95 protein-coding genes and 1 tRNA gene (1 of these 96 running past the window's edge) are annotated in these 115,343 nt (G+C 31.4%); 55 read left to right on the top strand and 41 right to left on the bottom strand.

Going from position 1 to position 115,343, the window contains the following annotated elements:
* The 3 genes in view from EYW44_RS02450 to EYW44_RS02440 are tightly spaced (at most 8 nt apart) and all read right to left on the bottom strand, a layout consistent with a single transcriptional unit that may run on beyond the window.
* Window positions 1-114, bottom strand: partial view of an efflux RND transporter periplasmic adaptor subunit gene (locus EYW44_RS02450; RefSeq protein ID WP_132722066.1) — the beginning only. 1,065 nt of this gene lie to the left of the window's left edge; the window shows 114 of its 1,179 coding nt (coding positions 1-114); its start codon is at window positions 112-114; the stop codon falls past the left edge of the window.
* Between the two features lie 8 nt (window positions 115-122).
* Window positions 123-1,466 carry a TolC family protein gene (locus tag EYW44_RS02445; RefSeq protein ID WP_132722064.1) on the bottom strand — a complete coding sequence of 448 codons (1,344 nt, stop codon included), beginning with the start codon at window positions 1,464-1,466 and terminating at the stop codon, window positions 123-125.
* Window positions 1,467-1,472: 6 nt separating this feature from the next.
* A complete protein-coding gene (locus EYW44_RS02440) occupies window positions 1,473-2,081 on the bottom strand; it encodes a TetR/AcrR family transcriptional regulator (RefSeq protein WP_132722062.1) in 609 nt (202 codons plus the stop codon).
* 120 nt (window positions 2,082-2,201) lie between these two features.
* Here EYW44_RS02440 and EYW44_RS02435 point away from each other — a divergent pair, with 120 nt between their 5' ends.
* The 15 genes from EYW44_RS02435 (at window position 2,202) to EYW44_RS22075 (ending at window position 12,307) form a co-directional block, all read left to right on the top strand.
* Window positions 2,202-3,176 (top strand): polyprenyl synthetase family protein, encoded by a 975-nt coding sequence (locus tag EYW44_RS02435; protein WP_373681045.1) that lies wholly within the window; start codon window positions 2,202-2,204, stop codon window positions 3,174-3,176.
* Window positions 3,177-3,226: 50 nt separating this feature from the next.
* A tRNA-Ile gene (locus EYW44_RS02430) sits at window positions 3,227-3,300 on the top strand.
* Between the two features lie 295 nt (window positions 3,301-3,595).
* Entirely contained in the window at window positions 3,596-5,206 is a 1,611-nt protein-coding gene (locus tag EYW44_RS02425; protein ID WP_132722058.1) for a vitamin K epoxide reductase family protein, read from the top strand.
* A gap of 120 nt (window positions 5,207-5,326) precedes the next feature.
* Window positions 5,327-5,539 (top strand): hypothetical protein, encoded by a 213-nt coding sequence (locus tag EYW44_RS02420; RefSeq protein WP_132722056.1) that lies wholly within the window; start codon window positions 5,327-5,329, stop codon window positions 5,537-5,539.
* A gap of 18 nt (window positions 5,540-5,557) precedes the next feature.
* Window positions 5,558-5,800, top strand: coding sequence for a hypothetical protein (locus EYW44_RS02415; RefSeq protein ID WP_132722054.1), 243 nt, complete (start codon window positions 5,558-5,560; stop codon window positions 5,798-5,800).
* Between the two features lie 13 nt (window positions 5,801-5,813).
* Window positions 5,814-6,065 carry a hypothetical protein gene (locus tag EYW44_RS02410; protein WP_132722052.1) on the top strand — a complete coding sequence of 84 codons (252 nt, stop codon included), beginning with the start codon at window positions 5,814-5,816 and terminating at the stop codon, window positions 6,063-6,065.
* Window positions 6,066-6,147: 82 nt separating this feature from the next.
* Entirely contained in the window at window positions 6,148-8,334 is a 2,187-nt protein-coding gene (locus tag EYW44_RS02405) for a peptidase domain-containing ABC transporter (RefSeq protein ID WP_132722050.1), read from the top strand.
* Window positions 8,335-8,416: 82 nt separating this feature from the next.
* Window positions 8,417-8,578 carry a hypothetical protein gene (locus EYW44_RS22080; protein ID WP_165872141.1) on the top strand — a complete coding sequence of 54 codons (162 nt, stop codon included), beginning with the start codon at window positions 8,417-8,419 and terminating at the stop codon, window positions 8,576-8,578.
* Window positions 8,579-8,596: 18 nt separating this feature from the next.
* Entirely contained in the window at window positions 8,597-8,788 is a 192-nt protein-coding gene (locus tag EYW44_RS02400; protein ID WP_132722048.1) for a hypothetical protein, read from the top strand.
* 60 nt (window positions 8,789-8,848) lie between these two features.
* A complete protein-coding gene (locus EYW44_RS02395) occupies window positions 8,849-10,144 on the top strand; it encodes an HlyD family efflux transporter periplasmic adaptor subunit (protein ID WP_132722046.1) in 1,296 nt (431 codons plus the stop codon).
* 84 nt (window positions 10,145-10,228) lie between these two features.
* Window positions 10,229-10,465, top strand: a complete 237-nt coding sequence (locus EYW44_RS02390) for a hypothetical protein (RefSeq protein WP_132722044.1) — start codon at window positions 10,229-10,231, stop codon at window positions 10,463-10,465.
* A gap of 118 nt (window positions 10,466-10,583) precedes the next feature.
* Window positions 10,584-10,832, top strand: a complete 249-nt coding sequence (locus EYW44_RS02385) for a hypothetical protein (protein ID WP_132722042.1) — start codon at window positions 10,584-10,586, stop codon at window positions 10,830-10,832.
* 260 nt (window positions 10,833-11,092) lie between these two features.
* Window positions 11,093-11,272, top strand: a complete 180-nt coding sequence (locus tag EYW44_RS02380) for a hypothetical protein (RefSeq protein WP_132722040.1) — start codon at window positions 11,093-11,095, stop codon at window positions 11,270-11,272.
* A 380-nt stretch (window positions 11,273-11,652) separates the two neighbouring features.
* Window positions 11,653-11,892 carry a hypothetical protein gene (locus EYW44_RS02375; RefSeq protein ID WP_132722038.1) on the top strand — a complete coding sequence of 80 codons (240 nt, stop codon included), beginning with the start codon at window positions 11,653-11,655 and terminating at the stop codon, window positions 11,890-11,892.
* A gap of 256 nt (window positions 11,893-12,148) precedes the next feature.
* A complete protein-coding gene (locus EYW44_RS22075) occupies window positions 12,149-12,307 on the top strand; it encodes a hypothetical protein (protein ID WP_165872140.1) in 159 nt (52 codons plus the stop codon).
* Window positions 12,308-12,354: 47 nt separating this feature from the next.
* Here the strand turns inward: EYW44_RS22075 and EYW44_RS02365 are convergent, their stop codons facing one another.
* Entirely contained in the window at window positions 12,355-12,945 is a 591-nt protein-coding gene (locus EYW44_RS02365) for a riboflavin synthase (protein WP_132722036.1), read from the bottom strand.
* Between the two features lie 57 nt (window positions 12,946-13,002).
* On the opposite strand from EYW44_RS02365, the gene pdxA reads away from it, so the two are divergent.
* From pdxA to EYW44_RS02315, 10 genes are all read left to right on the top strand, one after another.
* Entirely contained in the window at window positions 13,003-14,037 is a 1,035-nt protein-coding gene (gene pdxA, locus EYW44_RS02360) for a 4-hydroxythreonine-4-phosphate dehydrogenase PdxA (RefSeq protein ID WP_207893743.1), read from the top strand.
* A 63-nt stretch (window positions 14,038-14,100) separates the two neighbouring features.
* Window positions 14,101-14,643: a YceD family protein gene (locus tag EYW44_RS02355; protein WP_132722034.1), complete on the top strand. Its 543-nt coding sequence runs from the start codon at window positions 14,101-14,103 to the stop codon at window positions 14,641-14,643.
* Window position 14,644: 1 nt separating this feature from the next.
* Window positions 14,645-14,842, top strand: a complete 198-nt coding sequence (gene rpmF / locus EYW44_RS02350) for a 50S ribosomal protein L32 (RefSeq protein ID WP_132722032.1) — start codon at window positions 14,645-14,647, stop codon at window positions 14,840-14,842.
* 133 nt (window positions 14,843-14,975) lie between these two features.
* Window positions 14,976-15,971 (top strand): beta-ketoacyl-ACP synthase III, encoded by a 996-nt coding sequence (locus tag EYW44_RS02345; protein WP_132722030.1) that lies wholly within the window; start codon window positions 14,976-14,978, stop codon window positions 15,969-15,971.
* A 25-nt stretch (window positions 15,972-15,996) separates the two neighbouring features.
* Window positions 15,997-16,485 (top strand): acetyl-CoA carboxylase biotin carboxyl carrier protein, encoded by a 489-nt coding sequence (gene accB / locus EYW44_RS02340; protein ID WP_132722028.1) that lies wholly within the window; start codon window positions 15,997-15,999, stop codon window positions 16,483-16,485.
* Between the two features lie 85 nt (window positions 16,486-16,570).
* Window positions 16,571-17,908, top strand: a complete 1,338-nt coding sequence (gene accC / locus EYW44_RS02335) for an acetyl-CoA carboxylase biotin carboxylase subunit (protein ID WP_132722026.1) — start codon at window positions 16,571-16,573, stop codon at window positions 17,906-17,908.
* 69 nt (window positions 17,909-17,977) lie between these two features.
* The gene (locus EYW44_RS02330) at window positions 17,978-19,216 is read left to right on the top strand and encodes a 3-deoxy-D-manno-octulosonic acid transferase (protein WP_132722024.1); all 1,239 of its coding nucleotides are present in this window, start codon (window positions 17,978-17,980) and stop codon (window positions 19,214-19,216) included.
* A 1-nt stretch (window position 19,217) separates the two neighbouring features.
* Complete coding sequence (locus EYW44_RS02325) at window positions 19,218-19,775, top strand: YeeE/YedE family protein (protein ID WP_132722022.1); 558 nt, start codon at window positions 19,218-19,220, stop codon at window positions 19,773-19,775.
* Between the two features lie 3 nt (window positions 19,776-19,778).
* Window positions 19,779-20,192 carry a DUF6691 family protein gene (locus EYW44_RS02320; RefSeq protein WP_132722020.1) on the top strand — a complete coding sequence of 138 codons (414 nt, stop codon included), beginning with the start codon at window positions 19,779-19,781 and terminating at the stop codon, window positions 20,190-20,192.
* A gap of 3 nt (window positions 20,193-20,195) precedes the next feature.
* Window positions 20,196-20,447 carry a hypothetical protein gene (locus tag EYW44_RS02315; RefSeq protein WP_132722018.1) on the top strand — a complete coding sequence of 84 codons (252 nt, stop codon included), beginning with the start codon at window positions 20,196-20,198 and terminating at the stop codon, window positions 20,445-20,447.
* Here the strand turns inward: EYW44_RS02315 and EYW44_RS02310 are convergent.
* From EYW44_RS02310 to EYW44_RS02285, 6 genes are all read right to left on the bottom strand, one after another.
* A complete protein-coding gene (locus tag EYW44_RS02310) occupies window positions 20,444-21,049 on the bottom strand; it encodes a DUF4230 domain-containing protein (RefSeq protein WP_132722016.1) in 606 nt (201 codons plus the stop codon). The genes EYW44_RS02315 and EYW44_RS02310 overlap by 4 nt on opposite strands.
* A 30-nt stretch (window positions 21,050-21,079) precedes the next feature.
* The gene (locus EYW44_RS02305; protein ID WP_132722014.1) at window positions 21,080-21,757 is read right to left on the bottom strand and encodes an ABC transporter ATP-binding protein; all 678 of its coding nucleotides are present in this window, start codon (window positions 21,755-21,757) and stop codon (window positions 21,080-21,082) included.
* A complete protein-coding gene (locus tag EYW44_RS22570; RefSeq protein ID WP_243643593.1) occupies window positions 21,741-22,097 on the bottom strand; it encodes a hypothetical protein in 357 nt (118 codons plus the stop codon). Before EYW44_RS22570 ends, EYW44_RS02305 begins: the two co-directional genes overlap by 17 nt.
* A 580-nt stretch (window positions 22,098-22,677) precedes the next feature.
* Entirely contained in the window at window positions 22,678-23,274 is a 597-nt protein-coding gene (locus EYW44_RS02295) for a lipoprotein signal peptidase (protein WP_132722010.1), read from the bottom strand.
* A gap of 171 nt (window positions 23,275-23,445) precedes the next feature.
* Entirely contained in the window at window positions 23,446-24,162 is a 717-nt protein-coding gene (locus tag EYW44_RS02290) for a LytR/AlgR family response regulator transcription factor (RefSeq protein WP_132722008.1), read from the bottom strand.
* 1 nt (window position 24,163) lies between these two features.
* Window positions 24,164-25,141 carry a sensor histidine kinase gene (locus EYW44_RS02285; RefSeq protein ID WP_132722006.1) on the bottom strand — a complete coding sequence of 326 codons (978 nt, stop codon included), beginning with the start codon at window positions 25,139-25,141 and terminating at the stop codon, window positions 24,164-24,166.
* Window positions 25,142-25,357: 216 nt separating this feature from the next.
* Between EYW44_RS02285 and EYW44_RS02280 the strand changes: the two genes are divergently transcribed.
* From EYW44_RS02280 to EYW44_RS02270, 3 genes are all read left to right on the top strand, one after another.
* The gene (locus tag EYW44_RS02280; protein WP_132722004.1) at window positions 25,358-26,662 is read left to right on the top strand and encodes a serine hydrolase domain-containing protein; all 1,305 of its coding nucleotides are present in this window, start codon (window positions 25,358-25,360) and stop codon (window positions 26,660-26,662) included.
* A gap of 8 nt (window positions 26,663-26,670) precedes the next feature.
* Window positions 26,671-27,534 carry an ABC transporter ATP-binding protein gene (locus EYW44_RS02275; RefSeq protein ID WP_132722002.1) on the top strand — a complete coding sequence of 288 codons (864 nt, stop codon included), beginning with the start codon at window positions 26,671-26,673 and terminating at the stop codon, window positions 27,532-27,534.
* A 156-nt stretch (window positions 27,535-27,690) separates the two neighbouring features.
* Window positions 27,691-29,238, top strand: coding sequence for a hypothetical protein (locus tag EYW44_RS02270; protein WP_132722000.1), 1,548 nt, complete (start codon window positions 27,691-27,693; stop codon window positions 29,236-29,238).
* 84 nt (window positions 29,239-29,322) lie between these two features.
* Here the strand turns inward: EYW44_RS02270 and EYW44_RS02265 are convergent, their stop codons facing one another.
* The 6 genes from EYW44_RS02265 to EYW44_RS02240 all read right to left on the bottom strand — a co-directional run bounded on the left by EYW44_RS02265 (window position 29,323) and on the right by EYW44_RS02240 (window position 47,291).
* Window positions 29,323-31,218, bottom strand: coding sequence for a M61 family metallopeptidase (locus tag EYW44_RS02265; protein WP_132721998.1), 1,896 nt, complete (start codon window positions 31,216-31,218; stop codon window positions 29,323-29,325).
* Between the two features lie 111 nt (window positions 31,219-31,329).
* The gene (locus tag EYW44_RS02260) at window positions 31,330-31,977 is read right to left on the bottom strand and encodes a hypothetical protein (protein WP_132721996.1); all 648 of its coding nucleotides are present in this window, start codon (window positions 31,975-31,977) and stop codon (window positions 31,330-31,332) included.
* 59 nt (window positions 31,978-32,036) lie between these two features.
* Window positions 32,037-32,417, bottom strand: a complete 381-nt coding sequence (locus tag EYW44_RS02255; protein WP_132721994.1) for a TraR/DksA family transcriptional regulator — start codon at window positions 32,415-32,417, stop codon at window positions 32,037-32,039.
* A 4-nt stretch (window positions 32,418-32,421) separates the two neighbouring features.
* Window positions 32,422-35,826 (bottom strand): isoleucine--tRNA ligase, encoded by a 3,405-nt coding sequence (ileS, locus tag EYW44_RS02250; protein ID WP_132721992.1) that lies wholly within the window; start codon window positions 35,824-35,826, stop codon window positions 32,422-32,424.
* A 156-nt stretch (window positions 35,827-35,982) separates the two neighbouring features.
* Window positions 35,983-46,236, bottom strand: coding sequence for an HYR-like domain-containing protein (locus EYW44_RS02245; RefSeq protein WP_243643592.1), 10,254 nt, complete (start codon window positions 46,234-46,236; stop codon window positions 35,983-35,985).
* 290 nt (window positions 46,237-46,526) lie between these two features.
* Window positions 46,527-47,291 carry a TerB family tellurite resistance protein gene (locus EYW44_RS02240; protein ID WP_132721988.1) on the bottom strand — a complete coding sequence of 255 codons (765 nt, stop codon included), beginning with the start codon at window positions 47,289-47,291 and terminating at the stop codon, window positions 46,527-46,529.
* Between the two features lie 71 nt (window positions 47,292-47,362).
* Here EYW44_RS02240 and EYW44_RS02235 point away from each other — a divergent pair, with 71 nt between their 5' ends.
* Together EYW44_RS02235 and EYW44_RS02230 are read left to right on the top strand one after the other, a co-directional pair.
* Window positions 47,363-47,773: a BrxA/BrxB family bacilliredoxin gene (locus EYW44_RS02235; RefSeq protein WP_132721986.1), complete on the top strand. Its 411-nt coding sequence runs from the start codon at window positions 47,363-47,365 to the stop codon at window positions 47,771-47,773.
* A 249-nt stretch (window positions 47,774-48,022) separates the two neighbouring features.
* A complete protein-coding gene (locus EYW44_RS02230) occupies window positions 48,023-50,809 on the top strand; it encodes a M16 family metallopeptidase (RefSeq protein WP_132721984.1) in 2,787 nt (928 codons plus the stop codon).
* 73 nt (window positions 50,810-50,882) lie between these two features.
* Here EYW44_RS02230 and EYW44_RS02225 read toward each other — a convergent pair whose 3' ends face one another.
* Window positions 50,883-51,863, bottom strand: coding sequence for a N(4)-(beta-N-acetylglucosaminyl)-L-asparaginase (locus EYW44_RS02225; RefSeq protein WP_132721982.1), 981 nt, complete (start codon window positions 51,861-51,863; stop codon window positions 50,883-50,885).
* 13 nt (window positions 51,864-51,876) lie between these two features.
* Window positions 51,877-54,798, bottom strand: a complete 2,922-nt coding sequence (locus EYW44_RS02220) for a GH92 family glycosyl hydrolase (protein WP_132721980.1) — start codon at window positions 54,796-54,798, stop codon at window positions 51,877-51,879.
* A 40-nt stretch (window positions 54,799-54,838) separates the two neighbouring features.
* Between EYW44_RS02220 and EYW44_RS02215 the strand changes: the two genes are divergently transcribed.
* The 4 genes from EYW44_RS02215 (at window position 54,839) to EYW44_RS02200 (ending at window position 59,357) form a co-directional block, all read left to right on the top strand.
* Window positions 54,839-57,103: a beta-N-acetylhexosaminidase gene (locus EYW44_RS02215; protein WP_132721978.1), complete on the top strand. Its 2,265-nt coding sequence runs from the start codon at window positions 54,839-54,841 to the stop codon at window positions 57,101-57,103.
* Window positions 57,103-57,804: a copper homeostasis protein CutC gene (locus tag EYW44_RS02210; RefSeq protein WP_132721976.1), complete on the top strand. Its 702-nt coding sequence runs from the start codon at window positions 57,103-57,105 to the stop codon at window positions 57,802-57,804. The genes EYW44_RS02215 and EYW44_RS02210 overlap by 1 nt, the downstream gene beginning before the upstream one ends.
* A 2-nt stretch (window positions 57,805-57,806) precedes the next feature.
* The gene (locus EYW44_RS02205; RefSeq protein ID WP_132721974.1) at window positions 57,807-59,003 is read left to right on the top strand and encodes a peptide-N-glycosidase F-related protein; all 1,197 of its coding nucleotides are present in this window, start codon (window positions 57,807-57,809) and stop codon (window positions 59,001-59,003) included.
* A 129-nt stretch (window positions 59,004-59,132) separates the two neighbouring features.
* Window positions 59,133-59,357, top strand: coding sequence for a hypothetical protein (locus EYW44_RS02200; RefSeq protein ID WP_132721972.1), 225 nt, complete (start codon window positions 59,133-59,135; stop codon window positions 59,355-59,357).
* Window positions 59,358-59,626: 269 nt separating this feature from the next.
* Here EYW44_RS02200 and EYW44_RS02195 read toward each other — a convergent pair whose 3' ends face one another.
* The 15 genes from EYW44_RS02195 to EYW44_RS02125 all read right to left on the bottom strand — a co-directional run bounded on the left by EYW44_RS02195 (window position 59,627) and on the right by EYW44_RS02125 (window position 82,455).
* Complete coding sequence (locus tag EYW44_RS02195) at window positions 59,627-61,018, bottom strand: sulfatase (protein ID WP_132721970.1); 1,392 nt, start codon at window positions 61,016-61,018, stop codon at window positions 59,627-59,629.
* A 21-nt stretch (window positions 61,019-61,039) separates the two neighbouring features.
* Window positions 61,040-62,902 (bottom strand): alkaline phosphatase D family protein, encoded by a 1,863-nt coding sequence (locus EYW44_RS02190; RefSeq protein WP_132721968.1) that lies wholly within the window; start codon window positions 62,900-62,902, stop codon window positions 61,040-61,042.
* A complete protein-coding gene (locus EYW44_RS02185) occupies window positions 62,895-65,237 on the bottom strand; it encodes a beta-galactosidase (protein ID WP_132721966.1) in 2,343 nt (780 codons plus the stop codon). The genes EYW44_RS02190 and EYW44_RS02185 overlap by 8 nt, the downstream gene beginning before the upstream one ends.
* A 272-nt stretch (window positions 65,238-65,509) precedes the next feature.
* Complete coding sequence (locus EYW44_RS22070) at window positions 65,510-66,769, bottom strand: Ig-like domain-containing protein (protein ID WP_165872139.1); 1,260 nt, start codon at window positions 66,767-66,769, stop codon at window positions 65,510-65,512.
* Window positions 66,770-66,873: 104 nt separating this feature from the next.
* Window positions 66,874-69,351, bottom strand: coding sequence for a glycoside hydrolase family 2 protein (locus tag EYW44_RS02175; RefSeq protein ID WP_132721964.1), 2,478 nt, complete (start codon window positions 69,349-69,351; stop codon window positions 66,874-66,876).
* A gap of 29 nt (window positions 69,352-69,380) precedes the next feature.
* Entirely contained in the window at window positions 69,381-71,513 is a 2,133-nt protein-coding gene (locus EYW44_RS02170) for a beta-galactosidase (protein WP_132721962.1), read from the bottom strand.
* A 28-nt stretch (window positions 71,514-71,541) separates the two neighbouring features.
* Window positions 71,542-73,101 (bottom strand): sugar porter family MFS transporter, encoded by a 1,560-nt coding sequence (locus EYW44_RS02165; RefSeq protein WP_132721960.1) that lies wholly within the window; start codon window positions 73,099-73,101, stop codon window positions 71,542-71,544.
* A gap of 10 nt (window positions 73,102-73,111) precedes the next feature.
* Entirely contained in the window at window positions 73,112-73,789 is a 678-nt protein-coding gene (locus EYW44_RS02160) for a bifunctional 4-hydroxy-2-oxoglutarate aldolase/2-dehydro-3-deoxy-phosphogluconate aldolase (protein WP_132721958.1), read from the bottom strand.
* 46 nt (window positions 73,790-73,835) lie between these two features.
* The gene (locus EYW44_RS02155; protein ID WP_132721956.1) at window positions 73,836-74,885 is read right to left on the bottom strand and encodes a sugar kinase; all 1,050 of its coding nucleotides are present in this window, start codon (window positions 74,883-74,885) and stop codon (window positions 73,836-73,838) included.
* Complete coding sequence (locus EYW44_RS02150) at window positions 74,886-76,004, bottom strand: glycoside hydrolase family 117 protein (protein ID WP_132721954.1); 1,119 nt, start codon at window positions 76,002-76,004, stop codon at window positions 74,886-74,888. It lies immediately after the preceding gene.
* A 6-nt stretch (window positions 76,005-76,010) separates the two neighbouring features.
* Window positions 76,011-77,102, bottom strand: coding sequence for a mandelate racemase/muconate lactonizing enzyme family protein (locus EYW44_RS02145; protein WP_132721952.1), 1,092 nt, complete (start codon window positions 77,100-77,102; stop codon window positions 76,011-76,013).
* A 5-nt stretch (window positions 77,103-77,107) separates the two neighbouring features.
* Window positions 77,108-78,562 (bottom strand): aldehyde dehydrogenase, encoded by a 1,455-nt coding sequence (gene aldA / locus EYW44_RS02140; protein WP_132721950.1) that lies wholly within the window; start codon window positions 78,560-78,562, stop codon window positions 77,108-77,110.
* Window positions 78,563-78,585: 23 nt separating this feature from the next.
* Window positions 78,586-79,350, bottom strand: coding sequence for an SDR family oxidoreductase (locus EYW44_RS02135; RefSeq protein WP_207893742.1), 765 nt, complete (start codon window positions 79,348-79,350; stop codon window positions 78,586-78,588).
* A gap of 19 nt (window positions 79,351-79,369) precedes the next feature.
* Window positions 79,370-80,389, bottom strand: a complete 1,020-nt coding sequence (locus EYW44_RS02130) for a zinc-dependent alcohol dehydrogenase (RefSeq protein ID WP_132721946.1) — start codon at window positions 80,387-80,389, stop codon at window positions 79,370-79,372.
* Window positions 80,390-80,892: 503 nt separating this feature from the next.
* On the bottom strand, window positions 80,893-82,455 hold the full coding sequence (locus EYW44_RS02125) for a tetratricopeptide repeat protein (protein WP_132721944.1): 1,563 nt from the start codon (window positions 82,453-82,455) through the stop codon (window positions 80,893-80,895).
* A 267-nt stretch (window positions 82,456-82,722) separates the two neighbouring features.
* Here EYW44_RS02125 and galK point away from each other — a divergent pair, with 267 nt between their 5' ends.
* From galK to EYW44_RS02080, 9 genes are all read left to right on the top strand, one after another.
* Complete coding sequence (gene galK / locus EYW44_RS02120) at window positions 82,723-83,841, top strand: galactokinase (RefSeq protein WP_132721942.1); 1,119 nt, start codon at window positions 82,723-82,725, stop codon at window positions 83,839-83,841.
* 2 nt (window positions 83,842-83,843) lie between these two features.
* Complete coding sequence (locus EYW44_RS02115) at window positions 83,844-84,872, top strand: UDP-glucose--hexose-1-phosphate uridylyltransferase (RefSeq protein WP_132721940.1); 1,029 nt, start codon at window positions 83,844-83,846, stop codon at window positions 84,870-84,872.
* 32 nt (window positions 84,873-84,904) lie between these two features.
* The gene (locus EYW44_RS02110; protein WP_132721938.1) at window positions 84,905-85,921 is read left to right on the top strand and encodes a LacI family DNA-binding transcriptional regulator; all 1,017 of its coding nucleotides are present in this window, start codon (window positions 84,905-84,907) and stop codon (window positions 85,919-85,921) included.
* On the top strand, window positions 85,922-86,935 hold the full coding sequence (locus EYW44_RS02105; protein ID WP_132721936.1) for an aldose epimerase family protein: 1,014 nt from the start codon (window positions 85,922-85,924) through the stop codon (window positions 86,933-86,935).
* A gap of 501 nt (window positions 86,936-87,436) precedes the next feature.
* Window positions 87,437-90,529 (top strand): SusC/RagA family TonB-linked outer membrane protein, encoded by a 3,093-nt coding sequence (locus EYW44_RS02100; protein WP_132721934.1) that lies wholly within the window; start codon window positions 87,437-87,439, stop codon window positions 90,527-90,529.
* A 13-nt stretch (window positions 90,530-90,542) separates the two neighbouring features.
* Complete coding sequence (locus EYW44_RS02095; protein ID WP_132721932.1) at window positions 90,543-92,291, top strand: RagB/SusD family nutrient uptake outer membrane protein; 1,749 nt, start codon at window positions 90,543-90,545, stop codon at window positions 92,289-92,291.
* 2 nt (window positions 92,292-92,293) lie between these two features.
* Window positions 92,294-93,895: a SwmB domain-containing protein gene (locus tag EYW44_RS02090; RefSeq protein WP_132721930.1), complete on the top strand. Its 1,602-nt coding sequence runs from the start codon at window positions 92,294-92,296 to the stop codon at window positions 93,893-93,895.
* Window positions 93,896-94,025: 130 nt separating this feature from the next.
* A complete protein-coding gene (galE, locus tag EYW44_RS02085; protein ID WP_132721928.1) occupies window positions 94,026-95,036 on the top strand; it encodes a UDP-glucose 4-epimerase GalE in 1,011 nt (336 codons plus the stop codon).
* A gap of 96 nt (window positions 95,037-95,132) precedes the next feature.
* A complete protein-coding gene (locus tag EYW44_RS02080; RefSeq protein WP_207893734.1) occupies window positions 95,133-96,206 on the top strand; it encodes a beta-agarase in 1,074 nt (357 codons plus the stop codon).
* A gap of 86 nt (window positions 96,207-96,292) precedes the next feature.
* Here EYW44_RS02080 and EYW44_RS02075 read toward each other — a convergent pair whose 3' ends face one another.
* Complete coding sequence (locus EYW44_RS02075; RefSeq protein ID WP_132721926.1) at window positions 96,293-97,150, bottom strand: AraC family transcriptional regulator; 858 nt, start codon at window positions 97,148-97,150, stop codon at window positions 96,293-96,295.
* A 127-nt stretch (window positions 97,151-97,277) separates the two neighbouring features.
* Between EYW44_RS02075 and EYW44_RS02070 the strand changes: the two genes are divergently transcribed.
* From EYW44_RS02070 to EYW44_RS02050, 5 genes are all read left to right on the top strand, one after another.
* Window positions 97,278-98,429, top strand: coding sequence for a cytochrome P450 (locus EYW44_RS02070; RefSeq protein ID WP_132721924.1), 1,152 nt, complete (start codon window positions 97,278-97,280; stop codon window positions 98,427-98,429).
* 14 nt (window positions 98,430-98,443) lie between these two features.
* The gene (locus EYW44_RS02065) at window positions 98,444-98,752 is read left to right on the top strand and encodes a 2Fe-2S iron-sulfur cluster-binding protein (protein ID WP_132721922.1); all 309 of its coding nucleotides are present in this window, start codon (window positions 98,444-98,446) and stop codon (window positions 98,750-98,752) included.
* A 10-nt stretch (window positions 98,753-98,762) separates the two neighbouring features.
* On the top strand, window positions 98,763-99,992 hold the full coding sequence (locus EYW44_RS02060) for an NAD(P)/FAD-dependent oxidoreductase (protein ID WP_132721920.1): 1,230 nt from the start codon (window positions 98,763-98,765) through the stop codon (window positions 99,990-99,992).
* Window positions 99,993-100,009: 17 nt separating this feature from the next.
* Window positions 100,010-101,134 (top strand): zinc-binding dehydrogenase, encoded by a 1,125-nt coding sequence (locus EYW44_RS02055; protein ID WP_132721918.1) that lies wholly within the window; start codon window positions 100,010-100,012, stop codon window positions 101,132-101,134.
* A gap of 101 nt (window positions 101,135-101,235) precedes the next feature.
* Entirely contained in the window at window positions 101,236-102,039 is an 804-nt protein-coding gene (locus EYW44_RS02050; protein WP_132721916.1) for an alpha/beta hydrolase, read from the top strand.
* 12 nt (window positions 102,040-102,051) lie between these two features.
* On the opposite strand, the gene mog is transcribed toward EYW44_RS02050, so the two are convergent.
* From mog to EYW44_RS02030, 4 genes are all read right to left on the bottom strand, one after another.
* Window positions 102,052-102,600, bottom strand: coding sequence for a molybdopterin adenylyltransferase (gene mog / locus EYW44_RS02045; RefSeq protein ID WP_132721914.1), 549 nt, complete (start codon window positions 102,598-102,600; stop codon window positions 102,052-102,054).
* A gap of 111 nt (window positions 102,601-102,711) precedes the next feature.
* A complete protein-coding gene (locus EYW44_RS02040; protein WP_132721912.1) occupies window positions 102,712-103,935 on the bottom strand; it encodes a GTP-binding protein in 1,224 nt (407 codons plus the stop codon).
* A 16-nt stretch (window positions 103,936-103,951) separates the two neighbouring features.
* A complete protein-coding gene (locus EYW44_RS02035; protein WP_132721910.1) occupies window positions 103,952-104,365 on the bottom strand; it encodes a phosphoribosyl-AMP cyclohydrolase in 414 nt (137 codons plus the stop codon).
* Between the two features lie 30 nt (window positions 104,366-104,395).
* Complete coding sequence (locus tag EYW44_RS02030) at window positions 104,396-105,028, bottom strand: DUF1826 domain-containing protein (RefSeq protein WP_132721908.1); 633 nt, start codon at window positions 105,026-105,028, stop codon at window positions 104,396-104,398.
* Between the two features lie 602 nt (window positions 105,029-105,630).
* On the opposite strand from EYW44_RS02030, the gene fusA reads away from it, so the two are divergent.
* Window positions 105,631-107,694, top strand: a complete 2,064-nt coding sequence (fusA, locus tag EYW44_RS02025) for an elongation factor G (RefSeq protein ID WP_132721906.1) — start codon at window positions 105,631-105,633, stop codon at window positions 107,692-107,694.
* Window positions 107,695-108,089: 395 nt separating this feature from the next.
* On the opposite strand, the gene EYW44_RS22065 is transcribed toward fusA, so the two are convergent.
* The 3 genes from EYW44_RS22065 to EYW44_RS02015 form a co-directional block, all read right to left on the bottom strand.
* On the bottom strand, window positions 108,090-108,236 hold the full coding sequence (locus tag EYW44_RS22065; protein ID WP_165872138.1) for a hypothetical protein: 147 nt from the start codon (window positions 108,234-108,236) through the stop codon (window positions 108,090-108,092).
* Between the two features lie 178 nt (window positions 108,237-108,414).
* Window positions 108,415-108,762, bottom strand: coding sequence for a hypothetical protein (locus EYW44_RS02020; protein WP_132721904.1), 348 nt, complete (start codon window positions 108,760-108,762; stop codon window positions 108,415-108,417).
* A 69-nt stretch (window positions 108,763-108,831) separates the two neighbouring features.
* Window positions 108,832-109,248, bottom strand: coding sequence for a hypothetical protein (locus EYW44_RS02015; RefSeq protein WP_132721902.1), 417 nt, complete (start codon window positions 109,246-109,248; stop codon window positions 108,832-108,834).
* 107 nt (window positions 109,249-109,355) lie between these two features.
* Here EYW44_RS02015 and EYW44_RS02010 point away from each other — a divergent pair, with 107 nt between their 5' ends.
* From EYW44_RS02010 to EYW44_RS01985, 6 genes are all read left to right on the top strand, one after another.
* On the top strand, window positions 109,356-110,603 hold the full coding sequence (locus tag EYW44_RS02010) for a PAS domain-containing sensor histidine kinase (protein ID WP_132721900.1): 1,248 nt from the start codon (window positions 109,356-109,358) through the stop codon (window positions 110,601-110,603).
* Window positions 110,600-111,655, top strand: a complete 1,056-nt coding sequence (locus tag EYW44_RS02005; protein WP_132721898.1) for a response regulator — start codon at window positions 110,600-110,602, stop codon at window positions 111,653-111,655. The genes EYW44_RS02010 and EYW44_RS02005 overlap by 4 nt, the downstream gene beginning before the upstream one ends.
* Before the next feature lie 88 nt (window positions 111,656-111,743).
* Window positions 111,744-112,577 (top strand): universal stress protein, encoded by an 834-nt coding sequence (locus EYW44_RS02000; RefSeq protein WP_132721896.1) that lies wholly within the window; start codon window positions 111,744-111,746, stop codon window positions 112,575-112,577.
* A gap of 19 nt (window positions 112,578-112,596) precedes the next feature.
* Window positions 112,597-113,016, top strand: a complete 420-nt coding sequence (locus EYW44_RS01995) for a CBS domain-containing protein (RefSeq protein ID WP_132721894.1) — start codon at window positions 112,597-112,599, stop codon at window positions 113,014-113,016.
* Window positions 113,017-113,278: 262 nt separating this feature from the next.
* Entirely contained in the window at window positions 113,279-114,388 is a 1,110-nt protein-coding gene (locus EYW44_RS01990) for an MBL fold metallo-hydrolase (RefSeq protein WP_132721892.1), read from the top strand.
* Between the two features lie 38 nt (window positions 114,389-114,426).
* The gene (locus tag EYW44_RS01985) at window positions 114,427-115,248 is read left to right on the top strand and encodes a helix-turn-helix domain-containing protein (RefSeq protein ID WP_132721890.1); all 822 of its coding nucleotides are present in this window, start codon (window positions 114,427-114,429) and stop codon (window positions 115,246-115,248) included.
* The last annotated feature ends 95 nt before the right edge of the window (window positions 115,249-115,343 follow it).

The raw sequence follows: 115,343 nt of genomic DNA, 5'->3' as shown, positions 1-115,343 counted from the left end.
TCTTAATAACTCTAAGTTACCAGATGCTAATACTTCTTCTACTGATTGTTTTTTATTGCCTCCACATGAAGCTAAATATAAAGAAGCTATTGTTATAATGAATATCTTTCTCATTGAGTTAGTTATTTTACAGGTACGTTTAATGCGGTTTCTAATTGTGCTTTTTTGGCAATCACGTTTAACATAGATTGCACATAATTATTTTGTTGGGTATATAATTGATTTTGGGCTTGAGATAAATCGAAGCTAGATGAAAGTCCTTCAAAAAACTTTACTTGCTGCTTCTTTTCTATCCTCTCAGCCAATGATAAATTCTTCTTAGCTGTTTCATGATTTTCAATACTTAATTGATATTCACTTTTAGCTGTTTGTGCTTGAAGATTTAGTTTTTGTTCAATTTCTTGTAATCTAATCGAAGAGTTTTCTAACTTGATTTTTGCCTGAGCTGTTCTTGATGATCTTCCGAAGCTACTAAAAATTGGTACATTTAACGACACACCTAATAAAGAGTAATCAAACCAATCTTGATTGCTATCGAAAAAAGTAAAACTATTAGAGTTGGCATTTACTCCGTAGTTTAAAAATGCTGAAAGTGATGGTAATGCTTTACTTTTTTCTAATTTCACTAATAATTGATTCGCTTCTTCATCATTTTTAGCCATTTTATAGTCAATATGATTTTCTAAATTAAATGACTTTGCTAATAATGATAAATCCGTTTCTTGAAATACTAAATTTTCTAAAGTATCTGTTAGCTCTACCTTTTTATTAGTTACATTACCTAAAGTTATGTTTAGCATTTGATAAGCTATTGCCTTTAATCTTACGGTATTTCTAAGATTGTTTTCAAGAGTTCCTAAAGTAATTTGTAATTGCTCAACATTCTCTAACTCAGTTAAACCATTGTCATAGATTTTTTGAGTCTCAGACAAACTTTTTGATAAAATCTTCTTGTTATTTTCTAAAATCTCTATTGATTTTTCAGCAACTAATACATTTCCGTAGGCATTAATAACTGCTTCTTTTGTCCCTAATTCAGTTTTTTCTTTCGCTTGTTCTGATATTTTTAAATAGGTTTTTGCTGATTGCAGTCCTACCAAATAAGAACCATCAAAGATTAACTGACTTAAAGTTACTGCTGCATTAATACTTTGTTTGGTTCCAAAAGCTATTTCTGCAAATTCTCCTTGTTGACCTCCAAAGATTTCAGCTGGTAATAATGATATCTGTTGCTTTAACCAATATTGGTAATCAACTTTACCATTTATTTGAGGAAGACCTATAGTTGTCGTTTCCCATTTTCGCTCTTCTGCTGCTTCTATGTTTTTTGCAGCAATTAAATTATTATAATTGTTTTTTACTGCATAATCAATGGCTTCTTCCATTGATAATCTTAATACATCATCTTGGGCAAATGACATACCTACTAAGAAGAACGTAAATACACTAAGTATGTATTTTTTCATTAGTTTTTAATTTTGATTTGTTATTTTTAATTGTTTCTCTAATTCTTTTAATCCCTTTTCCGTTGCAATAGCTCGAATATGGTATTCTAACACTTTGTATTCTATTTTCACAAGTTCTTTCATTTCCTTTGTATACAAATCGCTATCGTAAATACCGAATACTAAAGTGAAATAGAAATTCATTGTTAACTTTATATCAATTCCTTCTCTGTACAATCCTTGTTCGATGCCTTTTTCTAAATTGTCAGAATTACACTCTTCGAACATACACACTTCCTTATCCATTAATTTATCATAAATTTCAGGATAGTATTTCTTTAGCTGGTATATGGGAGATCCTTTCGCATTCTTAAACATCTCTTTAAAGATTGCCTTAATCATAAACTCTTCTTCTATGGCATTGTATTCTTTACTTTTAATTAAAGAAATATTTTCTGCTATAGAATTTTGAAGACAATCTGTAGACGCATCAACTAACGATGCTTTGTTAGAGAAATATTTATACAATGTCTTTTTAGATATCGCAAGCTCTCTTGCAATATCGTCCATTGTAACACTTTTAAACCCTAAGTTTAAAAACATCTCCCCAGCCTTTTCTAAAATTTTATCTCTCATAATTCTGTGCAAATGTACGCAAGGAAACTTTAGAAACAAAAAAAGTTTCCTAAGTTTTAATGATTTTTTAACATTACCCATTTTTAATTGTTAGAATTGATTTATTTTTACAAAAAATTTATTTTGGATTTATCGAAGTATCAAGAATCTTTTCTTACTTATTTACAAGAACAAGACTTTAAAAGAGAGCCTAACAACCTTTATGCTCCTGTTGACTATATTTTACATTTAGGCGGAAAAAGACTTCGCCCTGTATTAACCTTAATAGCATGCGATGTTTTTAAACAAAGCTTTGAGGAAGCTTTACCAGCTGCCATGGCTGTGGAAACTTTTCATAATTTCACATTGGTACATGATGACATTATGGATGAAGCTCCTTTGAGAAGAGGAAAGGAAACTGTGCATCAAAAATGGGACATAAACACAGGGATTCTTTCTGGTGATGCTATGCTAATTTTAGCTTATCAATATTTTGAAAATTACAAGCCTGTTGTTTTTCAAAAATTAGCCAAACTTTTTAGTAAAACTGCTCTTGAAGTATGTGATGGACAACAATTGGATGTTGATTTTGAAACTAGAAATGACGTTACAATTGAAGAATATATTAAAATGATCACGCTTAAAACATCTGTTTTAGTGGCTGCTGCTTTAAAAATGGGAGCTATTGTTGCTGAAGCTGATGAAGAACAATCAAACCATTTATATAATTTTGGATTAAATTTAGGTATTGCTTTTCAGTTACAAGATGATTATTTAGATACTTTTGGAAACCCTGAAACTTTCGGAAAACAAATAGGTGGAGACATCATTGAAAACAAGAAAACTTTCTTATATCTAAAAGCTTTAGAAGTTGCAAATACTGAAGACAAGGATAAATTATTATTTTTCTATCAACAGAAACCCGAAGATAACTCTATCAAGATTTCTGAGGTTACCAGAATCTTTGAAAGAAATGATATTCCTAAGTTAACTAGTGACTTAATTAAAGAGTATACTGAAAAATCTTTTGAATTTTTATCTCAATTAAATATTTCAAAAGAGGCAAAAAAAGGACTTAGATTATTTGCTGAAAATTTAATGTTCAGAAAAGTTTAAAAAAACATTGTTTATTTAAAAAAAGTTTATATTTTTGCCATCCGTTAATCGGTCCTATAGCTCAGTTGGTTAGAGCACCTGACTCATAATCAGGGGGTCCATGGTTCGAGCCCATGTGGGACCACCTTTAAAGCTTCACTTTTTGTGAAGCTTTTTTGTTTTTACAACCTTCCACACCTACGTACTAAAAAACAAAAAGCAAGTACGTTTATATAAAATACCTACACTCTTATACAATTTCTATAGAAAACGAACAACAAAAAAGATATCTTGTAGGTGTGATTATGACACACTTACCCCGAAAACTTGAACCAGAGAGACAACAAATGAAGTAATATTAAAAAAAACACAACTTCATTGATTTTTATTAAAATAAATCTATATTTGATTACATTAATTCAACCTAACGATCTACAACTATGAAAAGTTCTCTATCACTGATAGTTTTAAAACTATTATCTAAAAGTAAAATTGCTCATGATAAAAAAGAATTAGATTTTCAGATTCAAAGTCATCCATCGTATCCTAGTTTACATGCTATCACTGGTGTTTTAGATCATTTTAATATTGAAAACATTGCAGCTGAAGTTCCTGTAAACGCAGAAACATTAGAGCAATTACCTGACAGTTTCATTGCACAAGTAAACACAGATAACGGAAGCCATTTAGTTACAGCTATAAAATCTAAAGATAAAACCTCGTATAACTTATACTTTGGAAGTGAAAAAGACAAAACTATTTCTGAAGGAGAGTTTTTAAAACAATTTACAGGAATTATTGTTGCTGTTGAGAAAACAGATCAAATTACTGCAACATCTTCAAACAACAACATTCGTAATTCACTGTTTTTATCTTTATTCTCTGTTGCTGCAATACTTTTATTTATTAACAGCAATATTGACATCTCAAATTATATTTACATCGCATTCTCTATAATAGGTGTTGTTGCTAGTTACAGTATACTAAAACAAGAACTTGGTCAAAGTACTGCTATTGGTAATGCGTTTTGTTCAGGAAATAACGATAAAAAAGATTGTGATGCTGTATTAAGCTCTAAAGGAGCAGAAATTATCAAAGGTCATAAATTAAGCGATTTAAGTATCATTTATTTTACTGGACTAACTATTTCTTCTTTCTTTTTAACAAACCTTAATCCGTTATTAATCATTAGTCTTCTTGCATTGCCTATTACTTTTTACTCAATATACTACCAATATAAAGTTGTAAAAACTTGGTGTATGCTATGTTTATCAATTGTTGGTGTTTTATGGCTGCAAGCTTCTGTTATTTTTTTACATAATTCTGATAACTTAAATAGTATTATCAATATTGTCCCAAAAGAAATCCTGATCATTGCAGCTAGTTTCCTTGGAACCTATGTTGCTTGGGCGTATCTTAAACCTTTAGTTAGCAAGGTAAATGAGTTAGAAAAAGACAAAATAGCTTCTGTAAAATTTAAAAGAAACTTCAATTTATTCAACAATCTTCTACAAAAAAGCAGCACACTAAACACTATTATTCAAGACCCTAAAGAAATTGTATTAGGTAACAAAAATGCTAACTTAGAAATTGTTGTAATTACAAATCCATTTTGTGGTCATTGTAGACCTGTTCACACTATCTTAAATGAGATACTAAAAAAATATGCAAACATTGTAAAAATCATCATTCGTTTCAATGTACCTACCGATAACTCTGATAACAAATCGGTTATTGTTACAAACAAATTATTAGAGCTTTATAACGAAACAGATATTGAGACTACAGAAAAAGCAATGGATGAAATTTACGGAGATGTAGACTACGACACTTGGTTAAAAAAATGGGGAAAAGCTAAAAATGTAAACACATATATCAGTGTTTTAGAAAACCAAAAAGAGTGGTGTAACCAAAATGCCATTAACTTTACTCCTGAAATACTGATAAACGGAAAGTCATTCCCTAAAGAATATGATAGACCTGATTTAGTATACTTCATTGAAGAAATAGAAGAAAATCTTCAAAACAGCACACAATACTCTAACTTATAAAAACAAACAAAGTCGTTTTCACGACTTTGTTTTTTGGAACAATATTCTCTCGCGAAGAATAGACACACTCGGTGAGTGTCTTAAAATGTTCGCCGCAAATGTAGTCTTAATATTTCAATTATGAAAAAAACAATTTTAAACTTAGGTAAAGCCTTAGAAAAAGACACACAAAAAGAAATTATTGGAGGAAATCCAATACTTATAAAGTTTAAGTGCCTTGTTTCTTATGGTGACCGAAGATGTTGTACTCCTAGCGAATGCGGTGATACAGGTGGAGTTTGGAGCCCTGGAAATTACGGATATGGTACATCTGCAAACTGTATATGCTTTTAACAATTAAAAAACTCAATTATGAAAAAATCAATTTTAAATTTAGGAAAACTTTTAAATAAAACTGAACAAAAAAATATCAATGGAGGTGGAAACGCCTTTTGTAATGACAATGGAGATTGTGATTCTGGCTATTTTTGTGACAACTACATATGTGTAAGTGATGGATCAAATGACGGGGGAGGAAATAACGGAGGTGGATCAGGTTGTACTTTCATGAAGTTTCTTTGTGAATACCCTGGTGACACATGTTGTCTTTTTTAACTAATAACAGAATATGAAAAAATCAATTTTAAAAATAGGAGAAGCGCTTAACAAAAAGCAGCTTCAAAACATTAAAGGAGGTAGTTTCTTCCACAGAAGAACTCCTAATTCAGGTATTTGGTGCAAATATTCTTGCTCAGGAAGTAGAGCTAGTCTTGACGGTGGACAACCTCAGGCTTGTTACTTAGAACTACCTTACTTTGTTAACGGACACTTTATTTGCGGTGGCGATAATGGAGGAGGAAGTGACGGACCTTACGCATAAAAAACATATTTTTGCATAAAAATTAATCAACAAACTTTAACTGGAAGTATCAACCCTTCCAGTTAATTTAACATCATCTTGTTTGAAAAAATTTCCACACTATAAACAAACAGAGGCCAAAGATTGCGGACCTACATGTATAAAAATTATTGCTAAGCATTACGGTAGAAATATAAATACCCAACAACTTCGTAACTTAAGCGAAACTACAAGAGAAGGTAGTAGTTTACTAGGACTTAGCGAAGCTGTTGAATCAATAGGTTTTAAATCTTTAGGTATTAAATTAGCTTTTGAAAAATTAAGAGAAGCCCCTCTTCCGTGTATTGTACACTGGAATAAAAATCACTATGTAGTACTTTATAAAATAAAAAAAGACACTGTTTTTATTTCTGATCCAGCTCATGGACTTATCACATTCACCAAAGAAGAGTTTATAAAGCACTGGATAGGTAATAACGCAGATGAAAACACTGAAGAAGGAATTGCTTTACTTGTAGAACCTACGCCAAAATTTTATGAAGAAGAATTTGATGAAGACCAAAAATTTGGTTTTTCATTTATTTTCAAATATTTAATCAAATACAAGAAATTTATTGCTCAATTAATTATAGGACTTCTAGCAGGAAGTTTACTACAATTAATTCTTCCTTTCCTTACGCAAAGTGTGGTTGATGTAGGAATCGAGAATCAAGATATTAATTTTGTCTATTTAATTTTATTCGCTCAACTATTTTTATTCCTTGGTAAAGCTTCTTTAGAAATTATTCGAAGCTGGATTTTACTCCACTTGAGTACAAGAATCAACATTTCTCTTATCTCTGATTTCTTTATAAAATTAATGAAATTGCCTATTTCTTATTTTGATGTAAGAATGACTGGAGATTTATTACAAAGAATAAACGATCATAAAAGAATAGAAAGAATACTAACTACATCTTCTTTAACAGTACTCTTTTCATTTGTAAACCTAATAATATTCAGTCTTGTTCTTGGATATTATAGTTTACAAATTTTCGGTGTATTTGTAATAGGAAGTGTACTATATTTCACATGGGTACTTTTCTTTTTCAAAAAGAGAAAAGAATTAGACTACAAAAGATTTTCTGAAGTAAGTCAAGAACAAAGTAAGGTTATAGAACTTATCAATGGTATGCAAGAAATTAAATTGCATAATGCTGAAAGAAGAATGAGATGGAACTGGGAATATGTTCAAGCCAGATTATTTAAAGTAGCTACCAAAAGTTTAGCCCTAGAACAAACTCAAAGTGTAGGTTCTAACCTTATCAATGAGTTAAAAAATATGTTTATCACAATTTTATCTGCCAAATTAGTTATTGATGGAAACATAACTTTAGGTATGATGATGGCTATTAGCTACATTGTTGGTCAATTAAATGGTCCTATTACTCAGTTAATAAATTTCATGAGAGATTTACAAGACGCTCAAATTTCACTAGACAGACTTGGAGAAATCCATAACATGGAAGATGAAGAAAATCCTAATGATGAAAAAGTAACTAATATACCGACAAACAACGACATAGAAATTAAAGATATTTATTTTAGATATACCGGTGGTCTTGACCCTGTTATAAAAGACTTAACACTCACCATTCCCGCTAATAAAACAACTGCTATTGTAGGAACTAGTGGTAGTGGAAAAACCACTTTAATGAAACTTTTATTAGGTTTTTATCAAGTAGACAAAGGAGATATTGTATTAGGTAATTTCAACTTCAAGAGCATTTCTCAAAAAGAATGGAGAAGAAATTGTGGTGTAGTAATGCAAGAAGGATACATTTTTAACGATACTATAGCCAAAAATATAGCTGTTGGGGAAGATTATGTTGACAAAGAAAAATTAGCTCATGCAATTGATGTTGCGAACATTTCTGATTATATAGAAGCACTGCCTCTTGGCTATAACACTAAAATTGGTAGTGAAGGAAGCGGACTTAGTACAGGACAAAAACAACGATTATTAATCGCTAGATCTGTGTACAAAAACCCTAAATTCTTATTCTTTGACGAAGCTACATCTGCATTAGACGCTAATAATGAGAAAACAATTATGGAAAAATTAAATACATTTTTCTCAGACAAAACAGCTGTTGTAATTGCTCACCGATTAAGTACTGTAAAAAACGCACACCAAATTGTTGTGCTAGAAAAGGGTAAAATTGTAGAAAAAGGAAACCATAATGAATTAATTAAACTAAAAGGAAGTTACTACCATCTAGTTAAAAATCAATTAGAATTAGGTAGCTAAAATATTTTTTCGCGAAGAATAGACATACACCTTGAGTGTCTTTAAACGATCAAGGATTTAATCAACTTAAATCTTAATTATTATGAAAAAATCAATCTTAAATTTAGGAACAACCTTAAACAAAAAGCAACAACAAAGCATTAACGGAGGAAGCAACTGTAGAGCTTGTTACGCTAACAATGGAGGTGCTTACAATAGTAGTGACAGAAATTGCTGGGGATGTCCATTACCTGAAATGGTTTAATTTTAAATATTCAAAACAATGAAGAAATCAATTTTAAACCTAGGAAAAAAACTTAATAACCAAGAATTAAAACAAATTAACGGAAGTATTTCAAATATTTGTGCCGGATTTGGAAGTTATTACGTGAACAGTTGCTCAGAATGCGTAAACACAATTTTACCAGGAGCTCCAATCGCTTGTTTCAGAAATTGCTGTATACAAGCTTATTAATTAGAAATAAAACTTTATAGGGAAGAAGTTATCTTCCCTATTTTTACAAATAAAACTCAAATGCCAGAAAATAATTCTCAAGACAACATAGAAATTAGAAGTGAAGAAGTACAAGAGATACTAACCAAAGTACCGAATTGGATGATTCGTTATGGTAACTCTCTTATATTGATACTTATATTTATGTTACTTTTTATTTCATGGTTTATCAAATACCCAGATGTAATTTCTTCTGAAGTGATGGTAACAACCACTATACCGCCAGAAAAAATATTTGCTAAATCTGCCGGACAATTTGAAGTTTTATTAGCTGGAGAAGGAAATACTGTTAAGAGGAATGAAGTACTTGCTGTTATAGAAAATAGCGCTTCTTATAAAGATGTATTATTATTAAAAAGCATTGTAGATACTGTAGTTATTGATCAAGAAAAGTTTGAGTTCCCTATTGAAAGCTTACCTCCATTAATATTAGGAGACATTACCACTAGTTTTTCGCAATTTCAAAACGATTATTACGAATACAAACTAAACAATGAATTAACCCCATTTAAATCTGAAACTTTTGCTAACAAAATGTCTGTTGTAGAAGCAAAAGGCAGATTACAAAATTTAATCTATCAGAAAAAACTAAATAAAAAACAACTAGACTTTAAAAAGAAAGATTTAGAAAGAAGCAGAAAAATGTTTTCTAAAGGTGTTATTTCTGCGAAAGATAAGGAAATGAAAGAAGTTGAATTTCTACAAGAAGAAAGAGCTTTTAAAAATCTTGAAACTTCTATTTCTCAAATGAGAGAACTTATAAATAATTCAGCAAAAAACTTAGACAATACATCTATTAAAAAAACACAAAGTGATTTAAGAATCAAAAAGAAAGCTGAGCAATCATTTTTATACTTAAAAAAAGCTATTAAAGACTGGGAAAATGCTTATGCGCTTAAAACTTCTATAGGAGGAAAAGTTTCTACTCTTTCATTTTGGAATAAAAATCAAAATGTAAATAGCGGGGATTTAATTTTTACTATTATACCAGATCAATTCGATTCTTTTATCGGTAAAATTAAAGCACCTATTGCTAACTCAGGTAAAATTGAAGTTGGTCAAAAAGTACAAATCAAGTTACTTAACTACCCTCCAGATGAATTTGGAAAACTAAATGGAAAAGTAAAATTCATCTCATCAACCCCTGATCTTGAAGGCAATTATTTGATTGATGTTCAACTACCTAAAAAACTAGAAACTACATATAATAAAGAAATAGACTTTAAACAAGAAATGCAGGGAACTGCAGATATAATTACTGAAGACCTTAGATTGATAGAACGATTTTTCTATCAACTTAAAAATATTGTCAAATAAAAATATTCTCTCGCAAAGAATAGACACAAACCTTGAGTGTCTTTAAATGATCAAGGATTTAATTAATTTTTTAAATCTTTAAACATGAAAAAATCAATTTTAAACTTAGGAACAAAATTGAGTAAAACTGACCAAAAAAAAATCAACGGAGGATTCGGATTCGGTGACTTCTTTATTGGTAGTGGTTGTAGATCCAACAGAACTTGTGAAAGCTTACTAGAAAGCGTTGTTTCTAACGGTGTTAATCCTTTAAACACTAGATGCTTTCAATGCACCACTGAGTTTGGTCAACAAGGAGTTGAACTAAGAATATTTGGATAAAACCCATTTATTTTAATAATATAAATTTTAAATCATTTATTTATCCAGATAAGAACTTTTAGAGTTTATCTGGATATTTAAGCGTACAATAATTTCCACAATTTTAAATCAACTCAATATGAAAAAATCAATTTTAAATCTAGGAAAACCACTTAGCAAAATCGAACAAAAAAAAGTCAATGGTCAAATAGGCGGTTGTGATATAGCTCCTCCTGGATGCCCTTGTAAAGTTCCTCCTAACCATCCTTGTTTAGACGGAAATGGCGGAGGAGGTGGTAACTCAACTGGATTATGCTTTAGTCCTTTTGGGTCATACTCTGTTCCTTGTAATAGTATATGTAACGACAGTACTAGACCTATTTGTTAACAATACAAACCTCTTTTAACCTTAATAATCATGAAAAATTCAATTTTAAACCTAGGAAAAGTCTTAACTAAAAGCACTCAAAAAAATATTTTAGGAGGCATGAGTTGCATTCAATGTTACAATCAATGCGTCATAGATTCAAAAGACAGAATAGAATTAGGAGATTGTTTCGACACTTGCCAAAGAATCTACTGTTAACCTATCTAAATACAATTGCTTTATAAAAGCAATATTTTTTTATTAATCATTAACCTTTTATCATGAAAAAATCAATTTTAAACTTAGGTAAAAAGCTTCATAAGCAAGAATTAAAAAATATTAATGGGGGATTATTTTTCTGCCCAGATGGATCACCAGCTTTAGACATCTGTGAAAACGGTGGTCACTATGGATATTGCCCTAGTGGATATGTTTTACTATCTGATAAATGTCCATATTAAAAAGTATTTAATTACTTCATTATAAAAATTTCGCGAAGAATAGACACAAACCTTGAGTGTCTTTAAAATGATCAAGGATTTTATCAACTTTTTATATTTTAAAAAATTATGAAAAAATCAATTTTAAACTTAGGAAAACAATTAAACAAAACGGAACAAAAAACAATTAATGGTGGAACTGCATGCGGAGCACCTGGATTCTACAGTGGTAGATACGTCTGTGAATGCCCAGGCTGGTCTCTAGTTCTTAATGGTCCGCGTTGCGTTTACACAGATTATTTCTACTAATAAAATATTCTCTCGCAAAGAATTAGACACAAACCTTGAGTGTCTTTAAAATGATCAAGGATTTTATCATCTTTTTTATATTTTAAAAAATTATGAAAAAATCAATTTTAAACTTAGGAAAACAACTAAACAAAACAGAACAAAAACAAATAAACGGAGGGTTTGGCAACCTACTTATTAGCAGTAGCTGTTATTCTCAAATACGATTTTGTAATGCAGCTATGAGTGCTGCTATAGGAAATGGGGCTAATCCGACTTGTACTCGATGTGAACCTTGCACTTCATTTTTTGGTGATTCTGATGGTTTTCAAGTAAGAATTTATTGTGAATAACCGATGGGAAATTATTTAATTGATGTACAATTACCTAAAAGTCTTAAAACAACAGACAATAAATAGATCGAATTTAAACAAGAAATGCAAGGTAATGCTGATTTAATAACAGAAGACCTTAGACTTATAGAACGTTTTTTCTATCAACTTAAAATGTTATCAAGTAAAAATATTAATCTATAAAACAACAGACACAAACCTTGAGTGTCTTTAAAATGATCAAGGATTTTATCAACTTTTTATATTTTAAAAAATTATGAAAAAATCAATTTTAAACTTAGGAAAACAATTGAACAAAAATGAACAAACACTAATTAATGGTGGTGTTGTTTTGGAATGTCACTCTGATAATGAATGTCCTGGTGGATATTTATGTATGGGCTGTATTTGTAGATTAGAAGGAGATTTCTTTTAATCAAAAAAACATATAAAAAAGGCTATCTGAATTAGATAGCCTTTATTTTAATTTTGCAATGAATGTAATTTAGTAACATATTTACCTAATACATCAAACTCTAAATTTATCTTAGTTCCTACTTCAAAATTCTTAAATGTAGTATGCTCTAATGTGTAAGGTATAATAGCCACACTAAATTCATGTTTTTTAGAATTTACAACAGTTAAACTCACTCCGTTTACTGTTATAGATCCTTTTTCAATAGTTAAATTAGCGCTTTTGCTATCATATTCAAAAGTAAAAACAGTACTCCCCTGCTCATCCTGAATATTTTTACAAACCCCTACTTCATCAACATGTCCTTGAACAATATGACCATCTAAACGATCACCTAGCTTCATAGCTCTCTCTAAATTAACAATATCGTTAATTTGTAAATCTCCAATATTTGTTTTATCAATAGTTTCCTTAATCGCAGTAACCACATACTCATCTCCATTAATTTCTACTACCGTCAAACAAACACCATTATGAGCAACACTTTGATCTATTTTTAATTCATCTGTAATAGAACTCTCTACAGTAATATGTACATTTTCTTTTTCTTTCTCTATATTCTTTACTTTTCCAAGTGTTTCAATAATACCTGTAAACATTCAATAAAAATTTAATTACTTTTGTTAACATCAAAAATACGACATCATAAGGCTATTATGGAAAAAACAGATAAAATAATTGTAGGTATTTCTATTGGAGACATTAATGGAATTGGTATTGAAGTTATTCTAAAAACTTTTGAAGACAAAAGAATGTTAGAATTTTGTACTCCTGTTTTATTTGGTTCAAATAAAGTGATTTCATTTCACAAAAAAGCCTTAAACATGAATAATAACATTCACGGAATACAAAGCATTGATAAAATTGTTCATGGCAAAATTAACTTACTTAATATTTGGAAAGAAGAAGTTAAAATTGAATTAGGCAAAACAACTAATCAAGGAGGTAAATATGCTATAAAATCATTTACTGAAGCTACAGAAGCTTTAAAAAGTAAACAAGTAGACATATTAATTACTGCACCTATCAACAAGGAAAATATTCAATCTAAAGAATATAAATTCCCAGGTCATACAGAATATTTGGAAGACAAACTAGAAGGTAAAAGTTTAATGATTTTATTAACTGAAGAGCTTAGAGTTGGTTTAATAACAGGACACATCCCTGTTTCTAAAGTAGCAGAAACAATAACTCCAGAATTAATTACTGAAAAAGTTACTGTTATGCACCAATCGTTGAAACAAGACTTTAACATTAGTAAACCTAAAATAGCAATATTAGGTTTAAATCCACATTGTGGAGATAATGGAACTATTGGTAAGGAAGACGATGAAATTATACGACCTACGATTGAAACTATTAAACAGACTGGTAAAATGGTTTTTGGACCTTATGCTGCTGATGGTTTCTTCGGATCTAAAACTTACAAACAATTTGATGGAGTTTTAGCAATGTACCACGATCAAGGTTTAGCGCCTTTTAAAGCGTTATCATTTGGAAACGGTGTGAATTTTACAGCCGGATTAGAAAAAATAAGAACCTCTCCAGATCACGGAACTGGTTTTGATATAGCAGGAAAAAACAAAGCAAACCCTGATTCTTTCAAAGAAGCACTATTCACTTCTTTGAAAATTTTCAAGAATAGAAATGAATATGTTGAATTAGAAGCAAATAAGTTAAAAGTAAAATAATTTTTATTTATTCATTTTTAAAAAACATTTTACTATATTTGCGCCCTCAAATTGATATTGTAAATGAAAGGTTTAAAACAATTTAACATTCCTTTTGTTGGTTTAAAAGAAGGAAATCATAGTTTTCAATACCAGATTGACAATAAGTTCTTTGAAGAGTTTCAATATAATGAGTTCAATAATACTGATTTAACAGTAGATATTGATTTTGTAAAAAAAAGTACATTATTTGAACTTACTTTTTCATTAAAAGGTAGTGTTAACATACCTTGCGATGTTACAGGTGAGTATTTTGATCAAAATATTGAAGGAGATTTTAAGTTAGTTGTGAAGTTTGGACCAGAGTTCAACGACGATAATGACGAAATTTTAATTCTTCCTCTAGATGAGTATCAATTAAATGTAGCTCAATATATTTACGAACTTTCAGTACTTTCTGTACCTAGTAAGAGAATTCATCCAAAGGTATTAGATGGAACTATGGAATCTGAAACTTTAAAAAAACTTAAAGAGTTAGAAATTAACAAAGAGAAAACAGTTGAAGAAAAATCAACTGACCCTAGATGGGATAAATTAAAAGATTTATTAACAGGAAAAAACACATAAAATGGCACATCCTAAGAGAAAAATATCAAAAACTAGAAGAGACAAGAGAAGAACTCACTATAAAGCTTCTATGCCACAGATAGCTGTTGATCCTACTACAGGTGAGGCTCATTTATATCACAGAGCTCACTGGCACGAAGGTAAGTTATATTACCGTGGTCAAGTAGTATTAGATAACACTGTAGAAGCTGAAGCTTAGTATAAAATAGACCTCTATTAAACGAGGTTTTAACTTTTTAACGTCAAAAACAATTGTTTTTGGCGTTTTTTTCGTTATGTAGTGAAAAAAAAATTACTACTTTTGAAAACTAAATTTACTATACGTAACAAACATGGCTAAAATAACTGCAGCAATTACAGCAGTAGGAAAATATCTCCCAGAATATATTTTAACTAATAAAGAGTTAGAAACAATGGTAGATACCAATGATGAGTGGATTACAACAAGAACTGGTATTAAAGAAAGACGCATACTAAAGGAAGAAAATGCGGGTACTTCTTTCATGGCTATTAGAGCAGCTGAAGATTTAATTCAAAAAAACAACATTGATCCTAAAGAAATTGATCTAGTTATAGTAGCAACAGCTACTCCTGATATGCCAGTGGCTTCTACAGCAGTATACACTGCAACAGAAATAGGCGCTGTAAATGCTTTTGCATATGATTTACAGGCAGCTTGTTCTAGTTTTTTGTACGGAATGTCTACTGCATCAAGCTATATCGAATCTGGAAGATATAAAAAAGTACTTTTAATTGGTTCTGATAAAATGTCGTCAATTATTGATTACACAGACAGAGCTACTTGTATTATTTTTGGTGATGGTGCTGGTGCTGTTTTATTTGAACCAAATGAAGAAGGGTATGGTTTACAAGATGAGCTTTTAAGAAGTGATGGTATTGGTAGAGATTTCTTAAAAATTGAAGCTGGCGGATCTATATTACCAGCTTCTGAAGAAACTATAAGCAACAGACAACACTATGTTCATCAAGAAGGAAGAACCGTTTTTAAATTTGCAGTTTCAAATATGGCAGATGTTTCTGAAGGAATTTTAAATAGAAACAACTTAACTAAAGATACTGTTAATTGGTTAGTTCCACATCAAGCTAATAAAAGAATTATAGAAGCAACAGCCAATAGAATTGGCTTAGATAGCGACAAAGTAATGATGAATATTCATAAGTACGGTAATACAACTTCTGCTACTTTACCTTTGTTACTAAATGACTATGAAAAAGAACTAAAAAAAGGAGATAATTTAATTTTTGCCGCTTTTGGTGGTGGCTTCACTTGGGGAGCTATCTATTTAAAGTGGGCCTATAATAAATAGACACAATCAACTAAAATTATAAACAATGGACATTAAAGAAATCCAAAACCTTATAAAGTTCGTAGCAAAATCTGGTGCTAGTGAAGTGAAGTTAGAAATGGATGATGTTAAAATCACCATCAAAACAGGAACTGAAAGTGAAACTAAGATAATTCAGGCTGCTCCTATAGCTGCTGCACCTCAAATTATGCAAGCACCTGTAGCTCAACAACCTGTTGTGGAAGCTCCTGCAGCTGCTACTACTACTAATAATAGTGATGATGATGAGTCTAAGTATCTTACTATAAAATCACCTATTATTGGAACTTTTTACCGTAAGCCTTCTCCAGACAAACCTGTATTTACAGAAGTAGGTAAAGAAGTAAAAGTTGGAGACACTGTTTGTGTTATCGAAGCAATGAAATTATTTAATGAAATTGAATCAGAAGTATCTGGTAAAATCGTTAAGGTATTAGTAGACGATTCTACTCCTGTAGAATTTGATCAACCATTATTTTTAGTAGACCCATCGTAAGTTAAATTAGAAAATTAGAAGTTAGAGACGAAATCGTTTTCTAGCGCTAATTGACTAGTTAGCTAATTAACTAATTTGATTCAAGATGTTTAAAAAAATATTAATCGCCAATAGAGGCGAAATCGCACTTCGTGTGTTGCGTACCTGTAAAGAAATGGGTATTAAAACTGTAGCAGTATATTCTAAAGCTGATGCAGAAAGTTTACACGTAAAATTTGCTGATGAAGCTGTTTGTATTGGACCAGCGCCTAGTAGTGAGTCTTATTTAAAAATGGACAGAATTATAGCTGCTGCTGAAATTACAAATGCTGATGCAATTCACCCTGGTTATGGTTTCTTATCTGAAAATGCTAAATTTTCTAAACTTTGTGAAGAGCACGATATAAAATTTATTGGAGCTAGCGCAGAAATGATTGACCAAATGGGAGATAAAGCAAACGCTAAATCTACCATGATTGCTGCAGGTGTACCTTGTATTCCTGGTAGTGAAGGTGTAATTACTGACTTTGACACTTGTAAGAAAATAGCTTTAGAAACTGGATATCCAGTAATGTTAAAAGCTTCTGCTGGTGGTGGAGGAAAAGGTATGCGTGCCGTTTGGAAAGAAGAGGACTTAAAAGATGCTTGGGATTCTGCTAGACAAGAATCAAAAGCTGCTTTTGGTAATGACGATATGTACATGGAGAAATTAATTGAAGAACCAAGACATATTGAAATTCAAATTGTTGGTGATTCATTTGGTAAAGCATGTCATTTATCTGAAAGAGATTGTTCTGTTCAACGTCGTCATCAGAAATTAACTGAAGAGACTCCGTCTCCTTTTATGACTGATGAATTACGAAATGCAATGGGAGAAGCTGCTATTAAAGCTGCTGAGTTCATTAAATATGAAGGAGCTGGTACTGTTGAATTTTTAGTAGACAAGCACCGTAATTTCTACTTCATGGAAATGAACACTCGTATTCAGGTAGAGCACCCAATTACTGAAGAAGTTGTGGATTATGATTTAATTCGTGAACAAATTTTAGTCGCTGCTGGAGTACCTATTTCAGGTAAAAACTACACACCTCAATTACATTCTATTGAGTGTAGAATTAATGCAGAAGATCCTTTTAATGGATTTAGACCTGCTCCTGGAAAAATCACTTCTTATCATGCCCCAGGTGGACATGGTGTAAGAATTGACACACATGTTTATGCTGGTTATATGATTCCACCAAACTACGATTCTATGATTTCTAAGTTAATTGTTACTGCACAAACACGTGAAGAAGCTATTAACAAAATGAAGCGTGCTTTAGATGAGTATGTAATTGAAGGAGTTAAAACTACTATTCCTTTCCATAGACAATTAATGGATCATCCTGATTATGTTGCTGGTAACTATACCACTAAATTTATGGAAGAATTTGAGATGAAATAAACTCATTTATTAATAACATCAAATCAGTGGCTTTTGTCACTGATTTTTTTATTTAACTATTTAGTTGTTATGATTTTTATTTACAATTGCGTTCTACACATAGCATACTTTTTTCTAAAAATAATTGCAATATTCAATCCTAAAATAAAATTATTTGTAGAAGGACGTAAAGAGACTTTTGATAAATTAAAATCAATTAACCCTACTGATAGTGTTTTTTGGATTCACGCTGCTTCTTTGGGTGAATTCGAGCAAGCTAGACCAATTATAGAACGATTAAAAAAACAATATCCTTCTTATAAAATAGTAGTCACTTTCTTTTCTCCTTCAGGATATGAAATTAGAAAAAATTATAATTTAGCAGATACTGTTTGTTACCTTCCTTTTGATACTAAAAAAAAGGTACAACAATTTATAAAGCATGTACATCCTAAAATAGCCATTATAGTAAAATACGAATTTTGGCCTAATCTTTTAAACGAGTTACAAAGAACAAATACTAAAACAATTTTAGTTTCTGGGATTTTTAGAAAAGATCAACTGTTTTTTAAGAAACATGGTAAATGGATGCGCAATTTTCTAACTTCTTTTCATCACTTTTTTGTTCAAAACACTTCATCTAAAGAACTTTTAGAAAACATTGATTTAAGAAACACAACTGTTTCTGGAGACACTCGTTTTGATAGAGTATTTGAAATTCTTCAACAAGATAATTATATTGATTTTGTAGAAGAATTTAAAGATGGAAACTACACGCTTGTTGCTGGCAGTACTTGGTCTGAAGATGAGGAACTATTAGTAAACTATATAAATGACAAAGCTACGGATAGCGAAAAATTCATTATTGCTCCGCATAATATAAACAGTGTAAAAATTGAAGAATTAAGAAATAAAATTTTAAAAAAATCTATCTTATATTCTGAAAGAAATAATGTGAACCTAAAAGAATATCAAGTCTTAATAATTGATACAATAGGTTTGCTTACTAAAATATACTCATACGCTAATACTGCCTATGTTGGTGGCGGACTTGCTACTGGTTTGCATAATATTTTAGAGCCTGCTACCTATGGTGTGCCTGTAATTTTTGGAGGTAATAAACACACAAAATTTAAAGAAGCTATCGATTTACTTGATTTAGGTGGTAGTAAAGCAATTTTAAATCAAGAAGAATTTTCGAGTATTTTTTTTGAACTGAAAAAAAACTTAGAATTAAGAATAACTATGGGAGAGATCAATAAAAATTATGTAAAAAATAATATAGGTGCTACTGACATAGTTATAAATTATATCAACCAAATAATTTAATATGGATTTTATTTTACAGCCTTGGGCGTGGTATGTTACTGGTCCTTTAATAGCTATCGTTTCATTTTTAACCTTTTACTTTGGAAAAAGTTTTGGTATATCTACCAACTTAGAAACAATGTGTACCATTGCTGGTGCAGGAAAAGTTTCTGATTACTTTAAAAAAGATTGGAAAGAAAGAGATTGGGCTATTGCCATGATAATAGGTTTAATTATTGGAGGAGTTATTACTCGCTCATTTTTATCTACAGAACAGGTAACAAATATTAGTCCTGAAACTATTAACGATTTACAAAAGCTAGGTTTTGAATACCATCAAAATTTATATGCACCGAATGAATTATTTAGCTTAGACAAGCTACTTACTGTTAAAGGTTTTTCTATTTTATTAATTGCTGGATTGCTAATCGGTTTCGGAACTAGATATGCAGGTGGTTGTACTTCTGGTCATGCAATTACTGGCTTAAGTAGCTTACAACTACCTTCATTAATTGCTGTAATTGGATTTTTTGTAGGTGGTTTAATAATGGTATGGATTCTTTTTCCTTTAATTTTTTAAGTTATGAAAAATATTAAGTTTTTAGCCATCGGAGTTTTATTTGGTATTGTATTAACTAAATCTGAAGCAATATCATGGTATCGAATATTTGAAATGTTTAAATTTCAATCATTTCACATGTATGGTATTATTGGTTCTGCTGTTAGTTTGTCTATGATTTTTATGTTCTTGTTTAAAAAAGGAATTATTAAAGATTCATTAGGAAATATTATAACTGTAAAAGCCAAAAAGAAAGGCTTTATACGAACTTTTGTAGGTGGTACTATATTTGGTTTAGGTTGGGCTTTGGCTGGTGCTTGTCCTGGTCCTATTTTTGTTTTATTAGGAAATGGAATAATATCTATTCTTGTTGTTTTATTAGGAGCAGTATTAGGTGCTTTTATTTACGGATTACTGAGTAAGAAGTTACCAAACTAAATAATGAAAGAAAAAATAGCGTTCTTATTTATTTTAATGCTTCAAACTGCTTCAAGTGCCTGGTATTTATTCCCTGAAAAAAGTCATAGTCATATACCAGGTGGTTTTATAAAACTAGTCATTTTTAGCAGCATTATTTTATCTCTTTCAATAATAACAGCAGCTACTTACTCTTTCATTAAAACCCCAAAGTTACCTTGGAAAGTTCCATTTATTGTTTTAATAATAATGGTACTTTTAGTTTTCTTTTATTAATCTTTTAACTGAGATAAATCAAAGAAGTTGGCATTGGTATTATCAACTACTTCCCAGCCATATATTTTAGACAACTGGTAAACTTTAGATAATTCTTCAAATAAGCGCGTTTTAGCTTCTTTCTTTTGAGTTGTAAACTCAACGGTTTCTTTTATTGTTTTAATCGCTTTATCATTAAGAGAATTCAATTCTTGGGTTGAAAAACTATTAAATTGACTCTGCTGTAAATCAAAATATTTAATATCCGGAGAAATCGTAACAGACTCTTCAGGAATTTTATTAATTATAATTTGCTTTGCTACACTATCAATTTGAATATCTAACTTTGATAAATCATACCCAACCTCTACTTTTGCATTGACAGATATCATTGCTTTCTTTTCAAATTGAATGTAATCGAAAAAGTACTTTTTAGTATCTGAAAAATTATACATTTCAGAATAACTTCCTTCTGAAACTACTAATTTACTTAGGTTTTTAATTCCGTTTACCATTACCTTAATCTCTTCTTGCTGATAAACAACTTCTTTTTGATCGTACCATAATTTTGCGATTAAAAAACCAAATAAAAAAGCAACAAAATACTTTAAGAAACGTATCATTTTAATTTATTATTAATGAATTACAATGTACTAAACTAAATCTAGTCTATCAATTTTATTACCAACAGTTCGTTTTTTCATTTCATCTTCTAACTTTTTAAAGTCTTCTTTCATTACTTTTTCAGAAAAATTTCCATTTTCTAAAACATGAATTTCATCACAAGTCTCTGCCAGAGTAGAGAAAATGTGAGACGAAATGATTATCAATTTATTTAATGATTTTAGTTTATGAATAATTTCAGTTATTACAATATTACTCTGAATATCAACTCCATTAAAAGGCTCATCTAAAATAAACACCTCATTTTGTTGAAGTAATATTCCTGTTAAGGCAAGTTTCTTTTTCATTCCTGTAGAGTAATTTACAGCATATTTATCTAAAGGTAAATCAAAAATATTTCGTTCTTCAATATGCTTTACTTTTACTTCTCTTGCATTAATTAATAACTGTAAATATTCTTTTCCTGTTATTTTTGGGAAGAAATAAGATTCTGTTTGTAAAAAACCTATCGTATCTTTTAAATTCTTTATTGAATCAATCTTTCCTTGGTATTGTTCTATTCCAGATAAACAATTGAAGAATGTAGTTTTCCCTGCTCCATTTTCGCCTACAATACCGTAAACTTTTCCTTTCTCTAAATGAATAGAAATGTTGTTTAAAACTGTATTTGTTCCATATTTTTTTGACAGGTTATTGATTCTTATCATTTAAAATGGATTTTAGTTTTTGAATAGATTTTTTATAAAAGTATTGAAAAGTAAAAAGAATGAAAAAAGGGAAAGCCAAACTCAAAGTATAAATCATAGAACTTGGTAAATTAATCTGCTTAGGAAAATCAACATACTTTGCAATAATCGCTTGAATTAAATATATAAAGCATAGTAAAAAATATACGACAGTTATTGCTATGTAGTCTTTAAAAGATAATAAAGCTATAAAAATTGGAGCGCTGAGCAAAAGAGCATACATAACCCCTATTTTGATTTTTTCAACTAAAAATTCTTTCGCTTTTTTATTAAATATCCAAACATAATATTCCTTTTCCATTTTTGTATAATATGATATTAGTGTTAAGAACAGTACTATCATCGAAAAAACTCCAAGGTTAAAATTATCTACTTCAATAGATTTATAAGTTAACCAATATATGAATGGATAAACGTAAAAGGTTTTTCTAAAACCAACAGAAAATTCAAATGGTTTTCTCCAAAACGGAGTTGGAATTACAAAATTTGATGGTGTACTAATTATAAATCTACTTAATAATAACCCAGAAATATAAAGTAACAATATGAACAAATACGCTCCTTTAAAAATTAAGTAACATACAAATGGAGTTAATATGAGTACATTTTCTAAAGCTCTTAATTTGTAAAACTTTCTTTTAATACATCCAAGTTTCAAGAAATGATTACGTTTCTTTTCACTCAACTTTATTAATACAGATAAAGCACAAAAAAAATAAACGTAAATAGCATATTGGATTTCTAACATATTAAATATAATGCTAGAAAAAAGTATAAAAAGAAAAGTTATTAGTGGATAAGCAATCAATAATGGCACTCCAAAATCTTTAAAATGTCTATTTAACATTTTGACTTGAAGTTGAAAATACCACCTCATTTAGTTAGTCTTCAATTTCCTTTTTTTCTTCTTTAGGAAAAGCTTGTTTATTAAAAATGAACAATAAAATTACACCAATAGTAATCCAACTATCAGCCCCGTTAAATATTGCATTAAAAAAAGTAAAGCTTTCACCTTTATACATAGGAAAATAAAGCATATCAACTACTTTTCCAAAGAACAAATCACCGTAAGGTTTATCTGGAAACATAGTAGCAATTCCTCTACCAGATGGAGTATTGAAAATAACTCCGTAAAAAACAGAATCAATAATATTACCTACCGCTCCTGCTAAAATTAATGCAATAGCTATAACAACTCCGTTATGAATTTTACTCTTTATTGTTTTTCCTAACCAATAAACAATTCCTGTTACAGCTACCAAACGAAATAACGTTAAAAACAGTTTACCTGCTTTACCACCAAACTCAAAACCCCAAGCCATTCCGTTATTTTCGGTAAAATGAATGCGAAACCAATCTAAGCCTAATACTTTTATTTCTTCTCCTAAATAAAAGTGTGTTTTAATATATATTTTACTGATTTGATCAATCAAAATTGCAAGTACAACAGTAAGTATAGCGATGGTTTTCTTAGACATTCCTAAAAATTTAATAGCGACAAATGTAATAAAAAAGAATGATTTTTATAATCTATTACAAATGGTTCTTTTTTATAAAAAACTGTTAATATTATAATTAGATCAATTTAGCTAATGATTGAAAATCTTTGCTTTTATATTCAAAAAATTATGCTTCTTAAAAAAACAAATTTAGCCAACATCAATTTTTTCTAAAACTAACTTTCTATATGATTTTCCTACTGGTAATTTTGAATCATTTTCAAGAATAATTTGATTGCCATCAATCATTTTTAGCTTTTCAAAATTAATAATGTATGATTTATGAATTCTCAAAAAGTGATCTGGTAACTTCTCTAAAAATTCTGAAAGTGTTTGTGAAGTAAGAATCATGTTTTCTGTATAAATTTTAATATAATTTCCATAAGCCTCAACATAGTTAATTTCATTAAAATTTAGTTTCACAATTTTTTTATCGCTTTTTACAAAAATAAACTCAGACTTTTCTGCTACTACCGACTCTTTAATTTGAACAACCTCTTTAACTTTTTCACCTTTTTGTTTTACTTTTAAAACTGCTTGTAAAAAACGCTCAAAAGAAAAAGGCTTTAGTAAATAATCGGTAACAGATAGTTCAAAACCTTCAATAGCATATTCAGAATACGCTGTGGTTATAACTACTTCTGGCTTTTTACTTAATGATTTTAATAAACTAATTCCTGAAAACTTAGGCATATTAATATCCAAGAAAAGTAAATCTATCGATTCCCTTTCTAATACTTCCATCACTTCAAAAGCATTTTTACATGAAAAAACCAATTCTAAATATGGGATATCTTGAATATATTTTTCAATTATTTGACGAGCAATAGGTTCATCATCTGCAACTAAACATCGAAGTACCTTCATTTTATTTTGTAAGTATTAAGTCAACCAAAAATTCATCTTTAGTTTTATTTATTTTTAATTGATGGGCATCTGTGTATAATAAATCTAGCCTTTTTTTAGCATTTACTAAACCAATACCACTTTTTCCTTTCTCTAAATTTTCTTCCCCATCATAAACTTCTTCATAAGTGTTTCTACAAGTAAAATGTATTCTTTCATCAGATATTTTTATTGTTACTACAACCTTACTTTTTATACCATTGGCAATAGCTAAATGTTTGAATGCGTTTTCTACAAACACAATAAATAACATTGGAGCTATTTTTTCGTCTTGAATATTTCCTTCTACATTAAAAATAATTTCTGCTTGTTCTTCTAATCTAATTTTTTCTAATGAAATGTAATTTTCTAGGTAATTGATTTCTCTTTTTAAAGGCACAAACACTTCTTTTGTTTCGTATAAACTATAACGAAGTAAATCAGAAAGTTTCAACATTAAATCGGGTAATTTGTCTGATTTAATCACAGATAACCCGTAAAGATTGTTTAATGTATTAAATAAAAAATGTGGATTTAATTGTGCTTTCAACAACTTCAATTCTGCATTTTTTTCTTCTTGTCTTCTCCTAAAACTGTCTCGTGAAATTTTCATGGTCATACCAAAAACCATTGCTAATAAAATGAATCCGAACAGACTAAAAAAATTTTTCACTGTTAATGCTTCTTGTGAAGCAAAACTAATTGCAAATAGCGGTAAAAATGTTGTAGCAATACCAATTGTTACAAATAACAGAAAAAATAAAGATTTCTTTTTATTGAATAAGGGTAAAATCAAATAATTAGTAGCATATACTCCTGGCGCAAGAAATAAAACAGCAAAAAAAGCTGTTGTAACTTTGCTATCTGAAGTTACTCCTATTACTAGAATTATAAAAAAACACAACCATACAAAAATATTTTGCACCAATTTGTTATCTACCCAACTATCAAATTTTGACATTCTTTTCTTTTTTATTTAAAGCAAACTTACTGTTTGATGGTAAAAAAGGGATTTTTTAATGATGAAAGATACTTTTTTTTGTGTGAACATAGCTATTTTAATGATATTGGTAAAAATATACTTTCGTCATTTTTATTACCTCCTTTATCATTCTTCTTTTTTAAAACACTGATTTAATGCCACTTTTGAAGTATTATTTATAAAAATCAAATAATTATGAAACTTTTAAAAACACTTTTGGTCTGTATTTCAGTGCTACTGTTTTTTGATGGTTATTCACAATCATTACAAAATCAATTAGAGAAATACGATCCTTATGTAAAAGAATTAAATCAAGGAATTGCTGTTTTAATTCAACAAAATGGAAAACAAAAATTAGCTAACTCTGGAAATTATAATTTTAATGAACATACCGTTTTTAATATTGGTAGTGCTACTAAAAAAATGACTGCAATTTTAATTTTGCAAGAAGCTGAAAAAGGAAACTTAAAACTATCTGATACAATAGGCACTTATTTACAAGCTATAAAAAATGTAAATGGTAATTTAACTATTGAATCTTTATTGCGTCACAGAACTGGGCTTGGGGAAATTGTTGGAAAAAATATAGAAAAAGAATTTTACGAAAAGAAAGATAGCTTTTATAACTCAGATTTTTTAACAAATATTCCTGAAGGAAATCCTGATAAAGTTGGCAAATATCAATATTGTAACACTAATTACATTTTATTAGGTCATATTTTAGAAAGAGTAACTGATAAAAGCTATTTTGATTTGTTAAAGGAACGAATTTTCGTTCCTTGTAAAATGACTGAGTCATATCCTTATGTTTCTAAAAAGCTACCAAACTTAGCTCCGCCAACCAATCGCCAAAAAGATATTAGTTCGTATTTAGACTATCGTTTTTTTGCTAATTATGCTTATGCCGCAGGAAGTGTTGCTTCTACACTGCACGACATGGTTAAATTTTACAACCATTTGTTTGAAGAAAACACCTTATTAAATACATCTTCATTAGAAAAACTAATTGATTTTGATGATGCTGATTATGGTTTAGGAATGATGAAATTTAAAAATGGATACGTAGGTCATGGCGGTAACAATATTGGCTATGCGTACAGGGAGTATTATAACCCTACAAACAAAAATCTAATTTTACTTTTTAGCAATTCGCGCATTATTCCATTTGGGAAGATGTTAAAAGAAGAACTTTTCAATTTTGTAGAAGGTAAAAAAGGAAATGTAGCTTTTAACCAAAACATTGCTTCTGATTATAAAAGTACAATTGGCTCTTACTTATTTGATTCGCACGGAATGAAAATGGAAATGGAAATTCTTGAGCAAAACAAACACTTATATTTTTCTGCACAAGGAGCACAAGTTATTTTAATTAGTAAAGAAAAAAATAAGCTTTATAACGGAAGTTTTGGTGTAGAGTTAGAAATAAATTCAAAAGATCCGAATGAGTTAATTTTTAGACAAAACGGACTAGAAACGACTATTAAACGTATAAAATCTTAAAAATTAATATGACACTAGAAATTCAAAACGTATCTAAAAAATACGATCGAAACAAGTACGGTTTAAAAGACTTTTCTTTAACTATAAACAAAGGAATTTTAGGTTTATTAGGACCTAACGGAGCTGGAAAATCAACATTATTAAAAATGATTGCAACAGTTAGTACCCCTACTCAAGGCAATATTATTTTAAATAAAAACAACATTGTTAAAGATGCAAATTACATGCGTAAACAATTAGGATTTTTGCCTCAAGATTTTGGAGTATATCAAAACTTAAATGCTTTTGAGTTTTTAAAATACATGGCAGCTATGAAAGGTGTAGGTGGAAAAAATTTAAACACTAAGATTAACCAACTTTTAAATGGTTTAAACTTAATGGATGCTGCTAAAAAACCTATTGGTAGTTTTTCTGGAGGAATGAAACAACGTATCGGAATTGCTCAAGCCTTATTAAACGATCCTAAAATTATCATTTTTGATGAACCGACTGTTGGATTAGATCCTGAAGAACGAGTTAGATTTAGAAACTTAATTTCAGAATTGGCTAATGACGCTATCATTATACTTTCTTCGCACATTGTTTCTGATATTGATACGATTGCTGATGAAGTTGCGGTTATGAAAAACGGCACCTTAATAACCAAAGGACATCAAGATGCTATTATTGAAAAAGTGAAGAATAAAGTATTTGAAATTTCAATTGCTAAAGAAAATTATCAAAAATTCAAGGAACAACATATTGTAATCAGTACAAATCGTAAAACCGAAAAATTATTGGTTAGATATATTTCTGATCAACCTGTAGAAAACTCTATTCAGCAAATCGCCAACTTAGAAGACGCTTATTTATACTTAACAAAAGCTTCTTAAACAAAAATTTAAAAAACATCATTAATTATGAAAACAAAGGATAAAAAAGTTATAAATATCATCTTTATAAGTATCATTTTAATAATTGCCTTAGTAATAATAGCTAATACTAACTTTTACATTGGAGTTTACGATGCTCACTAAAAAATAACGTTTATGAATATTTTTTCTATCATAAAATACGACTATCTACAACGCACAAGAAGCTATACTTTTTTAATCACTTTGTGCGTAAGTATTGCCATTGCTTATACATTTATTCCTAGTCCAAATGCAAATTACTCTACCATAAGAGTTGCAGGTTACATTGGCTATTATAACGCCGCTTGGTTTGGTTATGTTACTACTGTTATGAGTTGTACATTTTTATGTTTAATCGGATTTTATTTGGTAAACGGAAGTATAAAAAAGGATTTAAATACTAAAATTGGACAAATTATTGCCAGTTCTAGAATACAAAACTTTCAATATTTACTTTCTAAAACCTGTAGTAACTTTTTAATTTTAGCAACTATTTTAACGGTTTTATTCTTAATGAACATATTACTTTTTTTTGCATATAATGATGGTTATAGTTTTGAATTTATACCGTTTATAAAACCTTATGCATTAGTAACAATTCCTGCTTTATTTTTCATTTCCGTTTTAGCCACCATTTTTGAAGTATTTTTATATAAAAGTAGTGTTGTTCAAAATATCGGTTTCTTCTTCTTATTCTCAATGCTTATGATGCCTACTAATGGTAAACAAGAAAATTTTTCTTTTGACATACTAGGTACTCAAATTGTTATGCATCAAATAGAAAAACAAGTGAGAGAAGTAACTAATGGAGATAAAATAGAAGCATTAAGTGTAGGTTATGTTATTGGAAATGTTTCAAAAGCTAAAAAATTCCAATTTAACGGGGTTTCTTTTCCAAACTCATTCATTTTTAGTAGATGTATATTGATTTTAATTAGTGTTCTATTACTTTATATTTCTGCTATATTTTTTCATAGATTTAGTATTAAAATCGCACAAAACACATCTCAAAAGAAAAGAATTCCAATGGAAGAATTAAAAATAAAAGACATTAACATTTCTAAACTTGCCAAACTAAATGTAAATTTTTCAATATTTCCACTAATCAAAACCGAACTCCTTTTATTAATAAGAAAAGGGAATAAATGGTTATGGCTGCTAAATGGAATAGGAATGTTACTATTAGCCATCGTTCCTTTAGAAATAGCGCATCAAATTGTTTTACCTATTTTATGGTTTTTACAAGTAAATAGATTATCTGAATTAACCACAAAAGAAATAACAAATAAAGTACATTACTTTTCTTTTTCATCATTCAACCCAATTCGTCGATTACTAACTTCTCAAATTATTGCTTGTATTGTTTTAATTACTCTTTTAGCTATGCCATTGATATTTAGATTTGTTTTTACAGGAAATTTCTTGCCTATTATATCAATACTACAAGGAGGATTTTTTATAACTCTTTTAGCTGCTTTTTTGGGTATCACTACCAAAGGAAAAAAATTATTTGAAGTATTATTTTTTATGATTACTTATGCTAATGTTCATAAACTTCCTTTTACAGATTATTTCGGAGCTATTAATAACTCTACCTCTTACACTTTTACACTATTTGTATTAGTAACAACACTTGCTTTGTCTGTATTAAGTATTAGAAGATATCAATTAAAAAAAGTATGATTTATAAATACAAAAAACCAACAATCAAAAAAGTAGATTGTTGGTTTTTATCTGTTTTTAATAAAAGCAATTACTTTTATTAAATTATCCTTTTAACCAAGCTTTTAAAAGATCTTTTTGCTTAGCTGTTGCTGCGTCTTTTTGTTTTAGACCTTTTCCTTTTGTATAAGATTGAGTTGTTGTAGTATCTATCACAATTTCTTTCCCATTTCTCGATAAAACAACTTTTGCTTTCTTTCCTGGTCTCCACATAAAAACTTTACCTAATACATCATTAACCGTTGCAAAAGTTACTTCTTCTCCATTCACACTCTTAATTGCATCTCCTGGCTTAGCTCCATTTTCTGCCCAGAAGCTATTTCCTGAAACATCATCAGTAAAAACAATGCTTCTTGATACAGGATCTCCTGTTACAATATTAACTCCGTTGTTTTGTAAATAGTTTGTTTTAACCTTAGTTTCTGAAATACCCAAACCAACTTTTTCAAAAAACACGTTATAATCTATTGGTGTACCATTAACTACGTGCGTATTTAAAAACGTTCCTATTGATGGATACGTCATTTTTGTAATTTCTTCAATTAATGAATCATCATCAAAAGGTTTGTGTTTTCCATATTTATTAGATAATTCTTTCATTAAAGAAAGTATTCCTCGTTGTCCATTACTCTCTTCTCTTAATAAAATATCTATACACATTCCTATTAAAGCTCCTTTTTGGTAAACATTTAAATACTGATCATGATATTGTTTTTCAAGAATATTTTCACTCATTATGGTAAAACTCATTGCATCATTCATTTTAGAAGCCGCCGCAATTTTCCCCATAACTTTAGAATAAAATTCATCTTCGCTTACTAAATCTTTATTTACTTGAAATAACGTAGCAAAGTATTCTGTTACTCCTTCATACATCCATAAATGCTTAGAAAAAGTAGGTGCATTGTAATCAAAATAATGTACATCTTCAGAATGTACACTCAAAGGTGTTACAATATGAAAAAACTCATGAGAAACAACATCAATCATGCTCTCAGCCAAGGCATCATCTGGCATCATTTCTGGTAAAACAACAACAGTAGAAGTATGGTGTTCTAAAGCTCCAAAACCTTTTGGCGAAGTTTCATCTTGTCCTGCTAAATACAAATAAATATCATAACGAGCAGTGGTGTTTATGCTTCCTAAAAAAGACTTTTGAGCTTGCATCATCTTCTCCACTGTCGCTTTTATTTTCTTTGCTGAATGTTTTTTAGTTGGTGAATATACACTTAATACAATTTTAATATCTCCTACTTGAAATTCTTCAACATCTAACTCTCCATAAAACATTGGATTATCAGTTATTTCAAAATAACGTGGAGCAAAATATCTAGAAGTAATTGTATTCTCTTCTTTATTATTCATTGTCGCTACTTCTTGTAACGCAGATGTTCTCTTAAAGTTTGATGGTGAAATTACATCTAATTGATATTGATTTTTCTTTAAAGAATCAAAATATCCTATAAAACCATGCAGATTTAAAACATAGTTATTACTTTCAATATTCGTTCCTGATGGAGAGAAAGGTACTTCATCATCTAAACCTCCATGCTTTTCCATATCAAAAGTATCGTTAACCCAATACATTAGTTTATCTAACTTTTTAGCATCTGTTATTTCCCATGTATTAGTATCTATTTTATTTACCGATAATTCTTTTCCTGAATAATCAAAAGCTTTAAAATCATCTATAAACTTTCCAAAATCACTAACAGAATAAGTTCCTTGTACTACTTTTGGCAATCTATAAATTACTTTCTCTTGTGTAAATCTTCCCGGATCTATAGTTACCGGCAATTTATCATTAGTAACTTTTGTTAAATCCATGGTAGTATGTATAGGATTTTGAGATGCTAAATCATTTGTTTTTGTAGATTTTGTACTACTACAGCCCACCAATAATACTCCCGCTATTGCTGCAGTTAATATCTGTTTATTCATTCTAAGTTGTTTTTATATTTTTTTTTAGACACTACAAAACGGTATATGTTACTTTATTTGTGTCTTTTTTAACTTTTATGGATAGCAAAATTAACAAACCCTAAAATAGATTTAGTAGTCTTTTAAAAAAACATTAGCTCTAATTGAGTTTATCACAAAGTTAGTTTGATAGTTTAAGCTACTCTTTATGTAAGGTGATTTTTCTTCTTCATCATTAACAAGTATTTTTCCTTTATTTGTTCTAATATGTATTGCTGAAGTCTTTACTACCGCTGAAATATTTCCTTGAAAAAGATGAAGCTCCACATCTCCCCCAACTTCATTTAAATCAACCAAACCTTTATCTATAAATACTCTTAGGTTACCTTTATAACTTTCAGAAACCACATCTACAGTTTTGCCTAAAACAGTTATATTTTTATTTTTAGGTAAACTAATAACCACAGAAGCTCTATTTAATCTTTTGGTTATATATTTTCTAAAAACAGGAGATTCTTGATTAAAAAACGCTGGTTTAAATATTATTTTTTGAATCTCAGAAAGTTCCTCTGTTAAAATTTTTAGAGGTATATCGCCTTCATTAAATAATAACACTTCAACTTCTTCGGTTTCTGAATTTTTAAGTTGAACTTCATCTAATCCGTCTACTTGTATTTCAATAGTATTTTTAGTGGTAGTAAAATTCTTTGACTCTGTACTTTGTGCCTGTAAAAACAGCGTCAATAAGATAAAACTCAAAAAAACTAATAAATCCCTCATAAAAGAAAAAGACTTCCTTAAAAAAGGAAGTCAAAAATTTATGTTTATATGTATAACGTTTATTGTTTTCTTTTAGCCTCAATACTTAAAGTTGCATGAGGTACTAACTTTAAACGCTCTTTTTGTATTAATTTACCGGTAACTCTACAAACACCATATGTTTTATTCTCTATTCGAATAATAGCATTCCTTAAGTCACGTATAAACTTTTCTTGACGAATCGCTAATTGCATGTTCGCTTCTTTAGCCATTGTGTCTGTACCTTCTTCAAACGACTTAAATGTCGGTGAAGTATCTTCTGTTCCGTTATCTGCTCCGTTTTTATAGGTTGATTTTAATAATTCTAGGTCTTCCTCAGCTCTTTCTATCTTTTTTAAGATAATTCCTCTGAATTCTTCTAAATCGCTATCAGAATACCTAACTTTTACATCTTCTGCCATAATACTACGCTTTTTCGATTAACATTCTACTCTTTATGGTGTCAAATTCAATTTCTGTACCATTTTCTAATGCATCAACAAAAACCAATTCTTTAGTTAATGTTTCTGCTTTGATATAGTTTTCATTTGCCAACACAGATTGTTGTAGTTCATCTAAACTCAAAAACGTTAATTTTATTTTATCTGTTACCTCAAATCCTGAATCTTTACGGGCATTTTGAATTCGGTTTACCAACTCTCTTGCAATACCCTCTTTTTTAAGTTCATCATTTATAGTAACATCTAAAGCAACTGTTAAACCTTCAGCGTTTGCAACTAGCCAGCCCTCTATGTCTTTTGATGAAATTTCTACATCACTGGTTTCTAAGGTAATCAATTTTCCATTAATTTCCACAGAAATCTGACCCTCTTTTTCTATTTGAGAAATCTCTTTTTGCCCAAAAGACTGTATCTTACTAGAAACCAACTTCATATCTTTTCCGAATTTTGGTCCTAAGGCTTTAAAGTTTGGCTTAATTTGCTTTACTAAAATTCCAGACGCATCATCTAACAATTCTATTTCCTTAACATTAACCTCTGATTTAATTAAATCAGACACTGCTAAAATCTCTTCTTTCTGAGTATCATCAAGTACAGGAATCATTATTTTTTGTAATGGCTGGCGCACTTTAATTTTTTCTTTAGCTCTTAATGAAAGTACTAAAGATGAGATTGTTTGTGCATTTTCCATCTTACGCTCTAATGATTTATCTACTACAGACTCATCATAAACAGGGAAATTAGCTAAATGTACACTTTCAAAAGTTTCTTTTTGAGTTGCTTTATTTAAATCTTTATACAAACGATCCATAAAGAATGGAGCTACTGGTGCCGATAATTTAGCAACAGTTACCATACAAGTATATAATGTTTGATATGCAGATATTTTATCTTGAGCATACTCTCCTTTCCAGAAACGTCTTCTACACAAACGAACATACCAATTACTTAAATGATCTTGAACAAAATCAGAAATAGCTCTTGTTGCTCTTGTTGGTTCGTAGTCTGCATAAAACTTATCTACTTTATCAATTAAAGTATTTAATTCAGATAAAATCCAACGATCAATTTCTGGTCTTTCATTTAATGGTACTTCTACTTCACTATAGTTAAATCCGTCAATATTTGCGTATAAACTAAAGAATGAATATGTGTTGTACAAAGTACCAAAAAACTTACGTTTTACTTCCTCTATACCTGCTAAATCAAACTTTAAATTATCCCACGGATTTGCATTCGAAATCATGTACCAACGTGTAGCATCTGGTCCGTGCTCTCCTAAAGTTTTAAACGGATCTACTCCATTTCCTAAACGCTTAGACATTTTCTGTCCATTCTTGTCTAGTACCAATCCGTTAGACACTACATTTTTGTAAGCCACAGAATCAAAAACCATTGTACCAATAGCGTGTAATGTATAAAACCATCCACGAGTTTGATCTACTCCTTCTGCAATAAAGTTTGCTGGATAATTTTCTTTATTATCTATCAATTCTTTATTTTCAAAAGGATAATGCCACTGTGCATAAGGCATAGACCCTGAATCAAACCAAACATCTATTAAATCACTTTCTCTATACATTGGTTTACCTGAAGGAGAAACTAATACTATTTTATCAACTACATTTTTATGTAAATCAACTTTGTCATAGTTTTCTTCAGACATGTTTCCAATCTCAAAATCTGCAAAAATATCTTCACTAGCAACACCTGCTGCTACTGATTTTGCTATCTCTTGTTTTAATTCTTCAACTGATCCGATACAAAGTTGCTCTGAACCATCCTCTGTTCTCCAAATTGGTAATGGAATACCCCAAAAACGCGAACGCGATAAATTCCAATCATTAGCATTCTTTAACCAGTTACCAAATCGTCCTGTTCCTGTTGATTTTGGTTTCCAGTTAATCGTTTCGTTTAAGCTATGCATTTTATCCTTGACATCGGTTACTTTGATAAACCAAGAATCTAATGGATAATATAAAATAGGTTTATCGGTTCTCCAACAATGAGGATAACTGTGTACATATTTTTCAACTTTGAATGCCTTATTCTCCGTTTTAAGTTTAATTGCTAACTCTACATCTATAGATTTTTCAGGAGCTTCACCATCATTGTAGTACTCATTCTTCACATACTTACCTCCAAACTCTCCCAATTCAGGTCTAAATTTACCTTGTAAATCTACCAAAGGAACCGGATTCTCATTTTCATCTAACACTAATAATGGTGGAATTTCTGGACTAGCCTGTTTCGCTACTAAAGCATCATCTGCACCAAAAGTTGGCGCTGTATGTACAATACCTGTACCATCTTCAGTAGTTACAAAATCTCCAGAAATTACTCTAAATGCATGCTCTGCATTTTCATAAGGCAATACAAATGGTAATAATTGTTCGTATTTAATTCCTACTAAATCTTTACCTATAAATTCTTTAACTACATAAAAAGGAATTTTTTTATCTCCTTCTTTATAATCTAATAAGGCTGGTTTCTCTTCTACTTGTGTATACTTTCCAGTGAATTGTTTTCCTACTAAATTCTTAGCTAAAACAACATTCATTGGTTTAAATGTGTACTGATTGTAAGTTTCTACTAAAACATATTCAATTTTAGGTCCTACCGTTAATGCTGTATTACTTGGTAAAGTCCATGGAGTTGTCGTCCATGCTAAAAAGTGAATATCTCCTTCATTTTGTAAAAAATCAGGCAATGTATCTCCAATCGCTTTAAATTGAGCTACTACAGTAGTATCAGTTACATCTCTATAACATCCAGGTTGGTTTAATTCATGAGAACTTAAACCTGTTCCTGCTTTTGGTGAATAAGGTTGTATTGTATATCCTTTGTATAATAAATCTTTATTATAAATCTGCTTTAATAACCACCAAACAGACTCCATATATTTAGGTTTGTAAGTAATATATGGATCTTCCATATCTACCCAATATCCCATTTTATGAGTCAAATCATTCCAAATATCAGTGTAACGCATCACAGCTTTCTTACAAGCTTGGTTGTACTCCTCAACTGTTATTTTAGAACCTATATCTTCTTTCGTAATTCCTAACTCTTTTTCAACACCAAGTTCTACAGGTAAACCATGAGTATCCCAACCTGCTTTACGCTTTACTTGATATCCTTTCTGTGTTTTATAACGACAAAAAATATCTTTAATAGAACGTGCCATTACGTGGTGAATTCCTGGTAAACCATTCGCTGATGGTGGTCCTTCGAAAAACACAAATGGTTCATTTCCTTCTCGGGAAGTAATACTTTTTTCAAAGATATTTTTCTCTTCCCAATAATTTAAGATTTCTTCTGCTACTTTAGGTAGATTTAATCCTTTGTATTCAGTAAAATTCTTACTCATATCTACGTTCTATTAATTGAATTTGCAAAATTAAGTATTTTATTGTAATTGCAATCTTTAACAAACAAAAAACGCTTCAAATTTGAAGCGTTTTTACATATTTCTTTTATTTCTCTAAAAATATTAAGAATATTCTATTCTTATCTATAAAATTCCTTACCTGTTAATATATAACCAACCTGTTCTTACAGTTTCACCATTTCCAGGGTCAATTACGTAATAATAAGTTCCTACAGGTAATTTACTATCAATACTCACCGTTGCTCTACCATCCGAAACCCCTTCAAATCTTCTTGTTGAATCTGTATTACTATACCCTTGCACTTTAAATACTGTATTACCCCATCTATTAAAAATTTCAACGGTATTATTTGCATACTCAGGATTATCAATACAGCGAATAAAGAAAACTTGATTTTCATCATTCCCATCTGATGGAGATATTAAGTTATAAGGACTTAAACAGGTATCATTATTACAACCTGCTCCTTCTACTGGTGCACAAGGATCATTTGGATCAGATGAAGGACCTTCAACATATGTCGTAGGATCTAGTTCTGTAGATGGATCATCTACTCCATTTACTTCTTCATTATCTGTTAATCCATCTCCATCACTATCTGGATTTAAAGGATCTGTTTCTTCGTCTATTTCATCCCCATTACTCAAACCATCTCCATCACAATCTAAAGCTTCCCACTCAAAAGTTGTTTCGTCGACATCTTGACTTGATACTTCAAAAGAACATCCATCCAATGGATTTGTTCCGTCTAAGCTTTCAACTTCATTAGTTACACCATCTCCATCACAATCTGCGGTTTGCCAAATTGCATTACTTATATCTGCTACAGGATTTCCACTAAACGAACATGGATCAAATGGATCACTTATTCTTGTTGGAATACCGACAGTACTAGGATCGTCAATCCCTGTACTTTCTTCACAATCTGTCAAACCATCTCCATCACTATCAGTACTTGCTCCAACTGTAACTAAAAAACTAGGAGATGGTAAAGAACTACATCCATTAGAATTAACAACAACGTATGTAATTTCTACTGTTCCAAAGCCAACTCCAGTTACTAAACCGTTATTATCTACCGTTGCAATATTTGTGTCCGAAGAAAACCAAGAATATACTCCTCCAGTAGTTCCTTCTGTAAGATTGATTTGCTCGCCTACACAAACTTCATTGGCACCTGTAATCGGATTAGGTTCAGGTACATTTATAACATTTATTTCTTGATCTACAGACACAGAATTCCCACAACTATCCTCAAAAATCCATGTTACAACATTTAAACCTATTGAAGTTAAAGGAAAACTTGTTGAAGTCGATCCTATTACTGTACCCGAACAATTATCCGTTGCAACTGGGGCAGTAGGTATTTCTCCACAAGCAATTGTTGTTGGTGGTATTGAAGAGACGTTTGGTGCCGTAGTATCTTCTACGGTGATTGTTTGAACTAAATCTGTGGTCAAGCCACCACAATCTTCTAAGGTATACGTTCTAGTTACAATATAGGGATCGCCATTACATCCACTACCACCATTATTTGTATCGGCTACAGTAACCGTTACCGCTCCTCCACAATTATCGGCTTCATCAGTAATTAAGGTAATATCACTAGCTGGTACATCTGAAATACATTGCAATCCTGTGATGTTTGCTGGAGCGGTTCCTGTTGGTGCTGTAGTATCTTCTACGGTGATTGTTTGAACTAAATCTGTGGTCAAACCACCACAATCTTCTAAGGTATACGTTCTTGTTACAATATAAGGATCGCCATTACATCCACTACCACCATTATTCGTATCGGCTACAGTAACTGTTACTGCTCCTCCACAATTATCGGCTTCATCGGTAATTAAGGTAATATCACTCGATGGTACATCCGAAATACATTGCAATCCTGTAATATTCGCTGGGGCAGTTCCTGTTGGTGCCATAGTATCTTCTACGGTGATTGTTTGAACTAAATCTGTGGTCAAACCACCACAATCTTCTAAGGTATACGTTCTTGTTACAATATAAGGATCACCATTACATCCACTGCCACCATTATTCGTATCGGCTACAGTCACTGTTACTGCTCCTCCACAATTATCGGCTTCATCGGTAATTAAGGTAATATCACTCGATGGTACATCTGAAATACATTGCAATCCTGTGATGTTTGCTGGGGCAGTTCCTGTTGGTGCTGTAGTATCTTCTACGGTGATTATTTGAACTAAATCTGTGGTCAAACCGCCACAATCTTCTAAGGTATACGTTCTAGTTACAATATAGGGATCACCATTACATCCACTGCCACCATTATTCGTATCGGCTACAGTCACTGTTACTGCTCCTCCACAATTATCGTCCTCATCAGTAATTAAGGTAATATCACTCGATGGTACATCCGAAACACATTGCAATCCTGTGATGTTTGCTGGGGCGGTTCCTGTCGGTGCTGTAGTATCTTCTACGGTGATTGTTTGAACTAAATCTGTAGTCAAGCCACCACAATCTTCTAAGGTATACGTTCTAGTTACAATATAAGGATCACCATTACATCCACTACCACCATTATTCGCATCGGCTACAGTCACTGTTACCCCTCCTCCACAATTATCAGCTTCATCAGTAATTAAGCTAATATCACTCGATGGTACATCTGAAATACATTGCAATCCTGTGATGTTTGCTGGAGCAGTCCCTGTTGGTGCCACAGTATCTTCTACGGTGATTGTTTGAACTAAATCTGTGGTCAAACCACCACAATCTTCTAAGGTATAGGTTCTAGTTACAATATAGGGATCGCCATTACATCCGCTACCGCCATTATTCATATCGGCTACAGTCACTGTTACCCCTCCTCCACAATTATCGGCTTCATCCGTAATTAAGGTAATATCACTGGCTGGCACATCTGAAATACATTGCAATCCTGTGATATTCGCTGGGGCGGTTCCTGTTGGTGCCATAGTATCTTCTACGGTGATCGTTTGAACTAAATCTGTAGTCAAGCCACCACAATCTTCTAAGGTATACGTTCTAGTTACAATATAAGGATCTCCATTACATCCACTGCCACCATTATTCGTATCGGCTACAGTCACTGTTACCACTCCTCCACAATTATCAGCTTCATCGGTAATTAAGGTGATATCACTAGCTGGTACATCCGAAATACATTGCAATCCTGTAATATTCGCTGGGGCAGTTCCTGTTGGTGCCATAGTATCTTCTACGGTGATTGTTTGAACTAAATCTGTGGTCAAACCACCACAATCTTCTAAGGTATACGTTCTAGTTACAATATAGGGATCATCATTACATCCACTGCCACCATTATTCGTATCGGCTACAGTCACTGTTACTGCTCCTCCACAATTATCGGCTTCATCGGTAATTAAGGTAATATCACTCGATGGTACATCCGAAACACATTGCAATCCTGTAATATTCGCTGGGGCAGTTCCTGTTGGTGCCATAGTATCTTCTACGGTGATTGTTTGAACTAAATCTGTGGTCAAACCACCACAATCTTCTAAGGTATACGTTCTTGTTACAATATAGGGATCACCATTACATCCACTGCCACCATTATTCGTATCGGCTACAGTCACTGTTACTGCTCCTCCACAATTATCGTCCTCATCAGTAATTAAGCTAATATCACTCGATGGTACATCTGAAATACATTGCAATCCTGTGATGTTTGCTGGAGCAGTCCCTGTTGGTGCCGTAGTATCTTCTACGGTGATTGTTTGAACTAAATCTGTGGTCAAACCACCACAATCTTCTAAGGTATAAGTTCTAGTTACAATATAAGGATCGCCATTACATCCGCTACCGCCATTATTCGTATCGGCTACAGTCACTGTTACCGCTCCTCCACAATTATCGGCTTCATCAGTAATTAAAGTAATATCACTAGCTGGTACATCTGAAATACATTGCAATCCTGTGATGTTTGCTGGAGTGGTTCCTGTTGGTGCCATAGTATCCTCTATGGTGATTGTTTGAACTAAATCTGTGGTCAAACCACCACAATCTTCTAAGGTATACGTTCTAGTTACAATATAGGGATCGCCATTACATCCACTACCCCCATTATTCGTATCGGCTACAGTAACCGTTACCGCTCCTCCACAATTATCCGCTTCATCTATAATTAAGCTAATATCACTTGCAGGTACATCTGAAATACATTGCAATCCTGTAATATTCGCTGGGGCAGTTCCTGTTGGTGCTGTAGTATCTTCTACGGTGATTGTTTGAACTAAATCTGTGGTCAAACCACCACAATCTTCTAAGGTATACGTTCTAGTTACAATATAGGGATCACCATTACATCCACTACCACCATTATTCGTATCGGCTACAGTCACCGTTACCGCTCCTCCACAATTATCGGCTTCATCAGTAATTAAGGTAATATCACTCGATGGTACATCTGAAATACATTGCAATCCTGTGATGTTTGTTGGAGCGGTTCCTGTTGGTGCCGTAGTATCCTCTACGGTGATTGTTTGAACTAAATCTGTGGTCAAGCCACCGCAATCTTCTAAGGTATACGTTCTTGTTACAATATAAGGATCGCCATTACATCCACTACCGCCATTATTCGTATCGGCTACAGTAACTGTCACAGCTCCTCCACAATTATCGGTTTCATCAGTAATTAAAGTAATATCACCCGCTGGTACATCTAAAATACATTGCAATCCTGTAATGTTTGCTGGGGTGGTTCCTGTTGGTGCTGTAGTATCTTCTACGGTGATTGTTTGAACTAAATCTGTAGTCAAGCCACCACAATCTTCTAAAGTATACGTTCTAGTTACAATATAGGGATCACCATTACATCCGCTACCGCCATTATTCGTGTCGGCTACAGTAACTGTTACCACTCCTCCACAATTATCGGCTTCATCAGTAATTAAGTTAATATCACCCGCTGGTACATCTAAAATACATTGCAATCCTGTAATGTTTGCTGGGGCGGTTCCTGTTGGTGCTGTAGTATCTTCTACGGTGATTGTTTGAACTAAATCTGTAGTCAAGCCACCACAATCTTCTAAAGTATACGTTCTAGTTACAATATAGGGATCACCATTACATCCGCTACCGCCATTATTCGTATCGGCTACAGTAACTGTTACCACTCCTCCACAATTATCGGCTTCATCAGTAATTAAGTTAATGTCACCCGCTGGTACATCGGAAATACATTGCAATCCTGTAATATTCGCTGGAGCGGTTCCTGTTGGTGCCGTAGTATCCTCTACGGTGATTGTTTGAACTAAATCTGTGGTCAAGCCACCGCAATCTTCTAAAGTATACGTTCTTGTTACAATATAAGGATCGCCATTACAGCCACTGCCGCCATTATTCGTATCGGCTACAGTAACTGTTACCGCTCCTCCACAATTATCAGCTTCATCAGTAATTAAGGTAATATCACTCGATGGTACATCTGAAATACATTGCAATCCTGTAATGTTTGCTGGGGCGGTTCCTGTTGGTGCCGCAGTATCTTCTACGGTAATTGTTTGAACTAAATCTGTAGTCAAGCCACCACAATCTTCTAAAGTATACGTTCTAGTTACAATATAGGGATCACCATTACATCCGCTACCGCCATTATTCGTATCGGCTACAGTAACTCTTACCACTCCTCCACAATTATCGGCTTCATCAGTAATTAAGTTAATATCACTGGCTGGTACATCTGAAACACATTGCAATCCTGTGATGTTTGCTGGGGCGGTTCCTGTTGGAGCTGTAGTATCCTCTACGGTGATTGTTTGAACTAAATCTGTGGTCAAACCACCGCAATCTTCTAAGGTATAAGTTCTAGTTACAATATAAGGATCGCCATTACAGCCGCTACTGCCATTATTCGTATCGGCTACAGTCACTGTTACCGCTCCTCCACAATTATCAGCTTCATCAGTAATTAAGGTAATATCACTCGATGGTACATCTGAAATACATTGCAATCCTGTAATGTTTACTGGGGCGGTTCCTGTTGGTGCTGTAGTATCTTCTACGGTGATTGTTTGAACTAAATCTGTAGTCAAGCCACCACAATCTTCTAAAGTATACGTTCTAGTTACAATATAGGGATCACCATTACATCCGCTACCGCCATTATTTGTATCGGCTACAGTAACTGTTACCGCTCCTCCACAATTATCGGCTTCATCAGTAATTAAGTTAATATCACTGGCTGGTACATCTGAAATACATTGCAATCCTGTGATGTTTCCTGGGGCGGTTCCTGTTGGTGCTGTAGTATCTTCTACCGTGATTGTTTGAACTAAATCTGTATCATTTCCACAATCATCCATTACTGTATAAGTTCTGGTAACAATGTATGGATCGCCATTACAACCACTACCCCCATTATTTGTATCTGAAGAAGTAACACTTAACATTGTATCGCACGCATCATTAATCGCTGTAACACCGCCTAATCCAACTATTCCTGCTACAGTAGTTACTTCTCCTGGTACACTTAACACATCGCAACTATTAATAGTTATTGCATTTAATGTTCCTGTGACAATTGGAGAAGTTGTATCTTCTATATTGATTATTTGTACAATATCAGTATCATTACCACAAGTGTCTGTTATCTTATATGTTCTTGTAATCACTAAAAGATTTGGACAACTACCTGCTGCACTAGCATCACTATTAGTAACAATTAAGTCACCATCAATAGTAAAATCATCAGAAATTGTTAGTCCTGCTCCCTCTAATGCAGCTACCGATGTTAAAGCAGAAGGCGTTACGCTTGCATCACAACCTTCTTCAGTAAGTATTGGTAGAGTTCCTGATATTAAAGGATCAGTTACATCGACATTTACTGTAATTATAGGAGAATTTGTAGAAACACAAGTTCCACTTTTAATTACTGCTCTAAAAAATGTAGTCTGAGTTAATGCTCCAATAGTACTGCCTGCAAAAGTAGTACTTGTTTCAGCTACATTGGAAAAACTTGTGAAAGATGGACTTGTGGACTGCTGCCATTTTTCAACACTTCCGATTATTCCTGTAACAGAAATATCTGCTGGTGTATCTCCACTACAAATAACTTGATTTGTACTACCTGTTCCTCCATCACTTTCTGGAGACACTGTTACCATTATATCAAATGTTTCTCCATCACAAGCTGAACCATCTGCTATTGTTACGGAATAAGTAACAATCACAGGAACACCTGTAGTATTAGAATAAGTATCTGTAATATTTGCAATAGTAGCTGTGGTACGATCAGAAGCTGGAGGAACATTTGTTGGATCTGAGGAAGCTACAGTGTAAGTAGTTGCAAAACTAAGACCTATATTTAATGGTACGCTAGAGCATGTTTCTTCTGTTAAATCAGGGAAAGGAGGAGAAACTATTTGTAATTTAACTTCCTCTCTTGTTGGATTTATACACGAAGTAGATGTATCTGTTATTTGTGCAAAATAAGATGTTGGAGGATCTGTACTTGGACTCGTTGTATTGACAATTGGACTAGCAATGATGTTTCCTCCTGTAGCTGCATCATACCATACTACACTTGTATTTGGATTTAATGTTATTCCATTATTTGCGTCTAATACTTGAGTTCCTGATAAATCATCACAAACAATAATATCACTTACACTTGCCAATGTAGGGTTTGGATTTACCACTACAGTATCTGTATTTGTTAAACTAATTGAACAATTTGTACTTGTAAATGCTAGTGAAACCAAATTTATTGTAGTATTAGTTGTTACCGAAGAAACAACAACAGTAGCATCTCCCATTGCATCAAGCGTTACAGTTTCATTCGGATTTCCGTCTACATTATAAGTTAATACAGCCAATGGAGATCCTGAAATATAAAACTCAGCATCATCCCCTTCACATATATCAGTGTTTGTTGTTAACGATGTAAATGTTGGCAGTGGATTTACTGTTACTGCATAAACAGATGAAGCATTAGAGATACATCCATTTCCATCTGTAACTGTATACGTGATATTGGTACTACCAGCACTTATTCCAGTTACAACACCACTTGCATTTATAGTTGCTACTGCTGTATTAGAAGAGCTCCAAACTATGGTTCCTGAAGTTCCTTCAGTTAATGTAATAGTTCCTCCTTCGCAAACCTCAGTGAGACCTGTTATTGGATCTGCTACTGGTAATGGATTTACACTTATTGTACCTGTTGCATTTACCGTATTACAACCTCCTGTCAATGGAATACTATAATTAAATATTCCTGAAGCTGTTGGAGTACCACTTATTGTAATAACATCTCCAGACCAAGTGGCACCCACTCCTGCTGGTAATCCATTTGCACCAGCAACCCCGTCACTAGCAATACCTGTTGCTAGATTTGTTGAATGAGTTATATTAGTTAATATTGTTCCTACACATAGTGTTGGTGTACTAGATGGTAAGCTTGCTGTATTACATGGATTAATAGTTACTGCCTCTGTTAAATCATCAATTAGAATATTGGTTTCTGTAGATATTTCAGTAAAATTATAACTTACACTGTTAGTTACAGTACCAGAAGCATCATCTTTCGCTCTAGCAACAATTACTAATTCAAATTCATCTCCTGGAATCATTGTTCCGATTGTCCAATTAGGTGCTGACCAAGTTCCTACTTCAGGAGTTGCGCTCACAATATCAAACTCTGTTGGTAATACGTCTGTTAAGACAACATTCGTCATAGGATCTATAGAAGAACTTCTTGCTGTAATAGTAAAAGTAACATTAGAACCTGCATCTATAGGATCAACATCATCTACCTTTGTTACCTGTAAATCAGGATCACAACTATAAAGAGAAACGACTGCGGAATTATATTCACATCCTCCAAAATCAGTAACTCTAACAAAATACTCTCCTAAACCAGAAGCATTAGGATTAAATGTTTGTAACCCTGGACCACTTGCTAAAAGAGTACCTGTTAATTCGTTTATACCTTTATACCATGCATAATTAGCAAAGCCGCCGTTAATTTCTCTTAAATCAGAACCTGGAAAACACCCACCTCCTGTAATATCTACCTCTACAGCAGGTATCGTATCGAAACCTGAAAAATAACCTGCTATTCCTGCTGCTCCACTTGCTCCTAAAAAACCTACAGCTATAGGACCTGTAGAGTTGACCTCTACATCTCCACTTAATCCATTCACAAATGCAGTTTTCCAAGTTGATCCAGCAGCATTTGAGAAAGTAAAATCTGTACCTCCAGTAAATGTTCCTGTACCATCTGTTACAGTTATATCTCCATCAGCAATTAACTGAGAAGCTACAATTGTTACACCTCCCGTAAAGTTAACTCCTGCTACGTCTCTTATATTAGGTATGTTACTCAGTTGAGAAGGTAATAAACAATTTACTGGAGCTATAAAATTTAATCCTAAGGTAATATAACTCGTATCTCCTGTAATGACCTGATAAGCATAGGCATCTCTAGATGTTCTTACATACATATTTGCTCCTACTGTATTAGAAGAATAATTACTACCTGGGATTTCAAAATACTCTCCTGTATCAATAGTTGCAATAGGAGTAACTGAACCATTGACAAAAATATCTGTACCGTCTTGTGTTGCTATAATTATAGGGAATTCTGTTTCGTTATTTGTTGCTCCATTCCCTCTTATAAACACATACTCTTGACCAATTGCATTTTCTGCAACTGGTTGATCTATAGCCGCGTCTCTACCATTTGCACCTACTCTAACTCCTATATTAAGACCACCATTACTAATTGCTATATTTTTATCAGATAAAATGGTTGCTCCTAACCAACCATCAACGTTTGCATCATCTAAATCACCATCATCTGTACCTGCAGCTAGATTTCTTAATGCCTGTAAAACATACGTTTCTCCCTTATCTAAAACTATTTGAACAGCATCGGTTTTAATTCCATCAGGATCGGCTCCATTTCTGAACTCTGAAGCAGGATCATAATCAACAATATCAATAGTAGTATCATCTTCTGTTGCCATTATTCCTACAAAAGCAGACAATGTTGAATGTCCTCCTCTTAAAGGAATTCCTCCCCATTTAAATAGTTTACCTAATGCTTTACTCCCTTTTGTTGTTAAAGAAGCAGCTTGAGAAGAAGAACGTCCTCTATAATTCACGTAAAACTCTTCTCCCGTGACGGACTCAAATCTAAGTCCACTGTTCATTAACTTTACCCCTGTATTTGCATCTGTAACTAAAGTTATATTATTATCTCCATCAGCTAAATTATATATCCCTGGTGCTGCATTAGAAATAGTTACTGTTGCTATAGCAGTAGTGTTTGTTCCTTGAAAAATATCAACATCGAAAGGAGTTGCTACAGGTGTTGACAAATAAAAGGCTTGTTGTCTGATAGCCTGATTATTTGACTGCTGCTTCATTGGTGGAAAATAATGTACATTATCCAACTGAGCATTCGAAAGATTAAAAAAGAATACTATAAATACGAAAAGTAAAAGATTTGTAGAGATACAACTTTGAGTAACATATGTATATATATTACCCTTTTTCACTCTACAAGACAGAGTGTTTCGGGGGGTCATGCTATTAAAATATTAAGAAATGTTTGCTATTCCCCATATAAAGAATAAAAAACACTTTTTGTTAACTCAACACTAATTTAATAAATTAACCCTCAAAAAACCAACAAGTTGCAACAAAAAGTATGCTTTTAAGAAATATCTCTTTCTTTTTTTATGTTTTCATAAGCTTTTTGTATGCTCTGAAACTTTTCTTTAGCAGCTTCTTTGTGTTCTTCTCCAATATCATGCAATCTATCTGGATGATATTTTTTTGCCATTTTTCTGTAAGCCTTTTTTACTTCGTCATCAGATACATTTTTTTCTATTTCTAAAATTTTATAAGCTGCATCTGACTCATTATAGAACATTGCTTTAATCGATTGATAATCTATAGAGCTTATATACAAATAGTTTGAAATTTTCTGGATTGCTTCCTCTTCAGAAGGAGTTACATTTCCATCAGCTTTAGCTATTCCAAATAAGAAATGAATTAATTGTAAACGAGAGGAGTGAGACATGTGTTCTCTTATTTGAATACAAACTTGCCTCGTTGAAATATCTTTTTTTATAATTCCGTTAAATAACTTAAATGCTCTGTTTGCTCTATCTTGACCATAAAGGTTGATAAAATGTTTTCTAACAAAATCTAATTCTACAGGATCTATTTTTCCATCAGACTTAATAACTACAGATGCTAATATTAAAAGACTTATTTCAAAATCTCCTGAAGTAGTTTTTCTGCGTACCCTTGGTCTTTCTTGTTCTTTTCTATTGTATTCTTCTTGCTCTAGTACGTAATCACTAACCTTTACTCCATCAATTACGCTACCTATAGCATATCCAATAATTGCACCTATTGGTCCACCTAAAGTAAAACCTAAACCTGCTCCTAGCCATTTTGTAAATTTCCCCATCTGTAATTATTTATGAAATATCAAAGATAATGAGATTATGAGTATCTTTGTAATTCAAAAATTAAATAATTATGTATCCAGAAGAATTAGTAAAACCAATGCGTGACCAATTAATTAACGCTGGTTTTGATGCTTTATATACTGCTGAAGATGTTGATAATGCTTTAGCTAAAAAAGGAACTACTTTAGTAATGGTAAATTCAGTTTGTGGTTGTGCAGCTGGAACTGCTAGACCAGGAGCAATTGCTTCTATTGATGCTGATAAGAAACCTGATCACTTAACTACAGTTTTTGCAGGAGTAGAAAAAGAATCTACTTCTAAAGCTCGTGAATATATGATTCCTTTTCCTCCTTCATCTCCAGCTATTGCTTTATTTAAAGATGGGCAATTAGTACACATGTTAGAGAGACATCATATTGAAGGTAGATCTGCTGAAATGATTGCCGAGAATTTATCTCAAGCTTATGATGAATTTTGTTAATTAACAAAAAGTCATTTATATAATATAACCACAACATTTTCATGTTGTGGTTTTTTTTTTATTCTGGTTTTATGAATCAACCTACACACTTCACACACAAAACAATTCGCATTTATTTAACAATTTTGACTCATTTTAGGCAAGCTATCACAATGTTTACTATACAATTAACACTAATTAATATTATTTATTTGTTAAACAACTAACTTTCAATGTATATTCGTAGCCTTAAACCATTTTTAATTTACTATGAAAAAAATTTCAATATTTTTTACATTGATGTTGTTATTATCACAAATAATAATAGCACAAAAAACAAAAAACATACCTAATGATCCTTCTGTGAAAATAGGAGTACTTTCAAACGGTATGACCTATTTTATAAAACAAAACCCTAAACCTGCTAATAAAGTAGAATTAAGATTAGCAGTAAAGGCTGGTTCTGTTTTAGAGGATGAAGACCAATTGGGATTAGCTCATTTTATGGAGCACATGAATTTTAACGGAACTAAAAACTTCAAAAAAAATGAATTAGTTGATTACTTACAATCTATCGGAGTTAAGTTTGGTGCGCATTTAAACGCTTATACTGGTTTTGATCAAACAGTATATATTTTACCTATTCCTAGTGACGATAGTGAAAAACTTGAGAAAGGGTTTCAAATTGTAGAAGATTGGGCACATGGAGCATTACTAGAAGGAAAAGATATTGACGAAGAACGTGGTGTTGTTCTTGAAGAATATCGTTCTCGAAGAGATGCAGATTCTAGAATGTTAGAAAACTACATTGATAAAATTGCTTACGGTTCAAAGTATGCTAAAAGATTACCTATTGGTACTAAAGAAAATCTAGAAAATTTTAAACACGAAAGTATTCGTCGCTTTTTTAAAGATTGGTATCGTCCAGATTTAATGGCTGTAATGGCTGTTGGTGATGCTGATGTTTCTGTTTTAGAACAAAAAATCAAAGAACATTTTTCTAAAATTCCTGCAGCTAAAAATCCAAGAAAGCGTGAAAACTTTACTTTAAAAAATCATAAAGAAACTTTCATTGCAATAGAAGCTGATAAAGAAGCTGCTTTTTCTAGAGTGCAAGTAATGTATAAAGATCGTAAAGATAAAACTCCAAATACTACTATTACAGATTACAGGAATTCTATAATCAACAACTTATTTGATCAAATGATCAACAATAGATTTGATGAATTAAGAAATAGTGAAAATCCACCTTTTACTTATGGTTTCAGTTATTACGGAGGTACATTAGCTAAGAATAGAATGGCTTTTCAATCTGTAGCTGGTACAAGTGCTGAGGGACAATTAAAAGGTTTACAAGCTTTACTAACAGAAAACGAAAGAGTTAAAAGATTTGGCTTTAAAGAAGGAGAATTTGAGAGAGCTAAGAAAAATATAGTATCTCGAATAGAGAAAGAATTTAAAGACAAAGACAAAAGAGAATCTAAAAGAATTATTGGAGCTTTTGTTTCAGGTTTTTTAGATGAGCGTCCAGTACCTAGTATAGATTGGAGGTTTAAAACTACTCTTGAAATGTTACCTTCAATACAATTATCAGAAGTAAATAACCTTATTAAAAACTATTTACATGATGATAATCGTGTAGTAGTAATTACAGGGCCTAAAAAAACAGTAACTGAAGCTGAAGTTTTAAAAGCATTGAACGAGGTAAAGACAAAAGAACTAAAACCTTATGAAGATAAAGTAGTTGCTTCTTCTTTAATTACAACTGCGCCAACTCCTGGTAAAGTAACTAAAATTGAAACTAATGAAAAACTAGGTACTAAAACTCTTATTTTAAGCAACGGTGCTAAAGTTACATTTAAGAAAACTGACTTTAAAAATGATGAAATTTTACTTACTTCATTTAGCTATGGAGGTACATCTTTATACACCGATGAAGAAGTTCACGCTACTAGTTTTGCTAATAGAGGTTTAACTGAAGCAGGTATTAATGGCTTTAGCTTGAATGATATCAATAAAATCATGTCTGGTAAAATTGCAAGAGTAAATCCTTACATAGGAAGTTATAGTGAAGGTTTTTCTGGAAGTGCTTCTCCTAAATACTTAGAAGAACTTTTCCAAATGATTCACTTATACTTTACTGCTTTAAATAAAGATGAAAAAGCGTATAACTCTTACATAAACAAACAAAAAAGTTTTTTAGGAAACTTATTAGCTAATCCAAATTTCTTCTTTCAAAAAGAAATGAGTGATTTCACTAATGCTAATAACCCTCGTTACACAGGTTTTCCATCTCCTGAAAAATATGAAAAAGCTGATTATAATTTAGCTTATAAAAAATATCAAGAACGTTTTGCAGATGCTGGTGACTTCAACTTTTATTTTGTAGGAAACATTGATGAAGCTAAATTAACTGAATTCGCTACTAAATATATTGCAGGTTTACCTGGTAAAAACTCTAACGAATCATACAAGGTAAGCAACTTTCGTCCATTATCTGGTTCGCATGAAAAGATTGTTAGTAAAGGAAAAGATCCTAAAAGTACTGTTAGAATCATTTACCAAGGAGAGGCTGATTACAATGATAAAGATGCTTTAACTTTTGATTTTATTGGTGAAGTAGTTGGAATTAAATTAACTGAAAAGTTACGCGAAAAAGAAAGTGGAGTTTATTCTGCAGGTGCACGTAGCAGCATGAGAAAAGTTCCTTATGGAAGATTTAGCTTTTCAATTGGTTTCCCTTGTGCCCCTGAAAATGTTCAAAAATTAAAAGATATTTCTATTGCTGAAGTAAATTCATTAATTAAAAATGGTCCTTCTAAAGAAGATTTATCTAAAGCTAAAAAAGCGATGATTATTGAGCACAAAGAGAACATGAAGAAGAATCAATTCTGGTTAGACTATATTGAAAGTATTGATTATTCTAAAGATAATCCTGACGACATGTTTACTTTTGAAGATAGAGTGAATGCTATAACTGTAAAAGATGTACAAAAATTAGCTAAAAAATATTTAACTAAGGGTTATATATTAGGTGTACTAAATCCTGAACAATAATTATAAAGTAACATTTAACAAAGAAGCTCGCTATATGGCGAGCTTCTTTCTTTTTAATAAATTTCTAATATACTTACTTCGTTTTCAAGTAAAAGTCTGATTTTATATTTTTTATTTCCTCATTTTTAAACACATTATAACTAAACCACTCGTGAATAGCATAACTCCCCACTTCTCCTTTTTTATTAATTGCGATGTAACAAACTTGAAAATCTTTGTAGTTACTATTTGGTTTGCTTACGATTCGTTTTATTGCTTCCTCACACGCTTCTTGAGGCGATTTACCCTGACGCATTAATTCTACAATTAAAAAACTTCCCACAGTTTTAAGAACTTCTTCACCCAAACCAGTTGCTACTGCACCTCCTACTTCATTATCTACGTATAAACCAGCTCCTATAATTGGAGAATCCCCTATTCTACCAGCCATTTTATAAGCCAATCCACTTGTTGTACATGCTCCGGAAATATTACCTTCAGCATCTAAAGCTAACATCCCAATTGTATCGTGATTTTCTATATTGATTATTGGTTTGTATTCTGATTTTACTTTCCACTCTTCCCATGCTTTTTTTGATGCTTCTGTTAACAAATCTTCTTGTTGAAAACCATTGGTAATCGCAAACTGTTCCGCTCCTTTTCCTGCTAAAATAGCATGAGGTGTATCTTCCATTACTTTTCTAGCTAAAGAAATCACATGCTTTATGTTTTTAACTCCTACAACAGCTCCATAATCACCTTTTTCATTCATTACGCAAGCATCTAAAGTTACACTTCCATCTCTATCAGGTAAACCTCCAATTCCTACCGTCTGATTTTCAATATTCGCTTCTTCAGCTCTACAACCTTTCTCTACAGCATCTAAAGCTGAACCTCCATTTTTGATTACCTCTGCTGCTGCCTCAATTGCTTTAGGAAAATTCCATGTTCCAACTACTACAGGTGTTATTTTGGTATTTACAACCTCATTCGTTAGATTTTCCTTTTTAGTTACCTTGTTACAGCTATGAAAAACTATAAATGCTAACCAACTTAAAAAGAGTATTTTTCTCATATCCTTTTCTCTTTTATTTAATTATAATTTCATCAATAAATATCCAAGATTTCCCATTGTGCTTATATCCTAAATGCCACTCTGGTAAATTTCCTAACTTTTTAGCCACTACTTTTACATATCTAACATTACTACCTTTTAAATGGATCGTTGCTTCCTTCACGCTAACTTCTTCTGCTGGCTTTCCTGTATCAAAATTTAGACTAGCTACTTCTTTGTATTTTTTTCCATCTACAGAGGTAAAATATTTTACTTGCCTTGGTAAGAAAATCCAACTACGCTGATCTTCAAGATAATTCGTTGTAATACTTTCAACCCACTTTTCTTTTCCCAAATCAACTGTAGCTGTAACATCTGTATTGGAATACCCTTGCCAAGTACCAGTTCTAAAATCTCTGGCACCAATTACACCATCAATTAAAGCATTATCTCCTCCTGCATTGTATTGATTTGAATAGTTAGTTTCTAGTGTGATTTTAACATTCGGATCAATCTTAAAAAAGTTGGTACTTATAATTGCACTTTTATTTTCTCCTTTTAATGCATAAACTTTTAAAGAAGTTTTGCTATCAATTATAAAAGGTGCTGAATATTGTTTGAACTCATTGTCATCTAAGGCATAAAAAATAGTAGCTTCTTTATCAACATTCGCCAATACAATCTCTGTTTTTCCTTTAAATGCTACTACTCCTTTTTCAATATATGGTGCTGGTACAATTAAATGCTCTTTTATTTCAGAAGAAGGTAGTTCATACTCTTTTGTTCCCCAATCTGACGGCTTATCTATCATTACAAATTCTAATGTTCCACCGTTTACAATTTCTGAATGTGTCAGGTAAGTTCGTTCTAATTTTTCACCATTTAAAAAAGCTTCTTTTATATAACTATTCTTAGTATTTAAATCTGTGGCTACTACTGTAAACTGTTTTCCATCTTCTAATCGAATCGTCGCTTTTTTAAATAAAGGAACTCCTATGATATATTGATCTGAACCAGGTGTAACAGGATAAAATCCTAAACTACTAAAAATATACCAAGCACTCATTTGTCCACAATCTTCATTTCCAGAAATACCATCAGGTGTATTTGTGTATTGCTCTGTTAAAATCTGTTTTATCTTTTCCTGAGTTTTATGAGGTTTTCCTACAAAATTGTACAAATAAGCCATGTGATGACTTGGTTCGTTTCCATGAGCATACTGACCGATTAATCCTGTGATATCAACCTGATGACGACCTGATGTTTCTGACTCTGCTTTAAAAAGCGTATCTAAATTACGCTCTAAAACAGATTTTCCTCCAAGTAACTTTATATAGCCTGAAATATCTTGCGGAACATAATTACTATACTGCCATGCATTGGCTTCAGTATAATTAAAATTTACTTCATACGGATCGAAAGGTGCAAACCAAGTATTTCTAAATCGACCACGCATGAATTGAGTCTCTGGATCAAAAATGTTTTTATAATACTGTGCTCTCTCTAAAAACTCTTTATAATCTGATTGTTTGTTCATTGCTTTTGCCATTTGTGCAATGGTCCAATCATCATAAGCATATTCTAGTGTTTTAGAAACCGATTCACTCTCTTCTTCTACAGGAATATATCCAAAAGATTTATATGATTTTAATCCTAACTTATCTCTTGTAGCCGAATGTTTCATAACGTCTAATGCTTTTTCTGCATCATAATTTCGTATTCCTTTTATATATGCATCTGCAATAACTGGCACAGCATGATATCCAATCATACAACCTGTATAATTTGCCGATAAATCCCAAATTGGCATAATACCTCCTTCATCATATTTTGCTAAAAAAGTATTTATAAAATCATTAGTTCTTTCTTGCTCAATGATTGTATATAGAGGGTGTGTAGCTCTGTAGGTATCCCAAAGAGAGAAAACTGTATAATAATTGAAATCTTTAGCCTCATGAATTTTTAAATCCATTCCTCTATATCTACCATCTACATCTTGATACATATTCGGAGCAATCATTGTATGATACATCGAGGTATAAAAATTTGTTTTATCATCTTCGCTTGTACTTTCTACAACAATTTTTTGCAATTGTTTTTCCCAAGTTTCTTGTGCTTGTTTTTTTATTTCTGAAAAAGGTTTATTTCCAATCTCAGCTTCTAAATTTTTCTTTGCTCCTTCTTCATCAACTGCTGAAATTCCAATTTTCACAAATACAGGTTCGTTATTTGGATTGATAATTTTAAAAGCATAACGTTCCGCATTTTTTTGAGCATAGTATTTAAAACTTGTATCAATAGGATGAGATAACTTGATTGAATAAAAAAGTTGTTGTTTTGTAGCCCACGCCTTTGAAAATCTTTTTCCGCTTAATTCTGTTTCAGAAACTATATTTAAAGTCCCTTCTAACAATTCATCTCTATGTTCTAAATCTAAAATAATCACTTGATTTTCCGAAGAAGGGAACTGATATTTATGCATACCACTTCGTTCAGCTACAGTTAATTCAACATCAATATTAGTATCATCCAAATGTACTTTGTAAAAACCAGCTCCTGCTACTTCTTTTTCATGTGAAAATTTAGACCTGTATCCATCTTTACCATCTCCTCCATTATTAAACGTTACTTTATTAGTAGGCATTAACAAAATATCTCCGTAGTCAGAAACTCCTGTTCCACTTAAATGCGTATGAGAAAATCCATAAATGTATTCATCGGAATAATGATAACCAGAACAACCATCCCAACCGTCTAAACGAGTATCAGGACTTAATTGCATCATTCCAAATGGCATCGTAGCACCTGGATATGTATGTCCATGACCTCCAGTTCCTATAAACGGATTGACATAAGAAATTAAAGGTTTAGTTATTTTAGCTGAAGAAATTTCTTTTTTTTGCTTGCAGCCTAGTACGCTAAGAACAAATAAAAATAATATAGTTTGTAGCTTCATTTGGTTTGGATTATTATTTTTAGGTTTCTAATATACTAAAATGAAAATTTTCAAGTACTTAATAGCGTTCTCATTAACACTTATACAATGTGCGAAAAAATTACCTGAACCTATTCAACCATCCATTATTCCTATTCCTGAATTTCAAAATACAAAAGAAGGAACTTTTATACTTTCTAATAAAACTCAACTTTCTTCTGATACCGATTTATCAGTTGTACAAACTTATTTTGATGATTTTTTAAAAACAAATCTTAATATCAATACAACTTCTGATGAAAATACTAGCAGTATTCATTTCTCAATTGATTCAAAAATTCAGAATGATGAAGCATATCACTTATCTATCAACAAAAACAAAATAGAAATTAAGTCTAAAACTGCCAAAGGCGCTTTTTATGGAGTACAAACATTACTACAATTATTACCTCCTAAAAATGAAGCTAATGAAATCGCTATTCAATGTATAGAAATTAAAGACAAACCTCAGTTTTCATATAGAGGAATGCATTTAGATGTTGCTAGACATATGTTTCCTGTATCATTTATTAAAAAGTATATTGATGTAATTGCTTCATTAAAAATGAATACTTTTCATTGGCATTTAACTGAAGACCAAGGATGGAGAATAGAAATTAAAAAATACCCGAAGTTACAAGAAATTGCCGCTTACAGAGATGAAACTTTAATCGGACATTATAACGATCAACCTCAACAATTTGATGGTAAAAAATATGGCGGATATTATACACAAGAAGAAATTAAAGAAATTGTTGCTTATGCTTCTAAACGTTTTGTAACTATTATTCCTGAAATAGAAATGCCAGGACATTCTCAAGCTGCAATTGCTGCCTATCCAGAATTAGGTTGCACGAAAGATACTGTGAAAGTAGCTACTAAATGGGGAATGTATGATGAAGTGTATTGCCCTACAGAAACCACTTTTACATTTTTAGAGGGTGTTATAGACGAAGTTATTACTTTATTTCCTAGTAAATATATTCATATAGGTGGAGATGAAGCCCCTAAAACTAAATGGAAAAATAGTACTTTTTGCCAACAGCTGATTAAAGAAAATAACTTAAAAGACGAACATGAACTACAAAGTTATTTCATTTCCAGAATGGAAAAGTACATTAATTCTAAAGGGAAACAAATTATTGGTTGGGATGAAATTTTAGAAGGAGGTTTGGCTCCAAACGCTACTGTTATGTCTTGGCGAGGCACTAAAGGTGCTATTGAAGCCGCCAAACAAAAACATCCTGTTATTTTAACTCCTACCTCTCATTGTTATTTTGATTATTATCAATCTGAAAATGAAAATGAACCTATAGCAATTGGTGGATTTTTACCTTTAGAAAAGGTATATACATTTAATCCAATCCCTCCAGAATTAACTAAAGAAGAACAACAATATGTATTAGGTGCGCAAGGAAATATTTGGACAGAATATATGAAAACTCCTGAAAAAGTAGCATATATGGCATTTCCAAGAGCCATTGCTTTGGCTGAAGTAGTATGGTCTAAAAATGAATTAAAAAATTATGACAATTTTAAAAAGAGATTGATTCATTTTCAAAAGCGTTTGGATGCTAAACAAATAAAATATGCCAATGACTTAAATGAGGTAAGTGGAGAATTCAATGGAACAACATATTCATTGCACTCATCTTCAGAAATAAAAAATATACGATATACTTTAGATGGATCTACTCCAAACTATGCTTCTAAATTATACACTCAACCTATTTCAATCAGTAAAAACACGATACTTAATGCAGCTAATTTCGATGAAGAAAAGCAGATTAGTAGCTTATTTACAACTACAATAAATCTTCATAAAGGAGTTGGAAAAACAATTACTTTAAATACTGATCCACATTCTTCTTACAATGCAGGAGGTAAAAATGCATTAATCAATGGGATTTCAGGTAGCAACAAACGCTATGGAGATAAAGAATGGTTAGGTTTTTCTGGAAAAGATGTGAAAATTACAATTGATTTAGATGATACTACAACCATAAATGCTATTAAATTACGCTTTCATAATGGTAATGGACAATGGATTTATGCTCCTAAAAAAATTAAATTCGATTTTTTTCTCAACGATTCTATAATTACTACATCTGACTTTATTACTATCAACAATAGAGATTCGTTACTTTGTAATGTACATACGAAGTTTCAAAATATTAACGCTTCTAAAATTGATATTGACATTCCTAATTTTGGAATAATACCAGAAGGAAATCAAGGTGCAGGCTACAAAGCTTGGACATTTATTGACGAAATAATTATTGATTAATGAAACTCGAAATTTGCACTAACTCATACCAATCTGCTTTAAACGCTCAACTAGCTGGTGCTGACAGAATAGAACTTTGCTCTGAATTAAGTATCGGAGGAATTACGCCTTCTTATGGTTTATTAAAACAAGTTGCAGAAAACTTATCTATAACAACATTTGTTTTAATACGCCCCAGAAGTGGAAATTTTATGTATTCAAATACTGAGTTTGAAATAATGAAGCAAAATATTGAACTCTGTAAAAAACTAGGATTGCATGGTATTGTTTCAGGTATTTTAAATGCAGATAATAGCATCGATGTTAACAGAACTAAAGAGTTAATTGAATTAGCTAAACCATTACCTTTTACTTTTCATCGTGCTTTTGATATTACTCCAAACCCTTATACTGCAATTGAACAATTAATTGAACTTGGTGTGGAAACGGTGTTAACTTCTGGTCAAAAATCTAATGCAGCAGATGGTATTCTTCTTTTGAAAGAATTACAAGAAAAATATGGAAATAAAATTACCATTTTAGCAGGCAGTGGAATAAACATAACGAATGTTCATCTTTTTAAAGATGCAAAAATTACTACGATACATAGCTCTGCTTCCACGGTACAAAAACAAGAGCAATCTGATTATTTTGGAAATATTCCGCAACGTATTTCTGATATTAATATCATACAACAACTACTCACTCAAATTCAATCTTAATAATGAGTTATAAATATCTTTTCATTTTTTTTACGCTTTTAATTATCGGTTGTACCAAACCTTTAACCTCAATTGGAGATCAGCACATAACTGTTTTTAACAATACCAATTTGTACTTTGATCCTGCTATTAAAAGTGATTCTATAAAATTACTCGATGGTTTTTATAGAATGGACGCCGGAAGAGTACTTCTAAAAAAAGTTAACATTCCTTCTTATGAAATACAACCTGAAGTTACTTTAAATGTTTCTTTAACCTCAAATGGTGATCCTTGGGACAAATCTGGATCATTGTTTATTATTCCTGCTACTTCTGATTTAAGTATTATTGATTTTGAGAAAGCCAGTTTTAAAGATATTTTGAACGATAATAATTGGGGAGTGCATTCATTTACTCATGATAAAAAAGAATATAAACCTTCTGTTGAATTACTGCGTTTTATGACACCTTTTGGTGTAGGCTTTTTTAACAACGATGAACGTGTAAAACAATTAAAACCTGTGTACATACCAAAATGGGAAGACAATGTTGTTTGGCAACAAAATATCACGCATTTATTACCTCTTCTAAAACACGAATTTTATGTTGGTGTTTTTATTGATACATGGACAAAAGAAGGATATCAAATTTCTGCTGATTTAAGTTTTAAAGAATCTAACATTCCAAATCATCAAAAAGAAAAAACCAACGTAATACCGTTGGTAAATACCATAAAGTATAGTGCCAATCAAAAATATTATGATGCTTTTAATAAAGGTACATTAACTGTTAGTTTTACAAATGATACTCCTTTAAAAAATGCAAAGTTATATTACACAACTACAGGTCATGGAGGACATAGTGAAGGTGATGAATTTACCCAAAAAGAGAATATTATTAAACTAGATAATACCATTATTAAGCAATTTATTCCTTGGCGTGATGACTGTGCTAGTTTTAGAAGATTCAATCCTTCTTCTGGTGTTTGGAGTTCTAAAACTATGTGGAAAGGTAAAGAAATAGATGAACGAATTGCTTCTTCTGATTTATCCAGATCTAACTGGTGTCCTGGAAGTAAAGTAAATCCAGAAATTATTGAAATTGGAAATATTAATTCGGGTTCGCATCAATTAGAAATTAGTATTCCTAAAGCACAAGCAATAGACGGTGATAAAATTAACTATTGGATGGTTTCTGCTTACATTACTTATGAGGAATAATTTTACGTAAAAGGTATTTTTATTTAGATTTTTTAAACATATCTAAAATTCTGTTAAATCACTAAGATTTAGTTTTAAAATCAATTTTGTTTACTTATTTTTGATATAAGTTAAACAAAATAGTTTATTATGGATATCGTAAATGAAGCAATTGCCTTTGAACAGGCTAAAATGAAAAACATGTCTACTAGTGACAGAGTTGTAGCTTCTAGAGAAGCAAAAAGACTAGTATTAGCTTTGAATGAGATTTACAAAAAAACAAAAGACTCAAAGTTAATGGATATAATGAAGCGTATTACGCTTAAAAAGCGTAAGATAGAAGCGAGGTTGAAAGGTAAACCTCTAACAATTTAATTTAATAATAGTATTAGTTATTCTTTCAGTAAGATCGGGCTACTTAAAGAATAGTCCGATCTTATCTTTAATCAATTCCATATTTTGAATTTATAAATATTCCATTAATAAATTTAAAAACAAAAACCATCGTTGTAAACGATGGTTTTTCGTTTTCTTGTATTAATATCAAAAAAGAAAGTAGCTGTTTAAATAAACTTTAAACAACTACTTTTCCGCATATAAACACCCACATTTTCATAAAATGAAAATATATTTTTGTTTTTTAACTACTTATTTCTCTCTTGCTTTCTATAAGAATCCATACGTTTCATAGCCTTACCTTCATATTCTCTTTTCAATTGCCATAAAGGTCTTTTTAAAGTAAGTTCCCAATTAAACAAGTTTTTATACATTTTTTTGACTCTTTCAGGATATTTAGAAGCCAAATTATTTACTTCAGAAATATCTTCGTTTAAATTATATAGTTCAGCAGGACGATCAGGATAACGCAATAATTTCCAATCTCCATCTCTAATAGCTGCCCTGTTTTCTTTCTTCCAAAATAATTTAGAATGAGGTCTGTTTAATTTATCTTTTTTGATAAAGGGCAATAAATCAACACCATCAATATCTTTCAAATCTTTTACATTACCTCCTCCAATTTTATAAAAAGTTGGTAATAAATCCATTGTACTTACTGGATAGTTATAAACCGATTTATAAGGAATTACTTTATCCCAATGCATAACAAATGGTATTCGTATACCTCCTTCTAAATGGTTTGCTTTAGTTCCGCTCAAAGGATCATTTATAGCTCCATTTGTATCTGTAGGACCTCCATTATCATTCATAAATACAATTATAGTATTCTCGTCAATTTTTAATTCTTCTATTTTATTAAAAATTCTACCACAAGCTCTATCCATAGATAATGTCATCGCTGCTAAAGTTTTTCTTTTACCTTTTAGATTTGGAAACACTTTTAAATCCTTTTCTTCCGCCTCCATTGGTGTGTGAACTGCATTAAAAGCTAACACCAGAAAAAATGGTTTTTTATAATTTGTTTCAATAAAGTTTATAGTTTTATTAGCAAAAGCATCTGTTAAATATTCGGAATCCTCTTTGAACTTTTTAAAGCCAAACTCTAAATAATCTTCAACTCTATGGTTTGGATTTTGATCATTAAATTCAAAATAAGATCTTGCTCCTCCTCTAAATCCATAAAAAAAATCAAAACCTCTTTTTGTTGGATGATATTTATCTGCATTTCCAAGATGCCATTTTCCTATAATAGCTGTTTTATACCCTAGCTTTTTCATATAACTCCCCATAGTTATTTGATCTAAAGGTAATCCCATTTCATCACCTTTTAAGCTAGAGTTCCCCATATAACCAGGAACATTGTTTTCTTCGTATCCAAACCTTTGTTGATATTTACCTGTAAGAAGACCTGCTCTTGAAGGGCCACAAACAGCAGCTGTTACATAAGCTTGTGTAAATTTCATTCCTTGGTTAGCAAGCTTATCTAAATGTGGAGTTTTTAAAACTTTACTACCCTGAAATCCAAAATCTGCATAACCTGCATCATCAGCTACTATAAGGATAATATTTGGTTGCTTTTTTTGAGCGTAAAAAATCAATTCCCAAAAAAGTAATATTATTAAACTAACTTTTCTCATTTTCGATGATCTTTCAAAACTTTACTTTACATAAACTTCTTTAACTACTCTATTTATTTTTTTTGCCTTAAGATTTTTCATATCAATCATGCTAGTTCCTTCTCCAACTATAATATCATATTCTCCCTCTTTTAAAACTTTAGGATGATAATCTGTTCCTTTTATCCTTAGTGAAGAAATTACATCTTTGGTATAACTATTTACAATAGTCACTACTTGATTTGGTTTTGAAATTTTTAAAACAGGTAACTCATAGCCATATTGTATCGTAAAATTATCTGTTTGATTAATGGTAATAGGCCACCCTGGGTACTGCTTACTTTTAGGATCTGTAATATTTATATTTCTTCCCCAACAATCAAAAGTAATGTCTCTTGTTCTTTTATTGTAGCGTACAATTCCATAACCAGCAGCTCTAGTAGAAAGTTTACCACCTTCTTTAATTTCTGGTAACGTAGGATTTCCTACAGCTTTTACTGTCATTTTATTTTGAAATCCGTCTAAGAAATCTCCTGTATATTTCGGACTATTTTTTTCTTGATTTGCTCCTGGTGTTTTAGGATCCCACCAGCGTAACCAAAAATTTGCAATGGCTGGTGTACAAAACGAATATCCAGCATCTCCATAATCATCTATTCCGTGTTTTACTACACTTCCTAAATGTTGATCTCCAGCAACCATTACAGAAAAACTTTTTCTAATTACAGACAATGCTTTATTTCTTCCTGTTTGCGGCCAAGCATTCGTATCAAAATCAGCTAAAAGCTCTCTATCATGTTTTCCTGAATAATTATTTACCTGTGAAAAAATAGTTTGAGACAATACCGTTTTCATACTTGCATCTTTCCAATCGGTAGTCCAATCTTCTAAAAATTTAAGTTGCCTATCACCTAGTAATTTTAATCCCTCAATATCCATTCTTTTAGTATCTACATTCGGATTAAAAATAGCTTCATAAGAACCATTCGGAAAAACATCTGTAATTTTTTCAGCTAATACATCAATTCCCGATTTAAATTTTCTATCCTCTAAAATAGCAAAACTCATACCTCCCCATTTTAAATCGGTATAATACACACCAATACCTCTTTCTATAGGTGTTGCATCATAAGGATCAGGCAAATGACTTGTTTGTGCCCTTTCTACTTCCTGTATGTAAGAAATTGGCATATAATACCCGCCTGATTTCCCTCTTCTCGATGTTGCTTTTTTTCCGCCTTGTCCCCAAAGGTTTCCTTGACCAATATCGTGATCATCTGGAATTGTAATTGTTGGTGTATTTCTAATAATTTCTTCAAAATCTTTACCAAACTTCAGCCAATACAAATAATGCTGGCTATGATCATATACTTGATCTCCAGAAAAAAACAATAAATCTGGTTTTATCTTTTTTACATTCGATACAATGTCTTCTCTTGAAATATCACCTCCATGACCTGGATAAATAGAATTACAAGTGAATGCTGCCATTACAAACTCTTCTTTATCTATAGGATTTTTTCTTAAGATTCCTTCGTAAAAAGCTGTGTTATTATGATTAACTCTATACCTCACCTCTTTGGTATCGTCCCAATTTCCTACTCTAAATGGCGCCGTATAGCCAGGATATATAATTCTAGTTTCAGCTATTTTTTTCCATTCATTATTTATAAAAACCTCTAAACTGGCTTCAAAAGGTTCTACGTTTTCTATCGGATAAAATTGAGCTGTAAGCTTTAATGTATTTTCATGAATTGTATAAAGCGCAAATGCTATTCTATCTTTAGGAGCTATATAATCAGGCAACTTTAATAGATTTTTTTGTGCTTGAATATTCAATGATAGTAATACTAGCAAGAATACTACAATTGTTCTTTTGAAAAATAATTTATTACTGTTAATCATTATTTGTTTGTTTGTATTTATCTGGGTTTCCAAATCTTCTTGTATATAATCCTGAATTTATTTCTTTTGCCTTTTTTATCATTGGAGGATATGGAATATCGGTAGCCGATACAAATCCTACATTATAATTTTCTCCATCATGCGCCCTACCAGTTAAAGGAGAATCTAAATATTGAAACCAATGACACCCTACTAAATATGGATTATCAATTACTGAATTTGCATAGTCTTCCCACATTCTTGCACGATCTTCTTGATCAGTAGCATGCACTAAACCAGAATGTAACAATCCTGAATCTGGAGCACCAATATGATACTCTCCAATTAATGTTGGCATATCAACTTCTTCTAAAAACTTCCAGTACTTTTTACCAATTCCTTCTTTGTAATAATTATAACTAAATACATCAACAAATTTTGCTGCTGATTTTCTTACTTCTGGTGTAACTCCCCAAACTGCGAAACGACATCCTAAATACATATGATTTGGCATTTTTTGAGCTAAAGCATCATGAATAACTTGAAAATACTTAGTAGCAAAAGCTTCTAACAGCACAGATAAATCTGCTATCATTCCTTCAGAAAAGTCTTTTTTAGTCTTGTAATTAACTCCTTCTTCTAAAACCTGCCATGATGCGATATCTGTTTTCCATGCTGAATTTAATTCTTGAATTGTTGCATACTTTTTTCTTAAAACTTTCATTGAATGCCTTTTCAAATAACTAGTCATATCTTTTGAAAGTCCATCTAATACTAGTCCATAATGATATTTTTTAGCACTAGTAGCTCCCCAGCTTCTTTCATTATCTATAAATACACCAATACACCATGGATTATTTTTAACCTCTTCAGCTACAACATCTATCGATTTTTTTGCTCTACGCTCAAATTCAGGATCAAAAGGGTCTGGCATTGGTCCCCAATAATCTAAACCTGAATATACTTTTTGAAAATCTCCAATAATCCATCCATTGGCAAAATATGGCAATTTATTTCTATGATAAAAAGCAGGATCTATCCAGTTTCCAAATGAAGTAAATCCCCAATTTCTCATTCTATCTTCTGTTACTTGTAACCATTTATCAATGTATGATTTTGGGTATTGCTCTCCGTAACGTCTTTCTAAATTGGCACTATAAAAACTAAATGTTTGTCCATGCTCTACAGGTCCAAAATGAGATTCTTTTCTATAACTGTAATGATCTGCTAAAGGTCCTTCAATATCTGGCAGACTTACAAACATATCATTTCTTAGTTTATTCGTTACATGCCCAGTTTTCATAATTTCTTTAGGTACGGCAACAACCCCTTTAGAGTCTTCTGGAGTTACATCTTCAGGGTCTCTGTGTTTGATATCTTCATCTGTATAATCAATACCCGTATATGTTGTAGAATTTGCCATTCTAACGTTAGCTAATCCTATTGAAAAGAAAATATATCCTTCAGGATCTACTAATGCCCATTTTCCATTTACTTTTTCTTTTCTAAAAAAACCTGTTGCTTTCAACTTTGGTCCATCTTTCCATCCTCCATACTGACTTCTATCTGGCATTAATGTGTATTCTGCTAAAGACTTTAATTCTTCATCAGCTATGTTTTTCAGTTCGTCATCTGAACTTACTTTAATAGGAAAATCCATTTTAGCATTCTGTCCGTATTTATCAACAATTCCTTTTAAGAAATTAGGATCCCTTTCTGGACTTTCTACAAATCGAATATTATCTAGTGTCACTGTTTTATCTTTATAACCACTATTAGAGAAAATTTTAATAGAAGCCACTTTAGAAAAATCAATCTTACCTAATAATCCACTTATTTTTAGTGGAATTGCATCAGTATCCCACGCTTTTGGTGTATCTCTTAATCCACTATCTATATCTTCTTGTTGTGTAGTTAATTCGAAATAATAAGAATTAAATTCATTAGGTCGAATACTAACAAATCTTCTTGTTAAATGTCCTTTATCATTTTTAACCTCTACATTTAAAAATGAAGAATGCTCTCCTTCACTTTTAGCATCAAAAACCAAACAAAACTTTTTACTTTTATCTAATTCCCATGGTTCTTTAGCTGCTAATAATATTCCGCTTGTTTTATTGTCTTTTTCAAAAGCAACTTTTAATACTTTGTTATCCTCTGATATACTTATAAACTCATGTTTGGAATTTACATTTTCAAAATTAAGAGTAGCATTATTTTCAAAATCATTTATGATGATTTCTGAGTTATAATTCCATATTTTTTTTGCTGTTGATTTTGGTTGATTATTCTCTTTACAAGAAAAAAATGCAAGTAGCAGTAATAAGAATATATTACATGGATTTTTAATTGTCATACTATTTCATTTTCTAAAAAAAAGCACTAAACAAAAATGATTATTCATCATTATTTAGAGCTTATTTTTGATTATTTGGTAATTTTCTTCTCTTGCAAGAAAACAAAATCCGTTGACAAAAACGCCTTGAAATAAGGCATATAACAGGCATGTAAAGTTTTTTTCAATTAAATTTTTCGCTTTTTCTTAAAATTAACACAAAAAAAAGGGCACGATTTTCTCAATTCCGAAAAAACCATACCCTTTTTAAATCTTTTTAATGAAAATTACTGCTATTTATTTTCCAATTTCCAAGTTCTAACCCAGTCTATTTTCATTGTATTTATAGTGTCATCTCCTAATTCACTTTTTGGAGGAAGTCCACCTAACCAATCATCATCACTAGTCCATAAATCGAAAATAATTTCTAACTCACGAGTAAATCCTCTATTGTAAGTATTTCCATCATTATGCTCACCAACGACAACACTCCCTGCTGGTTCTCCATCTAAATAAAATTGAATGTGTTTTGAATCTTTCCACCAAACTCCATAAGTATGATACCCTTCATTCCAACCTACATTTTTTAAAGGATTTGCATCTGATAAATTAGATCTTAAATAATTTCCTTTATTACGAACTGTTTGTGGTGTTTCATTTTCATCTGCTTGAAAATACTGTGAGTTCATTTGATTAGGAAAATCTGGCTGACATCCGCATGAAGGTTTCGAGTTGTTTTCAATAATATCAATTTCATCTCTGTTATTAATATCTCCATTATTTAACCAAAATGTATTGTATGCAGAAATATGAGCAGTTTGAACTCTGGCTTCTGTATACATTGGATATTTTGTTTCTTCTCTTGAATGAATTCTTGCTGTTTGAAACCATCTATTATCTAGATTACTTTCATTTAAAGTAGCTTTTATCCATAACTTTCCGTCAGTTACTCCTGAATTATCTGAAGATTCTGACATAAAAACTGGCACTCCATAATTCCATGTTGATTTAAACCATTTTGTGGCATCCCAAGTATCAAACTCATCTGACATAGGCTCAAACTTTACCCATTCTTTCCCTTCTGGTGTTGTATCTTCAATATAGGTAAAAGAAGGAAACTCCGATCCTATATTGTTAAAACTATCAGCGGTTGGTGTAAATTCTTCAACTATAATAGTAACTTTAGCTGTACTATTATCTCCATCTACATCTGATATTTTGTATGTGAACGAATCTGTTCCGAAAAAATCTTGATTTGGCACATACTCAAATACTCCATCACTTACTTCATTTACAGTTCCTTTTTCTGGTTGTGTAACTACTTCAAAATTATCTGTATCACCTCCATCATCTCCAATCTCATCATTCGCTGCAACATTTACTTGATTGGAAGTTCCTGCTTTACTATTCTCTTTTACTGTTAAAGTATCGTCTGTTGCAGTTGGAGTATCATCTGTTGTTTTAGGATCTTCCGATTCTGTACCCCCACAACTTACTATCATTTGAAATACAAACAACATCAAAACTGATTTTGCTATTTGTATAAACTTCATTTTGTTAAACATAAATCTAAAATTTTAATATTTATTGGGTTATTTGTTTATTGAAACTAAAAGTATCGTGACTTATTACGCTACTAAATAAGATTTCGTAAATATTATTCAAAACCTCTTGCTATTGGCATTGTTTCATCTGCCTCTTTATATCCTTCTTCCCCTCCTAAACTAGGGTAATACCTAAAGTAATTAGCCCAACCATACTTTTGCTTAATATCAAAGGCTTCTTTACCTATGGCTCTTAACTCTTTTTTATCTTTGTCTTTGTCTGCTACCAGAAGCATATAGTCATTTACTGATAATTCTTGTCCTTTCTCATCTATCAGATTAATTTCTACATAGAATTTATCTCCTAACTTTCCAGGTACATTACATGAAACATCTATAAACTTGCTAGAACTATCTCCTAAAATTTTGTCTATTTCATAAAACTCTTGTTTTACTACAGATTTGTTTGCGTCTAAAAACTTGATCGTTGCTTTACAATTTTTAAATGACTTGTAATAATCATTTACAATCCATAATTCACCTGTAAACTCTTCTCCAGGTAACCAGCGTCTGCTATAATGTTTCATTGTTATTAAAACCGGTTGGTATGCTTTTTTAACATAACCGAAAGATTGTTTTTTTTCTTGATAATAATCTACAATTCCCCATTTCATATCTGGAGCAAAGGTGATATAATGACAAATACAAATGGCACTCGTTTTAGGCTTTCTAGTTCTGAAATGTTCTAATGCATATTGAAAAATGACACCTTGCGCAATTTGAGTAGCTTCTACAAACTTTTCAAAACCATCTCTAGATTGGTCTCCTAGTACTTCAAAATTCAATGTTCGTAACGCATCAAAATCTGTCCAGTGATGCCCCCAACTTGGTCCTGGTGGCCAAATTTCATCTTCAGGAATAAACTTTTTAATACTCTCTACATTCGGACAAGATGAAATAGCTAATTCTGGAATAACAGCGTAATCTAAACTTGGAAAATAATCTTCCATTACAAATTCTCCTTCACCATAAAACAAATCATTTGCATGATAACTTTCATTAGGTTTAAAACCTAAGTTTAATCCTACCTCATCACTTAAAGGCGAAGACGGAATGTAGTACAAAGAAGTGTATGGTTTTATTGCTTCTCCTAATTCATTCACGAAATTAAGATTGTGCTGCGGATCAGATGCAGTCATAAACAATTCTTCTGAACCTTCAAGTAACACAATACAAGGATGATTGCGTTGCTCTTTAACAGATGCTATAGCTTCTTCAAAAACAGCTTTTTTAAACTCTTCATCTTTTGGTAAAGATAAACTTGCTAATGGTAGTACATCTTGCCATACTGTAATACCTGCTCTATTACATAGTTCATAGAAATATGGTATCTCTTCTGGATGCCAACCAAAAATTCGCAAGTTATTAAAGTTTGCCTCTTTAGCTAATCTGATTAACTCTTCATATTTACTTTTATGTGCTCTTCCCATAAAAATATCTGGTGGTCCGCCCCAAGTACCTGAACGCATAAAGTGACGTTTTCCATTAATCATAACTGTCCAAGGATTTTCTACTTGTTCTTTGGTGAATCCTGGATTATGCTCCATTTTTATTTCTCTAATACCAAAAATAGTTTCTGTTGTATCATGTAAACTTTCATCTTCTAAAACAGTTACTTTCGCTTTGTATAGATTTTGATCTCCTAAGTCCCAAGGCCACCAAAATTTTGCATCTTCAATATTTAATGCTAATTGAACTTTATTAACACCTGCATTTAGGCTTACTTCTTTTGAAACAGCATAGACTTTAGAATCGAAATTTTCTCCTTCAATTGCTACTTCTAAATTTACTGTTTTGGTTTCTTCAATATGATTTTCTAATTCAACTTCAATATCAAGTTTTGCTGATTCTTCAGAAATCAGAGTCGATTGCACATAAGTATCTTCTACCGTAACATTTCCCATGGCTTCTAAATACACAGGTTTCCAAATACCTGTTGGAGGTAAACTCACCCAATAATCTCCGTGCCATGCAGGCTTCCTTCCAGCAACCTGACTATAACGTCTTGGAGCTGGGTGCAAACGGACCATTAATACATTAGTTCCAAAACGTAAATTCTCAAAACGAATGACCTTTGACACATCGAATTTAAATTTAGAAAACATTCCTTCATGAGTTCCTAAAAACTCCCCATTCAACCAAACATCACAAGCAAAATCAACTCCATCAAAAACCAACTGAATTCTCTTTTCAAACATTTCTTTAGGAACATCAAATTGACGTTTGTACCACCATTCATTCTCTGGAACCCATTTTGCTTTTAAACTATTTCTGCCATAATGTGGATCATCTAATCTTCCCGCTCTCCATAAGTCTGTATAAACATCACCAGGAACTTTAGCATAAATCCAATTAAATGAATCTCCTGTTATATCAAAGTTAAGTTCATGAAAACCTGTTTTGACTCCTTCACCTGGTCGAATCCCTTCCATTTGCCAATTATTTCCACTTAAATCGAAAACAATTTTCTTATTGGAATTGACTCCTTTTCTACTCATTTTCTCTTTTTCGTCTTGACTAATATTTTTCATTTTTTAGGTAGATTTGGTTTTATTTCATTTTATTTTGAATGATTATCTCTACGATATTCATACATGTTATAGGTTGTTTCTTTCACTTTTTCTATGACTTCTTCAAAAGGATTATCGCAAACATCTATAAAACCAACATTGTAATTTTCACCATCAAAACGCCCTGTATTAGGTTCATCTATATACTGAAACCAATGCGCACCAATTATATACGGATTTCTAAGTGCTCCTTGAATATAATCTTGATACATTTGACCTCTTTCTTCTTGAGTTTTTGCCTTTTTTACCCCAACATGGAAACTTCCTCTATCAGTAGCTCCAAAGTGAAATTCTCCTATCATTACTGGCTTATCTACTTCTTTAGGTAACGTAAACTTTTCTACACTGTATTCGTATTTATTAAAACTCATGATGTCTAAATATTTACTAGCTGTTGACAAAACAACATCGTTATTAGCCCATGCAAAGCGACACCCTAAATAATTCTGATTAGGTGCTACTTTTTTAATTTCTTCATAAATAGTTTTAAAATATGTATCAGCAATTTTTCTATAAAAAGTAACTAAATCATCTTTTGCTAATTCTTTGTTTGGAGCTTTTTGTAACTCCAGCATTTGATCCCAAGAAGTATATGCTGATCCCCAAACTTTATTTAAGTTTTTTATATCTTGATACTTCTCTTTTAAATCTTGAATAAATTGAATTTTGGCGGGTTGTGTTTTTGGACTTTTTAAAGTTCCTACAGAAAGAGAGCCTAAAAGTCCCCACGACAATTCATTGTCTATAAAATATCCAATACACCAAGGATCATTAGCCCCTTCTTTTTGTGCTAAAATTGATTCTTTAACAGCTTTTCTAAAATCAGGATCAAAAACATCATGCATTGGTCCCCAATACCCTTTTGAAGCCAGAATTTTTGGAGTCTCTTTAATCCATATTGAACCAACATATGGAGTTCTACCTTGGCGAGTAGCTCCAAAATCAGACATAAACCCAATGGTATTCATCCCCCAATCTTTGATTCTTTTATGAGCTATATCTTGAAATTTTTCCTTCCAAGCATCTCCATATTTTCTATAAAGATTGCTTTGATAAAAGTTGTACGTAGTATATGGGACTTTATCAAAATAAAAACCATGATTCGGCACAAATTTCGTTTCTTGATAAAACTGACCTAGTTTTTCTTCTTTATTCGGCATTGATGAGAAATAACTTTCTCTATCTGTGATTCCTGTAGCAACAGAACTAGACGATACACAATTTAAACCAGCTGTCCAGAATAAATATCCTTCTGGATCAACCATCCACCATTTACCATCTAACTTTTCAGTTCTAAAAAAACCAGTTGCTTTTAATTTTGGTCCTGCGGTCCATCCTCCATATTTTCCAATATTTGGAGCCCCTTTACTTCCATTTAAAATAGCCAGTTCTTTATTTGCTGTTTCTTGTAACTCTTCAGTCGAGTGCATTTTACCTTTCCAATCAGCATGCTTATACTGACCGAATTCATCAACAAAAGGAAAAAAATTACTTGAGTCTTTCTCTTCATATTTTCCTTCAGCTCTTACATTATCAACTGTAAAATTATTTTGTTTCATAGCATAACGAGAGTTGAATGTAATTTCTGTGACTTTCGTTAAATCTGCCTTTATTTTCCCTGGTGCCCCATTCATTCCCTTAAATTCTATTTGAGGTTTATTTATCCAAGGAGACCAAGCTAAATCAACAATTATCGTTTTTGATTCCCCAGGCTTTAAATCAACATAATCAGAACAATACCAACGTAACAACAAATTAGGGTCGTTTCCAACAAACATTTCTACTTGAATATCTTCTTCTCCAATATTCTTTACATCAGCTTTTACCTGAAAAAAAGAAGATAAATCCCATGGAGCTTCTTTTTTCGCTAATAATTTTACACCAGGTTCTTTTATAGTAAACCCATTATTAACTTTTATATAATTATTACTTGCTTCTTCTACAAATTCAAAAGTTGCGTCTTGAGGTTGTATTCTCGATTTTTCTTGAATATTTTCAAAATCAAAAAGCATCAATTTGTGTTCTTTGTTTTGAATATTATGGTCTTTTTTTTGCGTTTCACAATTGGTAAACATTAAAATACTCACCATTAAAAATACGTAGTACTGAAAGAAAGTTTTCATGCTGTAGTTCTTATTAAAGAGGTAAATTCTATTTAACTAATGCTTCTTCTAATTCTTCTAAAGATTTTCCTTTTGTTTCAGGAACTTTAAACCAGATAAAAACAAACCCTACAACTGCAAACAAACCGTAAATTAAAAATGTTTTTGTACTACCTAACGTAGATAGTTGCCACGGAAATAATAATTGTACTAAAAATGATACTGCTAAGTTTATTAAGCCAACAAACGAAATTGCTAAACCTCTAATTTTATTAGGAAATAATTCAGAAAACAGCACCCACATCACTGGTCCAATAGACATTGCAAAAGAACCAACAAATCCTATAATTCCGATCAATATCAAAATTGTGTTCATATGTGTTCCGGCACTAGCCAATGCTCCTTCATGTTGCTTAAATACTTCTTCACCTAAAATTGATGAAGCTGCTTTTTTAAACGCTAAATCGTTTTCAAAAACCTTATCTTGAAGTACCGCTAACTTTTCTTTACTTAATGTTTCAGGAAGATTTTGTATTGCTTCAGCATCTAATGAATATGTAGCTGAATTAAATCCGTAGGTTAACAAAAAGAGACAAATTGCAATACCTGCCATGCCAATGATCAATAATGGTTTTCTTCCTAATTTATCAATCGTAAAAATTGCAAATATTGTGAATAGTAAATTAGTAAATCCTACCAATACAGCTTGTACAAAAGAGGCATCAGTTCCAATTCCTGTTTGTTCAAAAATCATAGGAGCATAAAACAACACCGCATTAATACCTACTATTTGTTGAAAAACACCTACGACCAAACCTATGACAATTACTCGCCTCATAGATTTACTAAACAAATCAGAAATTTTAGTTTTCTCTTTATTCTTATCTTCTAATACACTTTTTGCTACTTCTTCTACTTGACTTTTAGCGGCTTCTTTTGAAATTACTTTTGAAATTACCGCTAGTGCTTCTTCTTTTTTATCTTGAATTATTAACCATCTTGGACTTCTAGGTACCATAAACAAACCTATGAAGTATAAAATAGCAGGCAATGCTTCTATACCTAACATCCATCTCCAATTCCATTCTTTTAATCCAAAAGTATGTACCCAATCTGCATCAAGTTCACCCCATTTTAGAATTAAATAATTTGTAAAAAATGCTATTGAAATTCCTAATACAATATTCAATTGATTGATAGATACTAGCTGACCTCTTTTTTCAGCTGGTGCTATTTCAGCTATGTACATAGGCGCTATAATTAAAGAAGCTCCAACTGCAAGCCCTCCAATCAATCTAAAAATAATTAATCCTACAAAGCTACCTGCCAATGCAGAACCTATAGCTGAAACTGTAAACAATAATGCCGCATATTTAAGTAGTTTTCTTCTTCCGTAGACGTCACTCATTGGTCCTGCTATTAGCATTCCTAATGCAGCTGTTAGGGTAATTGAACTTACTGCCCATCCTAATTGTAATTTTGTTAAATTAAATTCAGGTTCAATAAATTTTACGACACCAGAAATTACTGACGCATCAAATCCTAAGAGAAAACCTCCCAATGCAACAATAGTTGCTATACGGACGATATATAATTGTTTACTAGACATATTTTATTTTTTAGGTTGTTTGTTTTTTTAATTCTTTTATTAAGCTGATAGTAGTTGCGACATTATCTGTAAGTTTTTCAAAATCTTTATTTTCAATGATTTCTTTTGAAATTAGTTTAGACCCTACGCCAACGCAGGTAACACCAGCATTAAACCAAGCTTTAAGGTTTTCTTTATCTGTAGATACTCCTCCTGTTGGCATCACCATAGTCCAAGGTTGTGGTGCTTTAATTGCTTTTACAAAATTGGGTCCGTAGATACCTCCCGGAAATAGCTTCACAATTTCACAGCCTAACTCTTCAGCATTTGCTATTTCTGTTAAACTTCCACAACCAGGAGACCACAACACTTTTCTTCTATTACATGCTTTGGCTATATCTTCTCTTAAAACTGGAGTAACAATAAAATTTGCTCCTAATTGCATATATAAAGAAGCTGCACCAGCATCTGTTATTGACCCAACACCTAACACCATTCCTGGTAAATTATTAAGTACATACTTATTTAACTCTTCGAATACTTGATGCGCAAAATCTCCTCTATTGGTAAATTCTAACAAACGAGCACCACCGTCGTAACATGCTTTTAATACCTGTTTGCTTATGTTGATATCTTCATGATAAAAAAGAGGTACTAAACCTGTTTCTATCATTGTATTTATGACTTCTAATCTTGAATATTTCGCCATACTATTTCTTATTTTTTATTTGAAAAAATTCTTCTCTAATGAATAGTTATCTAGAAACTCTCCCTGAAGCATCGCCATCCATTAGCCTTTCTACCTCTTCAACTGTCACTAAGTTGGCATCTCCTTTTATAGTATGCTTTAAACAAGAAGCAGCAATTGCAAAGTTTAAAGCTCTTTGATTGTCTTTTTCATCTTTTAGAAGAGCATAAATTAACGCTCCAATAAAAGCATCTCCTCCTCCAACTCTGTCAACAATATCTGTTATCTCATATTTTGGAGATTGGTATAGTTGCTTTCCTTCATATAAAATTGCTTCTAAATTGTTATGAGAAGCTGATACAGATTCTCGCTTTGTTTTGATAAACTTTTTTATAGAAGGAAATCTTTCCATCGTTTGATCACAAACTGATAGAAACTCTTTTCTTTCTTTCTCTTCTTTATTTAACAACTCTTCATCGACATCTTCAGGAAGTATATTGAAGAACATTTTTGCATCATATTCACTCCCTAAAATGATGTTACTGTATGAAGTTAATTCAGACATGATCCCTTGCCTTTCTTCATGATCACAATATTTCCAAAGCTTTGCTCGATAATTAAAATCAGTAGAAATTGTGATTCCTTTTTGTGCTGCTACTTTTACAGCCTCTAAACAAGCCTCTGCTGCACTTTTAGAGATAGCAGGTGTAATTCCACACCAATGAAACCACTCCACTCCTTCAAAAACGTTATCCCAATTCACCATACCTGGTTTAATTTCAGACATTGAAGAGTTTTCTCTATCATACACAACTTTACTACCTCTACTTACCGCTCCATTTTCCAGAAAATAAATTCCCAATCGATCTCCTCCTAAAATGATATTATTAGTACCAACCCCTCTCTTATGCATTTCCATAAGAGCACATTGTGCAATATCATTATCTGGAATTCTAGTAATAAAATCTACCGAAATTCCATAATTGGCTAAAGAGACAGCTGCATTTGCTTCTCCTCCTCCAAATTGAACATCAAAACTATTGGCTTGAGAAAATCTTAAATATCCTGGTGGTGATAGTCGTAATAAAATTTCACCAAATGTTACTACCTTTTTCATTTACTCCCCTCTTTCTCCTTTTGCTGTATGATGCTTCATTTTCCAAGTAGTAAATCTTCTGATATACTGATAATCATCATTCATGTATTCATGAGTTAATCCCCATCTAAGAATTTCACAAGGTTCTTTTTCTATATCAGCAGTTCTATTTAGTCCGATAGCATGTGGAGCTCCTTTTACAACTGCCTTTATATCAAAATTAATTCCGTCTGGTGACCACTGAACCGTATTTTTCTCAGGACCATCTGTAGTAATTAGTGAAGCAATACCTCCATCGTATTTCCAAACACAAATTTCATGACCACTATTTGAAATAGGATTATATTCAGATTTAATATAAGGTCCTTTCGGGTCATCAGCAACAGCTACACCATGTCTTATTTGTCTACCTCCAAACGTAATTGCTTCTCCCATTTGCTCTCCTTTGTAGTACAAATAGAATTTATTATTGTAAGGAATGATACACGGATCGTGTACTTTATGACTGTCGAAATCTCCTTTCTTTTCTACTGCAAAACGATTATCGGCTTCTCCTTTCCAAACCCCATTATCAGCAGGACTTAAAATTGGTGCTTCTGATTTTGTCCATGGTCCATGAGGAGAATTAGCCCAAGCTAAACCTACTTGATTTTTTACTCTTACATCATATGGTGATTTTACTGTTTGATATACTAAATAATAAGTACCGTCATGCTCCGTTACTTCTGGAGTAAAAACAGATCGATCATCATAAGCTCCTTTCTCTCCTCTTTTTACTGCTATTCCTTCTTCTTTCCATGTAATTCCATCATATGAAGTTGCATACCAAAGATCACACCTGTCCCATGGAAATACTTTTTCCTTTTCTATATCTCCTGCGAACCCATCAGTTGGACCTACAGATTTAGAATACCACACGAAATATTTTTCATCGTGTTTTATCATTGCACTAGGATCTCTTCTCACCACACCTTCTTCATATGCTAAATCTCCTTTTAAATTTTCTACTTCATACTCAAAAAACCAATCGTTTCCTAAGTCAATAGGCCATTTTAGCGCTCTTTTACTTGCAGCACTTAATTTATCTTTATTAGTAATTCCTAAGAAATCTAATTGTTCGTCTGTTATATTATTGTTCATTTGTTTTTACTTTTCAAATGGCTGTAGTTTTTGCCAATCAAATTCAACTCCAGTTCCAGGAACATCCGGTGCTACAGCTTTAAAATCCTCCACTACTAAAGGTCTTTTCGTATATTCATCAATAGGAAAACTGTGCACCTCTAACCAACCTGAATTAGGCTGTGCTGCCACTAAACTCACATGTAACTCTTGCATTCCGTGTGAACAAACAGGAATATTATGTTCCTTAGCTAGTTTTGCTGCTGCTAACCATCCCGTTACTCCTCCACAATTGGAAGCATCTGGTTGTATAAAAGAAAGTTTTGCTTGATCCATTGCATACTCAAACTCATGGATTGTATGTAAGTTTTCACCCATTGCTAAAGGAAAACCTGTTTTTTCCACAATCTCTCCATATCCTTTGTAATCATCTGGTATAATAGGCTCTTCAAACCAAGTAATATCGAACTCTTTAAAGCGCTCTATTGCTTCAATAGCTTTTTCCTTTGTCATGGAATAATTAGCATCGACCATAAAAGTTACCTCAGTTCCAATATGTTCTCGTACCGCTTTAATTCTAGCAATATCTTCATCTAAGTTTTCTTTTCCTATTTTAATTTTCACAGCATTAAAACCTCTAGACAAGTAATTATCCATACTTTTTAATAGCTTTTCAATAGGAAACATTAAATCGATACCTCCACAATACGCTTTACATGTATTTGCTACTCCACCAGTCATTTGCCATAATGGTTTATTCGCTTTTTTACAACGAATATCCCATAACGCAATATCAACAGCAGAAATGGCAAATGAAGCTATTCCTCCTCTACCAACATAATGAATATGCCACTCTAAAAAATCATAAATCCCTTCTACATCTGTTCCGTCTTTACCTATTAAAACATTTATAAAATCATGTTCAACCATAGCTTTAATAGCATACCCTCCTTTACCTCCAGTATAGGTATACCCAGTACCTTCGGATCCGTCTTCAAGAGTAATGGTAACTGTTACTAATTCAAAGTAATGATGATCACCATGTTTGGCATCAGAAAGCACTTCAGCTAAAGGAACTTCAAATAGCTTTACATCAATATTTTTTATTGCAGTATTCATTCAAACTAAGCTTTGTGTCTTACATAAAAAGTTTTCTTCTCTAAGTACTGTTCAAAACCATACTTTCCATCTTCACCTCCTGAACCAGATAATTTATAACCGTTATGAAATCCTTGGTGCTGCTCGCCATGACCTCGGTTTACATATATTTCTCCAAACTCTAGCTCTTCATTACATTTCATAATGGTACTGATATCGTTTGTAAATACCATTGCCGCTAAACCATAATCACAATCATTAGCATAACCTATTACCTCATCAAATGTTTTGAACTTTAGAACAGGTAAAATTGGTCCGAAAGATTCTTCGTGAACAATCGTCATGCTTTGAGTTACATTAGTTAGTACTGTTGGCTCAAACCAAAACCCTTTTTCAAATTGAGTTCCCTCTGGTCTTTTTCCTCCTGCTGCTAAAGTTGCTCCTTCTTCTAAACTAACCGCAACTAAATGTTCCATATTTTTTAATTCGGAAGCATTTACTTTTGGTCCCATATCAGTATCTTCCAACATAGGATCTCCTACTTTAAGATTCTTAACTTTTGCTATGAATTTCTCCATAAACTCATCATAAATTCCTTCGTGTATGTACATTCTTTCATTACAAGTACATACTTGTCCACAATTATCAAATCTAGAGTGAAGTGCAGCCTCAACTGCTGCATCTATATCAGCATCTTCAAATACAATAAAAGGAGCTTTTCCTCCTAATTCTAATTGAACATGTGTTAAATTTTGAGCAGCATTTCTTGCAATTTGTTGCCCGACAGGAGTAGACCCTGTCATGGTTACCATTTTTGTAATAGGACTTTCAACTAAAGCATTTCCCATAGCTCTTCCAGGACCTGTTAAAATATTAATAACTCCCGCAGGAATCCCTACTTTGTTTGCCAAGTTCCCTAATTCTAACGTTGCTAAAGGTGTTTCTGAAGTTGGTTTAATAACCAAGGTATTACCTGCTACTAAAGCTGGACCTAATTTTCTTCCAGCTAATGCTAATGGAAAATTCCAAGCTGTAATGGCTACTACAACCCCTCTTGGTATTTTTTGAATCCAAATTTGTTCGTTTGGATTATCCGAAGGAATAATATCTCCCTCTATTCTTCTTGCTCCTTCAGCTGCATATCTTATAAAAGTTGCTGTTACTGCAACTTCCATTTTTGCTACTTTTAATAGTTTTCCTTGTTCGCTTACCAAAAGTTTTGCTAAGCTATCTGAATTAGCATCAATCTCATCTGCCAATTTATATAAATACTCACCTCTAGTACGAGCTGGTAATTTTCGCCATTCTTTTTGAGCCTTCTCTGCTACCTTAAGAGCTTCGATAGCTTCTTCAGGAGTTCCGTTTTGTACTTTGGCTACTATTTCTTCTGTTGATGGACATACAACATCTATAGTTTCTCCAGATGTTGAGCTAATCCATTCTCCATTTATAAATAATTGATATTCTTTTACTGTTGACATGATTTAGTTGTTTTAAGTTTAGTTTATCTTCCCATCCATCCGCCATCTACTAACATTACAGAACCACTCATGTAGTCTGATGCTTTTGAAGCTAAGAATACTACAGGACCAGCAAAGTCTTCTGGTTGTCCCCATCTACCAGCAGGAATTCTTGATAAAATTGAAGTTGCTCTTTCTGGATTATTTCTTAAAGCTTCTGTATTATCTGTTGATATATAACCTGGTGCAATTGCGTTTACATTTACACCTTTACCTGCCCACTCATTAGCAAAAGCCATTGTTAATTGTCCTACTGCCCCTTTACTAGCGGCATAACCTGGCACTGTAATTCCTCCTTGGAAAGTTAATAAAGAGGCTGTGAAAATTATTTTACCTTCTTCTCTTTTTACCATCTCTTTTCCAAACTCTCTAGATAAAATAAATTGAGCAGATTGGTTAATTTCAATTACTTTATCCCAGTACTCGTCAGAATGTTCTACTGCTGGGGCTCTTAAAATTGTTCCTGCATTATTTACTAGAATATCTACTTTAGGAAACTCTTCTTTTACTTGTTTGATAAATTCATATAATGCTTTTCTATCTCCAAAATCACATTGATATGCTTTAAAAGATTTGCCTGTAGCTGTTACTGCTTTTTCAACCTCGCTTCCATTTAATTCTAATGACGCTGAAACTCCAATTATATCTGCTCCTGCCTCTGCTAAAGCTACCGCCATCGCTTTTCCTATTCCTCTTTTACAACCTGTTACTAAAGCTGTTTTACCTTCTAAACTAAATTTGTTTAATATTCCCATGAATTGTTCTCTTTTATATAGATTGACAATCAATTAATGTTTTCATTCCATTCGGATTTTCATCGATGCTTTCAAAAATTTCTTGAATTTTGGCTATTGATTGTACACTTGTAATCATCTCAGAAAAAATGGAAGGTTTTTCGCTAATTAATTCAATTGCTTTATTGTAGTCTTCTTTTTCATAAACTCTTGCCCCTATTAGTTTTAACTCTTTCCAGAAAAATTTAAATAAATTCACTGGTTTTGGTTCTCCATGAATAGCCACCATTACAATTCGGCCTCTAATTCCTGCTACTTCTGTCATAACATCTAAGGTTGGCTGCACACCTGCTACTTCAAAAACCACATCAGCTAATCTTCCATCAGTTTTTTCTTTTACATAACTTACCAAATCGGTATTCACAGGACTCACAGCTTCTAATCCCATTTCTTTAGCTTTTGCTATTCTACTTTCATTAACCTCAGAAATTATAACATTCGCACCCATTTCTTTAGCGACTAAAGCAATTAACATTCCTATTGGTCCACCACCTAACACAACTGCATACTCACCTGGTTTTAATTCACTCATACGAACATCGTGCGTAGCTACTGAAAGTGGCTCTACTAATGCGGCTATTTTTAAATCAGTTGTTTCTGGAAGTTTATGTAATGTAAAAGCTGGAACATTCCAATACTGTTGCATTGCTCCAGGACTATCAATTCCGATAAATTTTAATTCTTCACAAATATGATTAAAGCCTTTATCGGATGGTTTAGCTAATCTATCATCTAAAGGTCTTACCACTACTTTATCTCCTACTTTATAATCAGTAACATTTTCGCCTAATGCATCAATAGTTCCAGACATTTCATGACCAATAGTTAAAGGAATACTTACTCTTTTATCCATCATTCCATGATAAATATGCATATCTGTACCACATACTCCTGCATATGCTACTTTTATTCTTACCTCATCTGCTTTGGGTGTTTCAATATCTTTATCAATTAAAGACAGTACTTTATTACCCTCGTAAAGAGTTGCTTTCATTTACTTAAAATTTGATTTGCTTTAGAGACCTAACACCTCTATGTAATTATTCAATTGATTTCTTGAACCAGGTACTTGACTGAAAAATTGATCGTAGTTTACAGTACCAGATTGTGTGAGTTAAAAATAGATGAAAACACTACCTATCAGTTAGAAACGGTACTTGACAAAAACTTTACATGTTTAATACATGCTTTTTGAAAGTTATAATAGAAGTTACTTAAATCGTCTTAATCCTTTAATTTAGTTAGGATTAAGAGCTAAATTTCCAAGAATAATTCTTTGTGAAAAACTAAGTAGAGAAACCTACTTAAAAATGAAGTTTCAGAGCTATTGTTCATTTTAGATTAAGATTCCAAGGTGTTTTTGCAATGAATGATTCCTAAAAAAACACCTTGAAATTTATCTTATCTTCAATTTAAACATAACTTAATTGAGATTTTACAGTTAGCATTCCATTGTAAATCTCTTTAAATTTTACTCTTTTGTAGTAGAATAATAGGTTAAATTGAATTGATAAAATCCTCTAAATTTATACTTCTATCTAGATTCATTTTTTTACGAATTCTATGACGAGATGTATGAACAGATTCTACAGAAATACCTAATAACTTTGCCATATCTTTACTAGAAAAATTAAGTTTAATTAAAGCACATATCTTTTGATCACCTTGACTTAATTTTGGAAAAAGCTCGAAAATTTTATCATAAAACTCTTTATTAACATCAACAAATCGCAATTTAAACTCTTCCCAATTCTTATTATTACTGATTGATATCGTTCTTAACACATTATTAATCTGTTGTACCTTAGACTTATCGGTGCCAGATGTTTCAATTTTATTCTTCAACATTTTCAGCAGTTCGTCCTTCTCAATTATTTGTAATGCAGAAGTAGCTAACTCTCTATTCTTTACCTCTAACATTTCATTTTTCTTTTTTATTTCTAACTCTTTACTCATTTCTAACATTCGTCTTTCAGAAGTGTGTTTGTATCTCAACCTTTTCACATAAGAAAAACCAATACCTATAATAAATACAATAGAGATTAAAAGTACTATTCTTTGTAAGTTTTTAATCTTATCCTCTTGTTCTAATTGCTTCAAATATTGCTCTTGTAATAATTGATTTTGTTTTTGCTTTTCTATTAAATATTCATTTTTAATTTCTATATGGTTTTGATTTCTTTCACTACGGATATCAAATACCGTTTGATCTAATTCTTTCTCTTTATTTAAATTTTCAAATGCCAATTTGTAATTCCCTTTTGTGGCATACAATTTAGAAAGTTGTTGATATATAAGTGCTGTAAAATCTACATGACTATTATACTCTTTAGATATTTTTAAGGCCTCCAAATAACATTTCTCACTTTCATTGAGATTAGAAGTAGCTAAATACGCATCTCCTTTGTATTTATTAAACAAAACTAAATATGTTGGTGAATTATCTTTAAACCAAGGGTAAAGTTCATCCAATAACTTTATTGCTTTGCGACTGTCTGTTTTTATTAATTGACAAGCTTTTTCAAAATCAATAAAAGATTTATCCATTAATGATTCTTTATCTTTATAGTACATATAACAACTATCTAAATATGCCTCTGTAAGTTTATCTTTTTTTAATTCTCTGTAAGTGGCTACTAAAGAATAATAATAGGGAACCAAAGCTGCTTTTGAAAAATTATTATCTTCCATTATTCCTTTTTGAATATTTAATGCTTTTTTTAAATATTTTACAGATTCTTTTTCTCTTTTGTGGTATGAAAAAATTCTACCTAACCTGTGATATAAAACAGACTTTAAACTTTCTTTTTTAGAATTATCTAACATGATAACTGCTTTCCATAGTATTTCGTAAGACTTAGCATACTTTGCATTATTCTCGTAAATCTCACTTTGATTTAAAATACTATAAATTGCTTTTAAAGTATCACTTTTTTGAATGTACTTTTCATAACTTTTGTTTAATAAGTTGATAGCACTATCTGGATACTGCAATCGAATTTTTATTGCTTTTTCATAAATTTTATCTGTTTGTTCATTTTGACTTTGAACATTACTCAAACTAAAAAAAAACATCAAAAACAGAAAAAATATCCTATGGAATAACTTATATATCATTTTAAAAAACTTTGTAGAGAATTATTGATAGAAAACAATATTAACAATAAAACAGAGTCAAAAAAAATCCGCAAAAAGTTATTGTCCATTATTTTATAAGGGATTACCGTAATCTTGTCTAGTTTTTATCAAGTTAATTCTTCTAATTTTTAATGCCTTGCATACATATATTTACTTGATGCACTTGTGTGTTTAAATCTTTCTTTAATTATGAACAAAAACGATTCTTATGATCTTGTGGTAAAATCTCCTGGTAGAATAAATTTAATAGGAGAACATGTAGATTATAATGGAGGTCATGCCTTACCCGCAGCAATTGACAAAAAAATCACTCTTAAAATGAAAAAGAATAACAGTAACAATGTGACTGTATATTCTAAAAATATAGATAGTGAATTTACCTTCAGTTTATCTGACTTAAACAGAAGCAGTATAGAATGGCACAATTACATTATAGGTGTTATTTTTTACATAAATGTTTTAAGACCCGATGCTGTAAAAGGATTTGACTGTTATATTGATAGTAATTTACCATTAGGTTCGGGAGTAAGCTCTTCGGCTGCCTTAGAATGTGGTGTTGCTAAAGGTTTAAATGAACTTTTCAAACTAGGACTTTCTGATACAGAAATTATTAAATTATCTAAAGATGCTGAACACACAATGGTGGGAACTAAATGTGGTGTTATGGATCAGTTTACCGTGGTAAAAGGTCAAAAAGATCATTTATTACTTTTAAACTGTAAAACGCAAGAATATAAAACCATAAAAGTTGACTTTGGTGACTATAAACTTATACTACTAAACACCAATGTTTCTCACAACTTAGCTTCTAGTGAATACAATGTTCGAAGGGGAGAATGCGAAATTGCTATGAAAGTAATTAACGCAAAGTATAACGATCTCAAATACTTATGTGATGTAAAACCTGAAGTGGTTAAGGAATTTAAAAATCTTCTTCCAGAAAAAATTTACAACAGAGCTCTTTACACATCTAAAGAAAATCAACGCACTTTAAAAGCAGTTGAAGCTATTAATTGTAAAGATTTACACGCTTTGGGAAACTTGTTATACCAATCTCATGAAGGTTTAAGTAAATTATACGAAGTGAGCTGTCCTGAACTTGATTTTTTAGTGGAATACTCAAAAAACTACGATCAAATTTTAGGAGCACGAATGATGGGCGGTGGTTTTGGAGGTTGCACCATTAATATCATCCATAAAGATTTTGTAGAAAATTTAATAGAAGAAATGTCTATCGCTTATAGAAATCAATTCTCAATAGATTTAACTCCTATTGCTATTCATATTGGTGACGGGGTAAAAATATAATTATGACTATCAATAATAAATCACATAGAAGATATAATATACTAACAGATGAATGGGTGTTAGTTTCTCCTCATAGGACTAAAAGACCTTGGCAAGGAAAAAAAGATGTTCCTACTACTTTACCAAAAATAGAGTACGATCCTGATTGTTACTTATGCCCAGGAAATACTAGAGCAAACGGAGAAGTAAATCCAAATTACACCTCTACTTTTGTATTTACAAATGATTTTGCTGCACTGCAACAAGATGTAGTTGAAGAAACTTTTGAAGATGACATGCTAAAAGCAAAAACAGAATCTGGTATTTGCAAGGTAGTTTGTTTTTCCCCAAATCATTCACTTACATTGCCTTTAATGAAGGTAACTGAAATTGTTGAAGTTGTACAATTATGGAGAAAAGAATATCTTGAATTAGGAAGCAAAGAGCAAATTAACCACGTTCAGATATTTGAAAATAAAGGAGCTATTATGGGCTGTAGTAACCCACATCCGCATGGACAAATTTGGGCTCAAAACTCTATTCCTGAAATTGTACTTAAAAAACAAGCGCAACAATTAAAACACTTCAATAAAACTGGAAAAAGTTTACTAGAAAGTTATATTCAAAAAGAGTTATCATTAGATGAACGCATCATTGTTAAAAACCAGCACTTTGTTGCCTTAGTTCCATTTTGGGCTGTATGGCCATATGAAGTTATGATTGCTCCTATTAAGCATTACAACAATATTCAGCAATTAAACGAAGAAGAAATCGTTGCTTTTTCAGAAATAATTAAAGAAGTTACTATTAGATATGATAATTTGTTTCAAACTTCTTTTCCTTATTCTTCTGGAATACATCAGGCTCCAACAGACAAAAGGCACCCTGAATGGCATTTTCATATGTCTTTTTACCCTCCTTTATTACGTTCTGCAGATGTAAAAAAGTTTATGGTTGGTTATGAAATGTTTGCCAATCCACAACGAGATATTACCGCAGAGCAAGCTGCTAATACTTTAAAAGGTTTAAGTAGCAAACATTATAGTTTATAAAATGATTTCACCCTAAAAAACTCTTCTAAACTATGAGTAATCAAGTTACATTAAAAGATATTGCAAAAATTTTAAAGGTTTCAACATCAACGGTATCTAAAGCATTAAACGATAGTCACGAAATAAGTGATTACACCAAAAATAATGTACTAAGAATTGCTAAATCTTTAAATTATGTACCTAATGATGTAGCTAGAAGTTTAAAATCTAATGCTACCAAACGAATAGGTGTTGTGTTACCGAATATTGAAAGTGATTTTTTTGCTAAAGTAATACGAGCTATTGAAGAGGAAGCTGCTAAAAAGAACTATAAGATTTTAATTAGCTTATCTAACGACTCATTAGAAAAAGAAATTGAAGGAGTATCTATTTTATTTAATGGTAGTGTAGATGGAATTATCATTTCTTTATCTCAAGAAACAGAAGATTTACAAGAATACTCTCATTTAAAAAATTTTAGTCAACGAAAATTACCTGTAGTAATGTTTGATAGGGTTTGTAATGAAATTGAATGTGATAAAATTACCATTGACGATTTTGAAGCCACTTGTACTGCCACTAAACACCTATACAGCAAGGGATGCAAAAACATTGCTTTTTTATCGACTATTTTTCAAACAAGTGTAAGTAAACTAAGAAAAGACGGATACTTAAAAACGCTAAAAGAATTAGAACTAGAAAATAATCTGATTATTGAAATACCTAACTACAATGAGTTTGATGCTATATTAATACAGCATTTAAAAAACAACACCATTGATGCAATAATTACTTCTGATCAACTATCAGCTATTTGTGCTTTAAAAGTGATACAAGAAAATGGTTTTAATGTACCTAAAGACATTTCTGTAATTGGCTTTACTGATGGAATTATTCCTCAATACACAACTCCTTCTTTATCTATTATAAGTCAAAATGAAGAAGAAATGGGCAAACAAGCATTAAATACTTTAATACAACGAATTCAAGAAGGCAATACAGAAACACCAAAAACATTTACACATACGGTTTTAAAAGCCAATCTTATCAAAAGGCAATCTTCCTTATAAATGAAAAAAAACCAATTAACCTCAACAATTCCATCATCTATTCAGTTAACAAATAAGAATGGAATGGAGTTAATCGTTAACTCATTTGGAGCTACCATTACTAGCTTAAAAGTTCCTAATAAAAACAACACACTAACTAATGTAATTTTAAATTTAAAACAAGAACAAGATTACTGGAGCAATACTTATTTAAACGAAAGAATATATTTAGGCAGTACTGTTGGAAGGTATGCTGGTAGAATTTCCAAGAAATCGTTTACCATTGACGATTGTGTGTATACATTAAATCATGATGATAATGGTGTTCATTTGCACGGAGGTAACAATGGTTTTGATAGAAAAATATGGAAAATTAAAGAAGTAGAAAAGCAAAACAAACATATTTCTAAAGCTACTTTTTCATATGAAAGTGCCCATTTAGAAGAAGGTTTTCCCGGAAATCTTAGTTTAAACGCCACATTTATATTAACAGATAACAATGAAGTTGAAATTATTTACACAGCCACTTCAGATAAAAAAACACATGTAAACATTACCAATCACAATTATTATAATTTAAATGGTAAAGACTCAATACTAAACCATCATCTCTATTTAAATTGTAATAAACACCTTCAAGTTGATGAATTATTAATTCCAACAGGAAAAATTTTACCCGTAAATAATACATCTTACGATTTTAGAAATTCAAAAATCATTGGAAACAATCAATTCTCAGGTTTAGACGATACCTTTATATTCAATTCAAAAAATAGTGGTGTTATATTAAGCTCTAATGAAACAGGTATTCAAATGGAAATATCAACCAATCAACCTGGAGTTGTTATTTATACTCCATTAAATTTCAATCATCTTAATTTAAATGGTAGTTACAGTAATTATCCTGCTATTTGTTTTGAAACTCAAAAATATCCTGATACTCCAAACAAACCTCATTTTCCTTCTACATTAATTTATCCGTCTGAGGAATATGAAAACAAGACTAAACTAAGTTTTTCAATACTTCAATCTTAAATAATCACAGAGTTCTATTTTAATTAGAACTCTTTTTTGTTATCTACATTTTAATTTAAAGTAAAGTTTAACCAAAATACTTATTAATTTCACCTCTGAAATAATAAAAATTAAACCAATAATCCTACTCTAAATTCACATGATTCAAACATTCTTTTTTAAGTTTTAAAAGTGATCAAAAACATGATTAATCGTAATTTAAAAGACAACAATTTATAAGAAATAATTTTTATCAACAATTTAGAATATAAAACACAATATTTCAAAATAAAAAAACGATAAAAAAAAGAGGTAAAAATTATGTATCATAAATTTTAATGTTAAAAAAATAAAAACTCAACATTATATCTTAATACTGCTGTTTTATTGGCATTTTCAAGCAAAAACTTAGTAATTACGCTACTAAAACGTTTTTGTCAAGTTTTTATCTAGTGCATATTTTAGACATAATTTTATAATTTAATAATATTTGAACCTCATAACCAATAAAAAAACAAAAATATGAATGAAAATTTGCAATATTCTCATTTCAAAAACCTCATAGTTACATTGGTCTTTTTGCTTGTTTTTGGCTATTCAAAAGCTCAAAACATTGATGTAAAAGGGAAGGTTTTTGATGAACAAAACAATCCCTTGCCAGGAGCAAGTGTAATTATAGAAGGTACATCTACAGGTACCGAAACCGATTTTGATGGTATCTATAAAATTACTGCTACTCCAAACAGCACATTAGTGATTAGTTTTATAGGATACAAAACTCAAAAAATTAAGGTAACGAAATCAACAAACAATTTAAATGTAAGCTTAAAAGTTGAAGCCAATGTATTGGAAGAAATTGTAGTAGTTGGATATGGTACTCAACGAAAAAAAGAAATCACTGGAGCTGTTGCAAATGTAAAAGCAGAAAGCATCACTAAATTAGCTGTAGCCGATTTAGGTACCGCCTTACAAGGGAAAGTAGCAGGTGTAAACATTCAAGCAGCTAATGGTAGACCCGGACAAGCTGCAAATATTCAAATTAGAGGTTTAGGTTCTGTAAATCCAGGAGCATTAGGTCCTCTTTACGTAGTAGATGGAGTTCCTTTTACAGACAATCCAAATATCGCACCAGAACAAATTGAATCTATCGACATTCTAAAAGATGGTGCTTCTGCATCTGTTTATGGAGTAAGAGCTTCAAACGGAGTTATTTTAATCACTACCAAAAAAGGTAAAAAAGGTAGAATGCAAATTGATTTGAATGCATATACAGGTATTCAAAACATTACCTCAGGTACTCCTTTGATGAATACAACACAACAGTTATTTGCGGAAGACACTAGACTAAATGCTATTGGACAAGAACCTTTAGTTTTCTTTTTTAATCCGAATGCTTTAGACTTTAATTCTAATTTTGTAGAAGATATTCAAAACAATAATGCTTTAGTTCAAAGTCTTGGTTTAAATTTAAATGGAGGTACTAAAAATTTAAGAGTTAATTTTAGTAGCTCTTATTTCGATCAAGAAGGAGTTATTATTCAATCAAGTTTTAGAAGAATCGCTAATAGATTAACCGCCGATTATACCAAAGGTAAATTCAAAGCCTTTGCTTCTGTAGGTATAAATCAAGAAGATACCGAGCAAGAACCTTTTGCTTTATATGAATTTGCTGTAGCTCAAAATCCTTGGCAACCTAGTCTTAGTCAAATTACAAATGTGGGGCAAAATACAGTATCAATACCAGTTAGAAACGCTATTTTATTTAGTAATTTATCTAGAAACCTAACAAATATTGATGAACGAGAAGTTAATTCAACCAATATTGCTGCCAACTTTAGTTATGAAATCACAAAAGGATTAGATGTAAAATTAAACCTAGGTAGAAATACATGGGATTTTAGAAGAAAATGGTTTAGACCTCAATACATTGTTAGAGATTTTAGCGGTCAAATAAATCCTACTGCCTCTAGAACAAATGCTTTATTAGATAGGTTTTTAATATTTAATAAAAGAGAAACTGTTGAAGGTATTGTAAATTATAAAACTGATTTTGGAAAACATAATTTAAATTTTACCGGAGTAATTTCTTATGAAGAACAAGAAAGTCAAGACATTGCTGCTGGTGTTATTTTTGATGAAACTGCAAGTAATGATATACAAGTACTTAGTGCTGGAGCAGAAGCAACAAGACCTAGAGAAGTTATTCAAAGAAATACATTAGCAGGTAAATTATTACGTTTACAATATAACTTTGATGGACGTTATCTTTTTTCTGCAAGCTACAGAAGAGATGGATCTTCTAGATTTGCGCTAAAAAACAGATTTGGTAATTTTTATGGTTTTTCTGCTGGATGGAATATTCATGAAGAAAAATTCTTTGAAAAAATCAACTTTATCAATAGCTTAAAACTTAGAGGTAGTTGGGCTGAAGTAGGAAATCAAAACATTCCTAACTACGCATTTACCCCTGTTATTGAATCTGGTGTAAATTATCCATTTGGACCTAATGAAAGTTTAAATTTCGGTTTTACACAACGACGTTTTGTTGATGAAAATATTCGTTGGGAAACAACAATCTCTAAGAATATTGGATTAGACGCTACTTTCTTAGACAACAGACTTTCTTTTACTGCTGATTATTATGAAAATGGTCGAGAAGATATGCTATTAGAGCAACGATTACCTCCTTCAGCTGGTACATCTCAACCTGGAGGTGGTGCTGGTGTATTTGATGTATTGGTTATTAATGCTGGAGACATGATTAACAAAGGATTAGAATTTGCCGTTTCTTATAAAGATGAAACAAATTTTGGCTTAAAATACAACTTCTCTTCTACCTTTACTAGTAACAGAAATACGGTTACAAATTTAAATGGTATTCAAAGAGGTTTTGCTAATGGTCGTCCAATAGTATCTCAAGGTCCTAATATCGATTTCACTACTTTCTTAGCAGTTGGTAGAGAAGCTGGTGCTTTTTTCTTAGTTGAAAATGCAGGAGTTATTAAAACTCAAGAACAACTAGATGCGTATTTACCTATTGATGGTAGTGCTCAATTGGGTGATTTAATGTTTGTAGATCAAAACGGAGATAATGTAATTGATGATAATGACAGAATTTACAAAGGGTCAGGACAAGCTGATTTTGAAGTTGGTTTAGATTTTAACTTTGAGTTTAAAAACTTCGATTTATATGTTCAAAATTTTTACTCGCAAGGAGCAGAAATTTACAATGGGGCAAAATTACATGCATACGGACAAGGAAGGCACAGAGATTTATTCAATATGTGGTCTCCACAAAATCCAAATTCAAACATTCCAACAGATAGAATCAGTGCTTTTCATAATAATGTTAGAGCAAGATCTGACTTTTTCTTAGAAGACGGAACCTATTGGAGAATTAGAAACATTACATTAGGCTACACTATTCCTGGGTTAGAAAGTTCAGGAATAACAAAAGCGAGATTATATATATCATCTGTAAACCCTTTTACATTTACCAGATATACAGGTTTTGACCCTGAAGTTGGTGGTGATGGTATTTTTACTAGAGGAATAGATCGTGGAGATTATCCAGTTTCTCGACAGTTTTCTTTAGGTGTTCAATTAGGTTTCTAAAAAATTATTTATCATGAAAAAATTTAAACAAATAAAATTTTTGTCATTACTTATTTTAGTGATCACCTTTGTAAGTTGTGATGAAGACGAATTCTTACGAGAAGTAAATCCAAATGCGGTAACAGAAGATACCTTTTGGCAAACACAAGAACAGTTTAATGCGGCGTTAACTACTGTTTATGGAGCACTACAATTTCAATCTGTTAGTGGAGGATTATTACAACACCAAATGGTTAGAGGTGATATTGCTGGTACTGAACCTTGGTACAGGCCATTACAATTCAGAAACTTAACATTTAATGATGGAACATTTTATGTTACCGATAAATGGAGCGAACTTTACATAGGTGTATTTAGAGCCAATCAGGTGATCAACCAAATACAAACTGCCGACGCAACTGTTGTTTTTAATGATAATAATAAAGCTCAGATAGAAGCACAGGCTCGTTTTTTAAGAGCTTTCTTTTATTTTCAAATTGCACACACATATGGTCAAGGTATCATTCACACCACTGTTCCAGCAGCAGGTGAGTTTAATAAAGACTTATCAACTATTCAAGAAATAACTGAAACAGTAATTAAACCTGATTTAGAATTTGCTAAATCTAATTTACCAGAATCTTGGACAGAAAACGATTTAGGTCGTGTTACTTGGGGTGCTGCTACATCTTTACTTGGAAAAGTATACTTGTATGAAGAAGATTGGTCTATGGCTGCTCAAAATTTTAAAGAAGTAATTGACTCTGGAGTTTATTCATTAACTACCAATATCATGGATAATTTTAGACACGATACAGAGTTCAACTCTGAATCTATTTTTGAAGTTGCTTATAATGATGAATTAGCACAAGGTGTTGGTGGTGGTGCTGTTGATGATTTCCCTGGAGGAGTTGGTGCAGAAGCTTCTACCCTTTCGTCTGCTACAGGGCAATTAAGTTTTAACGCATTTAACACATTATTAGCTTCTTATTATTTACATGAAATGTTATTGAATGATGTTATTGATCCTACCAATTCAATAAATACAGATGGAAATACACATTCAAAAAGATTGACTGCTACAATTGCTCCAATAAATGGTGAAGGAGAATACTATAATCTTCCTTTTGGCGATAGACCAGGATGGGGATTCGGACAAAGTGCTTATGTGAAAAAACATTCTAATTGGTATCATAAAGATCAAGAAGATGCTGTTGAATTTAGTGGTAGATCAGGAATTAACTTCAGACATATTAGGCTAGCTGATGTATACCTAATGTATGCTGAAGCAGTTTTAGAAGAAAGTGGAGATGTTACTACAGCTATCGATTATATAGACAGAGTAAGAACAAGATCTGGAGTAATTGCTTTAGATACATATATCACAGATAATGGAGGAATGTTTCCTCAGTTACATGTTAGTAAAGAAGTACATGGTACACAACCAATGGTTTCTCCTTCTGTTGAAAATGTAATGACACATTTACGAAGAGTAGAACGTCCTTCTGAATTATGTTTTGAAGGACATAGATGGAACGATCTTGTAAGATGGGGAATTGTTTCGGATGTTTTTAGCGAATTAGCAGCAGATGAAGCTTGGAGAGAGGCTAACAAAGAAACTGTTTTACAAATAAACAGTGGTGGTGTAGCTCCATTATTTATTATTGAACGAATTAGACCTGATTTTACAATTGCTAATGGTTCATATACTCCTAGTCAGCACGACTATTTACCTATACCTACAGGAGAAGTTCAGGCTAACGGTAACCTAATAACAAACTAAAGATGAGAAAAAATAAAATTAAAAATATTATTTATGTTTCACTTATCACTTTTATTGGAACTTTTTTAACTCAGTGTGATAAGGAAGAAACACCATTAATAGAACCAAATCAAAGATCTATTTTCACTTCAGAAATGGACTTTGATAATAAAGTAAATGTAAATCAAGATATTGATTTTGGTGATGCCTCTCCTGGTGTAATTTCTAGAACTTGGACTTTTCCTGAAAATGTAGTAGATATTGATGGGGCTGATAATGATGTAACTTCTAATAAGAAAATTGTAAAAGCTTTTTTCAATACTCCTGGAAAATACAATGTAACATTAAATCAAACATTTAAAGGAGAAGTTTTTGCTGACGGTAAAGGAACAGGTTCAAACGTTGCTGATACAACTATTGTTGTTAGTGTATTATCTGCTGTAAATCTTGGTATAACCGCCAATTTATTAAATGATGATGGTACTTTAGGTGCGCCACTAGTAATTGCTGATAATGCTGAAAATGAAGTAACAGCTAGTAAAAAAGTACGTTTTTCTTACATTGCAGAAGGAGAACCAGATACTTTTGACTGGACATTTAACGGTGCTACTCCTGAAACTTTTGACGGATTTGATGTTGATGTTGATGTTACTTATAGAAGTTTAGGTGTTCATGATCTTAATTTTATTGCTAGTCGAAACCGACCAGCAGGTGCAGATACTATTTTTGTAAAGAATTTAATCAAAGTTGTTCCTTCTACAGAACCTGTTACATTAGATGCTGTGAATGAACGTGATGGTAAAATTGGGCTAGAGTTTAGTAGAGATATGGATGCTGCTACTACAAATCCAAATGACTTTACTGTAAGTTTAGAAAATGGAGGAATGAATATTCCTGTCACAATTTCTGAAGTAACCGTAGATACTGCAAATCCAAATGTTGTATTAATAACATTAAATGAAACGGTGTATAGAGATGATGTTGTTAAAATAGCATATAATCCAGGTGCATTAGCAACTACAGATCAAGTACAAGCAACTGCTATACCTGAAACAATAGTTGGATTTGAAAGAATTGAAAATATTTTTGACACACAATCTAACATAGACCATAGTTTTGAAAACAGTAATAATAGCAATTGGGTATATGCTGGTTGGTTAGATTGGAATACATTTACGAGCAATGTTACTTCTACACAAGCAAAATCTGGAACAAATAGTATTTATCTAGAGTTAGATGGAAACCTTTCGACCGGTGCAGGTAAGGGAATGGTTTTAGCAGGTAAAACAAATACAGGAGATGACTACACGTTTTCTGCAGAAGCAGGTATTGATTATGAAATTGGTGTTTGGACCTATCTTGTGGATAGAGGAAACCCTGCCCCTACTTTTACTCCAGATGTTAGATTATATTGGTTCCCTGACACTGATTGGTCTGTGGGTCCTAATCCTGGTTTCACTCCTGATTTTAATGTAGGAGAATGGGTATATACCTCTGTATTTGTTAAGTTTAATGAAACTGGAGAAAAAACACTTACCATTAGAGGATGGAATGAATTTAATAATTCTTCTTTAAAATTTTATATGGACGACTTAACATTAAGAAAAGTAAACTTACGTCCATAAAAACAAATCCATTAAGTTTTCATATTGTATAATTGACTTCATTCAACTGGAGTCATTCAGAAATTAAGCCTAAATTTTTTAGGCTTAATTCTTTTAGTAAAATATCAAATAAATTAATTGACATAAAAAAATGAAAAAAATTCTAGTAACTGGTGGCTTAGGTTTTATTGGATCACATACTGTAGTAGAACTTCAAAACACAGGATTTGATGTAATTATCATAGACAACTTATCAAATTCTAAAATGGAAGTTTTAGATAATATTGAACAAATTACTTCTAAAAAAGCAGCATTCTTCAATATAGATTTACGTAATAAGAAAGAGGTAAAACATTTTTTTAATACAAATACTATTGATGGTATTATTCATTTTGCAGCTTCTAAAGCTGTGGGTGAAAGTGTTGAAAAACCTTTAGATTATTACGAAAATAATATTGGTACATTAGTTTATATACTACAAGAAATGAGAGATCACAAAATTGATCATTTCATCTTCAGCTCTTCATGTACAGTTTACGGACAAGCTGCTGAACTTCCTATTACAGAAAAATCACCTGTAAAACCTGCAATTTCACCTTATGGTAATACAAAACAAATTGGAGAAGAAATTATTAGAGATACTTGTAAAGTTCATAATATGAATGCTATTGCTTTAAGATATTTTAATCCAATTGGCGCACATGATAGTATTAAAATTGGTGAACTTCCTCTAGGTGTACCTCAAAATTTAATTCCATATATCACGCAAACAGCTGCCGGAATTAGAGAACAACTTTCAGTATTTGGCAATGATTACGATACACCTGATGGAACTGCTATTAGAGATTATATTCATGTTGTTGATCTAGCAAAAGCTCACACTGCTGCTTTACAAAGATTGTTAAGCAATGAAAACAAAGAGAAGTTTGAATATTTTAATGTAGGAACAGGAAAAGGTAGTTCTGTTTTAGAAATAATAAATGCTTTTGAACATGCAAATAATTTAAAACTAAACTATAAAATCACTACTCGACGAGAAGGAGATGTTACAGCTGCTTATGCTGATACAAATAAGGTAGCAAACGAATTAAACTGGAAAACAGAAAAAACATTAGAAGAAGCTTTAAAGTCTGCCTGGGAATGGCAAAAAAGCTTGATTTAATTAAGGGTATTAAGTTTTTGTCTAGTTCAATTTTTACTATTTCATTTTGCATGATTTTATATTTGGATGGCAAATACATGCTAAATTTTAAATAATATGCAATTTAAGAATCTATTTTTTATAATAATTATAACATTAGGTGTTGCTTGCTCTTCTAGCCCTGAAACACCAACAAATAATCCTATTAATACTGGAAATGATGGTAATTCAGGAACAGACAATGACAATGACAACGATAATACCACTGAAACTTGGATGACCATTCCGGTTCCTGCCAATGCAGGTGATGGAATGACTTGGGAATTTCAAGCAGATCTTTCTGATGATTTTGAATATGAATTTGCAGGAGAACCGAATCTTGTTGAATTTGGAAGTGGTAAATGGACTAATTTTTATCACAATCAGTGGGATGGACCAGGAGCTACCATTTGGAAACATGAGAATGTTACTGTTTCTGGTGGAAATCTTCGTTTAATTACAACACGAGAACCAGGAGAAATGAAAACGTATACTTCTGGAACAGAAACATACACAGATAAAGCAACACGTTTAGGTTGCATTACCTCTACTAAAAGAGTAAAATATCCTGTTTATGTTGAAACTAAAGTAAAAGCTGCGAATGCATTTTTTGCTTCAGATATATGGATGTTAAGTCCTGATGACACCCAAGAAATTGATATTTTAGAAGCATATGGAGCTCAAAACCCTAGAGATGGTCAAACATGGTTTAGTGAACGATTCCATATAAGCCATCATGTTTTTATTAGAGATCCTTTTCAAGATTACCAACCGAAGGATGCTAGCACATGGCAAAAAATTGATGGATACCCATTTGTATCAAGTGATTGGGTTCGTATTGGTGTTTATTGGAAATCTCCAACTCATTTGGAATATTATGTGAACGGAAATCTTATTAAAGTTATGGATAACCTAGATACTGTTTCCGGTAAAGACGGAATAGATCCTTTAGGGTACACCTCACCTACTCAAACGGCAGATAATACAAGAACAGGATTACATAAAGAAATGGATATTATTATTAATGCTGAAGTTCAAAATTGGAATGCCGCTGCTGATAGATTTCCTACAGATGAAGAAATAGCCAATGCCCCTGAAGATCATGTTTTAAAAGTAGATTGGATTAGAGTTTTTAAACCCGTTAGCAATTAACAATATTACATAACGTGGATCTTGGACTCTTTAATCATCTTGAAATAATCCCCTTAATCAAGATAAACTCCTTTGTAAGATTCACGTTATTTTTTTGCCTTATACAATTTTACATACTCCTTCGGATTTACTTTTTTTTGTTTTTTAAACTGTCTGTTAAAATAACTTAGACTATTGAAACCTGAAGCAAAACAAACTTGAGATATTGTTAAATCTGATTCTACTAATATTTTAGCTGCTTTTGTTATTCTCAATCTATTTATATAGTCTGTAAATGTAGTTTTAGTTCTTTTTTTAAAATACTTACAGAAAGAAGACTTACTCATAAAAACCTTATTAGCCACTTCTTCTAAAGAAATCTCATTTTCTAAATTATCAAAAATATAGTTTAGTATTTTCTGAAAAGTAGCACTATCTTTTGCTTGGTAAAATTGAGTACTTTCTGTGGTAGATAACAATCGTTGATCACTATCTAAACTTAATTCTTCTAAAATTTTATAAAAAGCTAATAATCTAGAAAGCCCTGTTGATGTTTTTAACAAAGCTATCTGCTCTTTGTATTTTTCTCCATTAGCAAAATGAATTCCGCTGATTGATTTTTTTAATAATGAATGAATATTTTTCATTTCTGGAAGTTCATTCGCAAAAAACAATTCGTCTTTAAATTGAATCACTTGACTCTTGGCTACTAATCCTTTTTCTTCATAAAAATCTGTATCGCAACGCCAATAGTGAGCTAATTGCGGACCTATTAATACTAAATCTCCTTCAGAAAATAATTCTACACTTGTTCCTACAAATCGAGTTCCATAACCAGACTCTACAAACGTTAATTCGTACTCTTGATGAAAATGTAATGGAGAATCAAAATAGTCCTGATTGAATTCAGAAATTAAAAATGATTGCTGATTTATATAAAATAATTGCTCTTCAATAGCTCTCATAAACCAATATATCGCTAAAAATAAATAAAAACTAAAACCAACGGAAATATAGTTCAAATAATTGACAATATCCTTCGATGATTAAAAAAGAGATCTTATCAAATTTGTAAAAAACAACACGATATTTATGAAAAGTGAATTTTCAGATCCTTTTGAAGAAGCTAGACAAAAAACTGGTTTAGAACACATAGATGATCAAAATGATCCTGTGGCAATGATTTTACGTCATAAAGATGTCAGAAAAACAGCTCATAATTGGAAAACATACCAATCAGGAGCAACTCCGGGAAGAATTGTTGTTCCTTCAGAAGTAAATATTCGTGATATCAGGCAAATTCCTTTTGAAGTAGATCCTCCATTACATAAAGACTTTAGAGAATTATTAGACGGTTGGTTTAAAAGACCGAATGGCAAAGAGTACCAAGAAGTTTTAAAAGATCAAATTTCAACATTACTTGATGAAGTATTATCAAAAGATACAATCGAAGTTGTACACGATTTCTCTTTAAAACTGCAGTCTAGAGCGCTTACAATATTATTAAACACTTCTTTATCAGAATCAGAAACATTTATTTCTTGGGGTACACATGTATTTAGAAGTGAAGACGATAGTTTAGATGCTTCAAAAGCGAACGTGTTATATGATTATTTAGACGAAAAAATTAATGCTGCTAGAAATAATTTAGGTGAAGATTTATATTCCGTTTTATTACAATCAGAAGTAAATGGCAAAAAGTTAACTCATGATGAAATAAAAGGAATTATGATTTTAACTTTTGCAGGTGGCAGAGATACTGTAATAAATGCAGTAACCAATACTGTAGCTTATTTTGCTGAACATCCTGAATCTTTATTAGAGGTTAAAAATAGCCCTGATAAAATTAACAAAGCTGTAGAAGAATTAATCCGATATTTTTCTCCTTTAACTCATATGGGAAGAGTGGTTACAGAAGATACTCAAATTTGTGAACATGCAATTAAAAACGATACTAGAGTTTCATTGTGCTGGGCATCTGCTAACAGAGATGAAACTGTTTTTAAAAATCCAAATGAAGTAAATTTTGATAGAAAAATAAATCCACATGTAGCTTTCGGATTTAGTCATCATAACTGTTTAGGTGCAACTCATGCGCGTCAAATAATGCGAACACTATTAGCACTCTTAGCCGATAAAGTAACATCAATAGATATTATAAATAGTAAAGAAAACATTGAAAAGTGGGGCGAATTTAATCGCAAAGTAGGATTTCACGAACTAAATGTAACGTTTAACAAATAAGTAATAAAATAATTATGGCTAACATAACTTTTATAACAAACAATAAAGAAAAGATAATATTAGAAGGAAACTCAGGCAATGTAATGCAATTAGCTGTAAACAATGGTGTACAAGGAATTGATGGTGATTGTGGTGGCGTTTGTTCTTGTGCTACTTGTCATGTTTTTGTTGCTGAAAAAGATATCGACAAAGTAGGTAAAGCTAGTAGTATTGAAGTTGACATGCTAGAGTTATCAGATGATGCCAATGAGTTTAGTCGCCTTTGTTGTCAAATTGAAATCACTGAAGCTATTGATGGTGTTGAATTAACCGTAGCTAAATAATTCCATTGGTATGTCAAACGATAAAACTTGTGTAATTATTGGCGCTAGCCATGCAGGAGTTAACGTAGCTTTTTCACTTCGAAAAGAAGGATGGAAAGGAAAAATTATTCTATTTGATAAAGATCCTAACATCCCATATCATAGACCTACACTTTCAAAGAAATATTTAGAGTTAGAAGATAGTATTGAGAACAATCTTTTAAAACCAAAAGAAAGCTATATAAATGATCGAATTGATTTAAAGTTAGGTATCTCGGTTATAGATATCAACTCTAAAGAACAATTTGTTTCTCTGGATGATAGTAGTACCCAAAACTATGACAAATTAGTTTTTGCTACAGGAGCTAGTGCTTTCATTCCCCCTATAAAAGGTATCAATAATAACAAAAACATTTTTAGCATTAGAAATGCAAAAGATGTAGATGGAATTCGTAAAGCTTTAAACACAAGTGCTTCAAAAAAAGTAGTTGTGATTGGCGGAGGTTATATAGGTTTAGAAACGGCTGCTTCATTACAAAAAATGGGTGCTAATGTTACTGTTTTAGAACGTGAAGAACGTATTTTAGCAAGGGTAACAACTCCTTATTTATCTGACTTCTTCAATAAGCTACATAAAACAAATAATGTAGCCATTCATACCAATAAAAATGTATGTGAAATTACCAACGATACAGTATTATGTGATGATAGTTCTTCATATGAAGCAGATATCATTATTATAGGCGTAGGTATTCGTGTGAATACTAAATTGGCTAAGCAAATAGGACTTAAAATTGAGGATGGTATTTGTGTAAATACCCAAACTGAAACTTCTCAAAAAAACATATATGCTATTGGTGATTGCTCTTATCACTATAATAGTTTTTACAATCGATTTATTCGATTAGAATCAGTTCAAAACGCTGTTGACCAAGCAAAAGTAGCCGCGAAAAATATTTGTGGTATAAATACAGAATACAAAACTTTACCTTGGTTTTGGTCAGATCAATACGATATAAAACTACAAATTGTAGGTTTAGCAACTGGATATGACAATAAAGTTGTTAGAATTGAAAATGATAAAAAATTCTCTATTTGGTATTTTAAAGGAAATCAACTTTTAGCCGTAGACTCCATAAACAATGCTAAATCATATGTTTTAGGTACAAAATACATAAAAACAAAAGCAGCAATTGATAAAATTGAATTAGCTAATCCTGAATCTGATTTAAAATCAATTGTTGTAATTAAACAAAATTAAAAACTAACAAAACAAAAATGAACCCTATTAAATGTAAAGCAGCAATCGCTCCTGGTGATGGAACTTTCAAAATTGAAGAAACCGAAATTCATGCACCTAAAGGCGATGAAATATTGGTGAAAATTAAAGCAGCTGCTATATGTCATACTGATTATGATTCATTAACATGGGGAATGCCTATTGTTATGGGACACGAAGGAGCAGGAATTGTAGAAGCTATTGGTGAAAAAGTTACAAAAGTAGCCGTTGGAGATGAAGTTATTTTAAACTGGGCTACCCCAAAATATGATAGTTTCCAATCTCAAATAGGAAATCAACATATTTGTGAATGTAATTCACCTGTAATTGCAAGTCACGCAGGTAAAATTTCAGGAGGACATCCAACCTTCGAATCAACTACTTGGAAAAACGAGCCTATAGAGCGTTCTTTTAATTTAGGTACATTTTCTGAATATGCATTGGTAAGATCTTCTGGTGTCGTAAAGAAGAACTCTACTAAAATGTCTATGGAGGCTGCTTCAACAATTGGTTGTGCAGTAATGACTGGGTGCGGTTCGGTTTTCAATACAGCTAAATTAGAATGGGGAAGTTCAGTAGTCGTACTAGGTACTGGAGGAATTGGTTTAAATGTAGTTCAAGCAGCAAGAATTTCTGGAGCAGTAAAAATTATCGCAATAGATATTAATGAAAAGCGTCTAGAAATGGCAAAGCAATTTGGTGCTACAGATGTTATTTTAGCGGATAGAGAAGACAAAGGTTTGTTAAAAGCTGCTGAAATTGTAAAAGGAATGACTAATGGTAGGGGTGCAGATTATGCTTTTGAGTGTACTGCTGTTCCTGCTTTGGGTGTAGCTCCTTTAGCCATGATTCGTAATGCAGGTACTGCGGTACAAGTTAGTGGTATTGAAGAAGAGATTATGGTAGACATGCGTTTGTTTGAATGGGATAAAATATATATAAATCCATTATACGGCGGTGCAAAACCTGATATTGATTTCCCTAAGTTTGAAGCATTGTACGATAAAGGTGATTTATTAATTGAAGAAATGATCACGCGTACTTATAAATTAGAGGATCTTCAGCAAGGTTTTGATGACATGCTTGCTGGACGCAATGCTAAAGGTGTCATCGTTTTTGACTAAAAATATGTGTTCTTTGAATAATCCCCATCTCCTTGAACTTTTCATCTGTAAATATTTCAAGGAGATATTTCTACTAAATCAAAAGTAAACCATCTTATCTTATGAACTCTAAATTCAGAACAATTGAAATTTCTAATCCAGAATTTGAATCTGATAACTTACGTTTTACCACTGTAAAAACTCCTAATCTAAAAGGAAGAGGAGACATTTGTGTTTATGTACCTAATGTTCAACTTACACCTGACATTCCTCTTGTCATACTTTTACATGGTGTATATGGTAGCGCTTGGATTTGGTCTCAAAAAGCTGGAGTTCATCGTACCGCTGAGCAAATGATTTCTGAGCAAAAAATACAACCTATGGTTATTGCAATGCCTTCTGATGGACTTTGGGGTGACGGTTCTGCTTATTTGTCTCACAATAATTTAAATTTCGAAAAATGGATCGCAGAAGATGTTATTAATGCTGTAAAAGAGGGCGTAAAAGAAGTTACTGATAATTCTAAAATCTTTATCAGCGGTCTTTCTATGGGAGGATATGGCGCTTTAAGAATAGGGGCTAAATATCCCAATATTTTTTCTGGTTTTTCTGGACTTAGTTCTATTACAGATTTGCCACAAATGAGTTTATTTGTTGAAGAAGACTTGGAGCATTACCAACAAACAACCTCTAAAGAAACGTCTGTCTTTGAAATTATTAAAAAGAATAAAAACTCCATTGCTCCATTCAGATTTGACTGTGGTGAAAATGACGAATTAATCGCTTACAATCGAAAATTACATGAAGAATTGTTACATCAAAATATACCACATATCTATGAAGAGTTTTCAGGAAAACATGAATGGTCTTATTGGGAACATAATATTAAACATAGTTTATTATTTTTTAATAAACTGCTGTCATAGAACTCAATAAGACTATACTTTTTTCTTTTTTGGTCTGAATGGTTTTATCACCTCTTCATTACACTCTAAAAAAGGGCCATTCATTAAATCTATACAATAAGGTATTGCAGGAAAAACTGCATCTAAACACTCTCTTATTGACTTTGGTTTTCCTGGTAAATTAACAATTAAACTTTCATTTCGAAGTCCAGCAGTTTGCCTCGAAAGAATAGCTGTTGGAACATATTTTAATGATTCAGCTCTCATTAGTTCTCCAAAACCTGGCATCATTCTATCGCATACAGCTTCGGTTGCCTCTGGAGTAACGTCTCTTTTTGCAGGACCAGTACCTCCTGTTGTTATTACCAAACAACAATTTTCTTCATCAACCATGCGAATTATTGTTTCTTCAATAACCTTTTGTTCATCAGGAATAACTTTATAATTTGCTTCCCAATCAGAAGTTAAATAATCATTTAACGTATCAATAATTGCTTTTCCACTTAAATCTTCATAAACCCCTGCACTTGCCCTATCGCTTACAGTAATAATTCCTATTTGAGCTACTAATTTGTTATTCATTTTAAATGATCTGTTGATAAATTTTCAGGTTGAAAGTTATTACACAAAGTAACACAAAAACGGTTTAAGATTACTCATAAACCGTTTCTTTTTATTTAATATTTAAAAGTGTTAATCTTCTAAAGGACGCGCTCTTGGTATTGACCAAGTATCTTCATAACCGAATCGCCATTCTAAGGTTGATAATTCTTCATCTGTTGCAAGACAACTATTTAGTTGCTCTATGATATTTTCTTTATCCATTTCTTGACCTATAAACACAAGTTCAATCTTTCTATCGCCAAAAGTTCTATCCCAAGTCTCTTCAATTATATCTTGATTATCTATGTAAGATGAAAATTGAATTCGTTGCTTCACAGGCATACTACTCCACCAAACTCCTGCACTATGTGCCTTTAAAGAACCTCCTGCTTGCCCCCAAACCAAAGCCTGATCTGATCTTGAAGCCAACCAAAACAATCCTTTACTTCTTATAATTGTATCTGGAAATTCATGAGCAAAATTTAAAAATCTTCTAGGGTCAAAAGGCTTTTTAGCTTTAAAAACAAAAGATGAAATTCCATATTCTTCCGTTTCGGGAGTATGTTCACCTTTCTGTAGTTCATCTATCCAACCTGCATTTTGCTGCGCTTCATCAAAATCAAATAATCCTGTATTTATAATTGTTTCAAGAGCTACCTTACTGTATTCCGATTCAATAATTCTGGCAGATGGATTTAAGTTATAAATAGCTCCTTTTAACGTTTTCAAATGTTCTTTAGTTACTAAATCTGTTTTATTTAAAATAATAACATTTGCAAACTCAACCTGATCAGTTAATAAATCGGCTATTGTTCTATAATCTTCCTCAATATCGGTCAACTCTCTATCCATTAATCTTTCTGGACTTCCAAAATCGTCAAAAAAGCTGAACGCATCTACAACAGTAACCATAGTATCAATATAACTGAAACGAGAAAGATCTATTCCGTTGTTATCATCTACAAACGAGAAAGTTTGAGCTACTGGAACAGGTTCACTAATTCCTGTACTTTCAATTAACAAATACTCAAAACGATCTTCTTTTGCTAAACGCTCTACCTCTACCATTAAATCTTCACGTAACGTACAACAAATGCAACCATTACTCATTTCTACTAATTTCTCTTCAGTACGTGATAAGGTATTTTCGCTCTTCACTAATTCAGCATCTACATTAACCTCACTCATATCATTCACAATAACAGCTACTTTTAGACCTTCTTTATTATGTAAAACATGATTGAGTAATGTTGTTTTTCCTGCTCCTAGAAAACCACTTAAAACTGTTACTGGAAGTTTTTTTTCTGTAATCATTTTAATAATTGATTCGTTATTTCATGTTCTTTATAAACTGAAGACTGTTTTCTTCTAAATCAAGCTCTCTATAAAAACAAGCTTTACGATGCTTACCTTCAGCATCGAAGGTATGACATACTCCGTTCCCTACTAAAGAAACTTGATAAACAAAGGCATCTTGATCACAATCAATCAATATTTTATCTATTTGAAGATAATCACCAGAAGTTTCTCCTTTTGTCCACAATTGATTACGAGAAGTACTCCAAAATGTAGCCATTTTAGTTTTTAATGTTTTAGATAAAGCTTCTTTATTTACAGAAGCCAACATTAATACTTGACCTGTATTTGTTTCTTGTACTGCAACAGGCAATAAACCTCCACGTTTTTCAAATTGTGGATTTAACTTTAATCCCTCTTCCAATTCAATTGTTAATTCCGATGTCATTTTAATTCTCTTTAAACTTGTGTCTGCTTTTTATTTTAAGAATTGATTGGTATCAATTCGAAATAATAATCTTTTCTCTATATGGTGTTCAATCATTGGACTTTTATGAACTACTGCATTCTCATTATTTTCTGGATATTTTGTCCCTTTTAAAATGATTACTGAGCCTGTTTCTGCTTCTTTTATTTTACTTTCATCAACAACAATCATATCGTTTCCTGCCCTATTTTTCAATGCTTCTTTATTAATGTTATCATCAGTAAGCCATAAAGTTCCTAAACCTTCATAAGTGCATAATAATCTTAAATCGTTAGCATCTGCATGGAACTTTCTACACATATTAGTTTGTACAGTTCCTAATAAAAATCTAAAACTACTTGCATTAGTAACTTCCTTGAAAAGAGATAATAAATACTCGATATCTTTAAAAATTATTGGAAACTTATCTACAGAAATAACCTCTTTCATTTTACTCAATATTATTTCTTTATTTCCAGATAAATTAAGATGAATATCTGCATTTAATAAAGTATTAATTTCCTCTTCAAACTCATGTATAGCTCTATTCCATATTGTTATATTCACGTTTTTCTCATGAATATTTTTGTGTACTTCTGGACAATCTCCTTCTATCCAATTTTTAGTTATACTTATTGTTTTCATAAAACTCTTAAAAGAACTTATTAAGTAAAATCAATACTAATATTTATGACTTTGCTAGCTAATACATAACTTAGATTAAATCTCTCCAAAAATAAACAATCCTTATTAAATGCAATTTAATCGCAATAACAATTCAATACTTTATTTTAAATTACCGAAAGACTTATAAAACCTACAATTGCATACTATTTAAGCACTTACAAAAATATTTTTTTTGAAATCATACTTTTTTTTGTAGTTTTGCAGACGTTAATAGATTTTAAAATGAAATTATTTACAAAAAACATCAATGTAACTGCCTTAAACAGAGCTATCAGAGCTGTGTACTATGGTAGTATTGAAAAACAAGTCTAGACGAAGAATTTCTATATATATAATAAATTAAGACCTTTCGTTTAGAAAGGTTTTTTTGTACTACCTACTCAGCAAATTACAATTTCAATTTATAACAAAAACATTAATTTATTATTTATGATGCTACAATTTAACATACTATTTTTTTCTATCCTAAATACTTGGGAGAGGTAGCTATTGTTTTTGTTTAACTCATATAGAAGCCTCCATTTTGGGGGCTTTTTTTATTAATTATTAATTTTAGAAAGATGAAAAAGACATTAAATTTAAGAAATATAGGAATTATTGCTCACGTAGATGCTGGTAAAACAACTGTAACAGAGCGCATATTATATTACACCGGACTTATACATAAATTAGGAAATGTAGATGATGGAAATACCGTTACCGATAGTGATCCGCAAGAATCAAAAAGAGGTATTACTATTTCTTCGTCTGCTATTTCTACACAATGGTCTTTAAATGAAGATTTATATGACATTAATATTATAGATACTCCTGGTCACGTTGATTTTGCTGTTGAAGTAGAACGTTCTCTAAGAGTTTTAGACGGAGCCATTGCTGTTTTTTGTGGAGCTTCTGGTGTACAATCTCAATCTGAATCTGTATGGACTCAATCTGACAAATATGAAGTTGCCAAGATTGGATTTATAAATAAAATGGACAGAATAGGTGCTGATTTTGATAAAACAGTTCAGCAAATAGAAGATACTTTTAGTGTAGATACATTAGTTATTCAAATACCTATTGGTAGTGGAGATGATTTTGAAGGTATTATAGATATTATTACTGAAAAAGCAATGTATTGGAATACTTCTGATTCTGGAAACACATGGAGAAATGAAGCTATACCTGAAGATTATATCACTATTGTTCAGAAAAGTAAAGCCGAATTATTAGAAAAAATAGCTGGATATGATGATGAATTTATGGAAGCATATATTGAAGAACGTGAAATTTCAGAAAGCATGATTCATAAGGCTATTCGTAATATCACTTTACAAAGAAATGCTATTGCCATTCTATGTGGTTCTGCTTTTAGAAACATTGGAGTACAACCTTTGTTAAATGCGGTAGGTAGATATTTACCTTCTCCTTTAGATATTGAAACTGTTACTGGTTATCATCCTGATGAAGATGAAGCTAAAATAAGACAACGAAAAGAGGATGAAATTTGTACAGGCTTTGTATTTAAAGTATTAACAGATAAATATGTTGGAAAATTAGCCATGGTTCGATTATATGCAGGAGCTGTTTCTTCTGGTAGTTTCTTGTTAAACACTAGAACTGGTAAAAAAGAAAGAGTAAGTCGTATCATACGAATTCAGGCTGATAAAATGGACGAAATGAGTACAGCCGTTGCTGGAGATATTTGTGGTTTAATTGGTGTTAAAGATGTTACTACTGGTGATACTTTAACAGCTCTTAATGAACCTTTTGTTTTGGAAGCTATTCAATTTCCAGAACCTGTAATTAGCTTAGCTATTGAACCTAAATCTAAAAATGATGAGAAGAAATTTGTAGATGCTTTGGTTAAAATAGCTAGTGAAGATCCTTCTTTAAAAGTAAAAATTGATCAGCAAACTGGTCAAACTTTATTACAAGGAATGGGTGAATTACATTTAGAGGTTCGTATGGAAGCTTTAAGAGCTCAATTTGGAATTGAAGTAAATCAAGGTGATCCTAAAGTTTCTTATAGAGAGCAATTAACAGCCACTGTTTCACATAGAGAAGTTTTTAAAAAACAATCTGGTGGAGATGGGCAATATGCTGATATTTCTTTTGAAATTGGTCCGAGAGATGACAATGAAAAAGGTCTTTTGTTTATTGATAAAATAAAAGGTGGAGTTATTCCTAGAGAATTCATTTCTAATGTAGAAAAAGGATTTATTGAAGCCATGAAAAATGGTATTCTTTTAGGATATCCTATTGAAAGTATGAAAGTTGTTCTTTTTGACGGTGGAACACATGAACAAGATTCTCATGGTTATGATTTTGAAATCGCTGCAATGCATGGGTTTAAAGCTGCTGCTCAAAAAGCAAAAGCTGAATTATTAGAACCTATAATGATTGCCGATATTAGCTGTCCTGATGAATATTTAGGTAAAATTACTGGAGATATTAATCGCAGAAGAGGAATCATAAAATCTATTGAAGGCGAACAGAAACAAAAGATTGTTGCCGAAATACCTTTAAAAGAAACCTTTGGGTATATTTCAACAATTAGAACGCTTACAAGCGGTAGAGGATCTGTAAATCTTCATATGGATTCTTACAAACCTGTTCCGAAAGGAATTTTAGAATCAATGTAGACATTAAAAAAGGCTATCTATTTTTATAGATAGTCTTTTGCTTTTATATACTAATTTTAGTAACATTAAAAACCAAACCCACTCAAATGAGTGGGTTTGGAAAATTGCTATGAAAAAGAAAAACTATCTCCAAACGTCTCTGGAGAAAAGTATTTTTGATATTATTGATTACTCAAACTTCATATTCTTAAATTTGTATTTATTTTTTAAATGCAGGAAGAGTTGTAACCACAAACTCACTCCTTCCTGCATTTTGTAAACAATCCCCTATTTACTGTATTGTTTTGGTTATTATTATTTTGACTTCTTTTTTTTAAAGAGGTTTAATCTTTACCTATAAAAAGCCTGCATTTTCACTTATTTTTAACATATCGATTAATTACAAACGTGTGTTTTTAAATATTTGTAAACACATATTCATCACTATTACGCATTTTATTGAAATAATACTTATTGAGTATTACAGGAACATTTAAATAAGGAAATTTAACCTTGAAATTATTATTTTCTTTACCTAAGAATTTTACTTTAGTTTTTTCCATAATCTAGATTTTTAAGTTTTTTAAAAATTAATAATTCATAAAATCTTCTTCTAAATAAACTACCAATCTTATACCAATTGTAATTGAATGTCAAAGTGACCATCAACTGTTAATCATCCGTTAAAACGATTTTACTTTTTAAAAGAATATTAACAATTGAACTGTCATTTTTTCCTTCTTAAAAACCTAAAACTCTTTTTAAACCTAATGCAATATTTCTTTCCATGATTGAAAGTTCATTATCGGCATAAAAAACTTTTCGTATCTCATCAAATAGTGATTGTATTTGATCTTTTGTGTAATTCAAATCTTTAACTGTGTTGCTAATTTTCTGAATACTCTCAAAATCATTGTCTTTCGAAAATTCTTCTACCATTTTTTCATAAATACTTTCATTTACAGAACTAAGTATTGTTTCAACTTCTTTATCAATCACTTTCACATCAGCATTCATACAATAAATCAATGTATAAGCTTTTAACTCTTCGTGATTCCAATTTGTTTTAATTTTTGTTAGTGCTTCCATAATTTTAACGTTTTCTGGTGAATACAATTCAAAATTAAACCAATGATAAACAAAGAACTATGACAATTATCATTTTGTGAAATTTAAATTCTCGAGTGTGGTCTCTAATTTTTCTATAATCAACAACTCAGATTTATTTGTTCCTCTAAACGCATTTGCTATAAGAGAACATGTTTCTATAATCAACTTTTTTACCTGACTTGTAAAAAAATAAGGATAGTTATAGTAATACGTTACAAAATCATCAAAACAATCATCAGCTGTAGCATTCTTACTATGTAACCAATCAAAAACAATTTCTATTTGATAAGCTGTATCAGTACCAAAAACATCATATGTTTCATCTATCATTAACCACTTATCTTTTACTACTTTTTTTAATACCTTTACTTCATTTACATGAATAACATGGTCAGCTTTGGCTACTGCATAAAACACCTTAGCTATATTTTGATAAAACTTTATGTTTAACTTATTTGTTTCCATCATACTTATATGTTCTAGTCAAAATTACAAAGCAACTAAGGCTTAATAAATGATAAATATCAGTTATAGTATCGCAATAAAATTTATCTTTATGTAAAATTCATTTTATGATTAACAAAGAAGGTAAGATTATTTTTGACACCCTTTTTGAAGCTGTATCTGAAGCTGTTATTGTTGTTGATAACACTCAAAAAATCAAAGCGATTAACTCATCTGCTGAAGAAATGTTTGGTTATAATACCGACGAATTGATTGATGAACACTTAGATATTCTTATTCCTAAAAAATATAAAAAAGATCATGACAAACATGTGAGTTCTTTTTTAAAAGCTAGACAAAAAAGACAAATGGGACATGGAAGAGATTTATATGCGGCTCATAAAAACGGAAACGTTTTTCCTATTGAAGCTGGATTAAATCCTTTTGAAATTCAAGGAGAAAAATACATCATGGCTTTGATAATAGATATTTCTTTGAGAAAACACCAAGAACTTGAAATTCTTGAATTAAATACCAAGCTAGAAAACAAAGTAATAGAACGTACCAAAAGCTTAAGTAAAACAGTTGATGAACTTGAAAAGATGAATCAACAGCTTGATGATGAAAACCAAAAAAGGATTGCTGCAGAAAACAAAGTTAAAACCGCTTTAAAAAGAGAAAGAGAATTAAACGAACTTAAAACCAAATTTTTATCGTTAGTATCTCATGAATTTAAAACTCCTTTAAGTGGAATTTTAACGTCTACAATGTTATTATCAAAATATAAACTTACTGAACAACAAGAAAGAAGAGAAAAACATCTTTCTGTAATAAAAAATAAGGTTCATTATTTAAATAATATTTTAAATGATTTCTTATCTGTAGAAAAATTAGAAAAAGGTGAAATAAAATATAACATCACAACTTTTGATTTAGACAACGTAATTAAAGAAGCAATTACTAGTGTAAATCTTATTCTTAAACCTGGTCAACAAGTTTCTTGTTCATCTAATTTAGAAAACATTACACTAACACAAGATCAAAAAATATTAGACCTTACTTTTTCCAATTTATTAAGTAATGCTGTAAAATATTCGTCAGAAAGCACGTCCATTACCATTACGGTTTCTCAAACTCCAACAAATACTATTATTAATGTGAAAGATGAAGGTTTTGGAATTCCTGAAAAAGATCAAAAAAACATTTTTCAACGTTATTTTAGAGCCGAAAATGTGTTATTAAATCAAGGTACTGGTATTGGTTTAAACATAGTTAAAAGTCATTTAGAAAATTTAGGCGGATCTATATCATTTATAAGTGAAGAAAATGTTGGTTCAACCTTTACCGTTAACATCCCTAACAAAGCTGAAATATGAAAAAAATACTACTTATTGAAGACGATGTAACTTTAAGAGAAAATACAGCTGAATTATTAGAACTTACCGATAATTATGATGTAATTACCGCTGCCAATGGTAAATTAGGTATTACAGCAGCAATAAATGAATTACCAGATATTATTATTTGTGATATTATGATGCCTGAAGTAGATGGCTACGGTGTTTTAGAAACATTATCTAAAAACCCAAAAACACAATTTATTCCTTTCATTTTTCTTTCTGCTAAAACCGAACGAAGTGATGTTAGAAAAGGAATGAACTTAGGTGCAGATGATTATATTACCAAACCTTTTACCGAAGAAGAACTGATAAGTGCTATTGAAAGCAGATTAGCCAAATCGTCTATTTTACAAGAACAAAGACTTCAAATAACTGAAAAAACTGTTAGTGAAGAGGAAGAACTAAGAGACTTAAACGATTTAAAAAACTTTTTTGATGATAATGGTACCTCTTTTTCATTTCAAAAAGAAGCACAAGTTTACGCAGAAGGAGATAATTCAAATTACATTTATTTAGTTACTAAAGGAACTATAAAATGCTCTAAACTTAATGAACAAGGAAAAGTATTAACCACTTCCTTACACAAGGAAGATGATTTATTTGGCTACACTTCTTTTCTTCAAAACATACCTTATCAAGAGACCGCTATTGCTATTGAAGCAACTCAATTAGTTGGTGTTAAAAAATCTACTTTAATAGAAGTATTACACAAAAACCATAAAGTTGTATTGGCTTTGGTTGATTTACTAGCGGATAATTTAAAAGATGTAAAAGAGCAGTTGTTAGACATGGCATACAACTCGGTGCACAAAAAAACTGCCGATACTTTATTAAAGTTTGCTGAAAGAATGAATAAAAATCCTGATGATATTATTAGAATAGCCAGACACGATTTAGCTAGTGTTGCTGGTATTGCTACAGAAACTTTAATACGAAGTATTTCTAAATTAAAAAAACAAGGAATTATAGAAATTGAAGGACGTAATATTAAAATAATAGATCTTAAAGCCTTAAAAATGGTAGAGTAATCTATCCTACTGTTTAACATGACCAATGTCATAGTTTTCTTTCAGAGCGATCTATAATTTTACATTGTAAATATTAAATCTCTCTACAATGAAAAAAATAATAGTACCCGTAGATTTCTCTTTGAATTCAGAAAACGCTTTAAGAACAGCTTCATATTTTGCTAAAAAACATGAAGCAGAAATTATTGTTGTACATATGCTAGAATTATCTAGCGCAGTAATGACTGTATCTCAATCGTATATTAAAGAACAAGCAGCTTTTCAGTTTAAAATAGCAGAACAAAAATTCAATGATTTTTTAAACAAACCATACATCTCTAACATAAAAGTAACTCCTATAATTCATCATTATAAAAGTTTTACAGACTTTCATAAAATAGCGATTGAAGAAAATGCTGATATTATTATTATGTCATCTCAAGGTGTTTCTGGAATAAGAGAAATATTTGTTGGATCAAATACTGAGGTGGTTGTTAGAAACTCAACCATACCTGTATTAGTAATAAAAGGTTTACCAATTTCAAACACCTTTAAAAAAGCGATTTTTGCTTGTGATTTTTCTGATGATTTTATTGAACCTTACAAGCAAGCTAAACAAATTTTAGATCTTTTTGAATGCGACTTACAATTGGTATATGTTAATACACCTGGAACTAAATTTAGAACTACTAAGGAAAAAGAAGAGAGAATTACACGATTTTTAAATAAAATCAGTATCCAAAATGAAAAACATCCTAAAACAGTAGAAGTATCAGACTTTAATATTGAAGATGGTATTTTAGAGTACGCAAGATCTAATAATAACGATTTAATTGTAATGCCTACACATGGTAAACATGGGATAGAACACTTTTTTGAAGGAAGTATTGCTGAAGATGTCGTAAATCATGCTTCACTACCTGTACTAACAATTAAAATATAACAACTTTCAAAAAAATAGTATGCAAAAAAGAGAACTTGTGTCTGAAATCATGACTCACAATGTTTTTACATTAAATCCTGAAGATAATTTAACCAAAGCTGAAGAATTATTTGAACGCTATCAAATAAGACATTTACCTGTGGTTGAAAACAACAAAATCATTGGAATGTTAAGTTATACTGATTTAATGAGAGTAAGTTGTACTGAAGCTGTACAGAAATATCAAACAGAAGTAGATGTGGTACTACAACCTATTTTCACTGTAAAACAAGTAATGACAGAGAATGTGACCTTTGTAAATAGTAAAAATACTATAAAACATGCAGCACAAATGTTATCAGAAAAAAAATTCCATGCATTACCAGTTGTTGACAATGGTATTTTAATTGGCATAATTAGCACCACTGACTTAGCTAAAGAACTTGCCAATAAATACTGATAAACTACTACAATTCATACCATCAAAAAGCATCGCTATTTGCGATGCTTTTTACTATTTATAAACACTTATTAAAACTAATAATTCCCAAAACGTATAAGTTTAATACCAAAAAGTTTAATTTTAAAATTTACTACTGAAGGTAACTTTGCATCCTATAAATTAAAGAGTTATTTTTTCTGTAAAAAACATAATGTTATAATCGAGAAAATAAAACTCGTTTAAAACTAAAATGAAAACGATACGTAAAATCATAAAAAGAATGTTAGTATTTATAGGAATAGTTGTAACTGTTATAGTATTTACCGGAGTTTTGTTTGTAAACTTAAGTCCACAATTTGGAGGAAGTGCTTCTAAAGAACAACAAAAAAAATATGCTAAATCTCCAAACAATAAAGATGGAAAGTTTGTAAACTTAGGTGGAGTTAAACAAGAAATGAGTGCTGGCGATATCTTTAAAGCTATTGGAGGCATGTTTAAAAGCATCCCAAATGCTTTACCTAAATCAGCAATCCAAATTCAGAAAACAGACTCTATAAATATCGCAGATTATAAAAGCTCAAAAACTCGTTTTATTTGGTTTGGTCATTCGGCTTTTTTATTTCAAATAGAAGGAAAAAATATTTTGATAGATCCTATGTTTAGTGATGTTCCTGCACCTCATCCATTATTAGGAAATAAGCGTTTCAGTAAAGAATTACCAATTGAAATTGAAAAACTATCAAAAATAGATGCTGTTTTAATATCTCATGATCATTATGATCATTTAGACTACGAGTCTATCAAAAAATTAAAGCATAAAGTTGATAAGTTTTTTACGCTGTTAGGCTTAAGCAATCATTTAAAAACTTGGGGAGTTAAAGAAGATAAAATTACCGAGCTTGATTGGTGGCAAGAAACGACTTTTGAAAACTTAACTTTTGTAAGTACTCCATCTCAACATTTTTCAGGAAGAGGATTAGGTGATAGAGATAAAACACTATGGTGCTCTTGGATAGTAAAATCTGAAAACGAAAAAATATTCTTTAGTGGAGACAGTGGATATGGACCTCATTTTAAAGAAATAGGAAACATTCATGGTCCTTTTGATTTTGCCATGATGGAATGTGGACAATACAACGAGCTATGGTCAGAAATTCATATGTTTCCTGAAGAAACAGCTCAAGCTAGCATTGATATAAAGGCAAAAAAAATGATGCCAATACACTGGGGCGCCTTCAAATTAGCACAACACTCATGGACCGACCCTATACAGAGAGTTGTTAAAAAAGCAGAAGAACTTAATGTAGCCTTGATAATTCCTGAAATAGGAAAATCGATAATTTTAGAAGATGAAACCCTAGAACAAACAAACTGGTGGTCTAAGTACTAAATAAACAGTAAATTTAAATGTTTTTAAAATTGTAAATAATGCCAAGTTTTAAATTTGATAATATTAGTGATTTTCATGCTTATTTTAATTTACAAGCTCCAGAGAACCCACTATTTAGTATAATGCACAATCAACTTGATGAAAATGAGAAAGCAAATTGTGAGGCATATGCACTAGATGAACCTATAGAAACCAATTGTCAATTTTATACTATCAGTCTTAAAAATATAATTTCTGGAGAAATTTCATACGGCAGAACAAAATATGATTGTACAAACGGATCTTTATTATTTACAGCACCAAATCAAACTCTATCATTTAATAATATAACTTACAGTTCTGAGAGTTTTCATATTGCTTTTCACAAAGATTACATTAGAACTTTTCCTATTTATGAAGAAATTAAAAAGTATAATTTCTTTAACTACAATGTAAACGAAGCCCTGCACCTATCTCCTAAAGAAGAACAAATAATAAAAGATATTTTTAAAAGCATTCAAATAGAATATCATAACAATCAGGATGAGTTTAGTAAAAAAATTATTATTTCTCAATTAGAAACATTGTTAAACTATGCAGATCGTTTTTATAAAAGGCAATTTTTGAATCGTGCTGATATTAACAAAACTCTTATCACTAAATTTAAAGAAATTTTAAATACTTACTTTGACAATAATTTGTTTGCTGAAGAAGGTATACCAACTGTTGAATGGATGGCTCAACAATTAAATGTTAGTCATCGCTACATGAGCGATACTATAAAAATAGAAACTGGTACTACTACTAAAGATCAAATTAATTTATTTTTAGTAGAAGAAGCTAAAAACTTATTACGGATCAATCCCAAAAGTTGTGTGTGAATTAAAATAGAATGTTGATTTTTGTAAAAAATAGATTATTACTTGGAATTATCACTAGAGGTTTTAAAATTTATACTACCAGAGTTATTAATTAC

The sequence above is a fragment of the Tenacibaculum sp. M341 genome, assembly GCF_004337695.1.
In the GTDB taxonomy this organism is placed as follows: domain Bacteria; phylum Bacteroidota; class Bacteroidia; order Flavobacteriales; family Flavobacteriaceae; genus Polaribacter.
This window is presented reverse-complemented; position numbering and strand designations above follow the sequence as displayed.

Excerpts from the sequence above, each read along its gene's own strand:
- EYW44_RS02445 (WP_132722064.1), bottom strand. The coding sequence starts at position 1,466 with ATGAAAAAATACATACTTAGTGTATTTACGTTCTTCTTAGTAGGTATG.
- EYW44_RS02440 (WP_132722062.1), bottom strand. The coding sequence starts at position 2,081 with ATGAGAGATAAAATTTTAGAAAAGGCTGGGGAGATGTTTTTAAACTTA.
- EYW44_RS02425 (WP_132722058.1), top strand. The coding sequence starts at position 3,596 with ATGAAAAGTTCTCTATCACTGATAGTTTTAAAACTATTATCTAAAAGT.
- EYW44_RS02420 (WP_132722056.1), top strand. The coding sequence starts at position 5,327 with ATGAAAAAAACAATTTTAAACTTAGGTAAAGCCTTAGAAAAAGACACA.
- EYW44_RS02415 (WP_132722054.1), top strand. The coding sequence starts at position 5,558 with ATGAAAAAATCAATTTTAAATTTAGGAAAACTTTTAAATAAAACTGAA.
- EYW44_RS02410 (WP_132722052.1), top strand. The coding sequence starts at position 5,814 with ATGAAAAAATCAATTTTAAAAATAGGAGAAGCGCTTAACAAAAAGCAG.
- EYW44_RS22080 (WP_165872141.1), top strand. The coding sequence starts at position 8,417 with ATGAAAAAATCAATCTTAAATTTAGGAACAACCTTAAACAAAAAGCAA.
- EYW44_RS02400 (WP_132722048.1), top strand. The coding sequence starts at position 8,597 with ATGAAGAAATCAATTTTAAACCTAGGAAAAAAACTTAATAACCAAGAA.
- EYW44_RS02395 (WP_132722046.1), top strand. The coding sequence starts at position 8,849 with ATGCCAGAAAATAATTCTCAAGACAACATAGAAATTAGAAGTGAAGAA.
- EYW44_RS02390 (WP_132722044.1), top strand. The coding sequence starts at position 10,229 with ATGAAAAAATCAATTTTAAACTTAGGAACAAAATTGAGTAAAACTGAC.
- EYW44_RS02385 (WP_132722042.1), top strand. The coding sequence starts at position 10,584 with ATGAAAAAATCAATTTTAAATCTAGGAAAACCACTTAGCAAAATCGAA.
- EYW44_RS02380 (WP_132722040.1), top strand. The coding sequence starts at position 11,093 with ATGAAAAAATCAATTTTAAACTTAGGTAAAAAGCTTCATAAGCAAGAA.
- EYW44_RS02375 (WP_132722038.1), top strand. The coding sequence starts at position 11,653 with ATGAAAAAATCAATTTTAAACTTAGGAAAACAACTAAACAAAACAGAA.
- EYW44_RS22075 (WP_165872140.1), top strand. The coding sequence starts at position 12,149 with ATGAAAAAATCAATTTTAAACTTAGGAAAACAATTGAACAAAAATGAA.
- EYW44_RS02365 (WP_132722036.1), bottom strand. The coding sequence starts at position 12,945 with ATGTTTACAGGTATTATTGAAACACTTGGAAAAGTAAAGAATATAGAG.
- pdxA (WP_207893743.1), top strand. The coding sequence starts at position 13,003 with ATGGAAAAAACAGATAAAATAATTGTAGGTATTTCTATTGGAGACATT.
- EYW44_RS02355 (WP_132722034.1), top strand. The coding sequence starts at position 14,101 with ATGAAAGGTTTAAAACAATTTAACATTCCTTTTGTTGGTTTAAAAGAA.
- rpmF (WP_132722032.1), top strand. The coding sequence starts at position 14,645 with ATGGCACATCCTAAGAGAAAAATATCAAAAACTAGAAGAGACAAGAGA.
- EYW44_RS02345 (WP_132722030.1), top strand. The coding sequence starts at position 14,976 with ATGGCTAAAATAACTGCAGCAATTACAGCAGTAGGAAAATATCTCCCA.
- accB (WP_132722028.1), top strand. The coding sequence starts at position 15,997 with ATGGACATTAAAGAAATCCAAAACCTTATAAAGTTCGTAGCAAAATCT.
- accC (WP_132722026.1), top strand. The coding sequence starts at position 16,571 with ATGTTTAAAAAAATATTAATCGCCAATAGAGGCGAAATCGCACTTCGT.
- EYW44_RS02330 (WP_132722024.1), top strand. The coding sequence starts at position 17,978 with ATGATTTTTATTTACAATTGCGTTCTACACATAGCATACTTTTTTCTA.
- EYW44_RS02325 (WP_132722022.1), top strand. The coding sequence starts at position 19,218 with ATGGATTTTATTTTACAGCCTTGGGCGTGGTATGTTACTGGTCCTTTA.
- EYW44_RS02320 (WP_132722020.1), top strand. The coding sequence starts at position 19,779 with ATGAAAAATATTAAGTTTTTAGCCATCGGAGTTTTATTTGGTATTGTA.
- EYW44_RS02315 (WP_132722018.1), top strand. The coding sequence starts at position 20,196 with ATGAAAGAAAAAATAGCGTTCTTATTTATTTTAATGCTTCAAACTGCT.
- EYW44_RS02310 (WP_132722016.1), bottom strand. The coding sequence starts at position 21,049 with ATGATACGTTTCTTAAAGTATTTTGTTGCTTTTTTATTTGGTTTTTTA.
- EYW44_RS02305 (WP_132722014.1), bottom strand. The coding sequence starts at position 21,757 with ATGATAAGAATCAATAACCTGTCAAAAAAATATGGAACAAATACAGTT.
- EYW44_RS22570 (WP_243643593.1), bottom strand. The coding sequence starts at position 22,097 with ATGGAAAAGGAATATTATGTTTGGATATTTAATAAAAAAGCGAAAGAA.
- EYW44_RS02295 (WP_132722010.1), bottom strand. The coding sequence starts at position 23,274 with ATGTCTAAGAAAACCATCGCTATACTTACTGTTGTACTTGCAATTTTG.
- EYW44_RS02290 (WP_132722008.1), bottom strand. The coding sequence starts at position 24,162 with ATGAAGGTACTTCGATGTTTAGTTGCAGATGATGAACCTATTGCTCGT.
- EYW44_RS02285 (WP_132722006.1), bottom strand. The coding sequence starts at position 25,141 with ATGTCAAAATTTGATAGTTGGGTAGATAACAAATTGGTGCAAAATATT.
- EYW44_RS02280 (WP_132722004.1), top strand. The coding sequence starts at position 25,358 with ATGAAACTTTTAAAAACACTTTTGGTCTGTATTTCAGTGCTACTGTTT.
- EYW44_RS02275 (WP_132722002.1), top strand. The coding sequence starts at position 26,671 with ATGACACTAGAAATTCAAAACGTATCTAAAAAATACGATCGAAACAAG.
- EYW44_RS02270 (WP_132722000.1), top strand. The coding sequence starts at position 27,691 with ATGAATATTTTTTCTATCATAAAATACGACTATCTACAACGCACAAGA.
- EYW44_RS02265 (WP_132721998.1), bottom strand. The coding sequence starts at position 31,218 with ATGAATAAACAGATATTAACTGCAGCAATAGCGGGAGTATTATTGGTG.
- EYW44_RS02260 (WP_132721996.1), bottom strand. The coding sequence starts at position 31,977 with ATGAGGGATTTATTAGTTTTTTTGAGTTTTATCTTATTGACGCTGTTT.
- EYW44_RS02255 (WP_132721994.1), bottom strand. The coding sequence starts at position 32,417 with ATGGCAGAAGATGTAAAAGTTAGGTATTCTGATAGCGATTTAGAAGAA.
- ileS (WP_132721992.1), bottom strand. The coding sequence starts at position 35,826 with ATGAGTAAGAATTTTACTGAATACAAAGGATTAAATCTACCTAAAGTA.
- EYW44_RS02245 (WP_243643592.1), bottom strand. The coding sequence starts at position 46,236 with ATGAAGCAGCAGTCAAATAATCAGGCTATCAGACAACAAGCCTTTTAT.
- EYW44_RS02240 (WP_132721988.1), bottom strand. The coding sequence starts at position 47,291 with ATGGGGAAATTTACAAAATGGCTAGGAGCAGGTTTAGGTTTTACTTTA.
- EYW44_RS02235 (WP_132721986.1), top strand. The coding sequence starts at position 47,363 with ATGTATCCAGAAGAATTAGTAAAACCAATGCGTGACCAATTAATTAAC.
- EYW44_RS02230 (WP_132721984.1), top strand. The coding sequence starts at position 48,023 with ATGAAAAAAATTTCAATATTTTTTACATTGATGTTGTTATTATCACAA.
- EYW44_RS02225 (WP_132721982.1), bottom strand. The coding sequence starts at position 51,863 with ATGAGAAAAATACTCTTTTTAAGTTGGTTAGCATTTATAGTTTTTCAT.
- EYW44_RS02220 (WP_132721980.1), bottom strand. The coding sequence starts at position 54,798 with ATGAAGCTACAAACTATATTATTTTTATTTGTTCTTAGCGTACTAGGC.
- EYW44_RS02215 (WP_132721978.1), top strand. The coding sequence starts at position 54,839 with ATGAAAATTTTCAAGTACTTAATAGCGTTCTCATTAACACTTATACAA.
- EYW44_RS02210 (WP_132721976.1), top strand. The coding sequence starts at position 57,103 with ATGAAACTCGAAATTTGCACTAACTCATACCAATCTGCTTTAAACGCT.
- EYW44_RS02205 (WP_132721974.1), top strand. The coding sequence starts at position 57,807 with ATGAGTTATAAATATCTTTTCATTTTTTTTACGCTTTTAATTATCGGT.
- EYW44_RS02200 (WP_132721972.1), top strand. The coding sequence starts at position 59,133 with ATGGATATCGTAAATGAAGCAATTGCCTTTGAACAGGCTAAAATGAAA.
- EYW44_RS02195 (WP_132721970.1), bottom strand. The coding sequence starts at position 61,018 with ATGAGAAAAGTTAGTTTAATAATATTACTTTTTTGGGAATTGATTTTT.
- EYW44_RS02190 (WP_132721968.1), bottom strand. The coding sequence starts at position 62,902 with ATGATTAACAGTAATAAATTATTTTTCAAAAGAACAATTGTAGTATTC.
- EYW44_RS02185 (WP_132721966.1), bottom strand. The coding sequence starts at position 65,237 with ATGACAATTAAAAATCCATGTAATATATTCTTATTACTGCTACTTGCA.
- EYW44_RS22070 (WP_165872139.1), bottom strand. The coding sequence starts at position 66,769 with ATGAAGTTTATACAAATAGCAAAATCAGTTTTGATGTTGTTTGTATTT.
- EYW44_RS02175 (WP_132721964.1), bottom strand. The coding sequence starts at position 69,351 with ATGAAAAATATTAGTCAAGACGAAAAAGAGAAAATGAGTAGAAAAGGA.
- EYW44_RS02170 (WP_132721962.1), bottom strand. The coding sequence starts at position 71,513 with ATGAAAACTTTCTTTCAGTACTACGTATTTTTAATGGTGAGTATTTTA.
- EYW44_RS02165 (WP_132721960.1), bottom strand. The coding sequence starts at position 73,101 with ATGTCTAGTAAACAATTATATATCGTCCGTATAGCAACTATTGTTGCA.
- EYW44_RS02160 (WP_132721958.1), bottom strand. The coding sequence starts at position 73,789 with ATGGCGAAATATTCAAGATTAGAAGTCATAAATACAATGATAGAAACA.
- EYW44_RS02155 (WP_132721956.1), bottom strand. The coding sequence starts at position 74,885 with ATGAAAAAGGTAGTAACATTTGGTGAAATTTTATTACGACTATCACCA.
- EYW44_RS02150 (WP_132721954.1), bottom strand. The coding sequence starts at position 76,004 with ATGAACAATAATATAACAGACGAACAATTAGATTTCTTAGGAATTACT.
- EYW44_RS02145 (WP_132721952.1), bottom strand. The coding sequence starts at position 77,102 with ATGAATACTGCAATAAAAAATATTGATGTAAAGCTATTTGAAGTTCCT.
- aldA (WP_132721950.1), bottom strand. The coding sequence starts at position 78,562 with ATGTCAACAGTAAAAGAATATCAATTATTTATAAATGGAGAATGGATT.
- EYW44_RS02130 (WP_132721946.1), bottom strand. The coding sequence starts at position 80,389 with ATGAAAGCAACTCTTTACGAGGGTAATAAAGTACTGTCTTTAATTGAT.
- galK (WP_132721942.1), top strand. The coding sequence starts at position 82,723 with ATGAACAAAAACGATTCTTATGATCTTGTGGTAAAATCTCCTGGTAGA.
- EYW44_RS02115 (WP_132721940.1), top strand. The coding sequence starts at position 83,844 with ATGACTATCAATAATAAATCACATAGAAGATATAATATACTAACAGAT.
- EYW44_RS02110 (WP_132721938.1), top strand. The coding sequence starts at position 84,905 with ATGAGTAATCAAGTTACATTAAAAGATATTGCAAAAATTTTAAAGGTT.
- EYW44_RS02105 (WP_132721936.1), top strand. The coding sequence starts at position 85,922 with ATGAAAAAAAACCAATTAACCTCAACAATTCCATCATCTATTCAGTTA.
- EYW44_RS02100 (WP_132721934.1), top strand. The coding sequence starts at position 87,437 with ATGAATGAAAATTTGCAATATTCTCATTTCAAAAACCTCATAGTTACA.
- EYW44_RS02095 (WP_132721932.1), top strand. The coding sequence starts at position 90,543 with ATGAAAAAATTTAAACAAATAAAATTTTTGTCATTACTTATTTTAGTG.
- EYW44_RS02090 (WP_132721930.1), top strand. The coding sequence starts at position 92,294 with ATGAGAAAAAATAAAATTAAAAATATTATTTATGTTTCACTTATCACT.
- galE (WP_132721928.1), top strand. The coding sequence starts at position 94,026 with ATGAAAAAAATTCTAGTAACTGGTGGCTTAGGTTTTATTGGATCACAT.
- EYW44_RS02080 (WP_207893734.1), top strand. The coding sequence starts at position 95,133 with ATGCAATTTAAGAATCTATTTTTTATAATAATTATAACATTAGGTGTT.
- EYW44_RS02075 (WP_132721926.1), bottom strand. The coding sequence starts at position 97,150 with ATGAGAGCTATTGAAGAGCAATTATTTTATATAAATCAGCAATCATTT.
- EYW44_RS02070 (WP_132721924.1), top strand. The coding sequence starts at position 97,278 with ATGAAAAGTGAATTTTCAGATCCTTTTGAAGAAGCTAGACAAAAAACT.
- EYW44_RS02065 (WP_132721922.1), top strand. The coding sequence starts at position 98,444 with ATGGCTAACATAACTTTTATAACAAACAATAAAGAAAAGATAATATTA.
- EYW44_RS02060 (WP_132721920.1), top strand. The coding sequence starts at position 98,763 with ATGTCAAACGATAAAACTTGTGTAATTATTGGCGCTAGCCATGCAGGA.
- EYW44_RS02055 (WP_132721918.1), top strand. The coding sequence starts at position 100,010 with ATGAACCCTATTAAATGTAAAGCAGCAATCGCTCCTGGTGATGGAACT.
- EYW44_RS02050 (WP_132721916.1), top strand. The coding sequence starts at position 101,236 with ATGAACTCTAAATTCAGAACAATTGAAATTTCTAATCCAGAATTTGAA.
- mog (WP_132721914.1), bottom strand. The coding sequence starts at position 102,600 with ATGAATAACAAATTAGTAGCTCAAATAGGAATTATTACTGTAAGCGAT.
- EYW44_RS02040 (WP_132721912.1), bottom strand. The coding sequence starts at position 103,935 with ATGATTACAGAAAAAAAACTTCCAGTAACAGTTTTAAGTGGTTTTCTA.
- EYW44_RS02035 (WP_132721910.1), bottom strand. The coding sequence starts at position 104,365 with ATGACATCGGAATTAACAATTGAATTGGAAGAGGGATTAAAGTTAAAT.
- EYW44_RS02030 (WP_132721908.1), bottom strand. The coding sequence starts at position 105,028 with ATGAAAACAATAAGTATAACTAAAAATTGGATAGAAGGAGATTGTCCA.
- fusA (WP_132721906.1), top strand. The coding sequence starts at position 105,631 with ATGAAAAAGACATTAAATTTAAGAAATATAGGAATTATTGCTCACGTA.
- EYW44_RS22065 (WP_165872138.1), bottom strand. The coding sequence starts at position 108,236 with ATGGAAAAAACTAAAGTAAAATTCTTAGGTAAAGAAAATAATAATTTC.
- EYW44_RS02020 (WP_132721904.1), bottom strand. The coding sequence starts at position 108,762 with ATGGAAGCACTAACAAAAATTAAAACAAATTGGAATCACGAAGAGTTA.
- EYW44_RS02015 (WP_132721902.1), bottom strand. The coding sequence starts at position 109,248 with ATGGAAACAAATAAGTTAAACATAAAGTTTTATCAAAATATAGCTAAG.
- EYW44_RS02010 (WP_132721900.1), top strand. The coding sequence starts at position 109,356 with ATGATTAACAAAGAAGGTAAGATTATTTTTGACACCCTTTTTGAAGCT.
- EYW44_RS02005 (WP_132721898.1), top strand. The coding sequence starts at position 110,600 with ATGAAAAAAATACTACTTATTGAAGACGATGTAACTTTAAGAGAAAAT.
- EYW44_RS02000 (WP_132721896.1), top strand. The coding sequence starts at position 111,744 with ATGAAAAAAATAATAGTACCCGTAGATTTCTCTTTGAATTCAGAAAAC.
- EYW44_RS01995 (WP_132721894.1), top strand. The coding sequence starts at position 112,597 with ATGCAAAAAAGAGAACTTGTGTCTGAAATCATGACTCACAATGTTTTT.
- EYW44_RS01990 (WP_132721892.1), top strand. The coding sequence starts at position 113,279 with ATGTTAGTATTTATAGGAATAGTTGTAACTGTTATAGTATTTACCGGA.
- EYW44_RS01985 (WP_132721890.1), top strand. The coding sequence starts at position 114,427 with ATGCCAAGTTTTAAATTTGATAATATTAGTGATTTTCATGCTTATTTT.